Origin of the sequence: Glycomyces sp. TRM65418, assembly GCF_019710475.1 — a bacterium.
Taxonomy (GTDB): domain Bacteria; phylum Actinomycetota; class Actinomycetes; order Mycobacteriales; family Micromonosporaceae; genus Glycomyces.
In genome coordinates, this window is sequence record NZ_JAJFAX010000001.1 from 1,020,023 (window position 1) to 1,101,785 (window position 81,763).

At 70.4% G+C, this 81,763-nt stretch carries 69 protein-coding genes, 1 tRNA gene, 1 pseudogene and 1 riboswitch (1 of these 72 only partly in view); of the genes and pseudogenes, 27 read left to right on the forward strand and 44 right to left on the reverse strand.

The window, feature by feature from the left end:
• A protein-coding gene (gene nirB, locus K3N28_RS04700; protein ID WP_228091310.1) for a nitrite reductase large subunit NirB crosses the window boundary here: on the reverse strand, positions 1 to 2,472 show its 5' portion. Its footprint begins 21 nt before the window's first position; only the first 2,472 of its 2,493 coding nucleotides appear in the window; it begins with the start codon at positions 2,470 to 2,472; the stop codon falls past the left edge of the window.
• Positions 2,469 to 3,908, reverse strand: a complete 1,440-nt coding sequence (locus K3N28_RS04705; protein WP_228091311.1) for an FAD-dependent oxidoreductase — start codon at positions 3,906 to 3,908, stop codon at positions 2,469 to 2,471. Before K3N28_RS04705 ends, nirB begins: the two co-directional genes overlap by 4 nt.
• Before the next feature lie 301 nt (positions 3,909 to 4,209).
• Here K3N28_RS04705 and K3N28_RS04710 point away from each other — a divergent pair.
• From K3N28_RS04710 to ispH, 5 genes and pseudogenes are all read left to right on the forward strand, one after another.
• Positions 4,210 to 6,330 (forward strand): annotated as a pseudogene (locus tag K3N28_RS04710) (germacradienol/geosmin synthase); the annotation flags it as partial.
• Between the two features lie 988 nt (positions 6,331 to 7,318).
• Entirely contained in the window at positions 7,319 to 8,104 is a 786-nt protein-coding gene (locus K3N28_RS04715; protein WP_228091313.1) for a DUF4239 domain-containing protein, read from the forward strand.
• 90 nt (positions 8,105 to 8,194) lie between these two features.
• Positions 8,195 to 9,619, forward strand: a complete 1,425-nt coding sequence (locus tag K3N28_RS04720) for a family 2B encapsulin nanocompartment shell protein (protein WP_228091314.1) — start codon at positions 8,195 to 8,197, stop codon at positions 9,617 to 9,619.
• A 204-nt stretch (positions 9,620 to 9,823) separates the two neighbouring features.
• Positions 9,824 to 11,080: a polyprenyl synthetase family protein gene (locus K3N28_RS04725; RefSeq protein ID WP_228091315.1), complete on the forward strand. Its 1,257-nt coding sequence runs from the start codon at positions 9,824 to 9,826 to the stop codon at positions 11,078 to 11,080.
• On the forward strand, positions 11,005 to 11,892 hold the full coding sequence (gene ispH, locus K3N28_RS04730; protein WP_255640255.1) for a 4-hydroxy-3-methylbut-2-enyl diphosphate reductase: 888 nt from the start codon (positions 11,005 to 11,007) through the stop codon (positions 11,890 to 11,892). Before K3N28_RS04725 ends, ispH begins: the two co-directional genes overlap by 76 nt.
• A gap of 388 nt (positions 11,893 to 12,280) precedes the next feature.
• On the opposite strand, the gene K3N28_RS04735 is transcribed toward ispH, so the two are convergent.
• From K3N28_RS04735 to K3N28_RS04745, 3 genes are all read right to left on the reverse strand, one after another.
• Positions 12,281 to 13,414, reverse strand: a complete 1,134-nt coding sequence (locus tag K3N28_RS04735) for a prolyl oligopeptidase family serine peptidase (RefSeq protein ID WP_228091317.1) — start codon at positions 13,412 to 13,414, stop codon at positions 12,281 to 12,283.
• Between the two features lie 162 nt (positions 13,415 to 13,576).
• Positions 13,577 to 15,661 (reverse strand): molybdopterin oxidoreductase family protein, encoded by a 2,085-nt coding sequence (locus tag K3N28_RS04740; protein ID WP_228091318.1) that lies wholly within the window; start codon positions 15,659 to 15,661, stop codon positions 13,577 to 13,579.
• Between the two features lie 156 nt (positions 15,662 to 15,817).
• Positions 15,818 to 17,221 (reverse strand): MFS transporter, encoded by a 1,404-nt coding sequence (locus K3N28_RS04745; protein ID WP_228091319.1) that lies wholly within the window; start codon positions 17,219 to 17,221, stop codon positions 15,818 to 15,820.
• 322 nt (positions 17,222 to 17,543) lie between these two features.
• Here K3N28_RS04745 and K3N28_RS04750 point away from each other — a divergent pair, with 322 nt between their 5' ends.
• Positions 17,544 to 18,461, forward strand: coding sequence for an ABC transporter ATP-binding protein (locus tag K3N28_RS04750; RefSeq protein WP_228091320.1), 918 nt, complete (start codon positions 17,544 to 17,546; stop codon positions 18,459 to 18,461).
• Complete coding sequence (locus tag K3N28_RS04755; protein ID WP_228091321.1) at positions 18,458 to 19,561, forward strand: ABC transporter permease; 1,104 nt, start codon at positions 18,458 to 18,460, stop codon at positions 19,559 to 19,561. The genes K3N28_RS04750 and K3N28_RS04755 overlap by 4 nt, the downstream gene beginning before the upstream one ends.
• Positions 19,562 to 19,734: 173 nt before the next feature.
• Here the strand turns inward: K3N28_RS04755 and rsmI are convergent, their stop codons facing one another.
• Entirely contained in the window at positions 19,735 to 20,589 is an 855-nt protein-coding gene (gene rsmI, locus K3N28_RS04760; RefSeq protein ID WP_374209701.1) for a 16S rRNA (cytidine(1402)-2'-O)-methyltransferase, read from the reverse strand.
• Positions 20,590 to 20,926: 337 nt separating this feature from the next.
• Here rsmI and K3N28_RS04765 point away from each other — a divergent pair, with 337 nt between their 5' ends.
• On the forward strand, positions 20,927 to 21,481 hold the full coding sequence (locus K3N28_RS04765; RefSeq protein WP_228091391.1) for a restriction endonuclease: 555 nt from the start codon (positions 20,927 to 20,929) through the stop codon (positions 21,479 to 21,481).
• Between the two features lie 152 nt (positions 21,482 to 21,633).
• On the opposite strand, the gene K3N28_RS04770 is transcribed toward K3N28_RS04765, so the two are convergent.
• From K3N28_RS04770 to K3N28_RS04780, 3 genes are all read right to left on the reverse strand, one after another.
• Entirely contained in the window at positions 21,634 to 23,007 is a 1,374-nt protein-coding gene (locus tag K3N28_RS04770; RefSeq protein WP_228091323.1) for a S1C family serine protease, read from the reverse strand.
• A 188-nt stretch (positions 23,008 to 23,195) separates the two neighbouring features.
• Positions 23,196 to 24,692 carry a cell wall metabolism sensor histidine kinase WalK gene (locus tag K3N28_RS04775; RefSeq protein ID WP_228091324.1) on the reverse strand — a complete coding sequence of 499 codons (1,497 nt, stop codon included), beginning with the start codon at positions 24,690 to 24,692 and terminating at the stop codon, positions 23,196 to 23,198.
• Positions 24,689 to 25,408, reverse strand: coding sequence for a response regulator transcription factor (locus tag K3N28_RS04780; RefSeq protein WP_228091325.1), 720 nt, complete (start codon positions 25,406 to 25,408; stop codon positions 24,689 to 24,691). Before K3N28_RS04780 ends, K3N28_RS04775 begins: the two co-directional genes overlap by 4 nt.
• Positions 25,409 to 25,715: 307 nt before the next feature.
• Here K3N28_RS04780 and K3N28_RS04785 point away from each other — a divergent pair, with 307 nt between their 5' ends.
• From K3N28_RS04785 to K3N28_RS04805, 5 genes are all read left to right on the forward strand, one after another.
• Complete coding sequence (locus K3N28_RS04785) at positions 25,716 to 26,069, forward strand: STAS domain-containing protein (protein WP_091053583.1); 354 nt, start codon at positions 25,716 to 25,718, stop codon at positions 26,067 to 26,069.
• 295 nt (positions 26,070 to 26,364) lie between these two features.
• The gene (locus tag K3N28_RS04790) at positions 26,365 to 30,138 is read left to right on the forward strand and encodes a multifunctional oxoglutarate decarboxylase/oxoglutarate dehydrogenase thiamine pyrophosphate-binding subunit/dihydrolipoyllysine-residue succinyltransferase subunit (protein WP_228091326.1); all 3,774 of its coding nucleotides are present in this window, start codon (positions 26,365 to 26,367) and stop codon (positions 30,136 to 30,138) included.
• A gap of 223 nt (positions 30,139 to 30,361) precedes the next feature.
• Positions 30,362 to 31,684 (forward strand): extracellular solute-binding protein, encoded by a 1,323-nt coding sequence (locus tag K3N28_RS04795; RefSeq protein WP_228091327.1) that lies wholly within the window; start codon positions 30,362 to 30,364, stop codon positions 31,682 to 31,684.
• Between the two features lie 23 nt (positions 31,685 to 31,707).
• Positions 31,708 to 32,646, forward strand: a complete 939-nt coding sequence (locus K3N28_RS04800; RefSeq protein WP_228091328.1) for a carbohydrate ABC transporter permease — start codon at positions 31,708 to 31,710, stop codon at positions 32,644 to 32,646.
• 1 nt (position 32,647) lies between these two features.
• Complete coding sequence (locus tag K3N28_RS04805) at positions 32,648 to 33,538, forward strand: carbohydrate ABC transporter permease (protein WP_228091329.1); 891 nt, start codon at positions 32,648 to 32,650, stop codon at positions 33,536 to 33,538.
• 69 nt (positions 33,539 to 33,607) lie between these two features.
• Here K3N28_RS04805 and K3N28_RS04810 read toward each other — a convergent pair whose 3' ends face one another.
• Positions 33,608 to 34,090, reverse strand: a complete 483-nt coding sequence (locus tag K3N28_RS04810; protein WP_228091330.1) for a hypothetical protein — start codon at positions 34,088 to 34,090, stop codon at positions 33,608 to 33,610.
• A 190-nt stretch (positions 34,091 to 34,280) separates the two neighbouring features.
• A complete protein-coding gene (locus tag K3N28_RS04815) occupies positions 34,281 to 35,243 on the reverse strand; it encodes a zinc-binding dehydrogenase (protein WP_228091331.1) in 963 nt (320 codons plus the stop codon).
• A gap of 245 nt (positions 35,244 to 35,488) precedes the next feature.
• Between K3N28_RS04815 and sodN the strand changes: the two genes are divergently transcribed.
• Both sodN and K3N28_RS04825 read left to right on the forward strand, forming a co-directional pair.
• Positions 35,489 to 35,899, forward strand: a complete 411-nt coding sequence (gene sodN / locus K3N28_RS04820; RefSeq protein ID WP_255640256.1) for a superoxide dismutase, Ni — start codon at positions 35,489 to 35,491, stop codon at positions 35,897 to 35,899.
• 189 nt (positions 35,900 to 36,088) lie between these two features.
• Entirely contained in the window at positions 36,089 to 36,541 is a 453-nt protein-coding gene (locus K3N28_RS04825) for a hypothetical protein (RefSeq protein ID WP_228091332.1), read from the forward strand.
• Between the two features lie 232 nt (positions 36,542 to 36,773).
• On the opposite strand, the gene K3N28_RS04830 is transcribed toward K3N28_RS04825, so the two are convergent.
• Together K3N28_RS04830 and K3N28_RS04835 are read right to left on the reverse strand one after the other, a co-directional pair.
• Positions 36,774 to 37,037: a WhiB family transcriptional regulator gene (locus K3N28_RS04830; RefSeq protein WP_208496337.1), complete on the reverse strand. Its 264-nt coding sequence runs from the start codon at positions 37,035 to 37,037 to the stop codon at positions 36,774 to 36,776.
• Positions 37,038 to 37,868: 831 nt separating this feature from the next.
• The gene (locus K3N28_RS04835; RefSeq protein ID WP_228091333.1) at positions 37,869 to 38,822 is read right to left on the reverse strand and encodes a diacylglycerol kinase family protein; all 954 of its coding nucleotides are present in this window, start codon (positions 38,820 to 38,822) and stop codon (positions 37,869 to 37,871) included.
• 32 nt (positions 38,823 to 38,854) lie between these two features.
• On the opposite strand from K3N28_RS04835, the gene K3N28_RS04840 reads away from it, so the two are divergent.
• Positions 38,855 to 39,304, forward strand: coding sequence for a hypothetical protein (locus tag K3N28_RS04840; protein WP_228091334.1), 450 nt, complete (start codon positions 38,855 to 38,857; stop codon positions 39,302 to 39,304).
• A gap of 165 nt (positions 39,305 to 39,469) precedes the next feature.
• Here the strand turns inward: K3N28_RS04840 and K3N28_RS04845 are convergent, their stop codons facing one another.
• The 15 genes from K3N28_RS04845 to proS form a co-directional block, all read right to left on the reverse strand.
• Positions 39,470 to 40,195 (reverse strand): sirohydrochlorin chelatase, encoded by a 726-nt coding sequence (locus tag K3N28_RS04845; RefSeq protein WP_228091335.1) that lies wholly within the window; start codon positions 40,193 to 40,195, stop codon positions 39,470 to 39,472.
• Positions 40,188 to 40,898 (reverse strand): phosphoadenylyl-sulfate reductase, encoded by a 711-nt coding sequence (locus K3N28_RS04850; protein WP_228091336.1) that lies wholly within the window; start codon positions 40,896 to 40,898, stop codon positions 40,188 to 40,190. The genes K3N28_RS04845 and K3N28_RS04850 overlap by 8 nt, the downstream gene beginning before the upstream one ends.
• Before the next feature lie 48 nt (positions 40,899 to 40,946).
• Entirely contained in the window at positions 40,947 to 41,180 is a 234-nt protein-coding gene (locus tag K3N28_RS04855; protein ID WP_228091337.1) for a hypothetical protein, read from the reverse strand.
• Positions 41,177 to 42,850, reverse strand: a complete 1,674-nt coding sequence (locus tag K3N28_RS04860; RefSeq protein ID WP_228091338.1) for a nitrite/sulfite reductase — start codon at positions 42,848 to 42,850, stop codon at positions 41,177 to 41,179. Before K3N28_RS04860 ends, K3N28_RS04855 begins: the two co-directional genes overlap by 4 nt.
• A 300-nt stretch (positions 42,851 to 43,150) precedes the next feature.
• On the reverse strand, positions 43,151 to 44,629 hold the full coding sequence (locus K3N28_RS04865; protein ID WP_228091339.1) for a sensor histidine kinase: 1,479 nt from the start codon (positions 44,627 to 44,629) through the stop codon (positions 43,151 to 43,153).
• Between the two features lie 117 nt (positions 44,630 to 44,746).
• A complete protein-coding gene (locus tag K3N28_RS04870) occupies positions 44,747 to 45,049 on the reverse strand; it encodes a DUF2469 domain-containing protein (protein ID WP_091040324.1) in 303 nt (100 codons plus the stop codon).
• A gap of 216 nt (positions 45,050 to 45,265) precedes the next feature.
• Entirely contained in the window at positions 45,266 to 45,931 is a 666-nt protein-coding gene (locus K3N28_RS04875) for a ribonuclease HII (protein WP_228091340.1), read from the reverse strand.
• A gap of 4 nt (positions 45,932 to 45,935) precedes the next feature.
• Positions 45,936 to 46,634, reverse strand: a complete 699-nt coding sequence (gene lepB / locus K3N28_RS04880) for a signal peptidase I (RefSeq protein ID WP_228091341.1) — start codon at positions 46,632 to 46,634, stop codon at positions 45,936 to 45,938.
• Positions 46,597 to 47,871: a signal peptidase I gene (lepB, locus tag K3N28_RS04885; RefSeq protein WP_228091342.1), complete on the reverse strand. Its 1,275-nt coding sequence runs from the start codon at positions 47,869 to 47,871 to the stop codon at positions 46,597 to 46,599. The genes lepB (K3N28_RS04880) and lepB (K3N28_RS04885) overlap by 38 nt, the downstream gene beginning before the upstream one ends.
• Positions 47,872 to 47,950: 79 nt before the next feature.
• Positions 47,951 to 48,298 carry a 50S ribosomal protein L19 gene (rplS, locus tag K3N28_RS04890; RefSeq protein ID WP_228091343.1) on the reverse strand — a complete coding sequence of 116 codons (348 nt, stop codon included), beginning with the start codon at positions 48,296 to 48,298 and terminating at the stop codon, positions 47,951 to 47,953.
• 85 nt (positions 48,299 to 48,383) lie between these two features.
• Positions 48,384 to 49,154, reverse strand: a complete 771-nt coding sequence (trmD, locus tag K3N28_RS04895; protein ID WP_228091344.1) for a tRNA (guanosine(37)-N1)-methyltransferase TrmD — start codon at positions 49,152 to 49,154, stop codon at positions 48,384 to 48,386.
• On the reverse strand, positions 49,154 to 49,672 hold the full coding sequence (gene rimM, locus K3N28_RS04900) for a ribosome maturation factor RimM (protein ID WP_228091345.1): 519 nt from the start codon (positions 49,670 to 49,672) through the stop codon (positions 49,154 to 49,156). The genes trmD and rimM overlap by 1 nt, the downstream gene beginning before the upstream one ends.
• A 63-nt stretch (positions 49,673 to 49,735) precedes the next feature.
• Positions 49,736 to 49,969 carry an RNA-binding protein gene (locus K3N28_RS04905; RefSeq protein ID WP_091040329.1) on the reverse strand — a complete coding sequence of 78 codons (234 nt, stop codon included), beginning with the start codon at positions 49,967 to 49,969 and terminating at the stop codon, positions 49,736 to 49,738.
• Positions 49,969 to 50,454 (reverse strand): 30S ribosomal protein S16, encoded by a 486-nt coding sequence (gene rpsP / locus K3N28_RS04910; protein ID WP_228091346.1) that lies wholly within the window; start codon positions 50,452 to 50,454, stop codon positions 49,969 to 49,971. Before rpsP ends, K3N28_RS04905 begins: the two co-directional genes overlap by 1 nt.
• A gap of 159 nt (positions 50,455 to 50,613) precedes the next feature.
• A complete protein-coding gene (proS, locus tag K3N28_RS04915) occupies positions 50,614 to 52,020 on the reverse strand; it encodes a proline--tRNA ligase (protein ID WP_228091347.1) in 1,407 nt (468 codons plus the stop codon).
• A gap of 354 nt (positions 52,021 to 52,374) precedes the next feature.
• Here proS and K3N28_RS04920 point away from each other — a divergent pair, with 354 nt between their 5' ends.
• The 3 genes from K3N28_RS04920 to K3N28_RS04930 all read left to right on the forward strand — a co-directional run bounded on the left by K3N28_RS04920 (position 52,375) and on the right by K3N28_RS04930 (position 56,739).
• Positions 52,375 to 54,777, forward strand: coding sequence for an HAD-IC family P-type ATPase (locus tag K3N28_RS04920; RefSeq protein WP_228091348.1), 2,403 nt, complete (start codon positions 52,375 to 52,377; stop codon positions 54,775 to 54,777).
• Between the two features lie 98 nt (positions 54,778 to 54,875).
• Positions 54,876 to 55,850 carry an ATP-binding cassette domain-containing protein gene (locus tag K3N28_RS04925; RefSeq protein WP_228091349.1) on the forward strand — a complete coding sequence of 325 codons (975 nt, stop codon included), beginning with the start codon at positions 54,876 to 54,878 and terminating at the stop codon, positions 55,848 to 55,850.
• 31 nt (positions 55,851 to 55,881) lie between these two features.
• On the forward strand, positions 55,882 to 56,739 hold the full coding sequence (locus K3N28_RS04930) for an ABC transporter permease (protein ID WP_228091350.1): 858 nt from the start codon (positions 55,882 to 55,884) through the stop codon (positions 56,737 to 56,739).
• Between the two features lie 83 nt (positions 56,740 to 56,822).
• Here the strand turns inward: K3N28_RS04930 and K3N28_RS04935 are convergent, their stop codons facing one another.
• The gene (locus K3N28_RS04935) at positions 56,823 to 59,813 is read right to left on the reverse strand and encodes an AAA family ATPase (protein WP_228091351.1); all 2,991 of its coding nucleotides are present in this window, start codon (positions 59,811 to 59,813) and stop codon (positions 56,823 to 56,825) included.
• Between the two features lie 279 nt (positions 59,814 to 60,092).
• Here K3N28_RS04935 and K3N28_RS04940 point away from each other — a divergent pair, with 279 nt between their 5' ends.
• Entirely contained in the window at positions 60,093 to 60,521 is a 429-nt protein-coding gene (locus tag K3N28_RS04940; protein ID WP_228091352.1) for a hypothetical protein, read from the forward strand.
• Between the two features lie 60 nt (positions 60,522 to 60,581).
• Here K3N28_RS04940 and dapC read toward each other — a convergent pair whose 3' ends face one another.
• On the reverse strand, positions 60,582 to 61,730 hold the full coding sequence (gene dapC / locus K3N28_RS04945) for a succinyldiaminopimelate transaminase (RefSeq protein WP_228091353.1): 1,149 nt from the start codon (positions 61,728 to 61,730) through the stop codon (positions 60,582 to 60,584).
• Positions 61,731 to 61,735: 5 nt separating this feature from the next.
• The gene (gene fdxA / locus K3N28_RS04950) at positions 61,736 to 62,056 is read right to left on the reverse strand and encodes a ferredoxin (RefSeq protein WP_228091354.1); all 321 of its coding nucleotides are present in this window, start codon (positions 62,054 to 62,056) and stop codon (positions 61,736 to 61,738) included.
• A gap of 145 nt (positions 62,057 to 62,201) precedes the next feature.
• Here fdxA and K3N28_RS04955 point away from each other — a divergent pair, with 145 nt between their 5' ends.
• The gene (locus K3N28_RS04955) at positions 62,202 to 63,077 is read left to right on the forward strand and encodes an N-acetyltransferase (protein WP_228091355.1); all 876 of its coding nucleotides are present in this window, start codon (positions 62,202 to 62,204) and stop codon (positions 63,075 to 63,077) included.
• Here the strand turns inward: K3N28_RS04955 and K3N28_RS04960 are convergent.
• Positions 63,074 to 63,547, reverse strand: a complete 474-nt coding sequence (locus K3N28_RS04960) for a hypothetical protein (RefSeq protein WP_228091356.1) — start codon at positions 63,545 to 63,547, stop codon at positions 63,074 to 63,076. The genes K3N28_RS04955 and K3N28_RS04960 overlap by 4 nt on opposite strands.
• Positions 63,544 to 63,996 (reverse strand): hypothetical protein, encoded by a 453-nt coding sequence (locus K3N28_RS04965; RefSeq protein ID WP_228091357.1) that lies wholly within the window; start codon positions 63,994 to 63,996, stop codon positions 63,544 to 63,546. The genes K3N28_RS04960 and K3N28_RS04965 overlap by 4 nt, the downstream gene beginning before the upstream one ends.
• A 303-nt stretch (positions 63,997 to 64,299) precedes the next feature.
• Between K3N28_RS04965 and K3N28_RS04970 the strand changes: the two genes are divergently transcribed.
• Positions 64,300 to 66,336 carry a SulP family inorganic anion transporter gene (locus tag K3N28_RS04970; protein WP_374209702.1) on the forward strand — a complete coding sequence of 679 codons (2,037 nt, stop codon included), beginning with the start codon at positions 64,300 to 64,302 and terminating at the stop codon, positions 66,334 to 66,336.
• Here K3N28_RS04970 and K3N28_RS04975 read toward each other — a convergent pair.
• Complete coding sequence (locus K3N28_RS04975) at positions 66,274 to 67,824, reverse strand: heparinase II/III family protein (RefSeq protein WP_228091359.1); 1,551 nt, start codon at positions 67,822 to 67,824, stop codon at positions 66,274 to 66,276. The genes K3N28_RS04970 and K3N28_RS04975 overlap by 63 nt on opposite strands.
• A 171-nt stretch (positions 67,825 to 67,995) precedes the next feature.
• On the opposite strand from K3N28_RS04975, the gene K3N28_RS04980 reads away from it, so the two are divergent.
• The 3 genes from K3N28_RS04980 (at position 67,996) to K3N28_RS04990 (ending at position 71,221) form a co-directional block, all read left to right on the forward strand.
• A complete protein-coding gene (locus K3N28_RS04980; protein ID WP_228091360.1) occupies positions 67,996 to 68,658 on the forward strand; it encodes a MerR family transcriptional regulator in 663 nt (220 codons plus the stop codon).
• 57 nt (positions 68,659 to 68,715) lie between these two features.
• Positions 68,716 to 69,525, forward strand: a complete 810-nt coding sequence (locus tag K3N28_RS04985) for a spermidine synthase (RefSeq protein ID WP_228091361.1) — start codon at positions 68,716 to 68,718, stop codon at positions 69,523 to 69,525.
• A gap of 509 nt (positions 69,526 to 70,034) precedes the next feature.
• Positions 70,035 to 70,207: riboswitch (cyclic di-AMP (ydaO/yuaA leader) on the forward strand.
• A gap of 6 nt (positions 70,208 to 70,213) precedes the next feature.
• Complete coding sequence (locus K3N28_RS04990) at positions 70,214 to 71,221, forward strand: C40 family peptidase (protein WP_228091362.1); 1,008 nt, start codon at positions 70,214 to 70,216, stop codon at positions 71,219 to 71,221.
• 218 nt (positions 71,222 to 71,439) lie between these two features.
• On the opposite strand, the gene K3N28_RS04995 is transcribed toward K3N28_RS04990, so the two are convergent.
• Entirely contained in the window at positions 71,440 to 72,396 is a 957-nt protein-coding gene (locus tag K3N28_RS04995; protein ID WP_374209652.1) for an RNA polymerase sigma factor RpoD/SigA, read from the reverse strand.
• A gap of 623 nt (positions 72,397 to 73,019) precedes the next feature.
• Between K3N28_RS04995 and orn the strand changes: the two genes are divergently transcribed.
• Together orn and K3N28_RS05005 are read left to right on the forward strand one after the other, a co-directional pair.
• Positions 73,020 to 73,631, forward strand: a complete 612-nt coding sequence (orn, locus tag K3N28_RS05000; RefSeq protein ID WP_228091364.1) for an oligoribonuclease — start codon at positions 73,020 to 73,022, stop codon at positions 73,629 to 73,631.
• A gap of 92 nt (positions 73,632 to 73,723) precedes the next feature.
• Positions 73,724 to 73,799: transfer RNA gene (locus K3N28_RS05005), tRNA-His, on the forward strand.
• Between the two features lie 48 nt (positions 73,800 to 73,847).
• On the opposite strand, the gene K3N28_RS05010 is transcribed toward K3N28_RS05005, so the two are convergent.
• From K3N28_RS05010 to K3N28_RS05050, 9 genes are all read right to left on the reverse strand, one after another.
• Complete coding sequence (locus tag K3N28_RS05010; protein WP_228091365.1) at positions 73,848 to 74,321, reverse strand: DUF1707 domain-containing protein; 474 nt, start codon at positions 74,319 to 74,321, stop codon at positions 73,848 to 73,850.
• Between the two features lie 35 nt (positions 74,322 to 74,356).
• Entirely contained in the window at positions 74,357 to 74,824 is a 468-nt protein-coding gene (locus K3N28_RS05015) for a DUF1707 domain-containing protein (protein WP_228091366.1), read from the reverse strand.
• 22 nt (positions 74,825 to 74,846) lie between these two features.
• The gene (gene map / locus K3N28_RS05020; RefSeq protein ID WP_228091367.1) at positions 74,847 to 75,698 is read right to left on the reverse strand and encodes a type I methionyl aminopeptidase; all 852 of its coding nucleotides are present in this window, start codon (positions 75,696 to 75,698) and stop codon (positions 74,847 to 74,849) included.
• Between the two features lie 9 nt (positions 75,699 to 75,707).
• Positions 75,708 to 76,343 carry an adenylate kinase gene (locus K3N28_RS05025; protein ID WP_228091368.1) on the reverse strand — a complete coding sequence of 212 codons (636 nt, stop codon included), beginning with the start codon at positions 76,341 to 76,343 and terminating at the stop codon, positions 75,708 to 75,710.
• Positions 76,344 to 76,386: 43 nt separating this feature from the next.
• Complete coding sequence (gene secY, locus K3N28_RS05030) at positions 76,387 to 77,724, reverse strand: preprotein translocase subunit SecY (protein ID WP_228091369.1); 1,338 nt, start codon at positions 77,722 to 77,724, stop codon at positions 76,387 to 76,389.
• Positions 77,725 to 77,985: 261 nt separating this feature from the next.
• A complete protein-coding gene (rplO, locus tag K3N28_RS05035) occupies positions 77,986 to 78,459 on the reverse strand; it encodes a 50S ribosomal protein L15 (RefSeq protein WP_374209653.1) in 474 nt (157 codons plus the stop codon).
• 2 nt (positions 78,460 to 78,461) lie between these two features.
• Positions 78,462 to 78,644, reverse strand: coding sequence for a 50S ribosomal protein L30 (gene rpmD, locus K3N28_RS05040; RefSeq protein WP_228091370.1), 183 nt, complete (start codon positions 78,642 to 78,644; stop codon positions 78,462 to 78,464).
• 10 nt (positions 78,645 to 78,654) lie between these two features.
• Positions 78,655 to 79,296, reverse strand: a complete 642-nt coding sequence (gene rpsE, locus K3N28_RS05045; RefSeq protein ID WP_374209654.1) for a 30S ribosomal protein S5 — start codon at positions 79,294 to 79,296, stop codon at positions 78,655 to 78,657.
• A gap of 232 nt (positions 79,297 to 79,528) precedes the next feature.
• Complete coding sequence (locus K3N28_RS05050; protein WP_228091371.1) at positions 79,529 to 80,992, reverse strand: RICIN domain-containing protein; 1,464 nt, start codon at positions 80,990 to 80,992, stop codon at positions 79,529 to 79,531.
• Positions 80,993 to 81,763: the final 771 nt, after the last annotated feature.

Here is an 81,763-nt window from a genome sequence, read left to right on the forward strand (position 1 = left end):
CGTGACGGGAATGCCGAGGGCGACCGGCGCGGCGTGCGAGCGGGCGGTCGTCCCGGCCGGGAACTTCTGGCCGCGGACGGTCTCGAACTCGATCGACGGGTCGGGGGTCTCCGGCGCGTTCACGAAGGACACGAAGCGCTGGAGCTTCTCGGGGTCGTCGATGACGCCCTTCCACTCGTCGGCGTAGTTCTCGACGTGCTTCTCCATGAGGGCGTCGAGTTCGGCGCAGATGCCGAGCCGGTCGTCCACGATGACCTCGCGGAGGTAGTCGATGCCGCCTTCGAGGCCCTCGACCCACTTGGAGGTGCGCTGGAGCCGGTCGGCGGTGGAGATGTAGAACATGAGGAACCGGTCGATCGTGCGCACCAGCGTCTCGGTGTCCACGTCGGACAGGAGCAGGTCGGCGTGGCGCGGCGTGAAACCGCCGTTGCCGCCGACGTACAGGTTCCAGCCGTGCTCGGTGGCGATGACGCCGAAGTCCTTGCCGCGGGCCTCGGCGCATTCGCGCGCGCAGCCGGAGACGGCGGACTTGAGCTTGTGGGGGCTGCGCAGGCCCCGGTAGCGCAGTTCCAGGTCGATGGCCATCTTCACCGAGTCCTGGACGCCGTAGCGGCACCAGTCGGTGCCGACGCAGGACTTCACGGTACGCAGGGCCTTGCCGTAGGCGTGCCCGGACTCGAAGCCGGCGTCCACGAGCTTGCGCCAGATCTTCGGCAGGTCCTCCACGCGGGCGCCGAACATGTCGATGCGCTGGCCGCCGGTGATCTTGGTGTAGAGATCGAACTCCTTGGCGACCTCGCCGATGACGATGAGCTTCTCCGGGGTGATCTCGCCGCCGGGGATGCGCGGGACCACCGAGTAGGTGCCGTTGCGCTGCAGGTTCGCCAGGAAGTGGTCGTTGGTGTCCTGGAGGGCGGCCTGCTCGCCTTCGAGGATGTGCCCGTTCGAGAGGCTCGCGAGGATCGAGGCGACGGTGGGCTTGCACAGGTCGCAGCCGACGCCGGCGCCGTAGCGGGCGATGAGCTCGGAGAACGTCGTGATGCCGGTGACCTTGACGATGTCGAACAGCTCGGCCCGGGACTGGGCGAAGTGCTCGCACACGGCCTTGGAGACCTCGACGCCGCCCTCGGTGAGGAGCTGCTTGAGCATCGGGATGCACGAGCCGCACGAGGTGCCGGCCTTGGTGCAGGCCTTGAGTTCGGCGACGTCGTGGCAGCCCTCGTGGATGGCGCCCATGATCTCGCCCTTGGTGACGGCGTTGCACGAGCACACCTGCGCGCCCTCGGGCAGCGCCGCGTCCACTTCGCCGCCCGAGAGCAGGTCGGCGAGCGCGCCGGGGACCTTCCCGCCGACGCTGGCGCGCAGCAGCGGGTAGGGCTCGGCGTTGCCGACGAGCATCCCGCCGAGGAGGGTCGTGGCGTCGTCGGAGAGGACGAGCTTGGCGTAGGTGCCGTTCACCGGGTCCAGGTAGGTGGTGGCGAGCGGCCCGTCGAACGCGCCGAACTGGGCGACGTCGACGCCGAGGAGCTTGAGCTTGGTCGACATGTCCGCGCCCGGGAAGGTGGCCTCGCCGCCGGCGAGCCGGTCGGCGACGACCTCGGCCATCGAGTAGCCGGGGGCGACGAGCCCGTAGCACATGCCCTCCATCGCGGCGACCTCGCCGATGGCGTACACGTCGGGGTCGGAGGTCTGGCAGGACAGGTCGGTGAGGATGCCGCCGCGTTCGCCGACCTCGATGCCGCAGTCGCGGGCGAGCTGGTCGCGGGGGCGCACGCCCGCCGCGAAGACGATCAGGTCGGTGTCGAAGGCGACGCCGTCGCGGTTGGTCTCCATGCGCAGGCGGCCGTCGACCGCCTCGATCCTGGAGCCGCCGGTGCCGCAGTCGACCTTGATGCCGAGTTTCTCGATGTGCTGCTTGAGGATGCCGCCGCCGGCCTCGTCGAGCTGGCGGGCCATGAGCCACGGCGCGAACTCGACGATCTGGGTCTCCAGGCCGAGGAGCTTCAGCGCGTTCGCCGCTTCGAGGCCGAGCAGGCCGCCGCCGATGACGACGCCGTGGCGGCGTCCCTCGGCGTGGGCCTTGATCGACTCGAGGTCCTCGATGGTGCGGTAGACGAACACGCCGTCGAGGTCCGCGCCCTCCATCGGCGGCACGAACGCGTACGAGCCGGTGGCGAACACGAGCTTGTCGTAGGGGTACTCGCCGGACTCGGAGCGCACCGCCTTCGCGTCGCGGTCGACGGCGACCGCGGGCTCGCCGAGCCGGACCTCCACACCGGGCAGGTCCGAGGCGAGCGAGAGCTCCTCGGCGCTCACCCCGTCGAAGAACGCCGACAGGCGCACCCGGTCGTAGGCCGGGCGCGGCTCCTCGCACAGGACCGTGACGTCCCAGGACGGGTCGCGCTGGGTGACCGCCTCCAGGAACCGGCGGCCGACCATGCCGTCGCCGATGACTACCAAACGCTTGCTCATCGCGCTGACACCTCATTCAATTGCGCAGTGCCCATCTTCTCGGCGGCCCGGCCGATGCCAGCGACAGTGCTGTTCAACCATTTGCAGAGTCCAGCGACGTCCTCGGCACACGTGCCGCAGCCGGTCGAGGCCTGCGTCGCCTCCGACAGGGCCTCAGGCGTCCGCGCCCCGTTGAGGAACGCGGAGCCGAGCTCCTTCTTCGTGACGTTGTTGCAGCGGCAGACCACGACCTCGTCGGGCATGGACGCCGGGGTATCGGGGGCCACCGACACGGATTCGCCGGGGCGGCCCATCAGGAGGGTGCGGCGGTCGTGCGGCACCGGGTCGCCGGTGTCGAACAGCTGGACCACCTGGCCGACCATGGGGTTGTCGCCGAGCATGACCGCGCCCGCGAGGCGGCCCTCGGCGTCGATGACCAGGCGGGCGTAGGTGCCGCGGGCGGGATCGGCGAAGGAGACGACCTCGTCCCCTTCGACCTCGCCCATCGCGGCCAGGTCGATGCCGGAGGCCTTGAGGCGGGTCACCAGGCGCGAGCCCTCGTAGGCCGCGTCCGGGTTCACGCCGGAGAGGAGGTCGACGACCACGTCGGCCTGCTCCCAGGCGGGGCCGACCAGGCCGTAGGGGACGCCGCGGTGCTCGGCGCAGTCGCCCACGGCGAACACGTCCGGGTGGGAGGTGCGGCACTGGTCGTCGATGATCACGGCCTTGCCGCAGTCGATCCCCATGGCGCGGGCCAGGTCCGCGTTGGGGCGGATGCCGCAGGAGACGACCATGAGCTGCCCGGATACGGTGCGGCCGTCGGCCAGCACGAGGGTCAGGCCGTCGTCGCCGTGGATGACGCGCGTGGTCTGTGCATCCACAATGGACTCGACGCCGACCTCGGCGTACGCGTCGGCGAGGACCTTCGCGCCCAAGGGGTCGAGCTGGCGGTCCATGAGGTGCCCGGCGGCGTGCACCACCGTGACGTCCATGCCGCGCTTGGCGAGGCCGCGGGCGGCCTCGAGGCCGAGCAGGCCCCCGCCGAGCACGATCGCGCTGGCGCGGTTGGCGGCCTCGGTGAGGATGTTCCGGGCGTCGTCGATGGTGCGCAGGACGTACGCGCCGGTGGGCAGCGGCGCCAGGCCGGGGATCGGCGGGACGAACGCTTCGGCGCCGGTCGCGAGGACGAGCTTGTCGAAGGCGACCCCGTTCACGGTCTTCGCTTCGAGATCGACGTGCTCGACGGCCTCGCCGAGGCGCAGTTCGACGTGCTCGGGCGGGACCGGCAGGGCGATCTCGGTCTCGGACTGCTTGCCGGCGATCATGCTCGAGAGCAGGATGCGGTTGTAGGCGGCCTCGGACTCCGCTCCGAACACGGTGACCTCGACGCCGCGGCGCCCGAGTTCGCGGGCGATGCGGGCCCCGGCCATGCCGTAACCGACGATGGCGACCTTCACGCGCTGGACCTCCCGGTGCTGGACTGACGGCGATAGCGGCGGCGGGCCGGGAACCGGTGCTCCCGCCTGCCGCGCGCTGTCGTGGCGACGACGCTGTCAGTCCGCGACTGGCCTCTAGGTTCGCCCGGGGCTGTTACGCGATCGAGCGGTGAATGTTTCGCGTGTGCTAAGTAGTCCGCACGCTTCGGCCGCTGCGACTGGACAGCTCGTGCACGCGACCGGACTGGGGGTAGCCGTCCGACCGGGAGGGCTCTACAGTGAACGGCACCGAAATCAGCTGGTTTCGATGCTAGGGAGCGCTATGTCAGAGAATCATCCGTTCGAGTTGCCCGTGTTCTATCTGCCGTATCCGGCCCGACTCAATCCGCACGTCGAGGGGGCGCGCGTCCACGCCCGCGTCTGGGCGAAGGAGATGGGGATGCTGGACGCCCCGTCGGCGAGCGGCGGCGTCATCTGGGACGAGGCCGAGCTCGACCGCCACGACTACGGCCTGCTGTGCGCCTACACGCACCCCGACTGCGACGCGCCCGCGCTCGACCTCGTCACCGACTGGTACGTGTGGGTGTTCTTCTTCGACGACCACTTCCTCGACGCGTTCAAGCGCACCCGGGACACCAAGGGCGCCAAGGCGTACCTCGACCGCATCCCGCTGTTCATGCCGCTCGGCCTCGGCGAGACGCCCGAACCGGAGAACCCCGTCGAGCTGGGGCTCGTGGACCTGTGGCGGCGCACCGCGCCGTCCATGTCGATGGGGTGGCGCAAACGCTTCCTCGAGAGCACGGTCAACCTGCTGTTCGAGTCGCTGTGGGAGCTCGCGAACATCAAGTCCGACCGGGTCGCCAACCCGATCGAGTACATCGAGATGCGCCGCAAGGTCGGCGGCGCGCCCTGGTCGGCGGGCCTGGTCGAGTACGCCGTCGGCGCCGAGGTGCCCGACGCGGTCGCGGCCTCCCGGCCCCTGAAGGTCCTGCGCGACACGTTCTCGGACGCCGTCCACCTGCGCAACGACCTGTTCTCCTACGAGCGGGAGGTCCGCAACGAGGGCGAGAACGCCAACGCCGTCCTGGTCTTCGAGCGCTTCTTCGGCATGGAGACCCAGCGCGCGGCCGAGCTCGTCAACGACATCCTCACCTCCCGGCTGCACCAGTTCGAGAGCACCGCGATCACCGAGATCCCGGTGCTGTGCGCGGCCGAGGGCGTCACGCCGGCCGAGCAGACCGCGATCGCGCTGTACGCCAAGGGGCTCCAGGACTGGCAGGCCGGCGGCCACGAGTGGCACATGCGCTCCAGCCGCTACATGAACGACGCGGCCGAGCGGGTCCTCGGCGGCCCCAACGGCATCGGGACCTCGGCGGCGCGCATCGCCGCCTCGGGCCTCAAGCAGCACATCAGGACGCCGTTCAAGAAGGTCGGGCCGGTGGACCTGCCGGCGTTCCACCGGCCGTTCGCGCTCCAGCTCAACCCGCACCTCGAGGCCGCCCGGCGCCACGGCCTCGACTGGGCCGAGCGGATGGGGTTCCTGGCGCCCGACCCGGCGCTGCCGGGGTCGGGGGTGTGGAACCGGCGCCAGTTCATCGGCATGGACCTGGCCGTCTGCTCGGCCGGGATCGACCCCGACGGCACCCGGGAGGAGCTCGAAGCGTCCGCGGACTGGCTCGCGTGGGGCACCTACGGAGACGACTTCTACCCGGCGGCGTTCGGGCGCGGCCGCGACCTGAGCGCCGCGATCGCGCAGCACCGCAGGCTCCTGGAGTTCATGCCGCTGGACCTCGGCGCGACGCCCGCGCCCGTGAACCCGCTGGAGCGCGGGCTCGGCGACCTGTGGCGGCGCACCGCCGCGGGCTTCGACGAGCAGGCCCGGGGCGAGTTCAAGTCGGCTGTGGAGGCCATGCTCGAGGGCTGGCTGTGGGAGCTGCACACCGAGGGGCAGAACCGGGTGCCGGACCCGGTCGACTACGTCGAGATGCGGCGCGACGCGTTCGGGTCGGACCTGACGATGTCGCTCGCGCGGCTGCGGGCGGGGCGGCGGGTGCCCGACGCGGTCTGGAGGTCCCGGCCGCTGCTGGCCATGGAGGCCGCGGCGATGGACCACGTGTGCCTGCTCAACGACGTCTGCTCGTACCACAAGGAGATCGAGTACGAGGGGCAGCTCGTCAACGGCGTCGTCGTGATCGAGGAGTACCTCGGGGTCGAGCGGGACGAGGCGGTGACCGTCGCCGCGGCACTCGCGAACGCCCGCCTGGAGCAGTTCGAACTGGTGGAGCGGACGGAGCTGCCGGGCCTGGTCGAGGAGTCCGGGCTCGACCGGGCGGCCCAGGAGGCCCTGGGCGCCTATGTGGAGGATCTCAAGAACTGGATCGCGGCGATCCAGAACTGGCACCTGGACGGCACGGACCGGTACCGCGAGGAGACGCTGCGGCGACTGGCGGACGTCGGGCCGGGATCGGCGAGCGCGTACGGCGTCGGCCGGTTCCTGGAGACCGGCGGGTCCGAGGCCGTTGGACCCGAGGTCGGCGGATCCGGGGCCGGGCAGCCCGAAGCCGTCGCGCGCGAGGCCGACGCCGCGGGCGAGACGGCGGCGGCCGAGGACTCGGCGCTGAGCCGGGCCCTGCGGCCGCCGTCGTGGCGGACCTATCTCGCGGCGCGACCTGAGAACGCCGCGCCGGCGGACGTGGCCATGCCGAACGCGAATATCGCGGCCATCATGCGGCGCTTAGTCGGTTCGTCGTCGTCCGCTTCCTGCGCGGGAGGGGCGGCGGCCTCCTCCACCGCGAGGGCCTCGGGCAGCGGCCCGGGGTCCCGCGGCGGATCGGGGGCCTCGCTCGGTTCCGGCTCCTCCGCCGCGCGCGAGGCCGGCGGCGGGGCAGGGGGTGCCGGAGCGGGCGGCGCGGGGCTCTCGGATTCCCAGGGCTCGGGCTCGGGCTCGGGCGCGGGTGCGGGCGGCTCGGGCGCGGGTGCGGGCGGCTCGGGTGCGGGCGGCTCAGGCGCGGGCGGCGCCGGCGGTTCGGGGCTCGGCGGGGCAGGAGGGCTCGGAGGCGCGGGCGGGCTCGGCGGTTCCGGCGGACGGGGCGGTTCCGGAGGGTTCGGTGGACGCGGCGGCTCCGGCGGTTCGGGGGGCTCGGGCGGGTTCGGCGGACGGGGCGGTTCCGGGGGATCGGGATAGCCCGGATATGTCGGGTAGTCGGGATAGTCCGGGTAGCCCGGGCGGGCGGGGCCCCGCTCGGCCTCCGCCTGTGACACCGGCTCGTCGCCCCCGCCGTCGAAGGCCAGGGCGAGCGCGGGCAGCACGGTGAGCGTCACGGCCGCGATGACCAGGGCGATGAGACGCCTCATGAGGCCTCCGTACCCGTTTCTGATTGATCACTATGATTCACACTGAATATTCTGCTTTATGGGGTTTGGTGAGTTCAATGGCCATTTGGTGGCAAGGATTGCTGTTCGCACTCGTGGTGGTCGCTGGGGCCAGCGTGGTGGTGGCGCTGCTGCAGAAGTTCGCGCCGCCGACGGCGCGAGGACACAACAATGAACTCGGCACGACGCTGTTCGAGCTGCTCACGGTCCTGTACGCGATCGTGCTGGCGTTCGTGCTCATCACGGCGTGGGAGAACAAGAACGAAGCGGGCCACGTGACCTTCAAGGAGGCGAACGAGCTGGTCGACGTCTACTGGTCGGCCGCGGCCTTCGAGCCCGCGCAGCGGGACGAGGTGCGGGCGGCGGTGCGGGCTTACACGAACGAGGTCATCGAGGAGGAGTGGCCCGCGATGCGAGAGCAGGATCCGGTCTCGTCGGAGGGCCTGCTGCTGCTGGACGCGATCCGGGCGCCGATCGCGGCCGTGCAGGCCGACGAGGACGCGGTCCAGGCGCGGCTTGACACCACGCGCGACGGGATCCTGGCGGTGTCGGAATACCGCACCGACCGGCTGTTCCAGGCGCAGCGGGGGCTGGGCCCGGTCATGTGGACGGTGCTGGTGCCGGGGGCGCTCCTGGTGTTCGCGGTCATGCTCACGCTCGGCACGCCGACCCGGAAGTACCAGTTCGTGCTCGTGGGGCTCATCTCCGGCATGGTGGCGCTCATGCTGTTCGCCGCCTACCAGCTCGAGTTCCCGTTCAGCCGCGGCGGGGCCACCGGGCCGACGGCCTACCAGACGGCGGTCGAGCGCTTCGACGCGATTGACGAGCTCTATACGCGTTTATGACACGTATGAGTGAATTGATGCCACAAAAGGTTTTTATCCAGTTAGCATCTATATCGAGCCTTAACCGCCTCAACGTGAGGAAATGTGCACATGACCGATTCCGCCGTCGAAAGCACTCCGGCCGTCCCTTCGCAGACGTCGAACGGACAGCAACCGCAGACCAGCCTCAGCACCGCCGCCGCTCGCAACCTCGCCAGCACCACCAAGTCCGCTCCGCAGATGCAGGAGATCACCTCTCGGTGGCTCCTGAAGATCCTGCCGTGGGTGCAGACCCAGGGCGGCGCGTTCCGGGTCAACCGGCGGCTGACGCACACCGTCGGCGACGGTCGCGTGGAGTTCACCAATGAAGGGGACGACGTCCGCGTCATCCCCACTGAACTCGGCGAGATCGCGCACCTGCGCGGCATCGACGACGAAGCGGTCCTGAGCGCGCTCGCCGACCGCTTCGAGCAGCGCGAGGTCGGCGCCGGGGAGCACCTGGCCCAGCGGGGCCGGCCGATCGACGGCCTGCACCTCATCGCGCACGGCCGCGTCGAGCAGTTCGGTTCGGGCCCCTTCGGCGACCAGTCCTCGCTCGGCCTCATGGTCGACGGCGACCACTTCGGCGACGAGATCCTCACCGAGGACGGACCGGTGTGGGACCACGACGTCATCGCGGCGACCCCGGCCATCGTGCTCACCCTCCCGGCGTCCGCGGTCGCCGAACTCGTGGAGCGGATCCCGGTGCTGGCCCGGCACCTCGAGCAGTTCCGGGCGAACCGCTCCGCCAAGACGAACAAGCACGGCGAGTCGGCGATCGACATCGCGGCGGGCCACACCGGCGAGCCGGACCTGCCGCGCACGTTCGTGGACTACGAGCTCAAGCCGCGCGAGTACGAGCTGTCGGTGGCGCAGACCGTGCTGCGCGTCCACACGCGCGTCGCGGACCTGTACAACAAGCCGATGAACCAGATGGAGCAGCAGCTGCGGCTCACCGTGGAAGCCCTGCGCGAGCAGCAGGAGGAGCAGATGGTGAACAACCGCGAGTTCGGGCTCCTGCACAACGCGTCGCTCGACCAGCGCATCCCCACCCGTTCGGGCCCGCCGACCCCGGACGACATGGACGAGCTGATCAGCCGCCGCCGCAAGCCCGAGTACCTGCTCGCCCACCCGAAGGCGATCGCCGCGCTCGGCCGCGAGTGCACCAAGCGGGGCATCTACCCGAACACGGTGGACTTCCACGGGCACCACATCCCGGCGTGGCGCGGGATCCCGATCCTGCCGTGCAACAAGATCCCGATCACCTCGGCGAACACCACGTCGATCCTCTGCATGCGCACCGGCGAGGAGGAGCAGGGCGTCGTCGGCCTGCACCAGACCGGCCTGCCCGACGAGTACGAGCCCGGCCTCTCGGTGCGCTTCATGGGCATCGACGAGAAGGCGGTCATGTCCTACCTCGTCAGCGCCTATTTCTCCGTGGCGGTCCTGGTCCCCGACGCGCTCGGCATCCTCGAGCACGTCGAGATCGGACGCTGAGCAGCCCCGGGCGGCCGCACCGCGCACCACCGCGGCCGCCCGGGCCCCCGCCCGTGTCCGAGCACGGCGCTTCGAGAGCACAGTTGACGAGAGTGTCGAACGTCGCGAAGCGGCACCGCCGCTTCGCGACGCCGTCCGGAGACCGAGCACCGCAGACCCCATCGAGCCGGAGCGCCGCGTTCCGCCACCGCCCAGGGAGGCCCCATGACCGTCCTGACCGACCGCCACCGTGCCAGCAAGTACCGCGCCGAACGCGAGGCCATCGACGACGGACTGCGCGCGGCCGCCGGCAGGCTGCCGGGCCCCGCGGCCCGCATCGCGGCCTACCACTTCGGCTGGACCGACACCGCGGGCGAACCCGTCGAGGCCAACTCCGGCAAGGCCCTCCGGCCGCTGCTGACGCTGCTGGCAGCCAAGGCGATCGACGACGAGGCCTGGCGGCAGGCCGTCCCCGCCGCCGTGGCCGTCGAGATGATCCACAACTTCTCCCTCATCCACGACGACATCATCGACCGCGACAGCCTCCGGCGGCACCGGCCGACCGCCTGGAAGGTCTACGGCGTCAACGACGCGATCCTGGTCGGCGACGCCCTGCACGCGCTCGCGTTCGAGATCATCGCCGAAGCCGGCGGCGACCGGGCCGCGGTGGGGGCGGGCGTGCTCGCGCAGACGGTGCGGTCCCTCATCGAAGGGCAGCTGGCGGACACGCGTTTCGAGACCCGCGACCGCGTCGAGCTCGACGAGTGCGTGGCGATGTCCGAGGCGAAGACCGCCTCGCTCATGGGCTGCGCCACGGCCCTCGGGGCCCTCTTCGGCGGCGGCACCCGCGAGCAGGTGGACGCGCTGCGGGACTTCGGATTCCGCCTGGGTCTCGCCTTCCAGCACGTGGACGACCTGCTCGGGATCTGGGGTGACCCCGCGGTCACCGGCAAGGCCGTGTACTCGGACCTGCGCAACCGCAAGAAGTCGCTGCCGGTGACGGCGGCGCTGGGATCCGGCCACGCCGACGCGCCCGAACTCGCCGAGCTCTACAACGCCACCGGCCAGCTCACCGAGGCCGAACTGCGCCGGGCCGCCGATCTGGTGGAGGCGTGCGGTGGACGGCACGCGAGCCGCCGATCGGCCGAGACGCTCACCGAGGCGGCCACCGGCAGCCTCGCCGCGGCCGGGCTGCGGCCCGAGGTGGTGGCCGAGCTGACGGGCCTGGCCGCGAGCACGGTCGACAGGGCCAATTTATGGCGCAGGAGCAACGGCGAGACAGTGGATCGCAGGACCGCGAACCGCCCCGAGAGCACCCGCCTCCGGCCGGCCGGCCCCCCCGGGGTCAGCGGGCGAGCGCGGCCCGGCGCGTGCTGCTGCCCGCGCCGCGGTCGTTCTGCGCCGGGGTGGAACGGGCGATCGAGATCGTCGAGCGGCTCCTGGAGCAGCACGGGCCGCCGGTGTACGTGCGCAACCAAATAGTCCACAATGCACACGTGGTGGCCGACCTGGAGTCGCGGGGCGCGGTGTTCGTCAGCGAGCTCGACGAGGTGCCCGAGCAGGCGCTGGTGGTGTTCAGCGCCCACGGGGTGGCCCCGGCGGTGGAGCAGGAGGCGGCCGAACGCGGACTCGACGCGGTGGACGCGACGTGCCCGCTGGTGGCGAAGGTCCACGCGGAGGCCAAGCGCGCCGCCGACGCCGGCGACACGGTGATCTTGATCGGACACGAGGGCCACGAGGAGGTCGTGGGGACGATGGGCATCGCCCCGGGGCGGACCCTCCTGATCGAATCGGCGGACGAGGTCCCGGATCTGCGGGTGGAGAACCGGGACAAGATCACGTACCTGAGCCAGACCACGCTCGCGGTGCCCGAGGTCGAGGCGATCGCCGCAGCGCTGAAGCGGCGCTTCCCGATGATCAAGGGCCAGGGCGCGGACGACATCTGCTACGCGACGACGAACCGCCAGGCGGCCGTGGCGGCCGTGGTCGACGAGGCGGACCTGGTGCTGGTCGTGGGTTCGGCCAACTCGAGCAACAGCACTCGGCTCGTGGAACTGGCCCGGAACGCCGGGGTGGAGGCCCACTTGATCGAGAACGCCGGCGCCATGCGCGCCGCTTGGCTGGCGAACGCGAGGACCGTCGCCGTGACGGCGGGGGCCTCGGCACCGCCGAGGCTGGTGGACGAGGTGGTCGCCGCGATCGCGGCGGAGGGCCCGATCGAGGTGGTCGAGCGGCGTATCGCCGAGGAGACGCAGGAATTCCTGCTGCCGCAGCGGCTTCGCAACTGCGGCTAGGCCCCGCACAACCACCGGGCGCGCCCGCCGCACGTCACGTGACGAGGCCGCTCGATGGCATGCCGGCCTACATGGCACGCACTGCCGTGAAGATCTCCGACCAACTCGGCCCCAGGCTGCGCCATGCGGTTGCGCGACGCGGGATGACCGTTTCAGAGCTCACCAGGAAGCGATCGAGTCGCATCTCGGAGGCGTCTCATGGCCGCGCGAGCGGGCCACAGCGGTCGAAGCGACGCTCAGCACGCGTTGAGGAGCTCCTTCGCGATGAGCGGGGCCGGGGCGCATGAGTCGCATCGCTCGTCCGAAGCACTGCGCGCACTTCGACATCGAGCCGTCGTAATGCCCGGCCGCGCACAGCGCGGCCGGGCTTCTGGTTTCCCGGTGCGGCTCAGGGGTTGTGGAACTCGACCTCGGGCCAGGCCTCGTCGGGGCCGTCGAGGATCGGGCGGTCGTCGCCTCGCAGGTGCTCGTCGACGAACGCGGTGAGGTAGGCGCGGGACAGGTCGTCGGCGCGGAAGCCGTCGAGTTCGAACTCGTTGAGTCCGGCCTGCTCGGCGAGCGGCCCGAGGTCGGTCATCGAGCTGTGGCCGGTGCCGTCCACGGTGATCCAGCGCTTCCAGCCGTCCAGGTGCTTCCACGCCTTGGTCCAGGTCTTGTCGGCGCCGGGCCGGCCGTGGTCTTCGGCGCCGATCATCATGAACGGCCGGTCGAACTTGTGCCGGTCGAGGGCGAAGAACGTGCCGTCCAGGTTGAAGCCGGCGTCGAAGCGGTCGTCGGCGGCCATGACGCGATGGCTGCTCGCGCCGCCGATCGAGTGGCCGCCCACGGCGATGCGGTCCTCGTCGATGACGCCGCCGTCCTCCCACGCGGCGTCGTCGCCGGTGAGTTCGTCGAGCACGAACGAGAGGTCCTCGGCGCGGTTCGGCACCAGCGCGTCCGCGTCGAGGTCCTCGGTGCAGGTGAGGCATTCGGTGGTGCGCCCGTCGGGGAAGCTGATCGGGGCCTCGTAGGCGTGCCCGACGGCGGCGACGGCGTAGCCGTGGCTGGCGAGTTCTTCGGCGATGCCGGTGAGGGTCGCGCGCGGGAACGAGAACCCGGGCGAGAGCATCACGAGCGGCAGGGTCCCGTCGTCGGCGAGCGGTTCGGCCCCGGTGATCGCGTTCGTCTCGACGGAGGCGATCAGGTCGCCGGGGACCTGCAGTTGGGCGCCGAAGAGCGCGCCCTCGTCGGCGGTCATGTACGGGGCGGTCGCGCCGTCGGTCTCGTCGGTCGGGTACCACATGGTGACCATGAGTTCGCGGTCTCGTTCGGGGACCCACACGTCGGCGCGGGCCTCGTCCACGAGATGGAGCTGCGTGGTGCCGACGGCGTGCTCGCCGCCCGGTGCGGGGATCGCCAGCGCCGCCGCGGGTTCCGGCGCGTCCGCCGGTTCGGTGGCCTGGGCCGTGGCGCTGTGGAGGGTGAAGACGCCCGCGCTTGCGGCGACGGCCGCGGCGGTCGCCCCGAGGAGGGCGGTTCGCATTGAGCGTTGCAAGGTGCTTCCTAACGGTGGAGGGTCCGGTGCGGCCCGCTTCGGGGCCGCTCCTCCACCGTAGGTTCGCAGGGTCCTTGTCGCCCTGGGCAATTCGACCGGCGTGGGTCGGCCGTTCGACGGATCTTTCGGCCCGGTCGACCCTGACGGACGTTAAGGCCTCGCGGCGGGCGCGATCTTGACGGCGCAGACCTTGAACTCGGGCATGCGGCTGATCGGGTCGAGCACGTCCGAGACGGCGGCGTTGGCGTTGGCCGCGCCGGGGAAGTGGAACGGGCTGAAGACGGTGTCGGGCCGGATGTCGGCGGTGAGCCGCGCCGGTGCGGTGTAGGAGCCGCGCCGGGAGGTGATGCGGACCCAGTCGCCTTCGCCGATGCCGTGGCGCACGGCGGTGTCGGGGTGGATCTGGAGGAACTGCTCGCTGTCGGGGGTGCCGCCGAGGGATTCGATGAGGCGGGTCTGCGCGCCGGACTGGTACTGGGTGAGGACGCGGCCCGTGGTGAGGTACAGCGGGTAGACGTTGTCGCGGCGTTCGGCGGGGTGTCGGTGGTCGACGGCGACGAACTTGGCCTTGCCGTCCGGGGTGTTGAACGTGAAGTCGGCGAACATGCGCGGGGTGCCGTCGTGGTCGGGGCTCGGGACGGGCCACTGGAAGGTGCGTGCTTCAAGGCGCTCATAGGAGACGCCGGAGTAGTCGGCCTTGCCGCCGGCGGAGGCGCGGCCGAGTTCCTCGAAGATCGACGCGGGGTCGGTGGAGTAGGCGCCGGGGGCGTCGAGGCGGTCGGCCAGTTCCTTCATGATCCACAGGTCGGAGTGGACGCCGTCGGGGGCGTCTCGGAGGGACCGGCGGCGGATGATGCGGCCTTCGAGGTCGGTCATGGTGCCGTCCTCTTCGGCCCATTGGGTGACGGGGAGGACCACTTCGGCGAGCTGGGCGGTCTCGGAGAGGACGAAGTCGAACGAGACGAGGCAGTCGAGGGCTTTGAGGCGGTCGGCGACGCGTGCGGCGCGGGGGGCCGAGACGATCGGGTTGGAGCCGAGCACGAAGAGCATCTTGACGTCGTCGCCGCATTTGCGGAGCAGTTCGACCGCGGAGACGCCGGCGCCGGGGAGGGTCTCGGGGGCGACGCCCCACACCTTCGCGACGTGTTCGCGGGCGGCCGGGTCGGTGATCGAGCGGTAGCCGGGGAGCTGGTCGGCCTTCTGGCCGTGCTCGCGGCCGCCTTGGCCGTTGCCTTGGCCGGTGATGCAGCCGTAGCCGGAGGAGGGCTTGCCGGGCAGGCCGAGGGCGAGCGCGAGGTTGATCCAGGCGGTGACGGTGTCGACGCCCTTGGCGTGCTGCTCGGAGCCGCGCGCGGTGAGGATGACGGTCTTCTTGGGTCTCGGCGATCCTTGCGGGTCGTCAATGGGCCCCGCCATGAGGCGGGCGGCCGCGTAGAGGTCCGGGACCGAGACGCCGGTGATGCGCTCGACGAACGCGGGCCAGTAGCCGGCGGCGGTCTGGCGGACCTCGTCGAAGCCGGTGGTGTGGGCGTCGATGTAGTCGTGGTCGAGGTAGCCCTGCTCGATCGCGATGTGCAGGAGGCCGTTCGCGAGCGCGAGGTCGGTGCCGGGGGCCGGCTGGAGGTGGAGCTGGGCCTGCTCGGCGGTGGCGGTGCGCCGGGGGTCGACGACGATGAGCTCGGCGTTCGCGAGGAACCGCATGAGCGGCGGCATGGTCTCGGCGGGGTTGGCGCCAACGAGGACGACGACGTCGGCGTCTTTCAGGTCGTCCTTGGGGAAGGGCAGGCCGCGGTCGACGCCGAAGGAGCGGTTGAGCGCGCCTGCCGCGGAGGACATGCAGAAGCGGCCGTTGTAGTCGATGTGCTTGCTGCCGAGGGCGAGCCGGGTCCACTTGCCGAGCTGGTAGACCTTCTCGTTCGTGAGGCCGCCGCCGCCGAAGACGCCGACGGCGTCCTTGCCGTGCGCGGCCTGGACGGCGCGGATGCGGTCGGCGACGTGGTCGAGGGCGGTCTCCCAGGAGACGGGTTCGCCGTGGAGCAGCGGGGTGGTGAGCCGCTTCGGGTGGTCGAGGAGCTCGGGCGCGGTCCAGCCCTTCTTGCACATGCCGCCGCCGCGGGGCGAGGCGGTGACCGTGCCTTCGGTGTCCTCCTCCAGGCGCATGCCGCACTGCAGCGCGCAGTACGGGCAGTGGGTGTCGGCGGTGCGGACGACGGGGAGGGCGGTGCGAACGGTCATGGGGCGAGTGTGCCCAGGGGTCGTTTCGGCGTCACGTGAGCCGTGTTTCCGGGATGCTAAGTGGCCCGCAATCGTCCTCGGGTGGCGATTGCGGGCCGGGCGTGCGACCGTGCGACGACGATGTCCCAGTCGAGGGGCGCGGGGATCGGACCGGGGTCAGACCTTGGCGTAGGCGAGGCTCGGGGCGCGGTCGACGAAGACCTTGCGCTGGTAGAACCACCAGTTCAGACCCAGGAAGACCGCGTAGCCGGCGAGGAAGACGTACATGGCGACGACGACCGAGCCGGTCTGCTCGTTGGAGATGCGGAAGCCCTGATTGATGAGGAACCCGCCGAACGCGCCGATGGCGGAGATCCAGCCGAGCGCGGCGGCGGTGAGCTTCTTGGCCTGCACGACCTCGGCCTCGGTGGTCGGGCGTCCGGCGGAGGCGGCGGCCTCGGCCTGGAAGATCGCCGGGATGGACCGGTAGGTCGAGCCGTTGGCGATGCCGCTCATGAGGAACAGGACCATGAAGGAGGTGAAGAACAGCGCGAACGAGCCGGTGTCGATGCCGGCGATCGCGCCGAGGACGCCGCCGCCCATCACGATGAACGCGAGGCTGGTGATCGGGGCGCCGGCCCGCTTGTCGGCGAGCCAGCCGCCGACGGGGCGCGCGAGGGAGCCGACCAGCGGCCCGAGCGCGGCCAGCCACAGCGACTGGAAGGCGGGGAACTCGATCTTGATGACCAGCGGGAACGCGAACGAGTAGCCGATGAACGACCCGAACGTGCCGATGTAGAGGACGCTCATGATCCAGGTGTGCCTGCGCGTCAGGGCGGGCAGCTGCTGGCGCAGGGGCGTGCGGGAGACGGCGAGGTTGTCCATCGCGCGCCAGGCCATGAACGCGGCGAAGACGGCCAGGCCCATCCACAGCAGCGGCACGTTGTGGAGGAAGAACGCCGAGCCGGACTCGGTGGTGCCCTGCGAGGCGCCGACGACGCCGAGGCCGATGACCAGGGGGCCGACGAACTGGACGACCGAGACGCCGATGTTGCCGCCGGCGGCGTTCACGCCGAGGGCGGCGCCCCGGTAGCGCTCGGGGTAGAAGTAGGAGATGTTGGCCATCGAGGAGGCGAAGTTGCCGCCGCCGAACCCGGCGGCGACCCCCGCGACGACGAACAGCCAGTACGGCGTGCCCGGCGTCATCACGCAGTAGGTGAGCAGCGAGGTCGGGACGACCAGGAGCGCCGCGGAGATGACGGTCCAGTTGCGGCCGCCGAAGAGGGCGACCGCCGCGGTGTAGGGGATGCGCAGGAACGCGCCGACGAGGTTCGGGACGGCGGTGAGCCAGAACAGCTGGCTGGTGCTGAAGCCGAAGCCCGCGGCGGCGAGGTAGGGGGTGATGATGCTGAACATCGTCCAGACCGAGAAGCCCAGGTGCTCGGCGAGCACCGACCAGCCGAGGTTGCGTTTGGCGACCTTGCGGCCGGTCTCGCGCCAGAAGGTCTCGTCGTCGGGGCGCCAGTCGGTGATCCAGCCCTTCCGGGCGGGACTCTCGGGTTTCGTCAGTGTCGCGGTCATGGCGCAACCTTCCGCGAGCGGCGTTGCCTGGTTGTGCGGCGACTGTGCCGGAGCGATGAAGTTCGGCGCACGGTCGTGTTACGGAGGGTGTGAACGATGCGCGGCCCGCGCGGCGGTGTCGGGCCTTTCGGCGTGATCGCGGCCGGGGCGCTCGGGCTGCCCGTTCTGCGGTCTGATGCCGGATTCGCCCGCTTGCACGTTCCGCGGCCGTGCGCGGCGCCGTCCCCGCGCCGGCGCCGATTCGCCGCCGCGCGCTTCGGAACGCGCGCACCGCGAGGCCGAGAACCCGATCACATCGGGCGATGGCATAGCGTTAGCCGGTATGGACGCCGCCATCGAGGTCGCCGACCTCCGCAAGACCTACCGCGGCCGGAGGACCGGTGAGGTCCGCGCCGTCGACGGGGTGAGCTTCCGCGTCGAGCGCGGCGAGTTCTTCGGGATCCTCGGCCCCAACGGGGCCGGGAAGACCACCACCCTGGAGATCGTCGAAGGACTGCGCAAGCCCGACTCCGGGACCGTGCGCCTCCTCGGGCGGTCCCCGTGGCCCCACTCCCCCGAACTGACCGGCCGCCTCGGCGTGCAGCTCCAGGCGTCCTCGTTCTTCGAGTTCCTGACCGCGAAGGAGCAGATCGAGACGTTCGCGGAACTGTACGGGGCCGCGAAGGGCCGAGGCGACGAGATGCTCGACCTGGTCGGCCTCACCGAGCACGCCGACGTCCGCTGCGAGAAGCTCTCCGGCGGCCAGCAGCAGCGGCTGTCGTTGGCCTGCGCGCTCGTGGGCGACCCCGAACTGGTGTTCCTCGACGAGCCGACCGCGGCCCTCGACCCGCAGGCGCGGCGCAACCTCTGGGACCTCATGCGCGCGATCAACGCCGAAGGCCGCACCGTGGTGCTGACCACGCACTACATGGAGGAGGCCGAGGCGCTCTGCGACCGGGTCGCCATCATGGACGCCGGGAAGATCAAGGCCGTCGACTCCCCCGCCGGATTCGTGCGGGCCCTCGACGCCCCGACCCGGGTGACCATCGCGGCCGGGCAGCTCAGCGAGGAGCGCGTCAAGGAGCTCGCGTCCGGTGAGTCCGTCACCGCGGGCGAGACCCAGGTCGTGTTCGAGACGCGCGACCCGCGGAAGCTCCTGACGGCCCTCGCCTCGGACGGGGCCCTGGAGGACCTGTCGGTGCGCACGGCGAACCTCGAAGACGTCTTCTTGCACGTGACCGGACGGGAGTGGCGGGAATGAGCCTCGATACGGCCGAAGCGCGCACCGGGCGGCCCCGGATCAGCGCGAGCCGGGCGTACCCGGCGCTGGTGCGGGCGCTCGGGCGCGGGTGGCTGCGCGACCGCAGCCAGGTGTTCTTCACGATCCTGCTGCCGCTGATGTTCATGGTGCTGCTGGCGAGCGTGTTCGGTTCCACCGCGAACACGGTTTCGCGCGTGATCGCGGTCGGCGACGTCGCGGTGCTCGACGAGGCGGATCCCGACACGTTCACCGTCACCGAGGCGGCCGGTCTCGACGAGGCGCTGGCGGTGATGCGCGCGGGCGACGCGGACGCCGCGGTCGTCCAGGACGGCGACACCGTGCGGATCTACCCGTCGTCGACGAACTCGACCTCGGGCGCGATCGCCGCGGGGAACCTGTCGGCGCTGGTCGACGACGTGAACGTGGAGGTCCTGGCGGAGGCCGCGCCGAGCGAGCCGGTGCTGACCACCGAGGTCGAGGAGGCCGAGGGCGGCGCGATGCGGCCGATCCAGTACCTGGCGCCGGGGATCCTGGCGTGGGGCATCGCGATCGCGGGCGTGTTCGGCGCGGCCGGCACGATGGTGGACTGGAAGCGGGACAAGCTCCTGCGGCGGCTGCGGCTGACGCCCGCGTCGGTGAAGACGTTCCTGGGCGCGAAGGTCTCGGTGAACCTCGCGGTCGCGGTCGTGCAGACCGCGGTGTTCCTCGCGGTGGCGGCCCTCGCCTTCGGGCTGGAGCTGTCGGCGTGGACGTGGTTCGCGGTGCCGCTGGTGGTGCTCGGGACGTTCGCATTCCTCGCGATCGGCGTGGTCATCGGCGGCATCGCCCAGACGAGCCCGGCCGCGGCCGGGTTGAGCAACCTCGTGACGATGCCGATGGCGTTCGTGTCCGGGGCGTTCTATCCGCTGGCGCTGTCGCCGGAGTGGGTGCAGTGGCTCTCGTACCTCTCGCCGATGCGGTACCTCAACGAGGCGCTGCAGGCGGTGGTGGTCTACGGCTCGCCGCCGTCGTCGGTGCTGCCGCAGGTGGGGATGCTGGCGGCCTTCGCCGTGGCGATCGGCCTGGTGTCGTGGAAGACCTTCAAGTTCGACGAGCTGTGAGCGTCGCACCCGCGCGCGCGTCTCGTCGCAAGCCGAACTGACGCCGACTCGTACGACGCCCTCCACGTCGCGCTCGCTGAGCGACTCGGCCGTCCCCCGCTGACCGCGGAGGCCCGCATCGAGCACCGCACGGTGCGCGAGTGCGACCATTCCCCCTGACGGGGAATCCCCGCTCAGTCGGCCTTGAGGACCGCTTCGTAGACGTCGCGGCGGCTCACACCGAAGCGGAGCGCCACCGTCTTCATCGCGATCTTGCGGTCGGTCCCGGTCGCCTCCAGGGCGGCGACCGCCGCGGCCATCGCCTCCGGGGTCGCCTCGCTCGCGGCGGGGCCCGTCCAGCCCGAGACCACCAGGGTGATCTCGCCGCGCGGCGGGTCGGCCTCCGCGCCCTCGGCCAGCGCGGCGAGGCCGCCGCGGCGGACCTCCTCGTGGGTCTTCGTCAGCTCCCGGCACAGCGCCGCGGGCCGGTCGTCGCCGAAGACGGCGGCCATGGCGCGCAAGGTGTCCGTGACGCGCCGCGGCGACTCGAAGAACACCATGGTGCGCTTCTCCTCGGCGAGCTCGGTGAACAGGCGCCGCCGCTCGCCGTCCTTGCGCGGGGCGAAGCCCTCGAAGCAGAACCGGTCGCACGGCATCCCCGAGAGCGCCAGCGCGGTCGTCACGGCGCTCGCGCCCGGCGCGCAGGTGATCGGGATGCCCGCGTCGACGGCGGCCTTGACGAGGCGGAAGCCCGGGTCGGAGACGGAGGGCATCCCGCCGTCGGTGATGATCGCGACCCGCTTCCCGTCGTGCAGCCGTTCGAGGAGGGCGGTGGTCTTGCCCGCTTCGTTCGCTTCGAAATACGACGTGATCACCGCTCCTGGAACGACTTCCAGCTCGCTCAGGAGCCGCCGGAGCCGCCGGGTATCCTCTGCGGCGATGACGTCGGCGCGGGCCAGCTCGGTCCGGAGCCGAGGCGAGGCGTCCTCTGGATTTCCCAGCGGCGCACCGAGAAGCACCAAAACGCCGGTTGTTGATGTCGACACCAGGCCAGTATCCCCCACCGGCCTCGGCGGGGGACGGGCTCGGTGAGCGCGTCGCGACGGGCCGCACATGCAGGCTGTCGATCCATGCTGTCGGGTACCGGACATTGCCCTTACGCGTGAGCGAACGGTAACGGATACTTGAAGTGACATCACAGGAGACAAAACGCCAGCCGCCTCTCGGCGATGCTTGCGAGCCGTAAGTCCGTCGAGCCCTCTGGACCAAGTGGAGGCCGCCATGTCCGTGATCCTCAGAGTCGGAGCGGGAATCGCCGTTCTCGTCCTCGGTTACTTCGTTCTCGGATTCATAGCGGACCATTGGGCCTGGTTCGCGTCGGTGGCGATGTTGTTGGGGGGCACGGCCCTCGCGGGATGGATCCTGTTCCGCAGCCGCGGCCACGAGACCCGCGACAGGACCATGACGGCCGAGCGGCACGATCTCATGCGCAGCGTCGACAAGATGAACATCCCGGCATTCGACGCGATGGTGGGCCAGCTGCTGGTCGGTCTGGACGCCAAGCGGGTCAAGAAGTTCGGGCACCGCAAGAACGACTTGGGCTGCAACTTCGTGGTGACGTTCACCAACGGCAAGCGGATCATCGTGCGCGCCAAGAAGGACGACAAGACCTTGCGCCGGCGCAACGGCAACCGGCACGTGCAGATCCTCGGCGGCGAGATCAAGGCCCGCTGGGACTGCGACGCGGGCGTGCTCATCACCAACGCGAACCTGCACTGGATGCACCACGCCGCCCGCAACGAGGCCGTCGCGCACCAGTTGGGCGTCCTCATCGTAGACCGCGACCGCCTGGCCGAGTGGATCGACACCGGCATCGCCCCGGTGGAGCTGCGCCCCGCGCGGGCCGCGCTCCAGGCGACGAGCACCAACAGCTCGCAGTGAACGCACCGGGGACGACGTGCCGCGCACGGTTGGGCGCTGTACGACGTTCCCGGTGCGGCGTTCTCCGGACCTGATCGCGCGACGGCGGCCCCGAGCCTCTGGCTCGGGGCCGCGTTCCGCCGATGTGTCCGCGTCGAGACGCGAAGGGCCGGTTAGGAGGCGGCGAGGGTCGCCGTCGTCTCCTGCTCTTCCTGGCCGCGGAGGTAGGTGATCACGACCTCGGTGCCCGAGGACGTGCCCTGCACCGCGGAGACGACCGCGGAGGCGCTGGTGACGGGTTCGCCGTCGATCGCGATGATCACGTCGCCCTCCTGGAGTCCGGCCTCGGCGGCCGGGGAGCCGGGCTCGACGCTGAGGATCATGGCCCCGTTGCCGTCGGTGTCGCCCACCGAGACCCCGAGGTAGCCCCGCTCGACCGAGCCGTTCTCGATGAGCTGCTCCACCGTGTCCTGCACGATGTTCGACGGGATCGCGAAGCCCAGCCCGATCGAACCCGAGTCGGTGGTCGCGATGGCCGTGTTGATGCCGATGAGCTCGCCGCCGCCGTCGACGAGCGCGCCGCCGGAGTTGCCGGAGTTGATCGCCGCGTCGGTCTGGAGCAGCCCGGTCAGCGTCTGGCCCTGCTGCTGGCGGGGACTCTGGGAGTCCTCCCCCGCGACGGTCATCGAACGGTCGAGGGCCGAGACGATCCCGGTCGTCACCGTGCCCTCGAGGCCCAGCGGCGAGCCGATCGCGACGGTCACGTCGCCGACCTGCACGGCGTCGGAGTCGCCGAAGGTGATCGGGGTCAGGTCGTCCGCACCGGAGACCTGGATGACCGCGAGGTCCTGGGTCGCGTCCGTGGCCACGATCGAGGCGTCGGCGGTGGTGCCGTCCGAGAACCGGACCTGCACGGTCTGGGCGCCGTCGACCACGTGGTTGTTCGTGACGATGTAGCCGTCCTCGGAGTAGACCACGCCCGAGCCCTCGGCCGCGTCGGTCACGATGGTGACCACCGAGGGGCGGACCTTGTCCACGATCTCCGTGTAGGTCATGCCCTCGCCGGCGTCCATGGACACGGACTGGACCACCGTGGAACCGGTGTCGCTGTCGTTGAGGAACCAGCCGGCGACGCCGCCCGCGCCGCCCGCGAGCAGTGCCAGCGCGAGCGCCCCGGCGACGAGCTTGCCGCGGGCCTTGCCGGGGCCGGACGGCGCGCCCGGCCGCTGGTACATCGGCGGGACGGGCGGCCCGGCGTGCTGCCAGGCGGGGGCCTCCCCGGGACCGGCCATGTGCGGGGCTCCGGCGGGCGCGCCTTGGAGCACGCGGGTGTGATCGGAGGGCGGGGCCGGGTGGGCCGCCGCGGGCTGGTGCTGCGGGACGGTGTGGTGGGCGGGCGCCGGGTTCGCGGGCGGTTCGTGGGCGGGCGCGCCGCTCGGAGGCAGGCTCGTCGCGGGCGCGTCGGCCGCTGCGGCTTCGGGGTGGTCGGCCCCTTCGGGGCGCTGCGGTCCGGTCCCCTCGGGGCCGGTGCTCTCAGTGCTGCTCATATAAGGCAGCATGCAGGGCGCAGCTCGCGGCCCGCTGCGAAAACGCCTTAAAACCCTTTAATGATCCGAGTCTCGTCCGGAAGCAAGCCGCCTGGTCAGACGGCTCGGCCGCGCGTCGCCGCATCCGCAGGGCATCGACGGACCTCAACGTTTTCCAAGCATCCCCTGTGGGCGCCGCCGCCGCGTCCCTACTCGGGGGCGGGTTCGGCCGTCAGGAGGACGGTGAAGGCGGTGCCCTCGCCGGGTTCGGAGGCGACCTGGACGGTGCCGCCGTGGGATTTGACGATGGCCGCCACGATCGCGAGACCGAGTCCCGAGCCCGGGTGGTCGACCTCGTCGGACCGGAAGAAGCGCTCGAAGACGCGTTCGGTCGTGGCGGGAGCCATGCCGGGCCCGTCGTCGGCGACGGTGAGCCGCACCTGCTCGCCTTCGGAGGCGACCTCGACGCCGACCTTCGTGCCGGGCGGGGTGTGCCGGACGGCGTTCGAGAGCAGGTTGTCGAGGACCTGGCGCATGCGGGCCCGGTCGGCGGCGACGACGGTGGACGCGCCCGGGGCGCTGCTGAAGCGGAACTCGTGCGTCTCGGACATGACCGCGTGGGCCGCGACGGCCTCGTGGCCGAGGACGGCGAGGTCCACCGGCTCGGTCTCGACCGGACGCTCCTGCCCGAGCCGGGCGAGGTGCAGCAGGTCCCCCACGAGCAGGCCCATACGTTTGGCGGCCTCCTCGATCTGTCCGATGTAGTGCTGCCGGTCGGCCTCGGGCATCTGCGGGTTGGTGCGCACCAGCTCCGCGTAGCCGCGCACGCTCGTCAGGGGGGTGCGCAGCTCGTGGGAGGCGTCGGCGATGAACTCGCGCATGCGCTCCTCGGAGTCGTGCGCGCGCTCCTCGGAGTACTCGCGGGCGCGGATGGCGCCCTCGATCTTGGTGAGCATCGTGTTGATGGCGTAGCCGACGCGGCCGACCTCGGTGTTGGGGTCGTGGTCGGGGACGCGCCGCGAGTAGTTCCCGGCGGCGATCATCGCGGCGGTGTTCTCGATCTGTCGCAGCGGCGAGAGGCTCGCGCGGACCAGGCCGACGCCGATCGCGGCGAGGCCCGCGAGGACGCCCGCGCCGATGAGGATGTCGACCCACACGAGCCCGGCGACGGTCTTGTCGAAGTGCGAGAGCTTGTAGGAGAGGACGTAGTAGGTCTCGGGGTCGAGGTTGTGCGCCTGGGGGTCGTACTCGGGGTCCTTGCTGCCGACCTTGGAGCCGGGCAGGGCCAGGACGCGCCAGCGCGTGACGCCGTCGGCGCCGAGCGCCGTGAACGCCTGCCCGTCGGCGGCGGCGAGTCGCTCGTAGTCGAAGACCGGGTAGTCGCTGCGGTCGGCGGGTCGGTCGAGGCGGTTCCCGGCGGGGGTGAGGAAGCTGAAGATGTACTGCTCGGGGCGCAGGCCGGGGGCCTCTTCGGAGTTCTCGAAGTTGGTGGGGTCGAAGAACTCGGGGTACCAGCTGGTCAGCTGGGTCTCGAGCTCCTCGTCGACGGTGCCGAGGAAGTAGGAGTGCAGCGCCAGGATCGTGGAGACGCTGATGAGGATGAGCGAGCCCGCGACGAGGACGAGCACGGCCACGGTGAGCCGGACCCGCAGCGGGGTGCGGTCCCACCTGTCACGGACGCCTGCCAGGACTCGTGGAGAGCTCAACGAGGCTGCTCCCGCAGGACGTAGCCGATGCCGCGGAGGGTCTGGATGAGCTTGGGCTCCCCGGTGTCGATCTTGCGGCGCAGATAGGAGACGTAGGACTCGACGATGCCGTCGTCGCCGCGGAAGTCGTAACGCCACACGTGGTCGAGGATCTGGGCCTTGGAGAGGACGCGCCCGGCGTTGATCATGAAGTAGCGCAGCAGTTTGAACTCGGTGGGCGAGAGCTGCACGGCCTTGCCGGCGCGCCAGACCTCGTGGGTCTCCTCGTCGAGTTCGAGGTCGGCGTACTGGAGGCGCGAGGGCCGGGGCAGTTCCCCGGAGGAGCGGCGCAGGACGGCGCGGATGCGGGCGACGACCTCTTCGAGCGCGAAGGGCTTGGTGATGTAGTCGTCGCCGCCGACGGACAGGCCGGTGACCGTGTCGGCGGTGTCGTCGCGGGCGGTGAGGAAGAGCACGGGGGTGTGGTCGGAGCCCGAGCGCATCCGGCGCACGACTTCGAAGCCGTCGAAGTCGGGGAGGTTCACGTCGAGGACGACCAGGTCGGGGCGGTGCCGGGCGATGGAGCGGAGCGCCTCGTCGCCGGTGCCGACGGCGTGGACGGCGAAGCCCGCGTACCGCAGCGAGGTGGCGAGCAGCTCGCAGATGTTCTCCTCGTCTTCGACGACGAGCAGGGTGGCCTCGGTCTCGGTGCTCGGCTGGCTGGTCGAAAGCGGCATAGGCCTCTCACAGGGTCGGCGGTCAGCGGTCCGCAGGTCACGGGTGGTTTTGAAGCATACGCCGAGACGTGGGGCGCGCCAACCGGTCCGGATCGGATCGCGGTGCGCGGGGGCGGGGCTCCGGCACGCGTGACGCTGCGCAGCGACGCCCGCCACGTTCGGGTGACCTTTATCTGAGGTGTGCGCGGGTTTGAGTGAAACGCTCGTGCGCGAACCGCCTTCCCTCGTACCGGTCGGATAGACTTTGTGGCGCAGCCGGGCACGGCACGTGCTCGGGCCGGGGCATCCTACCGAATCAGGTGAGTTCATGACGCTGTCAATCGAGACCGCCACGACCGATGCCGGGGTCGTCACCGTGGAGCTGGCCGGCGAGGTCGATTACGCGACCGCACCGCAGATCCGCGAGACGATCACCAACGCCCTCGAGGCCGGGGGCGCCACGGCCATCCGGGTCGACGTCGCCAAGGTGACGGTCCTCGACTCCACCGGCATCGGCACCATCGTGGTGGCGTACCGCATCGCCCGCGAGATGGGCGTCGCGCTCGCCGTCGTCAACCCCAACCGTTTCATCACCCGCCTGTTCACCGTCGTCGGCGCCGAGGAACTCCTCGAAGAGCCGACCGAGACGTTCTCGGGCAAGGAGCGCAGCGCGGCCGGCTGACCGCACTGCGAGGCCGTTCGCGCCCCGGGTCCCCCGGGGCGCGATTGCGCTGTCCGCCCTGTCCGAGGGCGGGCACTTCTCCGCACATCGCAATGCCCGCGATCGTGCGAAACGCCGATGTGGCGAACGAGACCCTTCCCCGCATTCACCTGCTGCGCAGCGGCTTCGCGGCGGTGTCAGTGACCGGTCCCGCAACGGCGTTACCGGTACTACACTTTCTCCTCCTCCCGGTTACCCTTGAGTCCGGGGACTACCGTCCCCGTCCACGCAGCGTCAAAGAAGAGGCGATTCAGTCGTGTCGAGTGCGACTCCGGGCAATCCGTTGACCGATTTCGGTGCCAATGAATGGCTGGTCAACGAGATGTATGAGCGTTACCGCGAAAACCCCGACAGTGTCAGCGCCGGGTGGCGCGAATTCTTCGGCGGCGATCCCCAGCACACGTCGTTCGCCGACGACGGCGCGACCCGGGCGGCGGCCGAGCCCGCGGCGGCGAAGCCCGCCGAAGCGGCTCCCGCCCGGAAGCCCGAGCCGGTCGCGGCGGCGCCCGCGACGCGATCCGACGAGCCCGAGCCGGCGAAGCCCGCGGCCGAGCCCGCCGCTGCGTCCCCCTCCTCGGCGACGCGCGCCGACCGCGCGTCGGACGAGACCGAACCTGCGAAGAAGGCGACTCCACACGTGAACGAACCCGCCGCGACCGACGGCTCCGCAGGCGCCGTGACCAAGCCGCTCAAAGGCGTCGCCGCCAAGGTCGCCCAGAACATGGACGCGTCCCTGGAGATCCCCACGGCCACCTCGGTCCGGGCGATCCCCGCGAAGCTCCTGTTCGACAACCGGATCGTCATCAACAACCACCTCAAGCGCGGCCAGGGCGGGAAGGTCTCCTTCACGCACCTCATCGGCTACGCGCTGGTGCAGGCCGTCAAGGCCCACCCGGGCATGAACGCCTCCTACAAGGTCGTCGACGGCAAGCCGCAGCTGGTCACGCCCGAGCACATCAACCTCGGCCTCGCGATCGACCTGTCCCGGCCCGACGGCACCCGCACGCTCGTGGTCCCGTCGATCAAGAACTGCGAGTCCATGGACTTCCGCGAGTTCTTCCAGGCCTACGAGGACCTGGTCCGCAAGGCCCGGAGCAACAAGCTCACGATGGAGGACCACGCCGGGGCGACGCTGACGCTCACCAATCCCGGCGGCATCGGCACCGTCCACTCCGTCCCGCGCCTGATGAAGGGCCAGGGCCTCATCGTCGGCGTCGGCGCCATGGAGGTGCCCGCCGAATTCGCCGGAGCCTCCGACGAGACCCTGTCCGACCTGGGCGTCTCCCGGATCATGACGGTGACGTCGACCTATGACCACCGGATCATCCAGGGCGCCGAGTCCGGCCAGTTCCTCGCGACCCTGCACCGGCTGCTGCTCGGCGACGCGTTCTTCGACGAGGTCTTCCGCTCGCTGATGATCCCCTACGAGCCGGTGCGCTGGGTCCGCGACGTCTCGAAGACCCACGAGGGCCAGATCGACAAGAACGCCCGGGTCATCGAGCTCATCCACGCCTACCGGGTCCGCGGCCACCTCATGGCCGACACCAACCCGCTGCACTACGAGATCCGCCGCCACCCCGACCTCGACATCCTGTCGCACGGCCTCACCCTGTGGGACCTGGACCGGACCTTCCCCGTGGGCGGCTTCGCGGGCCAGCAGCGCATGAAGCTGCGCGACATCCTCGGCGTCCTGCGCGACTCCTACTGCCGTCGCGTCGGCGTGGAGTACATGCACATCCAGGACCCCGAGGAGCGCTCCTGGATCCAGCGCCGCATCGAGGTCCCGTTCGAGAAGCCGAAGGTCGAGGAGCAGAAGCACATCCTCGGGCGGCTCAACGCCGCCGAGGCCTTCGAGACGTTCCTGCAGACCAAGTTCGTCGGCCAGAAGCGCTTCAGCCTCGAAGGCGGCGAGTCGCTCATCCCGCTGCTCGACCGCGTCCTCAACGAGGCCGCGACCGCCGACATCGACGAGGTCGTCATCGGCATGCCCCACCGCGGGCGCCTGAACGTCCTCGCCAACATCGTCGGCAAGAAGCTCTCCAAGATCTTCACCGAGTTCGAGGGGCACATCGACCCCAAGAGCATCGGCGGCTCCGGCGACGTCAAGTACCACCTGGGCCTCACCGGCAAGTTCACCTCCCCCGACGGGAGGCACGAGACCGTCGTGTCGGTCGCGGCGAACCCCTCGCACCTGGAGGCCGTGAACCCGGTGCTCGAAGGGATCGTGCGCGCCAAGCAGGACCGGCTCGACCTCGGCGAGGACGGCTTCACCGTCATGCCCGTGGCGATCCACGGCGACGCGGCCTTCGCGGGCCAGGGCGTGGTGGCCGAGACGCTGAACCTCTCGCAGCTGCGCGGCTACCGCACCGGCGGCACCGTGCACGTCGTCGTCAACAACCAGGTCGGCTTCACCACCGCCCCGGCGTACTCGCGCTCGAGCCTGTACTGCACCGACGTCGCCCGCATGATCCAGGCGCCGATCTTCCACGTCAACGGGGACGACCCCGAGGCCGTGTGCGAGGTCGCGAAGCTCGCGTTCGCCTACCGCCAGCAGTTCCGCAAGGACGTCGTCATCGACATGGTCTGCTACCGCCGGCGCGGCCACAACGAGGGCGACGACCCCAAGATGACCAACCCGCAGATGTACCAGGTCATCGACGGCAAGCAGTCCGTGCGCAAGCTCTACACCCGCGCGCTCATCGGCCGCGGCGACATCACCATGGAGGACGCCGAGGAGGCGCTCGCGGACTACCAGGCCCAGCTCGAACGGGTCTTCCGCGAGACCAAGGAGGCCCTGGCCGGGCAGACCGGCCCGCTGCCGTGGCGCCACCAGCCCGAGCCCGTGGCCGACATCGACACCGCCGTCGACGCCGAGACCATCGCGATGATCGGCAAGGCCCACACCACGCTGCCGGAGGGCTTCACGCCGCACAAGGCCGTCCGCAAGGTCCTCGAGAAGCGCAGCGAGATGTCCACGTCCGGCACCGTCGACTGGGCGTTCGCCGAGACCCTCGCGTTCGGGTCGCTCCTCATGCAGGGCAAGGCCGTGCGCCTCGCCGGGCAGGACTCGCGGCGCGGCACGTTCGTGCAGCGCCACGCGGTCGTCGTCGACCAGGCCACCGGCGCGGAGTACACGCCGCTGGCCCACCTGGGCGAGCAGGCCGCGAAGTTCTTCGTCTACGACTCGCTGCTCAGCGAGTTCGCCGCGCTCGGCTTCGAGTACGGCTACTCGGTGGAGAACCCCGAGATGCTCGTCCTGTGGGAGGCCCAGTTCGGCGACTTCGTCGACGGCGCCCAGACCATCACCGACGAGTTCATCTCCTCGGGCGAGGCCAAGTGGGGCCAGCACTCCGGCGTCACGCTGCTGCTGCCGCACGGCCACGAGGGCGCGGGCCCCGACCACACCTCGGGCCGCATCGAGCGGTTCCTGCAGCTGTGCGCCGACGAGAACATGCGCGTGGTCAACTCCACGAGCCCGGCCAACTACTTCCACCTGCTGCGCCGCCAGGCCCTCGACCCGGTCAAGAAGCCCCTGGTCGTCTTCACCCCGAAGTCGCTGCTGCGCCACAAGGCCGCGGTCAGCCCGCTCGAGGAGTTCACCAGCGGCGGCTTCCGGCCGGTCCTCACCGACCCGGCCGTCGCGAGCGGCCAGATCCGGCCGGAGGACGTCAAGCGGGTCCTGCTGTGCGCGGGCAAGGTCTACTACGACCTGGCCGCCGCCCGCCAGAGCCGCGGCGTCACCGACACCGCGATCCTCCGCGTCGAGCAGCTCTACCCGCTGCCGGCCGAGGAGCTGAAGCGCGCCCTCGGCGCCTTCCCGAACGCGGAGGACACCGCGTGGGTCCAGGAGGAGCCGGCGAACCAGGGCGCCTGGTCGCACATCGCGCTCAACCTGCTGGAACAGCTCGGCGGGGTCCACCTGCGCCGCATCTCGCGCCCGGCCGCCGCCGCGCCGTCCACCGGCTCGCCGAAGGTCCACGAAGTCGAGCAGCAGGCGCTCGTCGACGTCGCGGTGCCGCAGCCGCAGTAGTCGCCCGGAACCGTCGCGGGGGAGGCCTTCGGGCCTCCCCCGCTTTCGTCCCTGATGAGGTTTACCGGTAACGTTTTCGTATCAACCTGGCCTCACCTGCGTTTTTATAATGGTTGCGCTAAAGGCGGGCTCTTGACTCCGGGGATGAGAACGATAACAATGGCAGAGCGGCCCGCCCCTCGGACGGCCGTCCCGACAACGATCACATTGGAGTGATGCATTGATGCCGAATCATCCCTCGCCACCTGGATCCGTTTCCAGGCGGGCACTCCTCACCGGCACGGCGGCCGTCGCCGGGATCGGACTGACCGGCTGCGGTTCGGCCACTGACGCGTTCAGCGGCCAGACCACGGTCAAGCAGTGGAACCTGCTGGCAGGCTCCGACGGCGCGATCATGACCGACATGCACGCCCAGTTCATGGACGAGACCGGGATCAACCTCAAGGCCACCACCTTCGCCTGGGGCACGCCGTTCTACACCAAACTGGTCATGGGCGCCTCCGGCGGCAACGCCGCCGACGTCGCCACCATCCACCTCTCCCGGCTCGGCAGCCTCTCGCCCGACACCCTCCTCGACGAGATCGGGCTCGACGAACTCGCCGCCGCGGGCCTCGACCCCGAGGACTTCTCGCCGACGATCTGGGAACGGTGCTTCGCGGACGACCGCCTGTACGCCATCCCGCTCGACACGCACGTCCTGGTCAACTACTACAACCGCACCATCTGCGGCGAGGCGGGCGTGCTGAACGCCGACGGCACGCTCCTGGAGACCCACGGCGTCGAGGAGTACTTCGACCTGCTCAGGGCCGTCAAGGACGTCACCGGCGAGTACGGCACCTCGCTCGACACCAACGCCGGATGGCGCCAGTTCTGGGCCTGGTACCGCCAGCAGGACGGCGAGTGGATCTTCCACGAGGACGGCCACGAGCTCGACGACGACAAGGCCCTGGCCGCCATCGACGTCATGTGGCGCATGGCCGAGGAGGGGCTGTGCCCGCGCATCTCCGACGGCGGGGCCACCGCCGCCAACTTCGAGAACGGCGCCGCGGGCCTGGTGCAGGTCGGCAACTGGGAGATCGCCCGATTCCGCGCCTTCGACGAGGCGCAGGGACTCGACTTCTCCATGACCGAGATGCCCGACTTCTTCGGCAACCGGCGCACCCAGGGCGACGTCCACTCATTCGTCCTCCCCCGGCACAACAGCTGGGACCCCGAGGTCCGCTCGGCCACGCTCGAGTACATCTCATGGATGCTCCAGAACAGCTTCCAGTGGGGTGCGGGAGCGGGGCACACCCCCGCGTACCTGCCCGTCACCGAGAGCCCCGAGTACCAGGAGCTGGAGCCCAACGCCGAGTACGCCGGCGTGGTCGACAACGTGCAGTTCGACCCCCAGGTCTGGTTCTCCGGGTCCGCCGCGCGCCTGGCCGATGAGGTCGCCCAGGTGCTCGCCGGCGTGTACGCGGGCAACACCACGCCCGAGCAGGCACTCGACGGCATCAAGGCGCGCGCGCAGACGCTGGTCGAACTCCCCAACCCGATCGATTGAAACGATGCATAGGGACCTCTCTCATGACTACTGACACCGAAACGCCCGCGGCGGCGTCGACGGCGAAGCAGCCGCCGTCCCGCGCGGCGCGGGCGCCCAAACGCCGTTCGTGGCTCGGGCTCTGGTTCGTCCTGCCGTTCACCGCCGTCTACGCGGTCTTCCTGCTCTGGCCGATGATCCTCGGCCTCTACTACTCCTTCACCGACAAGAGCCTCACCGGCCGCCCCGTCACCTGGATCGGCCTGGAGAACTGGGCCGAGGCCTTCGGCGACGCCAAGGCCTGGGACTCGCTGTGGAACACCGCGTGGTTCACGATCCTGAGCACGCCCCCGCTGGTGATCCTCGGCCTCGCCTTCGCGCTCCTGGCCCACCGCGCCCGCAAGATGGGCTGGTTCCTGCGGCTCTCGTTCTTCGCGCCGTTCGTCATCCCCGTCTCCGTGGTCACCATGATCTGGGTGTGGATGTACCAGCCCGCCGGCGGTCTGATCAACCACTACCTCGGCGAATGGGGCCTCGGCGGCGACCGGCTCTGGGTCTTCCAGGAAGACGCCATGGGCTCGGTCGTCATCACCACCGTGTGGTGGACGCTGGGCTTCAACTTCCTGCTCTACCTCGCCGCCCTCCAGACCATCCCGACCGAGGTCTACGAGGCGGCCGACATCGACGGCGCCAACCCGCTCCAGAAACTGTGGAGCATCACTCTGCCGCTGCTCAAGCGCACCACGGCGCTGGTGATCGTGCTGCAGCTGATCAACTCGCTGCGCATCTTCGACCAGTATTACCTCATGGCCGGCGGCGGATCGAACCTCTCGCCGGAGAACGTCTTCATCCAGTACATCTACAACGCCGGCTTCGTCGGGTTCAGGGTCGGCTACGCCTCGGCGCTGTCGTACATCCTGTTCGTCTTCATCCTGATCGTCGCCCTGGTCCAGTTCCGACTGCTGTCAAGGAAGGAGGACTGACGTGACCGCTGTGCAAACGAGGCCGCCTGCCTCTGAAAGCGAACCCCGCACCATCGCGCGCAAGCGCGGGAGGATCACCGTCGGCACCGCTCTGGTGTACTTCGCGGCCTTCTTCCTGGCCGTGCTGTGGCTGGTGCCGTTCCTGTGGGCGCTGTCCACTTCGTTCAAGACCGAGACCGAGGCCAGCCTCGGCCAGCCCATCCACTGGATCCCCGAGACGTGGTCCGTGGAGGGCTACCGGGTCCTGTTCGAACGCGGCGACCACCTCGCCTGGATGATCAACTCCACGGTGGTCTCCACGATCGTCACCGTCCTGACCCTCGGGCTGTGCGTCCTGGCCGCCTACGGCTTCTCCAGGCTCGACTTCCCGGGCAAGAAGGTCATCTACGCGGTGATCCTCGCCGGCATCATGATCCCGCCGCAGGCGCTGATCATCCCGCTGTTCGACGTCGTCAGCGCCCTGAAGATGGTCGACACCTACTGGGGCCTCGCGCTCCCGCAGGTGGTCGCGCCGGTGATGATCTTCATCCTCAAGCGCTTCTTCGACGCCATCCCCCGCGACTACGAGGAGGCGGCGAAGCTCGACGGGGCCGGGCACCTCCGGATCCTGTGGAGCGTCATCCTGCCGCTGTCGGGACCGATCCTCGCCGCGGTCGGCATCTTCACCTTCATCGGCTCCTGGAACAACTTCCTGTGGCCGCTGCTGGTGGCGAACGACCCGTCGATCATGACCCTGCCGGTCGGCCTCGGCGTCGTCGCCGGAGGCTACGGCCTGTTCTACGCGCAGAACATGGCCGCCGCCATCCTCGGCGCGCTGCCGCTGCTGATCGTGTTCATGCTGTTCCAGAAGCAGATCGTCAAGGGCGTGGCCGGCGTCGGCCTCAGCCGCTGACCGGTTCGAGCGAAGGAGGCGGGGTCCGGTTCGCACCGGGCCCCGCCTCCCGTCTCCGCCGTTCCCGCCTCAGAAGACGCCCTGCTTGACGAGGCAGGAGGCGGGGCTGAAGCCGACCGAGTCGCCGTGCCGGACCCGGATCCACTCGGTCTCCCAGCGCAGGCCCGCGCAGCCGATCGTCCGCTCGCCCGCCGTGGCCCCGCAGGACCCCTCGACCTCGGTGTCGTCGTAGAGGCGCGCGAGCCGGCGCGCGCCCATGTCGGGCTCGGTGAAGATCGAGACCCCGAACGTGGCCTCCACGCGGTAGCGGCACAGCAGCAGCTGCTCCTCGGTCCAGCCCTCGGAGAGGATCGCCCGCTGCACCGCGATCGGGCGCGCCTCGGTCCCTGCGACCTCCGCGTCGCCTTCGGAGGCCGCGCTCTCCCCGTGTTCGGCGAGCGTGATGGCGACGACCGTGATCGCCGCCGCGATCGCGATTCTCACCAGGAGCTTCTTCGCGAGGACCCACGTGCTCCCGGCGGCGGACTTGAAGCCGCCCTTGACCCGTCCCATTACCGACATGGTCGCTCTCCCCTGCCCTCGGCGCTCGAATCCCCCGTTGGCGAGCGCTCGGCGTCCGATGCCCGGCGCGCCCGGCGCCGGGCGGGCGTGACATCAGTTCCAGGGTGCGGGCAGGGAGGGCCGCCGCGCGGGCGAACCCGTGAGAAACCGCCGCCACTGTCGCAATTGCGACCGTGGAGCCCTAGTCGCGGGTGACGACGACCTTGCCGAAGGCGTCGCCGGAGTCGAGGCGGCGCAGGGCCGCTTCGGCGTCGGCGAGCGGGTAGGCGGAGTCGATGACGGGCTTGACGTCGCGTTCGGCGCAGAACCGGATGAGCTCGACGAGCTCGGCGCGGGTGCCCATGGTCGAGCCGAGGATCTCGAGCTGCTTGAAGAAGACGTGGCGCAGGTCGATCTTCGGCGCGTGGCCGCCGGTGACGCCGCAGTTGACGAGCCGCCCGCCGGGCTTGAGGGACTTGATCGAGTGCTCCATGACCGGCTCGCCGACCGAGTCGATCACGATGTCGACGCGCTCGGGCAGGCGGCCGCCGGCCTCGATCGGGACGGCGCCGAGTTCGGCGGCCTTCTCGCGGCGCTCGGGGCTGCGGCCGGTGGCGTAGACGCGGGCGCCGAGGGCCTTGGCGAGGACGATCGCGGCGGTGGCGACGCCGCCGCCGGTGCCTTGGACGAGGACGGCCCCTTCGGCGTGGAGGCGGCCCCGGCTCATGAGCATGCGCCAGGCGGTGAGGTAGGCGGTGGGCAGGCACGCGGCCTCCGCGGCGGTCCAGCCCTTCGGGGCGGGGATCAGGTTGCGCTCGGGCACGGCGACCTGTTCGGCGAGCGTGCCGGGGTGGAGCTCGGAGAGCAGCGTCCGCTTGGGGTCGAGGGTCTCGTCGTCGAGCGAGGCGTCGGCGATGACCGGGTAGACGACGACCTCGTCGCCGTTCGCGGTGCGGCCGACGGCGTCGGTCCCGAGGATCATGGGGCACTGGTCGGCGCGGAGGCCGACGCCGGCGAGCGACCAGAGGTCGTGGTGGTTGAGCGAGGCGGCCACGAGGTCGACGCGGGTCCAGTCCTCGGGGACGTCCGGGGGTTCGATCTCGCCGACCGTGAGGGCCGAGAAGGGGTCGTCGGGGTTCACGTTGCGGGCGTAGGCGGCGAGCATCGGGATTGACCTCCATCGTTGCGGCGCTTGCCGGCGGGCTGCCGGCGGGCTCGGCGTGCGATCGGTGGTCGGCCTCGGCGCTGCTTCCGAGCCGGCGACGGGCCGAGCGCCGATTGCACTGTCCATCATGGTGTTCCGTGAGGAACGGTCTGCGTCTCTAACTCTAGGGGCCGGACCGAAAGAGGCCTCCGGAGAGGTAGGGTCGGCAGTGGAATCACACCCACTGGAAAGAAGCTGGAGGGCTCATGTTCAAGCCTCTGTTCAAGCGGCTGCTGCCGCAGGTCTCGGCTTCGGCTCACTGCGACCTGCCGTGCGGGGTCTACGACCCGGCCCAGGCCCGCATCGAAGCGGAGTCGATCAAGGGCATCTGCGAGAAGTACCAGGCCAACGAGGACCCGGAGTTCCGCACCCGCGCGCTGATCATCAAGGAGCAGCGTGCGCAGCTGGTCAAGGAGCACCTGTGGGTGCTGTGGACCGACTACTTCAAGCCGCCGCACTTCGAGAAGTACCCGCAGCTGCACTCCCTCGTCAACGAGGCGACGAAGCTCGCCGGGGCCTCCGGCGCCAAGGGCTCCGCCGACCCGCAGGTCGCCGAGGAGCTGCTGGGGAAGATCGACGAGATCGCGAAGATCTTCTGGGAGACCAAGCAGGCCTGACGCCGTCACGGCACGCAGCGCTCGCACGAAGCGCCCGGCCCCGCGATCCGGCGGGGCCGGGCGCTTCGGCGTCGACGGCCCCCATGGTGGGATTTCAAGCGGGGTGTTCCGCGTTGCGGGCCCGTGGCGATTATCCTTTGCAGCGGGAGGAGCCGAAGGCCTTCGGCTCCTCGAACACAGGAAGCGGCGATGCCGGTGAGCGATGAGCGCGAAGACGTGCTGCTGCTCGACGTGCCCTCGACGGGCGACTACCTGTCGGTCCTGCCGACCGCGACGGCGGCGGTGGCGACCAGGCTCGGGTTCTCGCTGGACGAGATCGAGGACCTGCGGGCGGCGGTGAACGCGGCCGTGGCGCTGCTGATCCCCGCCGAGCCGGGGCGTCCGCGCCCGTTCCGCAAGAAGACGAACGACCAGCCGCTGCGCTGCCGACTGGCCGTGGGCGAGGAGAGCCTGCAGATCGTGCTGAGCCGCCCGAAGGGCGAGCCGCTCCCGGACGCGGGCTCGTACCAGTGGCAGGTCCTCCGGGCCCTGACCGACGAGGTCGAGGCGGAGGTCGAGGACGCCACCACGGTGATCCGGATCAGCCAGCGCCGCCCGGCGACCGAGGCGGACGCCGACACGCAGCGCCACCAGATCTACTGACGCGGTCGGTCCCCCGCCCGGCGCGATCCCCCGCGTCCACGTTGAGCGGGCCGCATCGGGGACCCCTGTCGGTCCTTACGGATACCTTGGTCGTCAGGGGTGTTCCGCTACGGACATTCGCCGCATTGCACACTTCCCGGACAGCTCGAAGGCCCGGCATCGCTGCCGGGCCTTTCAAGCTTCTGTCTCGCAAATTCGAGGGATGGGCTACAACCAGCGACTGCGCGACGCGCTAGCCGACGACCTGGGTCGCCAGCGTGCGCAGCGCGCCCGAGCGGCGCTTCAGTTCGCGGCGCTCGATCTCGCTCATGCCACCCCATACGCCCGCGTCCTGACCGGTCTCGAGGGCCCACCGCAGGCACTCCTCGGTCACGGGGCAGCGCCTGCAGACGTTCTTCGCCTGCTCGATCTGCGTCAGTGCCGGTCCGGTGTCCCCGATCGGGAAGAACAGCTCGGGGTCCTCGTCACGGCAGATGGCCTCGTGGCGCCAATCCATCAAACATCTCCTTGCTAGGAATCAAGCATCTTGCTTGCACGGTGTTATTCGAACAGCTCTTATGGTTCGGGCGTTTCGCCGGCCGTCTCCGGCCGCTGCGGGCCTTCGGGCGGGCGTCGCGCCGGGTGTCGCTCGTGCCGCGCCGCGTCCGCTGCGGGGAACTGCTTGCAGCGGTCGCACCTTCGCGGGCGGCAGAGGCGAGCGCTCGGTACGGGACCCGATTCCCGGCAAAGGGAATCGTTGTCACCGTGAGCACAGGGCTCTCGCGTCGCGTCAGCGTCCTCGCTGAACGCTTTGGGCTTCGGGGAGCACACCCGCCTACGGCGTCGGTCGCCCAATTGGCGACTGAAAGGTCCGCACCTCAGTCCGACCTACCTTGTGAATGCTTTCACAAGCACGGGATTTGTCAAGGGTTCGACTCGGGAAATCGGCCCGAAGTGAGTGAACTCACCGCGCCGCCACCTCGAAGAAGACTCGTGGAACATGTTCCACAGTACCGCTGGGATCCCTACCGCGGACCCTCATGGCGGCCTCCGCCACACTCGCCCGGACGGAAAGTGCCGGGGTCGGTGACAGCGAGTCGAACCGGTTTGACACACTGGTACTCAAGGTTGGCCGACTTACCACGCTAGGAAGTTTCGCCAGGGCTTGACGAACTCATGGTCCGCAAGCTGTACCAAGACGTAAGTACCCACCGAATGCCCGGTCTATACGCACCGAAAATACGATATTCGGTTGTAAGTCTCACGCCGTCCCGGTAGGGAGGGCGAAATCAACCTTGCCCGCTCACCGGCGAGTTGTCAACACCCGGTTCGAGGTTTTCCCAAGTTGTTAGCAGGCCACCCGCAATGCCGCCGGAACCGATGTGAGTTCGACTTCGGTTCGCTCGCCGAGATAGTCCCCGTCGAGTTGGAATGCCTGCGGAAGCGAGGCGCGCAACCGGATCCTCGAGAGATCGTGATGCGTCACCGCGTGCTTACCGTCGGGTCCGTCTCGTCCCACCAGCAGTGAAGCGGCGGTCCGCGCGGCGTCCGACAGTCCAAGTTTACGCAGAATCAGGACATCAAGTCCAGCATTAAAGGACGCCCGCGCGTTGAGGTTCACCGGAAGGGTGCCGAGGTAAGTCCACGGTGCGCAGTTCTGCACCACGACCATCCCCTCGGAGAGGTCCTCTCCGCCTTCGGAGAGTTCGACCTCGATCGTGTCCCCTTCCACGCCATGCTCGTTCAGTTCCGCCATGACGGCACGGGCGTAATGCGCGCCGAGATTGCGCTTCTTGCGGTACGACTCCACTTTCTTGATGATCGACGCGTCCCAGCCGAGTCCCGCGCAGAAGGTGAAGAGCCGGTCGATGTCGTCGCCCTTCGCGCGCCCGAGATTGACGGTGCGGACCTTCTGCTCCTCGATCGCGGCGACGATCGCCATGGAGGCGCGGCGGCGGTCCCAGGGCAGGCCGAGTGCCCGCGCGAACACGTTCGTCGAACCGGCCGGGATCGGCGCGAAGATCGGCGCGTCGGCGGCGTCGCGACCGTCCGCGAGCAGGCCGTTCACGACCTCGTTCACCGTGCCGTCCCCGCCGAGGCTGACGACCACGTCGTACCCCTCGCCGGCGCCGCGTTTGGCGAGTTCCTCGCCGTGACCGCGCGAACCGCTCAATTGCACGTCGAGGTCGAGCACGTCGCCGAGCTTCTTGGCCACCCAGCGCGTGCGGCGTCGGGAGCCGGTGGAGGCCTTCGGGTTCACGATGAGCAGGCCGCGCTGTGGCGCTGCTTTCAGGTCGCGCATAGGCGCAGCGTAGCCCGGGATACGGTTGGGGTGTGAACGAAACCGATGCCGACATGGGCGCGGTCACCGAAAGCCACGGTGACGGTGCACGGCCGTGGACCTTGACGGCCGCCGGAGGGCTGTTCTGGCTCCTCGCAACGGGACTCGCTGCCGCGGGAGTGTGGGGGCTCGCACAACTGGTGACGGGCGACGTCGACACGGCGAGCGGCGCGATCGGCGTCGCGCTCCTGGCGTGGCTGGCGGCGCTCTACTACTGGTTCATCGGACGGCGGCTGCTGCAGCGCCGCGACGTCGTGGCGCAGGCGATCTTCCAAGGGCTCCTTTGGCTTCCGGTCGGGTACTACCTGCGTGAGGCCGCCCACCCGGTGATCGGGCTCACGGCATGGGCGGTCGCGGCGGCGATCCTGGGACTCGCCCTCAGCGGACCGACTCGTCGGGCGGTCGCGTTCGGCGAGCGGAGGCCTTTCGGGGAAACCGAATAGCAGGCACAGCGGCGGAGCCGAACAACCGGCGCGGCAGTGCCGGATCCTCCGCTGCAGCGGAGGATCCGGGTGGTCGGCACAGCGGTGGGGCCGGTCACCGCCCGTAGGGCCGCGAGCGCATTCGCTTGGACCACAACCGGGTGCTCGTCCAGCTGAGCCTGCCGCCTACGCCTCGGCGGCGCGCTGTTCGATGACCGCCAGGAGTTCGGGGGCCGTGCCGAGCGGTTCGCCGACGTGGACGACGCCGGCCTCGCGGGCCGAGGCGATCGCCGCGTCGCAGAGCTGACCCGGGGCGATGAAGTAGCAGACGGCCGCGACGCGTTGGGCTCCTTGGGCTTTGAGTGCCTCGACGGCCTCGCCGGTCCTCGGGCCGGGCCCGGAGGCGAAGCCCGAGGCCGCCGGGACGCCCAGGAGGCGTCCCGCCTCGGCCGCGACTTCGGCGACGTGCTCGCGGCCCTCGTCGACGCGGGTTCCGGCGGCGCACACCACCAGTCCGTCGATGCCGAAGGGCAGATCACGGACGAGCGCCTTCGCGAGCGACAGGTCCCCCACCGGGTGCGCCCTCGCGACCACGAGGCCCGGGCGGGCCTCCTCGGCGCGCTTGGCGACCTCCGGAAGGTCGTGGCGGGAGTGGTAGGCGTCGGTCAGCAGCAGCGGCAGCGCCACCACGGTGCCGACGCCGGAGTCGGCGAGGCTCCTGAGGACCTCGACCGGGTGGGGTTCGTTGAACTCCAGGAAGCCCACGTCCGCTCCGGCCGCCCGCGCGATGGCGCGGACGGCCTCCGGGGAGCGCGGGTCGGGACTGCCGTGGGCGATCAGCACGATCGGCCGCGGCGGCCCCGCGGAGGGCGCGGCGGCGGCGTCGGGTTCCTGTGCGTGCGCCTCAGACATGCAGACCGCACTCGGTCTTGTCGAACGCGGCCCATCGGCCGGCGCGCGGGTCCTCGCCCGGTTCGGTGCGCCGGGTGCACGGCCAGCAGCCGATCGATCGGAAGCCGTCCTTGAGCAGCGGGTTGACCGGGATGTTGTGGCGCTCGATGTACGCCTCCTGGTCGGCCTCGGTCCACTTCGCGATCGGGGAGACCTTGACCTTGCGGCGCGAGAGGTCGAAGTCGACCACGCGCGTGTTGGCGCGGGTCGGGCCCTCGTCCCGGCGCAGGCCGGTGGCCCAGCCGTCGTAGTCGGCCAGGGCGCGGTTGAGCGGCAGGACCTTGCGCAGCGAGCAGCATTCGTCGGGGGCGCGCGAGAACAGGCGCGGCCCGAACTCGGCGTCCTGTTCGAGCACCGACTGCTCCGGCTGGATCGAGCGGACGTTGACGTTCATCGTGGAGGCCACGAAGTCGCGGACTTCGAGGGTCTCGGGGAAGTGCAGGCCGGTGTCGAGGAAGACGACGTCGATGCCGGGGGCGACCTCGCTGGCGAGGTGGACCACGGCGGCGTCGGCCATCGAGGAGGTCACACAGAAGCGTTCGCCGAACTCGCCGACCGCCCACTCGAGGATCTCGTGGGCCGTGGCGTCCTCCAGGCGCTTCCCCGCGTCCATGGCGAGGTCACGGAGTTCGAAGGGATCTCTCTGATTCCCGTTGCTGCTCATGCTGCTTCACTCCGATCGGGGTGTCCTGCTCGGGTCGGGGACCCTTGGCTATTGCGGGCGCGAAGCGCCTTCGCTGTCGGGCGGGGGCGGGTGACGGGTGGGAGGGGCCGCGAAGGCGGTCGCGGCCTCCATCCCGTGGTATTTGACGGCGAACACGCGCGTGCAGTCCGCGCAGTGCCAGCCGCCCCGAATCTCGACGTCGCTGTCGGGAGCCGGTTCGTACGGCGTGAGGTCTTCCTCGCCGCAGTAGGGGCAGTGGTAGGGAACGACTCGGGCGCTCACTGCAATGCCGCCTCGTCGGCCCGGTGTACCCACTGGGCGAAGGTCTCCCCCTCGAACCGGCCTTCCAGGTACCGGCGGGTGACGCGTTCCACGTAGTCGCCGAGGTCGGCCGAGGCGACCTTGAGGCCGCGGGCCTTGCGGCCCAGGCTCGCCGCGGCGGCGTGCCCGCCGCCGAGGTGGACCTGGAAGCCCTCGACCTGCTCGCCGTCCACGGTGACCAGCTGGCCCTTGAGGCCGATGTCCGCGGTCTGGGTGCGGGCGCAGGCGTTGGGGCATCCGTTGACGTGGACCGAGATCGGCGTGTCGAGTTCGGGGACGCGCTTCTCGAGCTCGGCCACGAGGTCGCGGGCGCGGTCCTTGGTGTCGACGATGGCGAGCTTGCAGAACTGGATCCCGGTGCAGGCCATCGTGGCGCGGCGCCACGGGGACGGCTCGGCCTCGAGGCCGATCTCGCGCAGGTCGGCGACCGCGTCGGCGACCTTGTCCTCGGGGACGTCCAGGAGCAGGAGCTTCTGGAGCGGCGTGGCGCGGATGCGGTCGGAGCCGTACTTCTCGGCGATGTCGGCGAGCTGGTCCAGGATCGTCCCGGATACGCGGCCGGCGACGGGTGCGACGCCGATGAAGTAGTTGCCGTCGTTCTGCTTGTGGACGCCGATGTGGTCGAGGAGCTTCTCGGGGACCGGGGGCTGCTCCAGGTCGGGGAGCTTGCGGCCCAGGTAGGCGTCGGACTCCAGGACCTCGCGGAACTTCTCGACGCCCCAGTCCTTGACGAGGAACTTCAGGCGGGCGCGGGTGCGCAGGCGGCGGTAACCCCAGTCGCGGAAGATGCGGACCACGTTGACCCACACGTCGACGATGTCGTCCTGGGAGACCCACACGCCCAGGCGCGGGGCGAACATCGGGTTCGTGGAGAGGCCGCCGCCGACGTAGAGGTCGAAGCCCGGCCCGTGCTCGGGGTGGTGTGCGCCGATGAGCGAGATGTCGTTGACCTCGTACGGGCTGTCGGGCAGCCAGCCGATGGTCGACTTGAACTTGCGCGGCAGGTTCGAGAGGCTGCGGTCGCCGATGAAGCGGTCGTAGATCTCCTTGATCTGCGGCGTGGCGTCGATGACCTCTTCGGTCGAGACGCCGGCGACCGGCGAGCCGAGGATGACGCGGGGGCAGTCGCCGCAGGCCTCCTGCGTGTCGAGGCCGACCGCTTCGAGGCGGCGCCAGATCTCGGGGACGTCCTCGACCCGAATCCAGTGGTACTGGACGTTCTGGCGGTCGGTGACGTCGGCGGTGTCGCGGCCGAACTCCTTGGAGATCCCGGCGATGGTCCGCAGCTGGGCGACGTCGAGCTGGCCGCCGTCCATGCGCACGCGCATCATGAAGTACTTGTCGTCCAGCTCCTCCTCGTCGAGGATGCCGGTCTTGCCGCCGGCGATGCCGGGCTTGCGCTGGGTGTACAGGCCCCACCAGCGGAAGCGTCCGCGCAGGTCGGCGGGGTCGATCGAGTCGAAGCCGCGGTGAGCGTAGACGCCCTCGATGCGCTGCCGCACGTTGAGCGGGTTGTCGTCCTTCTTGGACTGCTCGTTCTTGTTGAGCGGTTCCCGGTGGCCCATGGCCCACTGGCCCTGGCCCTTCGGGCGGGACGGTTTGCGCGTTGGCGTTGGCACAGTTCTCCTCATGCGGACACAGGTGTGGCGTGGTTCGACGGCGGAATGCCGGAAGGGATTAAGCGCGCATCAGAAGACAGGCGGCGCTGAACACACGGCAGAAGTCGACGTGGCGGCGTGCCACCAGTCGGAGCCCGTGTGCGCGAGACATGCCTGCAAGCATGCCACACCTCTCAGCCGATGGCATCCGTCGTCCCGCAGCATGGACGTGGACTTGGCGATGCCCGCAAGCCGTGAATGGGATGGGTCACATGCATCCGCCGGGTCCGGCGGATGCGGGAGGTTCGCTGGAGGGCGCGGGGCCGTCCTTCGTCACTGGAGGGCGAAGTCGACGACGGCCTCGGTGCCGCCTTCGCGGCGCGGGCGCATGTCGATGGTGCCGCGCAGCTCGCCGGTGACGAGCGTGTGCACGATCTGGAGGCCCAGGCGGGTCGAGTCGGCGATGCGGAAGCCCTCGGGGAGGCCCTTGCCCTGGTCGGAAACGGTGACGCGGAAGCGGTCGCCGTCGCGCTCCACGTTGATGACGACCTCGCCGTCCTGGCCGGGCGGGTAGGCGTGCTCCACCGCGTTCTGGATGAGCTCGTTGACGACCATGACCAGCGGGGTCGCGTACTCGCTGGGCAGGACCCCGAAGGTGCCCTCGCGGCGGAGGGTCACCTTGGACTCGGCGACGGAGACCTCGACGGCCATGGAGGCCACGCGGTCGACGATCTGGTCGAAGCCGACCGACTCGTCCGAGCTCTGCGAGAGGGTCTCGTGGACGAGCGCGATCGAAGCCACGCGGCGCACCGACTCCTCGAGGGAGAGGCGGGCCTGCGGCGAGCCGACGCGGCGGGCCTGGAGCCGCAGCAGCGCGGCGACGGTCTGGAGGTTGTTCTTGACGCGGTGGTGGATCTCGCGGATCGTGGCGTCCTTGGTGACCAGCTCGCGGTCGAGGCGGCGGACCTCGGTGATGTCGCGCACGAGCACGAGCGCGCCCGCGGCCTTGCCGCCGGGCCGCAGCGGCAGCGCCCGCATGAGGACCGTCGCGCCCTTGGCCTCGATCTCCTTGCGGCGCGGGGTGCCCCCGGCGAGGGCGTCGGCGATGCGGCGGGCCGCGTCCGCGCCGACCTCGGGGTTCGAGGGCAGGCTGCGGGTGAGCTCGGCGAGGTCGCGGTCGCGCAGGTGGCCGGTGACGCCCATGCGCCGGTACGCCGAGAGCGCGTTCGGCGAGGCGTAGCGGACCAGTCCGTCCGAGCCGATGCGGACCAGGCCGTCGCCGATGCGCGGCGCGGTGGTCGGCTCGCCGGGCAGCAGCGGGGGCGGGAATCCGCCGTCGGTGAGCATCTGGACGAGGTAGTCCGCGGTCTTGAGGTAGTTCAGTTCCAGGTGGGAGGGGCTGCGCGTGTCCGAGAGGTTGGTGTCGCGGGCGGCGACGGCGATGACCTCGCGGCGGTCGCGGCGGCGCACCGGGATGGCCTCGTGGCGGGCGGCGACGTCCCCGCGCCAGACGGGGTCCCCTTCGCGGAAGATCCGGCCCTCGGTGAACGCGACGTTCAGGTGCTGGGCGTCCTCGCCTTCGAGGATGCGGCCGACCTGGTCCTCCTCGTAGGCGGTCGGGCCGGTGGTCGGCCGGACCTGGGCCAGGCAGACGTACCGGCCCGGGTGGTCCTTGACGGCCCCCCAGAGGAGGAAGTCGGCGAAGGACAGGTCGGCGAGGAGCTGCCATTCGGCCACGAGCCGCTGCAGGTGCGCCGCGGAGTTCGAGGTGAGGTCGGTGTGCGCGCTGATGACATCGCGGAGAGTGGACACCCGGCCAATACTAGCGGCGGGCCGGGCGGCGGACCTCCTCCTCGAACGCGCCCCGGGCGGTTCGCCGCGGCGAGCGAAACGCCCCGCCGCGGAGGGCGGGGCGTTCGAAGCGAGCGGCTACGGGAGCGTCATGTCGGGCTTGTCCAGCTCTTCGACGTTCACGTCTTTGAAGGTCAGGACGCGCACGTGCTTGACGAACCGGGCCGGGCGGTACATGTCCCAGACCCACGCGTCGCTCATCTCGACCTCGAAGTAGGTCTCCGCGTCGGCCCCCCGCACGTGGACTTCGACCGCGTTGGCCAGATAGAACCGCCGCTCGGTCTCGACGACGTAGGTGAACTGCCTCACGATGTCCCGGTATTCCCGGTACAGCTGCAGCTCCATGTCGGTCTCGTACTTCTCGAGGTCCTCGGCGCTCAACGCTCCTCCTTCTCAACGACGGTTCCCACGATAGTGCGCGGGTGCCCCGCCTCGCTCGCGGCTCTCGCGACGACCGCTCGCGGAGCCGTGATCCGGCGCTCACGGCGGTCCCGGGCGGCGCCGTGCCGGTGCGCCGCGGCGAGCGCTTGCGGCGCCGTGGACGGGTCCGGCCCGTGCCGTCCTGGGTTCACCCGGAGCCGCCCCGCCAAACCGCGCTCAGGCGCCGGCGGGCACGTCGGGCCGGCCGACGGCGCTCGCGGCGACGTTCGCGTAGGACATGCGGTGGTCCTCGCACGGGCCCCAGCGGCGCAGCGCCGCCTCGTGGGCGGGCGTGCTGTATCCCTTGTGGACGGCGAAGCCGTATTCGGGGCGGCGCCGGTCGAGTTCGCACATGATCCGGTCCCGGGTGACCTTGGCGACCACGCCCGCGGCCGCGACGCACGCGGCCGTCCGGTCGCCTTTGACCACCCCGAGGCTGCCGGGCAGGCCGGGGACCGGGAAGCCGTCGGTGAGCACGTACCCGGGACGCTCGGGCAGGCGCGCCACGGCGACGCGCATGCCCTCCAGGTTGCACACGGCGATGCCGCGGCGGTCGATCTCGTCGGGCTCGTACATGACGACGCTCATCGCCGCCCGCGAACGCCGCAGCCGCTCGAAGACCCGCTCGCGGGCGGCCTCGGTCAGGAGCTTCGAGTCGTTCAGCTCGTCCAGGCGCGCGTTCGGCGGCAGGCTCACCGCCGCGACGACCAGCGGCCCGGCGCAGGCGCCGCGCCCGGCCTCGTCGGCCCCGGCCACCGGGCCGAGACCGCGCCGCAGCAGCGCGGCCTCCAGCGCGTACAGGTCGCTGTCGCGCCTGAGCCGAGAGGAGACGGGACGGAGCATGGCCTCAGGACGGCTCGGGGACGTCTTCGTACGTCGCCGGGATCCCGAACCAGTTGAAGTCGCCGACCGGCCAGAACAGCACGAAGGCCTTCCCGATGACCGCGTCGACCTCGATCGTCGAGGCCTGGACGTCGCCGCGGGTGCGGACGAAGCGCTCGCGCGAGTCGCCCGAGGCCGAGCGGTGGTCGCCCATGACCCACAGGCGCCCCTCGGGCACGACCAGGTCGAACGGGTCCTGCGAGGGCGGGTCCTGCTGGCCGGTCATCGGATTCGTGTACAGATAGGACGATTCGTCGATGGGCTCGCCGTTGACCGTGATGCGCCCCTCGTCGTCGCAGCACACCACGTGGTCGCCGCCGACTGCGATCACCCGCTTGATGAACTCGTCCTCCTCCATGACCGAGCGCCAGGACTCGGGGGCGGTGAAGACGATGATCTCACCGCGCTCGGGCTCGGAGAACTCGTAGACGAGCTTGTTGACGAGCACGCGGTCGTCGATCTGAAGCGTCGTCTCCATCGAGCCGGAGGGAATGTAGTAGGTCTGGACGACAAAGCTCCGGACCAGCCACGCCACGAGGAGGGCGACGCCGAGCAGGATCGGCAGTTCTTTCCAGAACGACCCCTTCTTCTTGGGCTGCTGCTGTGCGGAGGATTCCTCGGCGCTCTCACCGTCGGCGCCGGGCGATTGCCCTTCTTCGATCACGGTGCGAGTCTACGCGCTCGCGCTCCGACCGCAGGGACGGCCGCCGCGCGGCGGTCGGCGCCGGCATCGCCGTGGCGGGCAAGGCGGGCGGCTGGTGCCAGAACGTGCCCCACGCCGCCGGGAGGCCGTCGCCGACGGCCGACCGGTCGCCTTCCTCTCCGGACGTCCCGCCGGTGCCGTCGAGGACGTCGAAGGCGTCGGGGATCTCCAGCTCCCTTGCGCGGTCGGTGGGCCAGACGAGGGCGATGGCGCGGCCGATGAGGTTCTCCACGGGCACCGGTCCCTGGCACCGGGAGTCCTTGGAGTCGCCGCGGTGGTCTCCCATGACCCACACCTCGCCTTCGGGTATGGCGACCTCGTCGAACCGGCGCGAGTGGCAGGTGCCGGGGTCGACGTCGAGGGGCGCGTCGTCGTAGACGTACTCGCTCTCGTCGAGGGAGACGCCGTTGACGACGACGTTGCCGCCCTCGTCGCAGCAGGCGACGGTGTCGCCGCCGACGGCGATGACGCGTTTGATGAAGTCCTTCTCATCGGGCCTGGCGAGGCCGATGAGGTCGAGGACGGCGGTGGTGACGTCGTCGAGGAGCCCTTCCTCGCCGCCGGCGGGCCGGTACTCGGGGTCCCAGGAGTCGGTGCCGCGGAAGACCACGACCTCGCCGCGCTGGGGCGTGCGGAGCGTCGTGGTGAGCTTGAGGACGAGGACCTTGTCGCCCTCCTGGAGGGTCTGCTCCATCGAGCCGGAGGGGATGTAGAAGGGCTGCACGGCGAAGGTGCGCAGGAGGACCGCCGCCGAGAAGGCGACGACGAGGAGCAGCGGCAGCTCGATCCACAGCGACAGGTACTGGCGCTTGTGCGGCTGCGAGAGGCGGCTCTCGGCCTCCTTGTCGCCCTGGCGCGGCTCGGCGAGCGGCAGGCGGCCGCCTCCGGTGCGGTCGTGCGCGGCGGTGCCGTCGAGGGGGCGGACGCGGTCGTGGGCGCCGGTCGCGCGTTCGCGCTCGGCGGCCACGCGGTCCTTGGGACCGGTCGGGCCCTCGGTGCGGCGGATCGGCTGCGTCACGTCGATCGGCAGGCCGTCCGCGGCCGGACCGGCGGCGGGGGCTCCGGCGACGGGCCCGCGCGGCAGGCGCGGGCTCTCGGGGTCGGAAGGAGGCGGGGCACCGAGGCCGTCCGGACCGGGGAGTCGGTCCCACGAGATCCGTCGGGGGCCCTTCGCCCCGCCGGGGGAACCAGGACTCATGTGCTGAGGGTAGCGGAAGTCGGCGCGCAGCGAAAAACCCCGGGCGAACGCCCGGGGCCCTCCGAAAGCTTGGTGCGAACTAGACTTCGCGCTTCTCCTTGATCTTCGCGGCCTTGCCCTTGCGGTCGCGCAGGTAGTACAGCTTCGCGCGGCGGACCTTGCCTCGCATGGCGATCTCGATGGAGTCGACCATGGGGCCGTGGACCGGGAAGGTGCGCTCGACGCCGATGCCGTAGCTCAGCTTGCGGACCGTGAAGGTCTCGCCGATGCCCGCGCCGTGGCGGCGGATGACGACGCCCTGGAACACCTGGACACGCGACCGGGCGCCTTCCTGGACTCGGACGTTCACCTTGACGGTGTCACCGGGACGGAAGTCCGGCACGTCGGCTCGCATGGAGGCCGCGTTCAGCTCATCCAGAATGTTCATGGTTGCAACCCTCGTTGATAAGAAGTTCAGAAGTTCGAGCCGGGAGAGGTACCGCTTGAACGAACGGCACGTCACGGGAACTCGCTTACTCTGCCACACCCTGGTCGGGCACGGCGAACCCGGCCTCCTCGAGGAGGAGCCGGTCACGTTTGTCGAGGTTACCCGCCTCCAGTCGCTCGAGCAAATCCGGGCGGGCCTGCGCGGTGCGGAGGAGGGCCTGGTCACGCCGCCAGCGGGCGACCTTGCCGTGGTCCCCCGAGAGGAGGACGGGCGGGATCTCGTGGCCGCGCCATTCGGCCGGGCGCGTGTAGGCGGGGGCCTCCAGGAGCCCGGCGTTGTGCGACTCGTCGTCGAGGGACGCGGCGTTGCCGAGGACGCCGGGCACGAGCCGGGCCACGGCCTCCACGATCGCGAGGACCGCGACCTCCCCGCCGAAGAGCACGTAGTCGCCGATGGAGACCTCGGTGACCTCCATGCGCTCGGCGGCGTAGTCGACGACCCGCTGGTCGATGCCTTCGTAACGGCCGCAGGCGAACATGAGCCAGGGCTCGGCGGCGAGCCCGCACGCCATGGACTGGGTGAAGGGCCGTCCGGCGGGACTGGTGACGAGGAGGCGGGGCCGCTCGTCGCCGGCGATGAGTTCGTCGAAGCACTCGCCCCACGGCTGCGGCTTCATGACCATCCCCGCCCCGCCGCCGGCGGGCGCGCCGTCCACCGAGTGGTGCACGTCGTGCGTCCAGCGGCGCAGGTCGTGGACGTTGAGGTCGATGAGGCCCTTCTCGCGGGCGCGGCCGATGAGCGAGAGGTCGAGCGGCGCGAGGTATTCGGGGAAGACGGTGACGACGTCGATCTTCACTAGAGCTCCAGCAGGCCCGGGGGCAGGTCGACGCGGATCCGGCCGGCCTCGACGTCCACTTCGCCGATCATGTCGGCCACGAACGGGATGAGCGCGGGGGTCCGGCCCTTCCGCTTGACGACCAGCGTCTCGTAGGCGGCGCCGTGGTCGACGCGCGAGACGGTGCCGACCTCGCCCGCTTCGCGGTCGATGACCGTGAGGCCGATGAGCAGGGTGTCGTGGACCTCGTCCTCGTCGGCGACCAGCTCCTCCTCGTCGATCTCGACGCTCAGGACGACCCCGCGCAGCAGCTCTGACGCGTTGCGGTCCGTGTGGCCCTCGAAGCCGATCATCGGACGGCCCTGGTGCCAGCGCACCGTGGCGGCCTTGAGGGGCGCGCCCTTGAGCCGGCCGCCCGTGGTCCGGTATTCGACGCCGGGCTGGAAGCGCGTCTCGGGATCGTCGGTGCGGACCTCGACGACGACTTCGCCGCGCAGCCCGTGCGGGCGAACGATCCGGCCGACCACTAGCTCTGGCATTGCCACCTTCTTCTCGGGACAGCGCAACGGCCCCGGAGGGACTCCGGGGCCGTTGCGGATGACTCAGTAGGAATCGACGACCTCGACACGGATGCCTTTGCCGCCGATCGAGCCGATGACCTGGCGCAGCGCGTTCACGGTCCGACCCCCGCGGCCGATCACGGTCCCGAGGTCGTCCGGGTTGACCCGGACCTCGAGCCGCTTGCCGCGGCGGGAGTCGACCAGACGGACGCGGACGTCGTCAGGGTGGTCGACGATGCCTTTGACAAGGTGTTCAAGCGCCGGTCGCAGCACGATTACTCCCCTTTGGTCTCAGAGGCCTCGTCGGCGGGGGCCTCGACCTCTTCAGTCTTAGCCGATTCGTCGGCCTTGGCGGCGGACTTCTTCGACTTCGGCGCGGCCTTGGCGGCCTCCTCGGAGACGTACGCCTTCGAGGGGTCGATGCCCGACTCCTTGAGGGCGGCCACGTAGAGGGACTCCTTCTCCGGCTTGGGCTCGGCGACCTTCAGCGGGGCCGGCTCGGGCAGACCCTTGAACTTCTGCCAGTCGCCGGTCTTGCGGAGGATGGCCTTGACCGTGTCGGACGGCTGGGCGCCGACGGCGAGCCAGTGCTGGATGCGGTCGGACTTGACCTCGATCCGGGACGGGTTCTCCTTCGGGTGGTAGATCCCGACGTTCTCAATGACCTTGCCGTCGCGCTTGACGCGCGAGTCGGCGATGACGATGCGGTACTGGGGAGTACGGATCTTCCCCATTCGCGTGAGGCGAATCTTCACTGCCACGTTTTGTTACTCCTGTTGTAAGGATCACGTTAGCGCGCACGCCATCCAGGTGGAGATTCCGGATTGCGTCGCGCTGAAACCTGGCTTTGCGTCACGGTTGTTGAGAGGGCACCCGTCCCAAAGCTCATGTACAGCGTCCGAGTCTAGCGCACGGCAGGTCTAGTACGACCGCGCCAGGTAGGCGATGAGACCGGACTCATCCAGGGAGTCGGGCACGGAGCCGTCCTCGCGCTGGAGCACGCGCACGGTGACCGCCGACTGAGCGGCCTTCGCCTCCCCTTCGACGCCGCAGGCGTCCCACGGCAGGCGCGCGTAACCGGTCTGGGCGGCCTCGACGGCCTCCTCGACGGTGGACACGTCGGCGGTGTGCGCCTCGCGGTACTCCAGCGCCTCGTTCCACAGCTGCTGCTGCGCGCCTTCGAGGGCGGCGGCGACGGCCTCGGCGAGCATCCCGAGCGGGACGGTGTCCTTCGTGCCCTCGACGCGGCTGACCACGGTGGCCTCGCCGTTCTTGAGGTCGCGGGGGCCGATCTCGATGCGGACCGGGTAGCCCTTGAGCTCGGCGTCCACGGCGCGGCGGCCGAAGGCCACGTCGCCGCGGTCGTCGAGCCTGACGCGCAGGCCGTCGTCCTTGAGCTCGTCGTAGACCTTCTTCGCGGCGGACTGGACCTCGTCGGAGTCCTTGACGACCATGACGCAGACCTGGACGGGCGCGAGGTTCGGCGGGACGCGCAGCCCCGCGTCGTCGCCGTGGCCCATGATGAGGCCGCCGACCATGCGGGTCGAGACGCCCCAGGAGGTCGTCCAACCGTGCTGCTGCTTGCCGTCGCGGCCCTGGAACTGGATGCCGAAGGCCTTGGCGAAGTTCTGGCCGAGTTCGTGGGAGGTGCCCATCTGGAGGGCCTTGCCGTCGCGCATGAGCGACTCGACCGCGAAGGTGTTCAGGGCCCCGGCGAAGCGCTCGGCCTCGGTCTTGATGCCGCGGTGGACGGGCAGGGCGAGCACGTTCTCGATGAAGTCGGCGTAGACCTCGTGGAGGACGCGCAGCGTGAAGGCGTGGGCGTCCTCATAGGTCTCGTGGACGGTGTGCCCCTCCTGCCACAGGAACTCCGAGGAGCGCAGGAACAGGCGGGTGCGCAGCTCGTAGCGCATCACGTTGCACCACTGGTTGAGCAGCAGCGGCAGATCGCGGTACGAGTTGACCCACTTGGCCATGTACTCGCCGATGACGGTCTCGGAGGTGGGGCGGATCGCGAGCTTCTCTTCGAGCTCCTTGCCGCCGCCGTGCGTGACCATCCACAGCTCGGGCGCGAAGCCCTCGACGTGGTCGGCTTCCCGGGTGAAATAGGACTCGGGGATGAGCAGCGGGAACGAGGCGTTCTCGGTGCCGGTGCCCTTGATGCGGTCGTCCAGTTCGGCGACCATGCGCTCCCACAGCGCGAACCCGGACGGTCGGATCACCTGCGAGCCGCGGGCCGGACCGTTCTCGGCCAGCTGGGCTTTGGCGATGACGTCCTGGTACCAGCGAGGAAAGTCCTCGCCCTGCGGTGTGAGTACATTGGCCATGGTCAGCGATTCTACGGGTCGCGCGACACCCGCTCGCGCTCGGCCGTTCGACGCGCCTCGGGGACGCCCGCGAACCGCGGACCGGTCCCTTCGGCGAGGCTTGGGAGCCGTGGACCGGCGCTCTCGGCGGCGCCTGCGAGCGTGAATCGACACTCCCGGCGAGGATGGGGAGCCGGAATCGGCGCTCTCGGCGACGCTTGCGAGCCGTAAATCGGCGCCCTCGGCGACGCTTGCGAGCCGTAAATTGACCGAGCCCGGGAGTCTTCGATCTCCTTCGAACGGAGGAGCGAGGAAGCCGATGTTTCGGTCCTTCGACGGTGATACGCGAGGGCGGTCGTCGCATAAGCTGTCGACGTGACCACACCCATGCTGGCAGGTGACCGCGGCCTGACGGCCGACGAGGTCGCCGCACGCGTCGAGGCCGGAGCCGTCAACGACGCGAAGCGCCACACCAGTCGACCGATCTCCGCGATCCTGCGCGCCAACTTCCTGACCCCGCTCAACGCCGTCATCGCCGTGCTCGCCGCCATCGCGATCGGCTTCACGGCCATGGAAGAGGGACTGCTGGAGGGCTTGAAGCAGGGCCTGTTCGCGGGCGTGATCATCGCCAACATCGCCATCGGCACGATCCAGGAGCTGCGGGCCAAGCGCACATTGGACAAGCTGTCGCTGCTGAACCAGTCGAACGCGAAAGTCCTGCGCGACGGCGAGATCCAGGAGATCGAGCCGAACCGGATCGTCCGCGACGACCTCGTGTACGTCGAGCCGGGCGACCGGATCATGGTCGACGGCCCCGTGGTCGAGTCCCGCAACCTCGAGATCGACGAGTCGCTGCTGACCGGCGAGGCCGACCCGGTGGCGAAGGTCCACGGCGACGCGGTCCGCTCCGGCTCCTTCGCCGTGGCCGGCACCGGGCTGTTCCGGGCCGAGCAGATCGGCGCGGACTCCTACGCCGCCAAGCTGGTCGAGGAGGCCAGCAGGTTCACGCTGGCCCGCTCGGAGCTGCGCGACGGCATCAACCGCTTCATCAAGCTCATCAACTGGCTCATCGTGCCGATCGCGCTGCTGCTCATCATCAGCCAGCTCGCGGACGCCGGAAACTGGCGCGAGACGATCGTCAAGACCGTGGCCGGGATCGTGCCGATGATCCCCGAGGGCCTGGTGCTGCTGACCTCAGTCGCGTTCGCGGTGGGCGTCATCCGCCTCGGGGCGCGGCGGTGCCTCGTGCAGGAGCTCCCGGCCATCGAGGGCCTCGCCCGCACCGACGTGCTGTGCCTGGACAAGACCGGGACGCTCACCGAGGGCGGCATGGACATCGCCGAGATCCGGCCGGTCGACGGGGCCGACCCGGCCGTCGTCATCGACGCGCTCGCCGCCTTGGCGGCCGCCGACGACAGCCCCAACCCGACCATGCAGGCCGTCGACGAGCACCTGCGCGAGCAGGGCCACGCCGACCCGGCCTGGCGCGTCATCGACGTCATGCCGTTCTCCTCGGCCCGCAAGTGGAGCGGCACCCGCTTCACCGACCACGGCACCTGGCTCCTCGGCGCGCCGGACGTGCTCCTCGACCCCGGCGACGCGATGGCGCTCGACGCGGACGTGCTCGCGGCCCAGGGCCTGCGGGTGCTGGCCCTCGTCACCGCCGAATCGGCCTCGACCACCGGCGGGATCAGCGGCGTGAAGGCCCAGGCCCTCGTGGTCCTGCGCCAGCGCCTGCGCTCGACCGCCGCGGCGACCCTCGCCTACTTCAAGGAGCAGGGCGTCGCCGTCAAGATCATCTCCGGGGACTCCCCGGCGGCGGTGGGCGCGGTGGCGGCGCAGCTCGGCGTCGAGGGCGCGGCCGAGACGGTGGACGCCAGACGGCTGCCGGAGGACCCCGATGAGCTCGCGGACCTGCTGGAGCGGGCCACGATCTTCGGGCGCGTGAAGCCGCACCAGAAGCAGGCGTTCGTGAAGGCGCTGCAGTCGCGGGGGCACACCGTGGCGATGACCGGCGACGGCGTCAACGACGTGCTGGCGCTCAAGGACGCGGACCTGGGCATCGCGATGGGCTCGGGCTCGTCGGCGGCGCGCTCGGTCGCGCAGGTGGTGCTGCTGGACGACGAGTTCGCGACGCTGCCGTACGTCGTGGACGAGGGCCGGCGGGTGCTGGGGAACATCGGGCGGGTCTCGAACGTGTTCCTGACCAAGACGGTCTACGCGATCTCCTTGGCGCTGTTCATCGCGGTGGGCGCGATCTGGTCGTGGATCGCGGGGAACGACCCGCTGCCGTATCCGTTCCTGCCGATCCACCAGTCGCTCATCAACGTGTTCACGATCGGCCTCCCGGCGTTCTTCCTGGCCCTCGCGCCGACCTTCGACCGGGCCCGGCCGGGGTTCGTCAAGCGGGTGCTCAAGTTCGCGATCCCGGCGGGGATCTGCTGCGCGGTGCCGACGTTCGTGGTGTACCTGGCGTCGCTCGCCCACGACGGCTACGACTCGGACCTGCCGCAGACGACCGCGGCGATCACGCTGTTCTGCCTGGCGCTGGCGGCGCTCGCGATCGTGGCGAAGCCGTACGTGTGGTGGAAGGCGCTCCTGGTCGGCGGCTGCGCGGCCGCGTTCGTGACCGTGCTGGCCGTGCCGCCGTTCGCGCGGTTCTACGAGCTGCAGCTGCCGGGGGCGTGGAACACCACGGCGGCGGCGATCGGCGTGGCCTCGGGTGTGAGCGCGCTCCTGTTCTGGCTGGTCGTGCGCCCCAAGCACCTCAAGGACTGAGACGGGGCGCCCTGCTACATCGGATGTAGCGGCGGGCGTGGCGTCAATGTAGCGCCTTCTGGGTGAGAGCAACTGAGCGAATCACCCAGGAGGCGAACATGTCGCAGCGCGACCTCGCGATCCGAGCCGAAGGGCTCGTCAAGCACTTCAAGGACGTCAAGGCCGTCGACGGCGTGGACCTGGAGGTCCCGGCCGGCACGGTGTACGGCGTGCTGGGTCCGAACGGGGCCGGCAAGACCACCACGGTCCGGATGCTGGCCACCCTGCTGCGTCCGGACGCGGGGAACGCGACCGTGTTCGGCCGGGACCTCATCGCCGACGCCGCCTCCGTGCGGTCGCAGGTGAGCCTGACCGGCCAGTACGCCTCCCTGGACGAGGACCTCACGGGTTTCGAGAACCTGGTCCTGCTGTCCCGCCTGTACGGCTACACCAAGCCCGCCGCGCGGGACCGCGCCGGGGACCTGCTGGCGGCGTTCGGGCTGTCGCAGGCCGCGGGCAAGCAGGTGAAGTCCTATTCGGGCGGCATGCGGCGGCGGCTCGACATCGCCGCCTCGATCATCGTGACGCCGAAGCTGCTGTTCCTGGACGAGCCGACCACGGGCCTGGACCCGCGCAGCCGCAACCAGGTGTGGGACGTGGTGCGCACGATCGTCGGCGAGGGCACCACGGTGCTGCTGACCACCCAGTACCTGGAGGAGGCCGACCAGCTCGCGAGCCGCATCGCGGTCATCGACACCGGGAAGGTCATCGCCGAGGGCACGCCGGGGCAGCTGAAGTCCTCGGTGGGCGCGGGTTCGATCCGGGTGCGCCTGCACCACGCCGACCAGCGCGAGCACGCGCAGCGGGTGCTGGGCGAGGCGCTGAGCGGGGAGGTCGTGCTCGACGACGACCCGGTGTCGCTCACCGCGCGGCTGGCCCCCGGGCAGGACACCGCCGCGCAGGGCTCGCACGTCCTGGGCGAGCTGGCCCGCGCCGGGATCCTCGTGGACGACTTCTCGCTGGGCCAGCCGAGCCTGGACGAGGTGTTCCTGGCCCTCACGAACCGCACCGACGTCGTCAACACCGGCGCTTGATCCCCACGGACTTTCAGGAAGGAAAACCGCTATGACTGTCACGCACACCGATACGAAGTCCGATGTCGACGCTCCGGCGCCGGTCGAGAAGGAGCACCTGCGGCGGCTGCTGGCCACCGGCGAGCGGCCGGCGGCGCCGAGCGCGTTCGCCTCGGCGCGGGCGTTCGCCTGGCGTTCGATGCTGAAGATCAAGCATGTCCCGGAGCAGCTGGGCGACATCCTGATCTTCCCGATCATGATGCTGCTGATGTTCACGTACCTGTTCGGCGGTGCGATCGCGGGCGGGACGACGGCGTATCTGCAGTTCCTGCTGCCGGGCATCATGGTGATGAGCATCGTGATGACCACGATCTACACGGGCATGTCGGTGAACATCGACATCAACAAGGGCGTGTCGGACCGGTTCCGGACGCTCCCGATCTGGCGGGCCGCGCCGATGGTCGGTTATCTCCTGGCGGACATGTTCCGGTACGCGGCGGCCGGGGCGGTCATGTTCGGCACGGGCCTGATCATGGGCTACCGGCCCGACGGCGGCGCGGTGGGCGTGCTGCTGGGCGTGGCGCTGCTGCTGGTGTTCTGCTTCGCCTTCTCGTGGGTGTGGACCTGGCTGGGCCTGATCACGCGCTCGGAGAAGACGGTCATGTCGATCTCGATGTCGGTCATGTTCCCGCTGACGTTCCTGTCGAACATCATGGTGGACCCGGCGACGATGCCGGGCTGGTTGCAGCCGGTCGTGAAGAACACGCCGATCAGCCAGCTGGTCGACGGCGTGCGGGGCCTGTTCGACGGGAACGTGGACTCCGGTTCGGTCCTGACGACGCTGATCTGGTCGGCCGGTTTCATCGCGGTGTTCGGGTTCCTGACGATCAGGGCCTACAACCGCAAATAGCTTCATGCGAACACCCGGCGGGGCCGGGCGGGGACGACCCGCCCGGCCCCGTTCGCGTCGGTGTCCGGTTCGGGTGCGGAGCCTCAGCGTTCCCAGGCGGGGGCGTCGGGGCCGGGGCGGTAGGCGCAGGTCGAGCCGGTGGCCACGGTGCGGTCGAGGTGCGCGGCGAGCGCGGGGTGGACGGCCTCGATCTTCTTGAGCGTGTTGCGGATCCGGTTGGTGACGCTCTTGCGGGCGCGTTCGGCGTTGTCGCCGAGGCGGCGGGAGCGGCCGCCGAGGCCGGTGGCGGCCTTGAGCTGGTCGATGAGGGCCTGGCGTTCGGCGTCGAGGACGGCGGCGCGGGCGTCGTCGCCGAGCGCGGCGGCGGTGTCGATCTGCTCGTCGAGCGCTTCGAGGTGGTCGCGGTAGCGCGCCCGGGCCTCGGCGTCGAGGAGGTCGTCGCCGCCGAGTCGGGCGTCGGCGGCGACCGCGGCGTCGGGGTCGAGGAGTTCGACGGCGGCGATGTCGCTGTGCGGCTGCCGGATGAGGCGGTGCAGGTCGGCGAGGCCCTTGGTGTGCGGGAGGTGGACGGTGCGGCCTTCGTAGCGGAGGGTCCAGGTCGCGCCGTCGCGGCGGAAGACCGCCCCGGCGGCGGGCGGCGCCGTCGGCGCCGGGGCGGCGTCGAGTCCGGCGGCGGCCCGGCGGGCGGCCTCGGCCCAGGGGCGGGCGCCGAGCACTTCGGCCCCGGCGGCGGCGTTCATGAAGTGCTCCCGGGCCGCTTCGGTGTCGCCGGCGGCCGCGGCGAGCAGCCCGAGCCAATGGCTGACGGGGCCGTGGATGCTGGTACCCCACAAGGCGACCAGCCATTCGCCTTCGTGCGGGGCGAGGCGTTCGCGCAGGCGGGCGATGGCCTGGGTGTCGCCGTCGGCGACGGCGAGCTCGGTCTCGAAGCGCAGCCACAGGGACTCCCAGGCGCTGCGCGAGGCGGGGCCGTCGCCGAGGCGGTTGTGGATCGTGCGGGCCAGGTCGATGTCGCCGCGGCGGATCGCGGTGAGTCCGGCGAGGAGGTCGCCGTGCCAGACGCCGAAGGACTCGTGCCAGCCTTCGGAGACCGTCGCGGGGACCTCGCCGCGGGCCATCTCCAGCTCCCATTGCAGGTGCCGCATCATGTGGTGGTACATCGGGTCGTCGCCGATCTCCGCCGACGCCGACGCGATCCGGGACTCGGCGTCCTCGAAGCGGCCCTGGACCATGTCGACCACGGCCCGGTCGACGTCGGCACCGCTCTTCCAGCGCTCGGAGTCGCCGGTCTCGGCGAGCGCGCAGAAGTGGGCGAGCTGGTGGCGGAACGAGGGGTCGCCGCGTTCGAGGAGCACGACCCAGCCGAGCGACGCGGCGTACAGGCGCATCTCCGTGTCGCCGGTGCGGCGGGTGAGTTCGGCGAGCTCCTCGACGAGGCCCTGGCGTTCGACGGCGGTGCCGGGCCCCCAGTTCACGCCGTGGGTGGCCCACAGCGCGTAGGAGAGGTCCTCGTCGGAGCCGGAGGCGCGCGCGGCGACCATGTACGCGTACAGCAGGCGGCGGGTCAGGTCCTCGTGCGGGAGTTCGGGGTCGGGGGCCTCGCCGGCGAGCTTCGCGTAGGCGAGGGTCTTGAGGCGCACGAGCTCGTCGACGCGCTGGTCCTGCGGGACCTCCACGGTGGCCCGGGTGAGGAGCATCGCGTCGCCCGAGTCCTCGGCTTCGAGGAGGGCCTGTTCGTAGAGGAGGCGGGCCTCGGCGGCGCCGCCGCGCCAGACGACGATGCCCGCGAGGCCCAGGCGCAGCAGGACGCGGCGGCGGACCATGTCCGGGGTGCAGCGTTCGAGCGCGCGCCGGAAGTACTTCTCGGCGCCGCCGACGCTGAGGCAGCTGTGGGACTCGGTGGCGGCCCGGTTGAGGAACTCGACGGCGGTCTCCGGGTCGAGGTCGTCCCCGGCGAGCCACGCGTGGTGGGCGATCTCGGTGGTGAGCATGTGCTTCTGCAGGGACTCGTCGGCGACGAGGGCGCGAACGACGCAGCCGTGGTGGTGGGCGGCCTCGTCGCTCGCCATCGTGTTGTACAGGGTCTCGCGGACGAGGTCGTGGACGAAGACGTAGCGGTCCTTCTCGCGCCGCACGAGCCGGGTCTGGCAGGCGGCGTCGAGGGCCGATTCGATCGCGTGGAGGTCGAGGCCGGAGGCCTGGGCCATCACTTCGGCGTGGAACTCGCGGCCGCCGACGGAGGCGAGGGTGAGCATCCGCACGAGCGGCGCGGGGAGCTGGTCGATGCGGCGCTGCAGGGCGTCGCGCATCCCGGCGGTGGTGGCGTCGACGGACTGGCCCGAGGCCCACAGCTGCGCGGTCTGCTCGACGAAGAACGGGTTGCCGCCGGTGCGGCGGGTGATCTCGGCGACCGTGGCGGCGTCGGGCGCGGCGCCGACGGTGGTGCGGCAGAGATCGGCGACGCCCGCCTCGTCGAGCCCTTCGAGGCTGATCATGGTGGCCTTGGCGACGAGCGGGAGCATCCGGGCGCGCAGGCGGTGGCCGGGGTCGATCTCGGAGTCGCGGTAGGTGCCGACGAAGAGGATCCGTTCGAACCAGGTGTGCTGCGAGGCGAACTTGAGCAGTTCGAGGCTGCCGGGGTCGGCGAAGTGGAGGTCGTCGAGGACGATCAGCAGCGGGCCGCGCTGGGAGGCGGCGATGAGCAGCTGGGTGACGCCGTCGTACAGCTCGAACTGGGCCGGGTTGGAGCCGTCGCCCTGGCCGAGGAGGGCGTTGACGGCCGGCGCGGGGTGGAGGGCCCGCCAGGCCTCGTCGCCGAGCTGGGCGCGCAGGGACCGCAGTACCTGGGTCCAGAGCCAGTGCTCGGGGACGGCCTCGGACTCCCAGGAGGTGGCGGACGCGACGGTGAGCGCGCCGCGGTGGCGGGCGGCCACGTCGGTGACGAGGGTGGTCTTGCCGATGCCCGCCTCGCCGGTGACGAGGGCGAGGCCGCCGTGGCTGGCCACCGTGCGTTCGACGGCCGAGCGCAGGGCCGCGGAGGCGTGCGAGCGGCCGATCAGGAGCGAGTCAGTCACCTGACCAGTGTGGCCGAAGGGTACGACACGCGCCAGCCCGTTCCTCCGAGGCGTGTCGGCCATCGGACGTCCCGCGTTCCAACGGGCCCCTCGCCGCGCGGGCGCAGATGCACGGTCCGACATGGATTGTTTTCACCGAAACCGCTCATGCCTCACGATGAGTACATAAAGTGCTACCGAAAGCAGCCGTCTCGGCGCCGAGGGGCGTTCGGGCCGCCGCCACGGTGGTCCACGAGACCGCACCTGAACCCAGAGCCGACGATCCAGGGAGCCATCCTCATGGCAGAGTCCACGTTCGAAGTAGCACCGACCACGAAATCACGGAAGACCTGGCGGATGGTCGTGATCGGGGCGACTGTCCCGTTCGCGATGCTCGCCGCCGCGCCGACGGCGAGCGCCGTCGCGATCGACCCGGCCGAGGCGGTGAGCAGTGAGCAGCTTCCGCCGGCGCCCGCACCGGCACCCGATCCGACGGCGGAACTCACGCAGTGCCTCACCGACATCAAGGCGCTGCTGTCCGGCACGCCGGCCCCGGCCCCCGCGCCGGCTCCGGCTCCCGCTCCGGCCCCGGCTCCCGCTCCGGTGCCGGGAGCGCCCGACCTCACGCCGCTGAACGAACTGTGCCAGGAGATCCTCGCCACGCTCCAGGGCCAGCCGGCGCCGGCTCCGGCTCCGGCGCCCGCCGACGACCCGGTCGGCGCGCCGTGAGGTGAGACCGCTACACGGCGAGGGCCCGCAGCGGGAGGCTGCGGGCCCTGGTCGTGTCGTCTACTGCAGGCGCCGCGCGGCGTCCGCGACCGCCTCGTCGGTGGCGGTCAGGGACAGGCGCACGTGGCGGTTCCCCTTGGCGCCGTAGAACTCCCCCGCCGCGGCCAGGATGCCGCGGTCGGCGAGCCACTCCACGGTGGTCCAGCAGTCCTCGTCGCGGGTGGCCCACAGGTACAGGCCCGCCGTCGAGTGGTCGATGCGGAACCCGGCGGATTCGAGCGCCCCGCGCAGGACCGAGCGGCGCGCTTCGTATCGGGCGCGCTGCTCGATCGCGTGGGACTCGTCGTGCAGGGCCGCGATCGTGGCCTGCTGGACCGGCCACGGGACCATGAAGCCCGCGTGGCGGCGGATCTCCAGGAGGTCGGCGATGAGCGCCGGGTCCCCCGCGAGGAACGCCGAGCGGTAGCCGGCCAGGTTGGAGCGCTTCGACAGCGAATGCGCCGCCAGCAGGCCCGTCAGGTCGCCGTCGTTGACGCGCGGGTCGAGGACCGACACCGGCGGGTGCTCCTCGTCCCAGCCGAGCGTCAGGTAGCACTCGTCGCTGGCGAGCACCACGCCGCTCTCGCGGGCCCAGCGCACCAGGCCGCGCAGGTGCTCGACCGAGGCGACCTCGCCGGTGGGGTTGGTCGGGTAGTTGATCCACACCAGCCGCAGCCGCCCCGAGCTCATCCGCCCGCTCGCGAGCTTCACGGGACGCGCCGCGTCGCGCGGGTCGGCCACCGGCACGGGATCCGCTTTCGCGAGGATCGCGCCGATCTCATAGGTGGGGTAGGCGATCTCGGGGTAGGCCACCGACTCGCCGGAGCCGATGCCGAGCTGGGACGGGAGGTTCGCGACCAGTTCCTTGGAACCCACCGTGGGGAGGACCGCGACGTCGTCGCCGACGCCGGTGTGCCGGTGGAGCCACGACCGCATCGCCTCCCGCAGCGCGACCGGTCCGGCCACCGTCGGGTAACCGGGTCGCGCGGACGCCTCGGCCAGGGCCTCCCGGACCACGGCGGGCACCTCGTCGACGGGCGCGCCGACGGTGAGGTCGACCAGGCCGCCGGCGTGGGCCGCCGCACGCTCCTTGTAGGGGGCCATGCGGTCCCAGGGGAAGCGCGGCAGCCGCCGCGCCGGAGAGGCGCTGTGGAGGCGGCGCAGCGCCATCGCGGCTACTCCTCTTTCTTGGGCAGCTCGGCCACGAACGGGACGTCGCTGTCGATCTTGCCGATCTTGGAGGCGCCGCCGGGGCTGCCGATCTCGTCGAAGAAGTCGACCTCGGCCTTGGTGTACGGGGCCCACTCCTCGGGGACGTCGTCCTCGTAGAAGATCGCCTCGACCGGGCACACCGGCTCGCATGCACCGCAGTCGACGCACTCGTCAGGGTGGATGTAGAGCTTCCGGTTGCCTTCGTAGATGCAGTCGACCGGGCATTCTTCAATGCAAGCCTTGTCGAGGAGATCCACGCACGGCTCGGCGATAACGTAAGTCACGAGTCGTCCTTCCTACAGCGCGCAGTCGGGCGGACTGCGCTGTGATGAGCCTAAAGCTACTTTCCATTTGTAGACCCGAAGCCTGGGGGTGCGCCAGATGTTGGGACCGGAACACGTCGGTTCGCGAGTGGCGGTTCGGATCAGGTTGAAGGACGCTGCACCGGGTCGCCGGTTCACGGACATCACGGGCGAGCTTATCGAGATCGGCCCGGAGCGCTGGCGCGTGCTGCCCGCCTCGGGGACGGCCGTCACCGTCGACGCCGCCGACGTGGTCGCGGCCCGGCCGATCCCGCCGAAGCCGACCGCGTTCTCCGAGATCCTCGAACTGGAGCGGCATCTCGCCGCGACCTGGCCCGCGATCGAGACCGCAGACCTGGGCGGCTGGGTCCTGCGGTACTCGCAGGGCTTCTCGCGCCGGGCGAACTCGGCGCTGGCCCTGACCGCCCCCGAAGGCGGCCCGGACGCCGCCGTCGCGGCCGTCGAAGCCTGGTACGACGCTCGCGGAGCGCGGCCGCTCGTGGCCCTGGCGGGGCCGGTGACGAAGCGGCTGGAAGCGGACCTGGCCTCCCGCGGCTGGGAGGCCGAGGGCGCGGCCGCGGTCATGACGAAGGCCCTCGAACCCGTCGCGTACACGGGCGAGGCACGGGTCGTGCCGGAGCCGTGCGCGGCGTTCCTGGAGCAGGCGGGGCGCGGGCGGCCGGAGGTCGCGGCGCGGGTCTTCGGGGCCGGTCCGGGGCGCGGCTACGCGGAGGTCTGGCGGGACGGCTCGCTCGCCGCGCGGGGCCGGGGTGCGATCGCGGGCGACACCGTGGCGATCACGAACATCGGGACGCTGCCGCAGTGGCGGCGGCAGGGCCTGGGCGCCGAGGTGCTGCACGCGCTGGAGGCGTGGGGGGCCGAGCACGGGGCGCGGCGGGCCGCGCTGCAGGTCGAGACCGACAACGAGGCCGCGCTCGCGATGTACGCGCGCCAGGGGTACGCCGAGCGGTACCGGTACGCCTACCGGGCGCGTCCCGTCTAGGCGGACTTGGGGTTGGCCTTGCGTTCGAAGGCGATCTTGGTGGCCTTGAGCTCGCGGCCGTACGTGTCGACGCCGAGCGCCATGACGATGAGGTAGCCGACCCAGCCCGAGAGCGCCAGCAGCGCGAAGTAGATGAGCGTCTGCGAGAAGACCCCGTCGAGGCTCGGGTAGTCGACTCGGGCGATGAGCGGGTTCACCAGCACCGTGAACAGGGTCGCGACCACGAAGATCACGAGCAGCTCGCCGGTGATCTCCTGGCGGCGGCGGCGCACGCCCCACCAGATCCCCGCGGCGACCGCGACGGCGGCCATCGCGCCGAAGGTGTAGACGCCGACGAGGTCGCCGACCACGGTGCCCTCGCTCCACTGCCGGGAGGCGATCCGGCCGGCCAGGTTGGCGACGATCAAGCCCAGGGCGAAGCCGTAGATCGAGGGCCAGTGCGGTATGAGGAGGCGGCTGAGGAGGGTCACTGTCGGGACTCCTTCGTAGCGGTGGGGGTGACTTGCGGGGCGGCCGCCGGGCCGCCGGCGAGCCGAGCGCGCGCGCTCGGTCTCGGACGAAAATACTGCCACAGCGCGACGGCGACACCGGCGGTCCCCGCCAGGAGCAGCGCGTAGCCGTTGAAGCCGCTGGCGATCACCAGCGAACCGGCCGAGGTCGGCATCGAGGCGGTGAGGACCACCGCGAACCAGGCGAACGAGGTGAGCGCGGCCGACCAGCGCGAGCCGGTCCACCACACCGCGAGGGCCGCCAGGGCCCAGTTCCCGCAGAACGCGAGCACTCCGGCGAGGGGGATCGCGATGCCATCGACGTACGTGGGCACCAGGAAGGATTCGAGGACGGCGGCGAGGACGGCGGCAGCGGCGGCGACGACCGCGCCGCCGACGCGGATCGCCGCTTCCAGACCCTTCGCACGCACGCAGGCGATCCTACGGCAGCGCCGACGCCTCCTCGCCTGGGACGTCGGCCGCGGCGACCGGGCGTGCCGACTCCGCGGCGGCGAAGCCCGTAGGCCGCCCCGGCCCCACCCGCCCGGGGAAAGGGAGCGTCCATCGTTCCGCGCGGGTGCGACGAGGACCGGGGCCCGCCGCGTCGTCGCCCGAACGGGTCGGCCGGCGGCCGCGCCGGGCGCATGGGCGACACGCTGACGGCCGCGTCGCCGCCCGGCGCGTTGAATGCGGTTGCGCACCACCCGTTCTTGGACAATTACCCCATGACCACCATGCGAGAGACAACTGCCACGAAACGACGACGCTTCCGACAGCTGTTTCCCGAACGGTCCGATTACGCGCACGTCCGCCGCCATTGGCACACCGACCTCCTCGCCGGGCTCACCGTCGCGGTCGTCGCGCTGCCGCTGGCGCTCGGCTTCGGGATCGCCTCGGGCCTGGGCGCCTTCGCCGGGCTCATCACCTCGATCATCGCCGGGGCGCTCGCCGCGATCCTCGGCGGCTCGAACCTCCAGGTCAGCGGCCCCACGGGGACGATGGCCGTGGTCCTCGTGCCCCTCGCGGCGACCCACAGCCACGCCGGGGTCATGCTCGTCGGCATCATGGCCGGCCTCATGCTCGTGACGCTCGCGCTCACCGGCGCGGGCCGCTACGCCCGCTACGTGCCGGTGCCCGTCGTCGAGGGCTTCACGGCGGGCGTCGCGATCGTCATCGCGATCCAGCAGTTCCCGCCCGCGCTCGGCCTGCCACCGCAGAACGACCACCTGCTCACGGGCGCATGGGAGTCGGTCAGCGCCTTCGCGGCGGACCCGAACTGGGCCCCGCCCGCGGTCGCGTTCGGCGTGGCCGCCGCGATCCTCCTCGGCTCGCGCCTGCACTCGCAGATCCCCACGCCGCTCCTGGCGGTCATCGCGGCCACGGTCGTCACCTGGGTCGCGAACGCTGACATCGGCGTCATCGGGACCCTGCCGCGCACGATCCCGGCCCCCGAGGCGGACTTCCTCGACTTCACCGAGATGCCCGAACTCGTCGCCGCGGCCGCCGCCATCTGCGCGCTGTGCGCGCTCGAGTCGCTCCTGTCCGCCACGGTCGCCGACAACATGACCGTCGACCAGCACCACAACCCGGACCGGGAGCTGTTCGGGCAGGGTGTGGCGAACCTGGTGACGCCGTTCTTCGGCGGCATGCCCTCCTCGGGGGCGCTGGCGCGCACGGCGGTGAACGTGCGGTCGGGCGCGGCCGGTCGGCTCGCGTCGCTGACGCACGCGATCGTCCTGGCGCTCATCATGCTCGCGCTCGCGCCGCTGGTGACGCACGTGCCGCTGGCGGCGCTCGCGGGCGTGCTCATCGCGACCTCGATCCGCATGATCGAGGTCGGCTCGATGCTGGCCCTGGCGCGCTCGACCCGCGCCGACGCGGCGGTCATGTGGCTGACGCTCGCGACCACGGTGCTGTGCAACCTGGTGTGGGCCGTGGCCGTGGGCATCGCGCTGGCCGGACTCCTGGCGCTGGGGCGGATCTCCCGATCGGTGTCGGTGGAGGAGGAGCCGTTCGACCACGGCGACCACCACGACGAGGAGGCGGCGCTACTGCACGAGCACATCGTGGCCTACCGGCTGGAGGGCCCGCTGTTCTTCGCCGCCGCGCACCGGTTCCTGCTGCAGCTGCTCGACGTGGCCGACGTGCGGGTGGTGGTGCTGCGGATGAGCCGCGTGTACACCATGGACGCGTCGGGGGCGATGGTGCTCGCCGACGCGATCAAGCGCCTGGAGCACCGCGGCATAGCGGTCTACCTCTCCGGGCTCGAACCGGTGCACGCCAAGCCCTTGGAAGCCCTGGGCGTGCTGGAGCCGCTGTGGAAGCAGGGACGGCTGTTCGAGCACACCGGCGAGGCCATCGCGGCCGCGCGCCGACGCCTCAAGGCCGACGGGTTCCTTGAGGAGCTCGAAACGGAGCCCCTGGAGGACGGCGCCGAGTCCCCGGCGGTCCTCGGGGACGACCCCGAGACCGTCAAGGTCGACCGAACCATCGAACGGCTCGAAGCGGAGACCTTCGGAGACGGCACCGAGACCGTCAAAGGCGACGGAGCCCTCGAGCAGCTCGAAACGGAGCCCCTGGAGGACGGCGCCGAGTCCCCGGCGGTCCTCGGGGACGACCCCGAGACCGTCAAGGTCGACCGAGCCATCGAACGGCTCGAAGCGGAGACCTTCGGAGACGGCACCGAGACCGTCAAAGGCGACGGAGCCCTAGAGCAACTCGAAGCGGAAACCTTCGGGAGCGGCGCCGAGCCCGAACCGGAGCGCCCATAGCCGGTCGGGGGCGCCGCGGTGGTCGGTGGTGTCCACCGAGTCGACGAGGGCGTCCTCGGGGTTGACCCCGTGGAGGACCAGCGTGCCGCGCTCCCCCGCCCACACCGCGCGGGTCCCGTCGAGTTCGGGCCGGATGCGGCTGACGAAGACCTCGGTGATCTCGGGTCCGTAGTCCTCCAACGTGATCGACGCGTCGATCCAGCGGAACTTGCGGATGAGCGCGCCGTCACCGTAGGCGTCGATGTACGCCTCCACGCCGTCGGGGGTGCCGACGAGTTCGGCGCGGGAGTCCTCGCCGAGCTGCTGGATCGCGCCCTCGACGGTCGGGACGGAGTGCCAGGCGGCGGAGGCGTGGACCTGCTCGTAGCGTTCGGCCCCGAAGTAGGCGGCGGTGTACTCCCCCGCGCCGGGGTCGCACAGGAGCTGCTCGCCGTCGACGGCGATGAGGAACGAGCCGAGGTCGAGGTGGTTGTGCGGCTCGTCGTTGTAGCCGCCCTTGACGGCCAGCGCCCACATGCGGCGGCCGATCAGGCGGCGCTCGACGAACCAGCCGACGTCGGCCAGGAGCGAGCGGCCCTCGTCGACGGTGTCGCCGAGGGGGCGCCCCCAGTCGAGGGTGCGGGTGAGGTGGGCCCAGCGGGCGCAGGCGTCGTCGGAGAAGGCCTGGTAGGGGCCCGCGGCGGGGAGGGGCGTGCCGAGGCGGTCGTGGAGGCGGGCCATGAGGCCGGGGGGCAGGAGCGCGTCGGCGCCGGTGTCGCCGAAGGTGGCGAAGGAGCCGGGGTAGAGCTGGGCGCGGGCGGGGAAGGCGGCGATCTCCTCGGTGCCGGCGAGGAGGTCTTCCCCGGTGGCATCGCGCCAGGCCTCGGCGAAGTAGGTGAAGTAGCCGAAGCCGTAGACCCAGTAGTCGACGCCTTCGACGCAGCCGCCGTCGGGGCCGAACGAGAACAGGTAGCTCTGGAGGGCGGGGAGGACGCGGGCGCGGACGACGTCGGTGTCGTAGCCGAGGGCGAGGGCGGCCATCCCGGCGGCGCCGGCGCACACGGCGGTCCAGTTGGAGATGCGCTCTTCCCAGAAGTAGGGGTAGTCGGCGTCGAAGAACGGGTCGAGCACGCGTCGCCGGATCTCGGATTCGACGTGGCCGCGGTCCTTGATGTCCTCGCGCAGGCGCAGGATCTCGGCGAGGGTCTGGGCGGTCTCGCAGGCGAAGAGGTCGACGCAGGTGCGGGGGTCGGTGCCGGCGTCCCAGTGGGCGGGGAGGGCCCAGGAGCGCTCGTCGCAGACGTCGGCGACGAGGGCGGAGAGGACAGGGCCGTCGCCGACGAGCGCGAGGGCGGCGAGGTGGCGGCGGCGGGCGAAGTACTGGGCTTCGTAGGGGATGCGGCGGCCGGTGGCGGCGAAGTCGTCGGCGAGGTCCGGGTCGAAGGCGGGCACGGGAAGCGCGGCGATGCCGCGCAACTCCTCGAGGAGCGCCGCACGAAGGTCATGCATGGCGAAGCCGTTCCGGTTCGGGGAGGCGAGCGCAGCGAGCGGCCGGGCGGGGTGACGGGTGCGGGCCGGGCATGACCGCCGCCTTTCCAGATGAGGTGAAGTTTCGGGCCGGGAGTTCCTGGCGTGGCTCAACGGTAACGCGGGCGCGCTATCCGTCATAGACTCCCTCGTATGCGCATCGGGGAGCTGTCGGAGCGGACCGGCGTTCCGGCCGCCACCATCAAGTACTACCTGCGGGAGCGCCTGCTTCAGCCGGGCGAGCACGGCGAGGGCACCACCGTCGAGTACGGGCCCGCGCACGTGCACCGCCTGACGCTCATCAGGGCCCTGTCGGAGACCGCGGGGCTGTCGGTGGCGCAGATCGGCGAGGTGCTCACCGTCCTCGCACGCCATCCGGAGTCGGCGTTCCAGGCGCTCGGCGCGACGCTGGCGGCGACCCACCGGGAGCCGAGGTTCTCCCTCGCGAGCGAGGGCACCGACGAAGCGGCCGGGCGCACCGTGGACCAGCTCCTGACCGAGTACGGCTGGGCCGAGGTGGCCCCGCCGATGTACCGGGACGCCCTGGTGACGGCGCTGTCGGCGTTCTACCGCCTGGGGAACCCCGACCCGCAGGAGGTGCTGAGCCACTACGCGGACGCGGCGGCGGCGCTGGCCTCGGCGGACATGGAGGCGATCGCGGAGGCCACCAGGGCCGAGGGGGTGGACGTCGAGCAGGCGGTGGTCGCCACGGTGCTCGGCGACACGGTCTTCGCGGCACTGCGGCGCATCGCCCACATCGCGGCCTCGGCCAGGAGCCAGGCCCGGCAGGGGCCCTCGGGCACAATGGGTGCGTGAACCGGCCTTCGCGGCCGGCCGCGTCCCGCACCCGCCCCCGAACACGAACGGCCCGCCATGCCCGATGACCTCCGGATCGACCGCGACAAGGACCGACCGAACCTGCTGCACCTGGTCGCGGACGGGGTCGTCCAGGCGACGATCGACCTCGACGACCCGTCCTATCTGGATGCCGAGTACATGCAGCGGATCGCGTACCTCGTCGACGCTGTCGGCGAGCCGGGGCGGCCGCTGCGGGCGCTGCATCTTGGCGCGGGCGGCCTCGCGATGGCCCGCTACATCGCGGTGACACGGCCGGGCTCCTACCAGCAGGCGGTCGAGACGAACCGGGCCTTGGTCGAGCTCGTCCGGGCCGAGGCGCCGCTGCCGCGCGGGGTGAAGGTGAAGATCAGGCACACCGACGCGCGCGAGGCGATCGAGACGGCGCCCGAGGACGGCTATGAGCTCATCGTCACGGATGTGTACGCCGACGCGCGGGTGCCCGCGCACGTCACGAGCACCGAGTTCCTGCACGCGGCCCGGCGGGTGCTGCGCGCGGACGGGCACTACGCGGTGAACCTGTGCGACGGCGGCCAGATGCGGTTCCTCAAGCCCGCGCTGGCGGCGATGCGGGAGGTGTGGCCGCATGTGGCGATCATGGGCGAACCGGCGGTGCTGCGAGGCCGCCGCTTCGGCAACGTGGTCGCGGTCGCGGCCGGGATCGAGCTGCCGGTGGCCGAACTGCGCCGCCGCTGCGCGGGAGCGGCATTCCCGTGCCGGGTCCTGGAGGGCACCGAGCTGAAGGAGTACCTCGCGGGAGCGGCGCCGACCACGGATGCGACGGCGATCCAGTCCCCGCCGCCGCCGAGGTCCCTGCGGAGCTTCTGACGGCAAGGCCCTCCGCGCGGGGGCCTGCGGCGGGCGCTCGCGCGGGTCCGACTCGCCGAGGCATGTCGTACCCGCCGGGCGCCATCGAAGCCGGGGGCGACACCGAACGCGAACCTTCTTCGATCGCTCGACCGGCGATCACTTCCTGCGCATCGCCCGCGGCCCAGGCGCACCCTGACCGCGACCCAGCGTCGTACCCACCGGGCATCGTTGCACCGGGGGCGACATCGAATCCGAGCGTTCCTCGCCCGCGTCCCGGACACCCGCCGCCCGGGCCACCCGGACGTCGACCGTTCGGACAATAAACCCGCTGGATAGTCGCCCTCTCTCCCCTGCCGTCCTCACTGTCCGTTACCGGTTTGTGGAGTGATTCACAGCGCGCTTGGCGAGCCTGGTCACCTGCGATAGCGTCGGCGGCTGTTCCGGTCGGGTCCTCAGGGCTCCCCCAGAGACCCACCCGCCGGACCGCCGAGCCGCGCTGCGCATGACGCCTGTCCCTCCCGGTACAGGGCGAAACACCGCCGCGCGGGCCGGGGACCCAGCCGCGTCGCGATCCCCCGCCGTCTTCCGACGGCCTCGCGACGCACGGGGTGAATCCCGCCGCGGCCACGCCGCAGCGGGTAGGGCGCGCTTCCCTGCCCGAACCCGACAGCTAACCCGGTAGGCGGACGAGGAAGAAAGGCCACTCGTGGCTCAAGCCTGCTCAGATACCGTCTGCACGGACACCGGACATCGTTCGCGCGCCGGCGCCGTTCTTCGCCGCATCGGCGCCTACACGGGCGTCACCCTCACCACCGTCGCGCTCGTGACCGCCTTCACCGGCACCCAGGCCGACGCGGCCGACATCGACTACACCACCGCTTCCGCCTCGGAGATCGAAGCCCACCTGGCCGACCTCGAGACCGAACGCGACGAGGCCGCCGAAGACCTCGAAGGCCTCCGGACGGAGCTCCGAACGGCTCAGGCCGTGATCGACACGGCCACCGCCGACTACGGCACCTCCGACGCGCAACTCGCCGTCGTCACCGCCGCGGTCGAATCCGCCGAGGACGACCTCGACGCGAAGGTCACCACGCTGGTCGCCTACGCCCAGGAGCAGTCCGACAAGTACGACGAGGCGCAGGCCGCCGCCGAGGACGCCGACCGGCTCACCGCCGACATCGAGGCGACCCGGCAGCAGGTCGAGTCCCTCGACGCGGAGATCGACGAAGCCGAGGAGGCCTACGACGAGGCCGCCGCGGCCGAGGCGGAAGCCGCCGCGGCGGCCGCAGCGGAGGCCGAGGCCCCCACCGCCTCCAGCGGCGGCTCGTCCTCCGACTCGTCGTCCGACTCCACCGCGGCCTACAGCTCCGACGCCGCGACCGCGGCGGTCGAGTTCGCCCGGAACCAGCTCGGCGAGTCCTACGTCTACGGCTCGGCCGGCCCCGACACCTGGGACTGCTCCGGCCTGGTCAAGGGCGCCTACGCCGTCTCCGGCATCGGCCTCACCCACCAGACCAACGCGATCTGGGACGAGACCAGCGCCATCGGCCGGGACGACCTGCGGCCGGGCGACCTGGTGTTCTACAACGGCCTGGGTCACATGGCCCTCTACATCGGCGACGGCCAGGTCATCCACGCGCCCAAGCCGGGCGACGTCGTGAAGGTCGCCGACCTCGACATGGGCATGTCGATCGACGGCTACCGCCGCGTCTGACCGCCGATCGATCGGATCCGCTTCGGGCGGGCGTCCCCGCGGGGACGCCCGCCCGAAGCGCTGCGCAGCCGAGGCCGCCCCGACGGCCGTTCAGATCGGCGACGGGCCGCGCACGCGAAAGGGCCCGGGGCGTTCGCCCCGGGCCCTTTCACTGTTCGTCTATTCGTCTCCGGCGTCGGCGCCGTCTGCGAGACGGCGCTGCCTCAACGACGGCGCATTCAAGCGGCTTCCGCCATGACCTGGTCGTTGGCCAGCTCCTTCAGACGCGCCAGCGCCTGGATCTCGAGCTGACGGATGCGCTCGCGCGACAGGTGGAACCGGTGCGCGACCTCCGTGAGCGAGTGCTCGCGGCCGTCTTCGAGCCCGTAGCGGGCCTTGACGATCCCCGCCGAGCGCTCGTCGAGGTGGTTGAGCATCATCTCGATGCGCTGGCGTTCCATCCCGGCGAGGACGACGTCCTCCGGGCTGGGCTCGTCGGAGTCGGCGACCAGGTCCCCCAGGTTGGTGTCGCCATCGTCGCCGATCGGCGTGTCCAGCGAGACGGTGTCCTGACTCCAGCGGACGAGCTCGTTGACCCGCTCGACCGTGACGCCGAGTGCGGCGGCCACCTGGTCGGGCTCGGGGTCGCCGCCGAGCTCACGGGTGAGCTGGCGGGTGACGTTGCGCATCCGGTTGACGTCCTCGACCAGGTGCACCGGCAGGCGCACGGTGCGCTCCTGCTGGGCGATCGCCCGGCTGATGGCCTGGCGGATCCACCACGTGGCGTAGGTCGAGAACTTGAAGCCGCGCTGGTAGTCGAATTTCTCGACGGCGCGGACCAGGCCGGTGTTGCCCTCCTGGATCAGGTCGAGCATCGGCATCCCGGAACGGACGTAGCGGCGGGCGATCGAGACGACCAATCGCAGGTTCGCCTTGATGAACTGCTCCTTCGCCCGCGCCCCGTCTTCGACCAGGCGCTTCAGCTCCTTCTCGGTGGCGTCGCCGAAGGTCTCCCCATCGCCGAGCAGGTGCTTCGCGAACAGACCCGCTTCGACTGCCTTCGCCAAGTCGACCTCGGCGGCGGCGTCGAGCAGCGGCGTCTTCGAGATCTCATGCAGGTACACACCCACAAGGTCTCGTTCCTCAGCGACCTCTTCGGTGGTGAGGGTGGGTGTTGTCGTAGTCTCCACGCTCAAGGTCTCCTCCAGCTTCCTCGTCCCCCGACACCGCGTGAGCGGTGTACCAGTTACAACGACCGCTTCGTTGCGTGGAATTCCGTGCCCCGGTGTTCGATACGCCACGGTTACGAAACCGATGCGAACCGGTGGCCGGGCGCTTCGCAGCGGTCCGGTGCCTTCGCATCGTTTCGAGTACCCGTAATCGTCGGCTATGCTCGGTTCACGGCTCCCATCTCTCAGACGAGGGCGCCATGGCGCCATGATGTCTCTGAGACGGGGATCACCTCACCTCCGCGGAGGCCTGATGACCCGAGTCCTGGTCACGGTATCGTGTCCGGCCTGCTTCATCGCAAACCTTCAATCTCTAGGGGTACACGCGCCTTACCTTGAAAAAGTTGAGAGATCATCTTTTTGCGGCCCGAATCACTGCGATACCGGCCGCAAAGGCGGCGACGCTCTGATACCCGCACCATAGCGGACGGTAGCGGTGACGAGCAACACCTTTCTCAGGCGTCGCCGTCCGATTCCGAACACCGCTCGTTCTCCTTCGAGTCTGCGCCTCCGCCGGGCCCCGCAGAGGCGTTCCCGGCGTCGTGCCGCGTAGATCACCCCGAGTGTCCCCTGGGCGTAGAGTTGGCCGGGTGACTGAAGAACGACTAGTGTGGGTCGACTGCGAAATGACCGGCCTCGACCCGGAGACCGAAGCCCTCATCGAAATCGCCGCCCTCGTCACCGAACCGGACCTCACGCCCCTGGACGACGGCATCGACCTCGTGATCGCCTGCGACGGCGGCACGCTCGAGAACATGGGGGCGTTCGTCGCCGACATGCACGCCAAATCCGGGCTCACCGACGAGGTGCGGGCCTCGCGGATCTCCCTCGAAGAGGCCGAGGACGCGGTGCTCGAGTACGTCAAGCAGCACGTGCCCGAGGCGCGGACCGCCCCGCTGTGCGGCAACTCCATCGCCACGGACCGCACCTTCATCGCGAAGTACATGCCGCGCCTGGACGATCACCTGCACTACCGCATGATCGACGTCTCCTCCATCAAGGAGCTCTCCCGGCGCTGGTACCCGCGCGTGTACTACAACCAGCCCGCCAAGGGCCTGGCCCACCGCGCCCTCGCCGACATCAAGGAGAGCGTGAAGGAGCTGGAGTACTACCGGCGCACCGTGTTCGTGTCGCTCCCCGGGCCCTCCAGCGACGAGGCCAAGGCCGCCGCCGCGGCCCTCGCCGAACCGGCCGAGGACTGAGACGGCGAACACCCAACCCCGTTGACGCGGACCCGTATTGTCTCGCTATGATTGTCGCCGGTCCCGGGGTTTCCCCGTGAAGACCGATCTTGGTGGTCGTAGCTCAGCTGGTAGAGCACTCGGTTGTGGTCCGAGAGGTCGCGGGTTCAAAACCCGTCGATCACCCCAAGGAGAAAGCCTCGCGGCACTGCCGCGAGGCTTTTCGCCTCTCCGGGGTCAGCGACCGTTCCGCTTGCGGCGCATCCGCTCCCGGCGTTTGCGCTCCTCCGCCGGGCGCATGATCGTCCGCTCCGCGCCGGTGAGGCACAGCGCCACCACGACCAGCGGGACCACGACCCAGACCGGCCAGAAGTAGACCGGCCCGACCGTGAAGAGCAGGATCAGCCAGATGCCGAGGTTGATGCCGATCGGGATCGAGATCCCGAACCACAGCCACTTGACCCAGTCCGGCGAACCGAGTTTCTCGGGCTCCTGGGCGTCCACGATCTTCTGGTAGGCCGGGAGGTCGGTCAGGACCGCCTCGGCGTCCCCGACGGTCTTCGCAGTCATGAGGACGTCGACGCGCTTCTCGTACTCGTCGAGGTCGATGTAGCCCTGATCCACGGCGCTGCGCAGGATCTCGGTCAGGGCCGAGCGTTCGGCGTTGCCGAGGCGCGTCTCGCGGTCGCCGAACCGTTCGAGTGAGGACATTCGGGGGGGCTCCTTGGAAGACGGGGACGGTGCGATCAGCGGCCGCGGTTGACCAGCTGCACGAACGTGGCGATGGACAGGCCCATGATCGGCCAGATCGGCCAGAAGCCGCCGAAGTCGCCCGAGGAGATGGCGCCGGCGAGCCAGATCATGGTGCAGATGCCGCCGACGACGATGAGGGCCCTGAGCGCGGGCATCCCGTGCATCCAGTCGCCGCCGTGCCAGGAGTGGCCCGATCGCGGCGCCGCGTTCTCGCGGGGGGCGTCGGCGTCCGCCGGTGCGCGGTCGCCCACGGCGACCTCGCCTTCCTTCGGGCGGCCGCCGGGCAGGTCCTCGAAGATGAGGTCGAGCTCGGCGTTGGTCTTCGCCTCGTACGCGCCCTTGGCGCGCTCGTCGAACTCCACGAGATCGATGCGCCCCTCGTCGAGGGCGGCCTGCAGCTGCTGGATCGCCTTGTCGCGGTCGGCGTTCGAGATCCGCAGCTTGCCGTGGTCGTCGGTCACGACCACATTATGTCATCGGGTGTCACAGGGCGCGAGCCGCGCTCGCGGCCGCGTCGCCGAGCCGCTCGACGCCGCCGTCGGGGGCCGTGAGGACCCAGACGCCGTCCTCGAGCAGCGCGATCGTGTGCTCCACGTGCGCCGCGACCGAGCCGTCCTCGGTCACGATCGTCCAGCCGTCGGCCAGCTCCGCCGTCTCGTCCGAGCCGAGCGTGATCATCGGCTCGATCGCCAGGGCCATGCCCGGACGCAGCTTGGGACCCTCACCGGGGCGGCCGTAGTTGAGGATGTGCGGGTCCTGGTGCATCTCGGTGCCGATGCCGTGCCCGCCGAAGCCGGTCACGATGCCGTACTCCCGGCCGTGCTCGGCGCCGGAGCGCTCCACCGACTGCTCGATCGCGTGCGAGATGCCGCCGAGGCGCTTCGCGGAGGCGGCGGCTTCGATCCCGGCCCACATGGAGGCCTCGCAGGCCTCGCGCAGGGCCGTCAGCTCCGGGGCGACGGTCCCGATCTCGATCGTGATGGCCGCGTCCCCGTGCCAGCCGTCGACGATCGCGCCCACGTCGACCGACAGGAGGTCGCCGTCCTTGAGGACCGCGTCCTTCGACGGGATCGCGTGGACGACCTGCTCGTTCACCGAAGAGCAGATCGAGGCCGGGTAGGGCCCGAAGCCGATGTCGTAGCCCTTGAACGAGGGCGTCGCCCCGCAGTCGCGGATGACCTTCTCCGCGATGCGGTCGAGTTCCGCCGTCGACACGCCAGGACCGGCGGACTCGCGCATGGCCTGGTGGACCTCGGCCACGACGAGCCCGGCGGCTCGCATCTGCCGGATCTGCTCGGACGTCTTGTACTGGATGCGCTGGCGGCGGCGGAACACGACGGGGGGTTACTCTCCGGCGCCGATGGCGGCCAAGGCGCGCTCGGTCACCTCGGGCACCTCGCCGATGGCGTCGATCTTGACGAGCTTGCCCTGGGCCTCGTAGTAGCCGATCAGCGGCGCGGTCTGCTCCGCGTAGACCTTGAGGCGGTTCTTGATCGTCTCGGGCCGGTCGTCGGAGCGCTGGTACAGGTCCTCCGAGTCGGGATCCGCGGGCGGGTCGAACTCGAGGTGGTAGACCTTGCCGGTCGACTTGGAGACGCGGCGGCCCGACAGGCGGCGCACGACCTCCTCGTCGCTGGCGGTCAGCTCCAGGGCCAGATCCAGGGAGAGGCCGGCCTGGTCGAGGACGCCGTCCAGGACCTTGGCCTGCTCGGTGTTGCGCGGGTACCCGTCGAGGAGGAAGCCGTCCTTGGCGTCGTCCTGGTCCAGGCGGTCCGCGACCATCTCGTTCGTGACCTCGTCCGGGACCAGATCGCCGGCGTCCATGTACTCCTTGGCCTTGAGGCCCAGCGGGGTGCCGCCGGAGACGTTGGCGCGGAAGATGTCACCGGTGGAGATCTTGGGAACGCCGAGCCGCTCGGCGATGATCTCCGCCTGGGTTCCCTTGCCGGCCCCGGGTGGGCCTACCAGTACCAGTCGCAACGTTGTTCCTCCCGTGTGGTCCCTCTATGAAGATGTTCCTGCGTCAGCGGAGGAAACCTTCGTAGTGGCGCTGCATCAGCTGGGACTCGATCTGCTTGACCGACTCCAGGCCGACGCCCACCATGATCAGCACCGAGGTGCCGCCGAACGCGAACTGTGCGAACAGCTGCTGGTTACCGAACGCGATGATGGCCAGATTGGGAAGGATAGCGATCGCGGCGAGGTAAAGCGAGCCCGGGAAGGTCAGGCGTGACAGGACTCGCTGCAAGTAGGTCGCGGTGGGGTTGCCCGGGCGCACGCCCGGGATGAACCCGCCGGCCTTCTTCATGTTCTCGGCGACGTCGTCCACCTTGAAGGTGATCGAGACGTAGAAGTACGTGAAGAAGATGATCAGGAGGGCGTAGAGCGTGATGTACACCCACGAGCCCTGGTTGAGCAGGTAGCGGTCGATGAAGCTGACCCACTGCGAGTCGCTGTTCTGGTTGAGCTGGCGGAACAGCGTCGGGATGTATAGCAGCGAGGACCCGAAGATCACGGGCACGACGCCGGCCTGGTTCACCTTGAGCGGGATGTAGGTCGAGGTGCCGCCGTACATCCGGCGGCCCACCATCTTCTTGGCGTACTGCACCGGGATGCGCCGCTGCGACTGCTCGATGAAGATGACCGCGACCATGATCGCCAGGCACAGGCCCACGATGACGGCGAACATGAACCAGCCCTCGGACTCCTGGAGGGACCAGAACTGGCCCGGCATCTGCGCCGCGATGGACGCGAAGATCAGGAGGCTCATGCCGTTGCCGACGCCGCGCTCGGTGATCTGCTCGCCGAACCACATGATGATCGCGGTGCCCGCGACCATGACGGCGACGACCGTGACGATGGTCATCCAGTACGGGATGTTCGCGTCGGAGTTCGACAGGTCGGGGAGGATCGGGGTCGGGCACTCGGCGTTGAACAGAATGCCCGAGCGCGCCAGCGCGATGTAGCCGGAGGCCTGGAGCAGGGCGAGGCCCAGCGTCAGGTACCGCGTGTACTGGGTGATCTTGACCTGGCCCGGCTGGCCCTCCTTGCGGAGCTGCTCCAACCGCGGGATCACGACCGTCAACAGCTGCATGATGATCGACGCGGTGATGTACGGCATGACGCCGAGCGCGAAGACCGACAGCTGGAGGAGCGCTCCACCGGTGAAGAGGTTCAGGAGGCCGAAGACGCCCTGTTCATCCGTCGGCTGGAGGTTGAGGCAGGTCTGCACCGCCGCGTAGTCCACGCCGGGACTGGGCATCTGCGCACCGAGACGATACAGTCCGATGATCATCAAGGTGAACAGGATCTTCTTGCGCAGATCGGGGGTCCGAAACGCGCTGATGAAGGCGGAGAGCAATGCGGTTCCTCCTGAACAAGACCCCCTGGCGGGGCCCGTGGGGCTAGCTCCGTCGGATCACGGTGCAGGCCTTTGTAACCAGTGGGCGTGTGTAGTTCGTAGCGAGAGCGTCACACGCCCGAGGAAGACGGTGGTGCTCGCCATGGGAGCCTAGCAGGCGCAATCGGACGCAGAGTATTCGGCATTCACCATGACGAAACGGGCCGGAGTTCCCTCCGGCCCGTTTCGCAGATCAGGTGTTCGTCCTGGTGAGGCTTTCGGCTATTCGCCGAGCGCCTCACCGGTCTTCTTGTCCACCACGACGGCGGTGCCGCCGGCGGCGGTGATCTTGGTGAAGGCGGAGGACGAGAAGGCGTGCGCCTTCAGGTCGAACTTGACGCCTTCGAGCTCGCCCGAACCGAGGACCTTGATGAGCTCCTTCTTGTTCAGGACGCCCGCCTCGATCAGCTGCTCGGGGCCGACCTCGCCGCCCTCGGGGAAGAGCTCCACGAGGCGGTCGAGGTTGACGACCTGGTACACGAGCTTGTTGTGCGGCTTGAAGCCCTTGAGCTTCGGCAGACGCACCTGGAGCGGCATCTGGCCGCCCTCGAAGCCGGCCTTGACGTTCTTGCGGGCCTTGGTGCCCTTGGTGCCGCGACCGGCGGTCTTGCCCTTGGAGCCCTCACCGCGACCCACGCGGGTCTTGGCCTTCTTGGCGCCGGGGGCCGGCTGCAGGTCATGAATGCGAATAGCCATGACTACTCAACCTCCTCGACATCGACCAGGTGGCGGACACGGTGGACCATGCCGCGGAACTCCGGGCGGTCTTCCTTGAAGACGGTCTGGCCGATCTTGCGGAGGCCGAGCGTCTGGATGGTGGCGCGGGTCTTCGGCTTCTCGCCGATGACCGACTTGTGCTGGGTGATCTTCAAACGTGGCATGTCGATCCCCCTACGCCTTCGCGGCCTGGGCGGCTTCGGCGCGGGCGCGCAGCAGGCCCTGAGGAGCGATGTCCTCCAGCGCCATGCCGCGGCGGGCCGCGACGGCCTCCGGGGACTCGAGGCCCTTGAGCGCGGCCACCGTCGCGTGGACGATGTTGATCGCGTTCGAGGAGCCCAGGGACTTCGACAGGATGTCGTGGATGCCGGCGCATTCGAGCACGGCGCGCACGGGACCGCCCGCGATGACACCGGTACCCGAGGAGGCGGGCTTCAGGAGCACCTTGCCGGCCGCGTCCTCGCCGAAGACCTCGTGCGGAATGGTGCCGCCGATGCGGGGAACCGTGAAGAAGTTCTTCTTGGCCTCCTCGACGCCCTTGGCGATGGCCGCGGGGACTTCCTTGGCCTTGCCGTAGCCGACACCGACGTTGCCCGCGCCGTCGCCGACCACCACGAGGGCGGTGAAGGCGAAGCGCCGGCCGCCCTTGACGACCTTGGCGACGCGGTTGATGGTGACGACGCGCTCGATGTGCGGGGACTTCTCGGCGCGGTCGCGACCGCGACCGCCCTCGCGTCCACCGCGGCCGCCGCGACCGCCGCGGCGGTCGCCGCCGCCGTCCCGGCTGCCACCGGCAGCTTGCTGTTGATCAGCCACGAGACTGATTCCTTTCGTTCGCTCAACGCCGGCCCGGTACCGGGCCGACTCGCATGGATGTCCGGCTTCGAGAGCCGAAGACGCTGCGCCGAAGCGCAACCTCTCGATTATGCCTGGTCAGGGGTGCAGCGGCGAACGGCGGGGTCCCGCTGAGGCCCGGAACACAGGAACGACCGCCGCCCGGGCCGGCGGGGCCCGGGCGGCGGTCCTGGTTCGCGGTCTCCGGTGAGGCTTAGAGCCCTGTCACGTCCCATTGCTGGTTCGCGGCGCCGGTGCAGGTGTTCTGGACGATGGCGGCGCTGTTGGCGGTCGAGGACCCGGCGACCTCGATGCAGAGGCCGGAGTGCTGGGCCACGATGAGGTGGTTGCCGTTCGCGGCGGGCCGCAGCGAGAAGCGCTGGTTGCCTCCGGCCCAGCAGCCCCATTGGCCGACGGCGGCTCCGGCGGCCTTGGACTCGTCGAGCACGTCCCAGCACTTGCCGGTGCTCGTGTTGGCGATGGAGCCGACCTTGGAGCCGGGGTAGACCGGGTCGAAGGTGAAGGCCTGCGGTGCGCCGTTCCAGCAGCCGTACTGGGTGAGCTTGGTGCCGTCGGCGCTCGATCCGCCGGGCACGTCGATGCAGCGCCCGGAGTTCGCGTTGACGAACTTGGTCGAGTACGGGCTCCCGTCCTCGTTGCCGACCACGCCTTGGACCGTTCCCGCGGCCGCGTCGATGTTGAGGGTGGAGTACCAGGTCAGCGACATGCTCCTGCTGCTGGGGAAGGAGATCGGGAGCCACACGTATTCGCTGTCCATGGGTTTGCCGCCCCATTGCGGTCCCCAGCGGTCGCCCATGTACAGGTAGCTGGTGCCGGCGGTGCCGCTGACGGTGGCGACGAAGGTCGGCTGGGAGCCGAAGGTGGTGGAGTTGCCGGCGTTGGTCCAGCCCGACCACGAGCCCGCGGGGAAGTTCGTGGTGGTGGCGTACTGGGTCTGGTTGGCGTTCCAGCCGGTCGCGCCGGAGGTGACGAGGAAGTAGACGCCGTTGCGCTGGAAGACGGCGGGGGCCTCGCGGTGGTAGCCGTCGAAGACGTGGACGAGCGCCTCGACGCCGAGGTAGTCGTCGGTGAGGCGGTAGATGTTGAGGTCGTAGTTCACGTCGGCGGCGGAGATGAGGTAGCCGGTGCCGTCGGTGTCGACGAACAGCGTCATGTCGCGCGAGTCGTAGCCGAGGGGCCTGAAGGAGCCGCGGTAGGTGTAGTCGCCGTCGACCGTGTCGGAGACGGCCACGGCCACTTCGGCGTCGCCGTAGTCGACGCCGTTCTCCTTGTGCGCCCACATGACGTAGTGGTCGTATTCGGCGTTGTAGATGACCTTGGGCCGCTCGATGTTGGCCGGCGAGAGGTCGGGGTGCGACTCGGCGCTGAGGATGTCGTTGGCGAAGGTCCAGTTGACGAGGTCGGTGGAGGAGTACATGCTCACCTGGTCGAACAGGTAGTCGTTCCGCTGCTCGCCGACCATGTAGTAGGTGTTCCCGACCTTGAGCATGCCGCCGCCGTGGGCGTGCATGAGGTCGCCGGAGGTCGTGGTGATGGTCTGTCCGTTGTCGAACGCGACCGGCGCCGCCTGGGCCGAGGTGGGGGCGGCGAGGCCGAGGGTCGTGGTCAGGAGGGCCGTCGCGGCGGCGCATGCGCCGAGCCGCCTTCTTGTTGACATCGTCGTCTCCTTCGCGGACGCCCCAAGGGAAGGGCAGTTGATCGAATTATTTCGATGTTTCCACACCCGCGCTTCCTTGTAAACCCCTTCGTCTAACCGGTTGAGAAACAGAACGAGGAGGCAGAGAGCGGGCCGATCCACGATCGGTCGGCATCCGGATTGCAATGGCTCCATGTCTTCTGGTGGGTCCTCCCGGACGGCGTTGGTCGGCAGTTCGACCTTCCAGCAGCTCGGCCATCGCTTCTCGGGCCATCGCAAGGGGGCAGGGGAAGGCCTCGGCGCACTTCCGGCCTGCACCGGACTTGCCGCAACGCTTGGGATGCGGCCGAGAGGCGGCGACGATGAGGCGGTGTGCGGCTGTGGTGGGACTGCGGCGGCCACGCCGTCGGGTCGCGGGCCTTAGGCAGCGACAACGAGGTCTCAGCGGCTGAGGGCTCGATTTCGGCCCCCTGCGCCGCTCGGGTCAAGGCCCTGAGGCGGCGACAACAAGGCAACGTTCGGTAGGGGCCGGACCTCGACTGCCCGCACCATCTCGGCCCGGCTTTGCGACAGCAACGCAGAGACCCACTTCCATCCCAGGCACATGGAGTCTCCAGACCGCAAGAATACCGGCATATTCTTCCGATTCCATTGGTGCACATGGCCTTGAGAAACGCCATTGACACTCCTCAATGGAATCTTCACCCGTTCGAGTGATGACAACACCACCACCGCATGTCACCATTGAACTACAGAACAAACGAACGAAAAACGGCAATACATTCGAGCATT

Excerpts from the sequence above, each read along its gene's own strand:
- rplS (WP_228091343.1), bottom strand. The coding sequence starts at position 48,298 with ATGAACATTCTGGATGAGCTGAACGCGGCCTCCATGCGAGCCGACGTG.
- K3N28_RS04765 (WP_228091391.1), top strand. The coding sequence starts at position 20,927 with ATGTTGTTGGGGGGCACGGCCCTCGCGGGATGGATCCTGTTCCGCAGC.
- K3N28_RS04835 (WP_228091333.1), bottom strand. The coding sequence starts at position 38,822 with ATGCGCGACCTGAAAGCAGCGCCACAGCGCGGCCTGCTCATCGTGAAC.
- K3N28_RS04720 (WP_228091314.1), top strand. The coding sequence starts at position 8,195 with ATGACCGATTCCGCCGTCGAAAGCACTCCGGCCGTCCCTTCGCAGACG.
- K3N28_RS04740 (WP_228091318.1), bottom strand. The coding sequence starts at position 15,661 with ATGACCGTTCGCACCGCCCTCCCCGTCGTCCGCACCGCCGACACCCAC.
- K3N28_RS04825 (WP_228091332.1), top strand. The coding sequence starts at position 36,089 with ATGCCGGTGAGCGATGAGCGCGAAGACGTGCTGCTGCTCGACGTGCCC.
- sodN (WP_255640256.1), top strand. The coding sequence starts at position 35,489 with ATGTTCAAGCCTCTGTTCAAGCGGCTGCTGCCGCAGGTCTCGGCTTCG.
- K3N28_RS04975 (WP_228091359.1), bottom strand. The coding sequence starts at position 67,824 with ATGCATGACCTTCGTGCGGCGCTCCTCGAGGAGTTGCGCGGCATCGCC.
- K3N28_RS04715 (WP_228091313.1), top strand. The coding sequence starts at position 7,319 with ATGGCCATTTGGTGGCAAGGATTGCTGTTCGCACTCGTGGTGGTCGCT.
- K3N28_RS04785 (WP_091053583.1), top strand. The coding sequence starts at position 25,716 with ATGACGCTGTCAATCGAGACCGCCACGACCGATGCCGGGGTCGTCACC.
- K3N28_RS04980 (WP_228091360.1), top strand. The coding sequence starts at position 67,996 with ATGCGCATCGGGGAGCTGTCGGAGCGGACCGGCGTTCCGGCCGCCACC.
- K3N28_RS04725 (WP_228091315.1), top strand. The coding sequence starts at position 9,824 with ATGACCGTCCTGACCGACCGCCACCGTGCCAGCAAGTACCGCGCCGAA.
- K3N28_RS05050 (WP_228091371.1), bottom strand. The coding sequence starts at position 80,992 with ATGTCAACAAGAAGGCGGCTCGGCGCATGCGCCGCCGCGACGGCCCTC.
- K3N28_RS04745 (WP_228091319.1), bottom strand. The coding sequence starts at position 17,221 with ATGACCGCGACACTGACGAAACCCGAGAGTCCCGCCCGGAAGGGCTGG.
- K3N28_RS04735 (WP_228091317.1), bottom strand. The coding sequence starts at position 13,414 with ATGCGAACCGCCCTCCTCGGGGCGACCGCCGCGGCCGTCGCCGCAAGC.
- K3N28_RS04845 (WP_228091335.1), bottom strand. The coding sequence starts at position 40,195 with ATGTCTGAGGCGCACGCACAGGAACCCGACGCCGCCGCCGCGCCCTCC.
- proS (WP_228091347.1), bottom strand. The coding sequence starts at position 52,020 with ATGGCCAATGTACTCACACCGCAGGGCGAGGACTTTCCTCGCTGGTAC.
- lepB (WP_228091342.1), bottom strand. The coding sequence starts at position 47,871 with ATGAGTCCTGGTTCCCCCGGCGGGGCGAAGGGCCCCCGACGGATCTCG.
- K3N28_RS04970 (WP_374209702.1), top strand. The coding sequence starts at position 64,300 with ATGCGAGAGACAACTGCCACGAAACGACGACGCTTCCGACAGCTGTTT.
- K3N28_RS04875 (WP_228091340.1), bottom strand. The coding sequence starts at position 45,931 with ATGCTCCGTCCCGTCTCCTCTCGGCTCAGGCGCGACAGCGACCTGTAC.
- K3N28_RS04750 (WP_228091320.1), top strand. The coding sequence starts at position 17,544 with ATGGACGCCGCCATCGAGGTCGCCGACCTCCGCAAGACCTACCGCGGC.
- K3N28_RS04780 (WP_228091325.1), bottom strand. The coding sequence starts at position 25,408 with ATGCCGCTTTCGACCAGCCAGCCGAGCACCGAGACCGAGGCCACCCTG.
- K3N28_RS04770 (WP_228091323.1), bottom strand. The coding sequence starts at position 23,007 with ATGAGCAGCACTGAGAGCACCGGCCCCGAGGGGACCGGACCGCAGCGC.
- K3N28_RS04985 (WP_228091361.1), top strand. The coding sequence starts at position 68,716 with ATGCCCGATGACCTCCGGATCGACCGCGACAAGGACCGACCGAACCTG.
- K3N28_RS04800 (WP_228091328.1), top strand. The coding sequence starts at position 31,708 with ATGACTACTGACACCGAAACGCCCGCGGCGGCGTCGACGGCGAAGCAG.
- K3N28_RS04930 (WP_228091350.1), top strand. The coding sequence starts at position 55,882 with ATGACTGTCACGCACACCGATACGAAGTCCGATGTCGACGCTCCGGCG.
- K3N28_RS04850 (WP_228091336.1), bottom strand. The coding sequence starts at position 40,898 with ATGAGCAGCAACGGGAATCAGAGAGATCCCTTCGAACTCCGTGACCTC.
- K3N28_RS04795 (WP_228091327.1), top strand. The coding sequence starts at position 30,362 with ATGCCGAATCATCCCTCGCCACCTGGATCCGTTTCCAGGCGGGCACTC.
- K3N28_RS04940 (WP_228091352.1), top strand. The coding sequence starts at position 60,093 with ATGGCAGAGTCCACGTTCGAAGTAGCACCGACCACGAAATCACGGAAG.
- K3N28_RS04830 (WP_208496337.1), bottom strand. The coding sequence starts at position 37,037 with ATGGATTGGCGCCACGAGGCCATCTGCCGTGACGAGGACCCCGAGCTG.
- rimM (WP_228091345.1), bottom strand. The coding sequence starts at position 49,672 with ATGCCAGAGCTAGTGGTCGGCCGGATCGTTCGCCCGCACGGGCTGCGC.
- K3N28_RS04755 (WP_228091321.1), top strand. The coding sequence starts at position 18,458 with ATGAGCCTCGATACGGCCGAAGCGCGCACCGGGCGGCCCCGGATCAGC.
- K3N28_RS04810 (WP_228091330.1), bottom strand. The coding sequence starts at position 34,090 with ATGGGACGGGTCAAGGGCGGCTTCAAGTCCGCCGCCGGGAGCACGTGG.
- rpmD (WP_228091370.1), bottom strand. The coding sequence starts at position 78,644 with ATGCCACGTTTGAAGATCACCCAGCACAAGTCGGTCATCGGCGAGAAG.
- K3N28_RS04860 (WP_228091338.1), bottom strand. The coding sequence starts at position 42,850 with ATGAGGAGAACTGTGCCAACGCCAACGCGCAAACCGTCCCGCCCGAAG.
- K3N28_RS05010 (WP_228091365.1), bottom strand. The coding sequence starts at position 74,321 with ATGTCCTCACTCGAACGGTTCGGCGACCGCGAGACGCGCCTCGGCAAC.
- K3N28_RS04925 (WP_228091349.1), top strand. The coding sequence starts at position 54,876 with ATGTCGCAGCGCGACCTCGCGATCCGAGCCGAAGGGCTCGTCAAGCAC.
- rplO (WP_374209653.1), bottom strand. The coding sequence starts at position 78,459 with ATGGCTATTCGCATTCATGACCTGCAGCCGGCCCCCGGCGCCAAGAAG.
- dapC (WP_228091353.1), bottom strand. The coding sequence starts at position 61,730 with ATGGCGCTGCGCCGCCTCCACAGCGCCTCTCCGGCGCGGCGGCTGCCG.
- K3N28_RS04815 (WP_228091331.1), bottom strand. The coding sequence starts at position 35,243 with ATGCTCGCCGCCTACGCCCGCAACGTGAACCCCGACGACCCCTTCTCG.